This window comes from uncultured Aquimarina sp., from assembly GCF_947492965.1.
Lineage (GTDB): Bacteria > Bacteroidota > Bacteroidia > Flavobacteriales > Flavobacteriaceae > Aquimarina.
Map to the genome: position 1 here is coordinate 115343 of NZ_CANLOZ010000006.1, position 115343 is coordinate 230685.

89 protein-coding genes and 1 tRNA gene (2 of these 90 running past the window's edge) are annotated in these 115343 nt (G+C 33.1%); 68 read left to right on the forward strand and 22 right to left on the reverse strand.

The window, feature by feature from the left end; all coding sequences use genetic code 11:
- The 8 genes from Q1B37_RS16385 to sufD form a co-directional block, all read left to right on the forward strand.
- Positions 1–11 carry the final stretch of a hypothetical protein gene (locus Q1B37_RS16385; protein WP_299900274.1) on the forward strand. 1357 nt of this gene lie to the left of the window's left edge, so 11 of the gene's 1368 nt are visible here — the last part of the coding sequence; the start codon falls outside the window, past its left edge; its stop codon occupies positions 9–11.
- Positions 12–32: 21 nt separating this feature from the next.
- A complete protein-coding gene (locus Q1B37_RS16390) occupies positions 33–782 on the forward strand; it encodes an MbnP family protein (protein WP_299900276.1) in 750 nt (249 codons plus the stop codon).
- Positions 783–794: 12 nt separating this feature from the next.
- Positions 795–1847 (forward strand): cytochrome c peroxidase, encoded by a 1053-nt coding sequence (locus Q1B37_RS16395; protein WP_299900278.1) that lies wholly within the window; start codon positions 795–797, stop codon positions 1845–1847.
- Positions 1848–1976: 129 nt separating this feature from the next.
- A complete protein-coding gene (locus Q1B37_RS16400; RefSeq protein WP_299609790.1) occupies positions 1977–2306 on the forward strand; it encodes an iron-sulfur cluster assembly accessory protein in 330 nt (109 codons plus the stop codon).
- Positions 2307–2350: 44 nt separating this feature from the next.
- Entirely contained in the window at positions 2351–3796 is a 1446-nt protein-coding gene (sufB, locus tag Q1B37_RS16405) for a Fe-S cluster assembly protein SufB (protein ID WP_299609787.1), read from the forward strand.
- A 25-nt stretch (positions 3797–3821) separates the two neighbouring features.
- A complete protein-coding gene (locus tag Q1B37_RS16410) occupies positions 3822–4202 on the forward strand; it encodes a hypothetical protein (RefSeq protein ID WP_299900281.1) in 381 nt (126 codons plus the stop codon).
- A gap of 52 nt (positions 4203–4254) precedes the next feature.
- Positions 4255–5007: a Fe-S cluster assembly ATPase SufC gene (sufC, locus tag Q1B37_RS16415; RefSeq protein WP_299609783.1), complete on the forward strand. Its 753-nt coding sequence runs from the start codon at positions 4255–4257 to the stop codon at positions 5005–5007.
- Between the two features lie 2 nt (positions 5008–5009).
- Positions 5010–6323, forward strand: a complete 1314-nt coding sequence (gene sufD, locus Q1B37_RS16420; RefSeq protein ID WP_299900284.1) for a Fe-S cluster assembly protein SufD — start codon at positions 5010–5012, stop codon at positions 6321–6323.
- A 70-nt stretch (positions 6324–6393) separates the two neighbouring features.
- Here sufD and Q1B37_RS16425 read toward each other — a convergent pair whose 3' ends face one another.
- Entirely contained in the window at positions 6394–7746 is a 1353-nt protein-coding gene (locus Q1B37_RS16425) for a serine hydrolase (protein WP_299900287.1), read from the reverse strand.
- Between the two features lie 78 nt (positions 7747–7824).
- Here Q1B37_RS16425 and Q1B37_RS16430 point away from each other — a divergent pair, with 78 nt between their 5' ends.
- From Q1B37_RS16430 to Q1B37_RS16460, 7 genes are all read left to right on the forward strand, one after another.
- Complete coding sequence (locus Q1B37_RS16430) at positions 7825–9039, forward strand: cysteine desulfurase (RefSeq protein ID WP_299900715.1); 1215 nt, start codon at positions 7825–7827, stop codon at positions 9037–9039.
- Between the two features lie 171 nt (positions 9040–9210).
- Entirely contained in the window at positions 9211–10350 is a 1140-nt protein-coding gene (locus tag Q1B37_RS16435) for a T9SS type A sorting domain-containing protein (RefSeq protein ID WP_299900290.1), read from the forward strand.
- Between the two features lie 256 nt (positions 10351–10606).
- Entirely contained in the window at positions 10607–11029 is a 423-nt protein-coding gene (locus Q1B37_RS16440) for a SufE family protein (RefSeq protein WP_299900293.1), read from the forward strand.
- Between the two features lie 52 nt (positions 11030–11081).
- Positions 11082–11408, forward strand: a complete 327-nt coding sequence (locus Q1B37_RS16445) for an SUF system Fe-S cluster assembly protein (protein WP_299609769.1) — start codon at positions 11082–11084, stop codon at positions 11406–11408.
- 46 nt (positions 11409–11454) lie between these two features.
- A complete protein-coding gene (locus Q1B37_RS16450) occupies positions 11455–11895 on the forward strand; it encodes a PaaI family thioesterase (RefSeq protein WP_299900296.1) in 441 nt (146 codons plus the stop codon).
- Positions 11896–11899: 4 nt separating this feature from the next.
- On the forward strand, positions 11900–12409 hold the full coding sequence (locus tag Q1B37_RS16455) for a DUF2480 family protein (RefSeq protein ID WP_299609765.1): 510 nt from the start codon (positions 11900–11902) through the stop codon (positions 12407–12409).
- A 194-nt stretch (positions 12410–12603) separates the two neighbouring features.
- Complete coding sequence (locus Q1B37_RS16460; RefSeq protein WP_299609762.1) at positions 12604–13551, forward strand: DUF3078 domain-containing protein; 948 nt, start codon at positions 12604–12606, stop codon at positions 13549–13551.
- 61 nt (positions 13552–13612) lie between these two features.
- On the opposite strand, the gene Q1B37_RS16465 is transcribed toward Q1B37_RS16460, so the two are convergent.
- Positions 13613–14044 (reverse strand): N-acetyltransferase, encoded by a 432-nt coding sequence (locus tag Q1B37_RS16465; protein WP_299900298.1) that lies wholly within the window; start codon positions 14042–14044, stop codon positions 13613–13615.
- A gap of 157 nt (positions 14045–14201) precedes the next feature.
- On the opposite strand from Q1B37_RS16465, the gene Q1B37_RS16470 reads away from it, so the two are divergent.
- Positions 14202–15227 carry a DUF3078 domain-containing protein gene (locus Q1B37_RS16470; protein WP_299900300.1) on the forward strand — a complete coding sequence of 342 codons (1026 nt, stop codon included), beginning with the start codon at positions 14202–14204 and terminating at the stop codon, positions 15225–15227.
- A gap of 7 nt (positions 15228–15234) precedes the next feature.
- Here the strand turns inward: Q1B37_RS16470 and hflX are convergent, their stop codons facing one another.
- Positions 15235–16443: a GTPase HflX gene (gene hflX, locus Q1B37_RS16475; RefSeq protein WP_299900303.1), complete on the reverse strand. Its 1209-nt coding sequence runs from the start codon at positions 16441–16443 to the stop codon at positions 15235–15237.
- A gap of 120 nt (positions 16444–16563) precedes the next feature.
- Between hflX and Q1B37_RS16480 the strand changes: the two genes are divergently transcribed.
- Both Q1B37_RS16480 and Q1B37_RS16485 read left to right on the forward strand, forming a co-directional pair.
- On the forward strand, positions 16564–17538 hold the full coding sequence (locus tag Q1B37_RS16480; RefSeq protein WP_299900305.1) for an endonuclease: 975 nt from the start codon (positions 16564–16566) through the stop codon (positions 17536–17538).
- Between the two features lie 415 nt (positions 17539–17953).
- Positions 17954–18682 carry a hypothetical protein gene (locus Q1B37_RS16485; protein ID WP_299609743.1) on the forward strand — a complete coding sequence of 243 codons (729 nt, stop codon included), beginning with the start codon at positions 17954–17956 and terminating at the stop codon, positions 18680–18682.
- Positions 18683–18768: 86 nt separating this feature from the next.
- Here the strand turns inward: Q1B37_RS16485 and Q1B37_RS16490 are convergent, their stop codons facing one another.
- Positions 18769–20178 carry a DUF5689 domain-containing protein gene (locus Q1B37_RS16490; RefSeq protein WP_299609740.1) on the reverse strand — a complete coding sequence of 470 codons (1410 nt, stop codon included), beginning with the start codon at positions 20176–20178 and terminating at the stop codon, positions 18769–18771.
- Between the two features lie 128 nt (positions 20179–20306).
- Positions 20307–23258, reverse strand: coding sequence for a TonB-dependent receptor (locus Q1B37_RS16495; protein ID WP_299609737.1), 2952 nt, complete (start codon positions 23256–23258; stop codon positions 20307–20309).
- A 126-nt stretch (positions 23259–23384) separates the two neighbouring features.
- Between Q1B37_RS16495 and Q1B37_RS16500 the strand changes: the two genes are divergently transcribed.
- Complete coding sequence (locus tag Q1B37_RS16500; RefSeq protein ID WP_299609734.1) at positions 23385–24440, forward strand: endonuclease/exonuclease/phosphatase family protein; 1056 nt, start codon at positions 23385–23387, stop codon at positions 24438–24440.
- A gap of 71 nt (positions 24441–24511) precedes the next feature.
- Here Q1B37_RS16500 and Q1B37_RS16505 read toward each other — a convergent pair whose 3' ends face one another.
- Entirely contained in the window at positions 24512–24799 is a 288-nt protein-coding gene (locus Q1B37_RS16505) for a hypothetical protein (RefSeq protein WP_299609732.1), read from the reverse strand.
- Between the two features lie 96 nt (positions 24800–24895).
- Complete coding sequence (locus tag Q1B37_RS16510; protein WP_299900717.1) at positions 24896–26746, reverse strand: cation:proton antiporter; 1851 nt, start codon at positions 26744–26746, stop codon at positions 24896–24898.
- 324 nt (positions 26747–27070) lie between these two features.
- Between Q1B37_RS16510 and Q1B37_RS16515 the strand changes: the two genes are divergently transcribed.
- From Q1B37_RS16515 to Q1B37_RS16535, 5 genes are all read left to right on the forward strand, one after another.
- A complete protein-coding gene (locus Q1B37_RS16515) occupies positions 27071–27931 on the forward strand; it encodes an MBL fold metallo-hydrolase (RefSeq protein ID WP_299609727.1) in 861 nt (286 codons plus the stop codon).
- The gene (locus Q1B37_RS16520; RefSeq protein ID WP_299900307.1) at positions 27915–29618 is read left to right on the forward strand and encodes a S8 family peptidase; all 1704 of its coding nucleotides are present in this window, start codon (positions 27915–27917) and stop codon (positions 29616–29618) included. The genes Q1B37_RS16515 and Q1B37_RS16520 overlap by 17 nt, the downstream gene beginning before the upstream one ends.
- A 6-nt stretch (positions 29619–29624) precedes the next feature.
- The gene (locus Q1B37_RS16525) at positions 29625–31472 is read left to right on the forward strand and encodes a M1 family metallopeptidase (RefSeq protein ID WP_299609722.1); all 1848 of its coding nucleotides are present in this window, start codon (positions 29625–29627) and stop codon (positions 31470–31472) included.
- A gap of 99 nt (positions 31473–31571) precedes the next feature.
- Positions 31572–31952: a ribonuclease P protein component gene (rnpA, locus tag Q1B37_RS16530; RefSeq protein ID WP_299900308.1), complete on the forward strand. Its 381-nt coding sequence runs from the start codon at positions 31572–31574 to the stop codon at positions 31950–31952.
- A gap of 37 nt (positions 31953–31989) precedes the next feature.
- The gene (locus Q1B37_RS16535; RefSeq protein WP_299609718.1) at positions 31990–33612 is read left to right on the forward strand and encodes a S41 family peptidase; all 1623 of its coding nucleotides are present in this window, start codon (positions 31990–31992) and stop codon (positions 33610–33612) included.
- Positions 33613–33670: 58 nt separating this feature from the next.
- Here Q1B37_RS16535 and Q1B37_RS16540 read toward each other — a convergent pair whose 3' ends face one another.
- The 4 genes from Q1B37_RS16540 to Q1B37_RS16555 all read right to left on the reverse strand — a co-directional run bounded on the left by Q1B37_RS16540 (position 33671) and on the right by Q1B37_RS16555 (position 35618).
- Complete coding sequence (locus Q1B37_RS16540; RefSeq protein WP_299900310.1) at positions 33671–34120, reverse strand: GNAT family N-acetyltransferase; 450 nt, start codon at positions 34118–34120, stop codon at positions 33671–33673.
- A 12-nt stretch (positions 34121–34132) separates the two neighbouring features.
- Positions 34133–34564, reverse strand: a complete 432-nt coding sequence (gene rpiB, locus Q1B37_RS16545; protein ID WP_299900313.1) for a ribose 5-phosphate isomerase B — start codon at positions 34562–34564, stop codon at positions 34133–34135.
- 576 nt (positions 34565–35140) lie between these two features.
- Positions 35141–35380, reverse strand: coding sequence for a DUF2007 domain-containing protein (locus Q1B37_RS16550; RefSeq protein ID WP_299609711.1), 240 nt, complete (start codon positions 35378–35380; stop codon positions 35141–35143).
- 55 nt (positions 35381–35435) lie between these two features.
- Positions 35436–35618, reverse strand: a complete 183-nt coding sequence (locus tag Q1B37_RS16555) for a hypothetical protein (RefSeq protein ID WP_299900315.1) — start codon at positions 35616–35618, stop codon at positions 35436–35438.
- Between the two features lie 236 nt (positions 35619–35854).
- On the opposite strand from Q1B37_RS16555, the gene rnr reads away from it, so the two are divergent.
- From rnr to Q1B37_RS16570, 3 genes are all read left to right on the forward strand, one after another.
- Positions 35855–38059 (forward strand): ribonuclease R, encoded by a 2205-nt coding sequence (rnr, locus tag Q1B37_RS16560; RefSeq protein ID WP_299900318.1) that lies wholly within the window; start codon positions 35855–35857, stop codon positions 38057–38059.
- A 66-nt stretch (positions 38060–38125) separates the two neighbouring features.
- Entirely contained in the window at positions 38126–38800 is a 675-nt protein-coding gene (locus tag Q1B37_RS16565; protein ID WP_299900321.1) for a head GIN domain-containing protein, read from the forward strand.
- Between the two features lie 41 nt (positions 38801–38841).
- Positions 38842–39537 carry a LysE family transporter gene (locus Q1B37_RS16570; protein WP_299609702.1) on the forward strand — a complete coding sequence of 232 codons (696 nt, stop codon included), beginning with the start codon at positions 38842–38844 and terminating at the stop codon, positions 39535–39537.
- Between the two features lie 34 nt (positions 39538–39571).
- Here the strand turns inward: Q1B37_RS16570 and Q1B37_RS16575 are convergent.
- Positions 39572–39642, reverse strand: a tRNA-Cys gene (locus Q1B37_RS16575).
- A gap of 54 nt (positions 39643–39696) precedes the next feature.
- A complete protein-coding gene (gene folB / locus Q1B37_RS16580) occupies positions 39697–40053 on the reverse strand; it encodes a dihydroneopterin aldolase (protein WP_299609700.1) in 357 nt (118 codons plus the stop codon).
- 152 nt (positions 40054–40205) lie between these two features.
- Here folB and Q1B37_RS16585 point away from each other — a divergent pair, with 152 nt between their 5' ends.
- Positions 40206–42254 carry a glutamine--tRNA ligase/YqeY domain fusion protein gene (locus Q1B37_RS16585; RefSeq protein ID WP_299900324.1) on the forward strand — a complete coding sequence of 683 codons (2049 nt, stop codon included), beginning with the start codon at positions 40206–40208 and terminating at the stop codon, positions 42252–42254.
- 70 nt (positions 42255–42324) lie between these two features.
- On the opposite strand, the gene Q1B37_RS16590 is transcribed toward Q1B37_RS16585, so the two are convergent.
- The 5 genes from Q1B37_RS16590 to Q1B37_RS16610 form a co-directional block, all read right to left on the reverse strand.
- Positions 42325–42777 carry a hypothetical protein gene (locus tag Q1B37_RS16590; RefSeq protein ID WP_299900326.1) on the reverse strand — a complete coding sequence of 151 codons (453 nt, stop codon included), beginning with the start codon at positions 42775–42777 and terminating at the stop codon, positions 42325–42327.
- Between the two features lie 339 nt (positions 42778–43116).
- Positions 43117–44061 carry an SPFH domain-containing protein gene (locus Q1B37_RS16595; protein ID WP_299609691.1) on the reverse strand — a complete coding sequence of 315 codons (945 nt, stop codon included), beginning with the start codon at positions 44059–44061 and terminating at the stop codon, positions 43117–43119.
- A 64-nt stretch (positions 44062–44125) separates the two neighbouring features.
- Complete coding sequence (locus Q1B37_RS16600; protein WP_299609689.1) at positions 44126–44305, reverse strand: DUF4177 domain-containing protein; 180 nt, start codon at positions 44303–44305, stop codon at positions 44126–44128.
- 123 nt (positions 44306–44428) lie between these two features.
- Complete coding sequence (gene gltX, locus Q1B37_RS16605) at positions 44429–45940, reverse strand: glutamate--tRNA ligase (protein ID WP_299900328.1); 1512 nt, start codon at positions 45938–45940, stop codon at positions 44429–44431.
- Between the two features lie 98 nt (positions 45941–46038).
- Positions 46039–47079: an alkane 1-monooxygenase gene (locus Q1B37_RS16610; RefSeq protein WP_299900332.1), complete on the reverse strand. Its 1041-nt coding sequence runs from the start codon at positions 47077–47079 to the stop codon at positions 46039–46041.
- 101 nt (positions 47080–47180) lie between these two features.
- On the opposite strand from Q1B37_RS16610, the gene Q1B37_RS16615 reads away from it, so the two are divergent.
- The 10 genes from Q1B37_RS16615 to Q1B37_RS16660 all read left to right on the forward strand — a co-directional run bounded on the left by Q1B37_RS16615 (position 47181) and on the right by Q1B37_RS16660 (position 77375).
- On the forward strand, positions 47181–50552 hold the full coding sequence (locus tag Q1B37_RS16615) for a DUF4175 family protein (protein ID WP_299900335.1): 3372 nt from the start codon (positions 47181–47183) through the stop codon (positions 50550–50552).
- Complete coding sequence (gene ybeY, locus Q1B37_RS16620; RefSeq protein WP_299900338.1) at positions 50545–50967, forward strand: rRNA maturation RNase YbeY; 423 nt, start codon at positions 50545–50547, stop codon at positions 50965–50967. Before Q1B37_RS16615 ends, ybeY begins: the two co-directional genes overlap by 8 nt.
- A gap of 81 nt (positions 50968–51048) precedes the next feature.
- On the forward strand, positions 51049–52920 hold the full coding sequence (gene mnmG, locus Q1B37_RS16625) for a tRNA uridine-5-carboxymethylaminomethyl(34) synthesis enzyme MnmG (RefSeq protein WP_299900341.1): 1872 nt from the start codon (positions 51049–51051) through the stop codon (positions 52918–52920).
- A complete protein-coding gene (locus Q1B37_RS16630) occupies positions 52917–53399 on the forward strand; it encodes a hypothetical protein (protein WP_299900343.1) in 483 nt (160 codons plus the stop codon). The genes mnmG and Q1B37_RS16630 overlap by 4 nt, the downstream gene beginning before the upstream one ends.
- 122 nt (positions 53400–53521) lie before the next feature.
- Positions 53522–54367: a class I SAM-dependent methyltransferase gene (locus Q1B37_RS16635; protein ID WP_299900344.1), complete on the forward strand. Its 846-nt coding sequence runs from the start codon at positions 53522–53524 to the stop codon at positions 54365–54367.
- A gap of 228 nt (positions 54368–54595) precedes the next feature.
- Positions 54596–55126 carry an OmpH family outer membrane protein gene (locus Q1B37_RS16640; RefSeq protein WP_299900345.1) on the forward strand — a complete coding sequence of 177 codons (531 nt, stop codon included), beginning with the start codon at positions 54596–54598 and terminating at the stop codon, positions 55124–55126.
- Between the two features lie 759 nt (positions 55127–55885).
- On the forward strand, positions 55886–57946 hold the full coding sequence (locus Q1B37_RS16645; RefSeq protein ID WP_299900346.1) for a gliding motility-associated C-terminal domain-containing protein: 2061 nt from the start codon (positions 55886–55888) through the stop codon (positions 57944–57946).
- Positions 57947–57949: 3 nt separating this feature from the next.
- The gene (locus Q1B37_RS16650) at positions 57950–61339 is read left to right on the forward strand and encodes a PorP/SprF family type IX secretion system membrane protein (protein WP_299900347.1); all 3390 of its coding nucleotides are present in this window, start codon (positions 57950–57952) and stop codon (positions 61337–61339) included.
- Between the two features lie 56 nt (positions 61340–61395).
- The gene (locus tag Q1B37_RS16655) at positions 61396–76392 is read left to right on the forward strand and encodes a T9SS type B sorting domain-containing protein (protein WP_299900350.1); all 14997 of its coding nucleotides are present in this window, start codon (positions 61396–61398) and stop codon (positions 76390–76392) included.
- A 5-nt stretch (positions 76393–76397) separates the two neighbouring features.
- Positions 76398–77375, forward strand: coding sequence for a type IX secretion system membrane protein PorP/SprF (locus Q1B37_RS16660; RefSeq protein ID WP_299900353.1), 978 nt, complete (start codon positions 76398–76400; stop codon positions 77373–77375).
- A gap of 163 nt (positions 77376–77538) precedes the next feature.
- On the opposite strand, the gene Q1B37_RS16665 is transcribed toward Q1B37_RS16660, so the two are convergent.
- Complete coding sequence (locus Q1B37_RS16665) at positions 77539–77937, reverse strand: DoxX family protein (protein WP_299900356.1); 399 nt, start codon at positions 77935–77937, stop codon at positions 77539–77541.
- A gap of 79 nt (positions 77938–78016) precedes the next feature.
- Positions 78017–79171 (reverse strand): DNA polymerase III subunit delta', encoded by a 1155-nt coding sequence (locus tag Q1B37_RS16670; protein WP_299900358.1) that lies wholly within the window; start codon positions 79169–79171, stop codon positions 78017–78019.
- A 339-nt stretch (positions 79172–79510) separates the two neighbouring features.
- Between Q1B37_RS16670 and Q1B37_RS16675 the strand changes: the two genes are divergently transcribed.
- The 4 genes from Q1B37_RS16675 to Q1B37_RS16690 all read left to right on the forward strand — a co-directional run bounded on the left by Q1B37_RS16675 (position 79511) and on the right by Q1B37_RS16690 (position 85947).
- A complete protein-coding gene (locus Q1B37_RS16675; RefSeq protein WP_299900360.1) occupies positions 79511–80698 on the forward strand; it encodes a phosphoglycerate kinase in 1188 nt (395 codons plus the stop codon).
- Positions 80699–80917: 219 nt separating this feature from the next.
- The gene (locus Q1B37_RS16680) at positions 80918–82543 is read left to right on the forward strand and encodes a LysM peptidoglycan-binding domain-containing protein (RefSeq protein WP_299900363.1); all 1626 of its coding nucleotides are present in this window, start codon (positions 80918–80920) and stop codon (positions 82541–82543) included.
- A 248-nt stretch (positions 82544–82791) separates the two neighbouring features.
- The gene (locus tag Q1B37_RS16685) at positions 82792–83775 is read left to right on the forward strand and encodes a DUF4837 family protein (RefSeq protein WP_299900366.1); all 984 of its coding nucleotides are present in this window, start codon (positions 82792–82794) and stop codon (positions 83773–83775) included.
- Between the two features lie 45 nt (positions 83776–83820).
- Positions 83821–85947 carry a Tex family protein gene (locus Q1B37_RS16690; protein ID WP_299900368.1) on the forward strand — a complete coding sequence of 709 codons (2127 nt, stop codon included), beginning with the start codon at positions 83821–83823 and terminating at the stop codon, positions 85945–85947.
- Between the two features lie 76 nt (positions 85948–86023).
- On the opposite strand, the gene Q1B37_RS16695 is transcribed toward Q1B37_RS16690, so the two are convergent.
- Both Q1B37_RS16695 and Q1B37_RS16700 read right to left on the reverse strand, forming a co-directional pair.
- The gene (locus tag Q1B37_RS16695; protein ID WP_299900371.1) at positions 86024–86365 is read right to left on the reverse strand and encodes a hypothetical protein; all 342 of its coding nucleotides are present in this window, start codon (positions 86363–86365) and stop codon (positions 86024–86026) included.
- A gap of 498 nt (positions 86366–86863) precedes the next feature.
- The gene (locus Q1B37_RS16700) at positions 86864–87055 is read right to left on the reverse strand and encodes a twin-arginine translocase TatA/TatE family subunit (RefSeq protein WP_299609150.1); all 192 of its coding nucleotides are present in this window, start codon (positions 87053–87055) and stop codon (positions 86864–86866) included.
- Between the two features lie 211 nt (positions 87056–87266).
- On the opposite strand from Q1B37_RS16700, the gene Q1B37_RS16705 reads away from it, so the two are divergent.
- From Q1B37_RS16705 to Q1B37_RS16830, 26 genes are all read left to right on the forward strand, one after another.
- Complete coding sequence (locus tag Q1B37_RS16705; protein ID WP_299900374.1) at positions 87267–88136, forward strand: M23 family metallopeptidase; 870 nt, start codon at positions 87267–87269, stop codon at positions 88134–88136.
- A gap of 9 nt (positions 88137–88145) precedes the next feature.
- The gene (locus tag Q1B37_RS16710) at positions 88146–89645 is read left to right on the forward strand and encodes a GH3 auxin-responsive promoter family protein (RefSeq protein ID WP_299900377.1); all 1500 of its coding nucleotides are present in this window, start codon (positions 88146–88148) and stop codon (positions 89643–89645) included.
- Between the two features lie 26 nt (positions 89646–89671).
- Positions 89672–91363, forward strand: coding sequence for a hypothetical protein (locus tag Q1B37_RS16715; protein WP_299900379.1), 1692 nt, complete (start codon positions 89672–89674; stop codon positions 91361–91363).
- A gap of 5 nt (positions 91364–91368) precedes the next feature.
- Positions 91369–92361 (forward strand): hypothetical protein, encoded by a 993-nt coding sequence (locus Q1B37_RS16720; protein ID WP_299900382.1) that lies wholly within the window; start codon positions 91369–91371, stop codon positions 92359–92361.
- Positions 92362–92416: 55 nt separating this feature from the next.
- A complete protein-coding gene (rfbB, locus tag Q1B37_RS16725; protein ID WP_299900384.1) occupies positions 92417–93427 on the forward strand; it encodes a dTDP-glucose 4,6-dehydratase in 1011 nt (336 codons plus the stop codon).
- Positions 93428–93483: 56 nt separating this feature from the next.
- Positions 93484–94341: a glucose-1-phosphate thymidylyltransferase RfbA gene (gene rfbA, locus Q1B37_RS16730; protein WP_299900387.1), complete on the forward strand. Its 858-nt coding sequence runs from the start codon at positions 93484–93486 to the stop codon at positions 94339–94341.
- Between the two features lies 1 nt (position 94342).
- Entirely contained in the window at positions 94343–94885 is a 543-nt protein-coding gene (rfbC, locus tag Q1B37_RS16735; RefSeq protein WP_299900389.1) for a dTDP-4-dehydrorhamnose 3,5-epimerase, read from the forward strand.
- A 61-nt stretch (positions 94886–94946) separates the two neighbouring features.
- Positions 94947–96005: a hypothetical protein gene (locus Q1B37_RS16740; RefSeq protein ID WP_299900392.1), complete on the forward strand. Its 1059-nt coding sequence runs from the start codon at positions 94947–94949 to the stop codon at positions 96003–96005.
- Positions 96005–96853, forward strand: coding sequence for a dTDP-4-dehydrorhamnose reductase (gene rfbD, locus Q1B37_RS16745; RefSeq protein WP_299900395.1), 849 nt, complete (start codon positions 96005–96007; stop codon positions 96851–96853). The genes Q1B37_RS16740 and rfbD overlap by 1 nt, the downstream gene beginning before the upstream one ends.
- A 113-nt stretch (positions 96854–96966) precedes the next feature.
- The gene (gene pseB, locus Q1B37_RS16750) at positions 96967–97986 is read left to right on the forward strand and encodes a UDP-N-acetylglucosamine 4,6-dehydratase (inverting) (RefSeq protein WP_299900397.1); all 1020 of its coding nucleotides are present in this window, start codon (positions 96967–96969) and stop codon (positions 97984–97986) included.
- A gap of 5 nt (positions 97987–97991) precedes the next feature.
- A complete protein-coding gene (gene pseC, locus Q1B37_RS16755) occupies positions 97992–99134 on the forward strand; it encodes a UDP-4-amino-4,6-dideoxy-N-acetyl-beta-L-altrosamine transaminase (protein ID WP_299900400.1) in 1143 nt (380 codons plus the stop codon).
- Complete coding sequence (pseF, locus tag Q1B37_RS16760) at positions 99127–99816, forward strand: pseudaminic acid cytidylyltransferase (protein WP_299900403.1); 690 nt, start codon at positions 99127–99129, stop codon at positions 99814–99816. Before pseC ends, pseF begins: the two co-directional genes overlap by 8 nt.
- Positions 99813–100826, forward strand: a complete 1014-nt coding sequence (pseG, locus tag Q1B37_RS16765) for a UDP-2,4-diacetamido-2,4,6-trideoxy-beta-L-altropyranose hydrolase (RefSeq protein ID WP_299900406.1) — start codon at positions 99813–99815, stop codon at positions 100824–100826. Before pseF ends, pseG begins: the two co-directional genes overlap by 4 nt.
- A complete protein-coding gene (locus tag Q1B37_RS16770; protein WP_299900410.1) occupies positions 100820–101701 on the forward strand; it encodes a methionyl-tRNA formyltransferase in 882 nt (293 codons plus the stop codon). Before pseG ends, Q1B37_RS16770 begins: the two co-directional genes overlap by 7 nt.
- The gene (pseI, locus tag Q1B37_RS16775) at positions 101685–102734 is read left to right on the forward strand and encodes a pseudaminic acid synthase (protein WP_299900413.1); all 1050 of its coding nucleotides are present in this window, start codon (positions 101685–101687) and stop codon (positions 102732–102734) included. Before Q1B37_RS16770 ends, pseI begins: the two co-directional genes overlap by 17 nt.
- 4 nt (positions 102735–102738) lie before the next feature.
- Positions 102739–104067 (forward strand): hypothetical protein, encoded by a 1329-nt coding sequence (locus Q1B37_RS16780; RefSeq protein WP_299900416.1) that lies wholly within the window; start codon positions 102739–102741, stop codon positions 104065–104067.
- Between the two features lie 85 nt (positions 104068–104152).
- Positions 104153–105955, forward strand: a complete 1803-nt coding sequence (locus Q1B37_RS16785) for an asparagine synthase-related protein (RefSeq protein ID WP_299900419.1) — start codon at positions 104153–104155, stop codon at positions 105953–105955.
- Positions 105956–105990: 35 nt separating this feature from the next.
- On the forward strand, positions 105991–106779 hold the full coding sequence (locus Q1B37_RS16790) for a hypothetical protein (protein WP_299900421.1): 789 nt from the start codon (positions 105991–105993) through the stop codon (positions 106777–106779).
- Between the two features lie 4 nt (positions 106780–106783).
- A complete protein-coding gene (locus tag Q1B37_RS16795) occupies positions 106784–107584 on the forward strand; it encodes a hypothetical protein (protein WP_299900424.1) in 801 nt (266 codons plus the stop codon).
- 325 nt (positions 107585–107909) lie between these two features.
- Positions 107910–108743 carry a hypothetical protein gene (locus Q1B37_RS16800; RefSeq protein WP_299900427.1) on the forward strand — a complete coding sequence of 278 codons (834 nt, stop codon included), beginning with the start codon at positions 107910–107912 and terminating at the stop codon, positions 108741–108743.
- Positions 108744–108918: 175 nt separating this feature from the next.
- Positions 108919–109785: a hypothetical protein gene (locus Q1B37_RS16805; RefSeq protein WP_299900430.1), complete on the forward strand. Its 867-nt coding sequence runs from the start codon at positions 108919–108921 to the stop codon at positions 109783–109785.
- Positions 109778–111007: an O-antigen ligase family protein gene (locus Q1B37_RS16810; RefSeq protein WP_299900433.1), complete on the forward strand. Its 1230-nt coding sequence runs from the start codon at positions 109778–109780 to the stop codon at positions 111005–111007. The genes Q1B37_RS16805 and Q1B37_RS16810 overlap by 8 nt, the downstream gene beginning before the upstream one ends.
- Before the next feature lie 197 nt (positions 111008–111204).
- Entirely contained in the window at positions 111205–112350 is a 1146-nt protein-coding gene (locus tag Q1B37_RS16815) for a hypothetical protein (RefSeq protein ID WP_299900441.1), read from the forward strand.
- 168 nt (positions 112351–112518) lie between these two features.
- Positions 112519–113628 carry a glycosyltransferase gene (locus Q1B37_RS16820; RefSeq protein ID WP_299900443.1) on the forward strand — a complete coding sequence of 370 codons (1110 nt, stop codon included), beginning with the start codon at positions 112519–112521 and terminating at the stop codon, positions 113626–113628.
- A 57-nt stretch (positions 113629–113685) separates the two neighbouring features.
- Positions 113686–115032: an undecaprenyl-phosphate glucose phosphotransferase gene (locus tag Q1B37_RS16825; protein ID WP_299900445.1), complete on the forward strand. Its 1347-nt coding sequence runs from the start codon at positions 113686–113688 to the stop codon at positions 115030–115032.
- Between the two features lie 33 nt (positions 115033–115065).
- A protein-coding gene (locus Q1B37_RS16830; RefSeq protein ID WP_299900448.1) for an oligosaccharide flippase family protein crosses the window boundary here: on the forward strand, positions 115066–115343 show its 5' portion. The gene runs 979 nt beyond the window's last position; the window shows 278 of its 1257 coding nt (coding positions 1–278); the start codon lies at positions 115066–115068; its stop codon lies off the right edge, out of view.

Consider the following 115343-nt stretch of genomic DNA (forward strand, 5'->3'; position numbering starts at 1 on the left):
AATATAAATAAACTAAAATTAAAACCTCGCACATGAAAAAAATCGTATTTGCACTACTGGCTTTAACTATTGTATTTGCCTGTAAAGATGACAATGAAACAGATACAGTAGAAGCTGGAACTATAAATCTAGAGTTTGCTAATACTATCGACAATAATCCCATTGTACTCAACTCAACTTCGTATACTAATCAAAGTAACGAAAGCTATACTATTGCGGAATTGAAGTACATCATTAGTAATATTGTTTTCATAAAAGAAAATGGTGATGAATTTACCTATCCAGTAGCCGATAGTTACTTTTTAATTAATGAAGAAGTACCTGCTTCTAAACAATTCGAACTTGGTAGTATTGACGCTGGAGTATACACCAAAATCAGATTTGGTTTTGGAGTAGATCAAAGTAATTATCCACTAAATGGAGTTGCTAATTTTATACCTACTGCAGAAGAACAAGGAATGTTATGGTCTTGGTCTGCAGGTTATAAATTTCTTAAATTTGAAGGCTCATATACTCCTCAAGGCGGAACCGCGAGTGATTTTATTTTACACATAGGTAGCCATGGAGAAACGCTAGATAATTATAAAGAAATTACATTAGACTTAATTAGTCCTATTAACGTTAATGGAAATACATCAACAATTAATGTTAATGCTGATGTTGCTAAAATATTTGATAGCACGAATACACATTCATTAGAAGATAAAAGTGATATTCAGGTAGATCCAGAAAACGCACCAAAAATCGCCACGAACGTGCAAACTATGTTCGAAATTCAATAAATAAACTGATAGATGAAATATTTTGTGTCAATAGGGATTTTTATATGCTTCTTTACTTCTTGTAGTTCAGATAAAGGAGAATATATCCCTATTGATCAAAATCCAAAACTAGAATTCGAAATTCCATCTAATTTTCCAGATCTTGATTATGATTTAAGTTCTAATCCTCCTACAGAAAAAGGATTTGAGCTTGGTAAAAAACTATTTTATGATGGCAGGCTAGCTTCAGATGGTGTTGTTTCTTGCGGGTTTTGTCATATCCAAGATTTTGCGTTCACACATCATACCCATATTGTAAGTCATGGAGTGGATGGTGCATTGGGAACACGAAATGCACAACCTCTGCACAACCTTGCGTTTATGAAAGAATTTACTTGGGATGGAGCTGCCATGCATTTAGATCTACAACCGATAATACCCATAACTGCAGAGGTGGAAATGAATGAAACCTTTTCAAGTATCATCAAAAAAATTGAAGAAGAGCCAGAATACGTTCAACTATTTGAACTAGCTTTTGAAAATAAAGAAATTAATTCTGAAAACATTCTTCGGGCACTCTCACAATTTATGATTATGATGGTTTCCGCAAATACCAAGTATGATAAAATCGAGCGTAATGAAGGTGCTGTTTTTACAGAACAAGAGGCAGCTGGTTTCGAACTATTTAAATCTAAATGTGCCTCTTGCCATGCTGGAACTTTGTTTACTGATCAATCGTACAGAAACAATGGTCTTCCGATCGATCCACAATACAATGATATAGGAAGAAAAAGAGTAACAGGATTAGAGTCTGACATCTACAAGTTTAAAGTACCAACACTAAGAAATATAGAGCTTACATTTCCATACATGCACGATGGAAGATTAAAAACATTACAAGATGTTTTGGATCATTATAGTGATGGTATGGTAGATTCTGAAACCTTAGATCCTACTTTCAAAAACTCAGACAATACGATTAAAGGAATTCCAATGAGTCAAGAAGAAAAAGAACAGATTATTGCCTTTTTAAAGACTCTTACAGATGACGATTTCCTAAATGACAATCGCTTTTCCGAATTTTAATCTCCTTTTTTATATTATAATAGATATTGCCTATTCTAATATATGTTAGATAAATGTTAGGTTATGTAAATAAAACCTACATATGTAGTATATTTGCAATCAATTTAGAATTAATCTATTTATAAGAGTATGATTAAGGTATCAGATACAGCTAAAAAGAAAGTCGTAGAGTTGATGACAGATGATGGGTACGATGTTTCTTCCGATTATATTCGAGTAGGCGTTAAAAGTGGCGGATGTTCCGGCTTATCATATGACTTGAAGTTTGATAAAAATCAAGAAGAAGGAGATAAAGTTTTTGAGGATAATGGTGTTAAAATAATTGTCGACAAAAAAAGCTTTTTATATCTCATCGGTACTACATTAGAATATTCCGGAGGACTCAATGGAACCGGATTCGTTTTTAATAACCCAAACGCTAACAGAACTTGCGGTTGTGGAGAAAGTTTTTCCCTTTAAACATTTAAAATTTATCCTATAAGCATTGCTTGGGATTTCGTAAGATGGCATATACTGAAGACGACTTAAAAAAAGAACTAGAGACCAAAGAATACGAGTATGGATTTTATACAGATATAGAATCTGATACATTCCCTGTTGGTTTGAATGAGGATATTGTTCGTGCAATTTCAGAAAAAAAGAATGAACCAGAGTGGATGACCGAATGGCGATTAGAAGCCTTTCGCGTTTGGGAACAAATGGAAGAACCAGAATGGGCTAATGTAAATTATGAGAAGCCTAATTTTCAGGATATCTCCTACTACTCTGCTCCTAATAAAAAACCAAAATATAATAGTCTTGATGAAGTAGATCCAGAACTATTGGATACTTTTAAAAAACTTGGAATTTCTTTAGACGAACAAAAAAAATTAGCTGGAGTAGCAGTAGACATCGTTATGGACTCTGTTTCTGTAGCTACTACGTTTAAAGAAACCCTTGCAGAAAAGGGTATTATATTTTGTTCCATTTCTGAAGCTATACAAGAACATCCGGAACTTGTAAAAAAACATATTGGTACCGTTGTGCCACAAAAAGATAATTTCTACGCGGCATTAAATTCTGCTGTGTTTAGTGATGGATCTTTTTGCTACATTCCTAAAGGAGTTAAGTGTCCTATGGAATTATCTACTTACTTTAGAATTAATCAGGCAGGTACTGGTCAGTTCGAAAGAACTTTAGTGGTAGCTGATGAAGGAAGTTATGTGAGTTATCTAGAAGGTTGTACCGCTCCATCCAGAGATGAAAATCAATTACACGCAGCAGTTGTAGAACTAATAGCATTAGATGATGCAGAGATTAAATATTCTACCGTTCAAAACTGGTATCCAGGAAATTCTGAAGGAAAAGGTGGTGTATTTAATTTCGTTACCAAACGTGGTATATGTGAAAAGAATGCTAAAATTTCATGGACTCAGGTAGAAACAGGATCTGCTGTAACATGGAAATATCCTTCTTGTGTTCTAAAAGGAGATAATTCTGTTGGAGAATTTTATTCCATTGCTGTGACAAATAATTTTCAGCAAGCAGATACAGGAACGAAAATGATTCATTTAGGAAAAAACACGAAAAGTACCATTATTTCTAAAGGTATCTCGGCCGGAAAATCACAAAATAGCTATCGTGGTTTAGTGCAAATTAATAGCAGAGCTACAAATGCTAGAAATTTTTCTCAATGTGATTCTTTGTTAATGGGCAATGAATGTGGAGCACATACGTTTCCTTATATTGAAGCGAAAAACAAAACCGCTCAAATAGAACACGAAGCGACTACTAGTAAAATTGGTGAAGATCAAATATTTTACTGTAACCAAAGAGGAATCGATACAGAAAAAGCAATTGCTTTAATCGTAAATGGTTTCAGTAAAGAGGTTTTGAACAAATTACCTATGGAATTTGCTGTAGAAGCTCAAAAACTTTTAGAAATTTCTCTAGAAGGTTCTGTTGGATAAAAGTGTAACTAACAAACTCACATAAATGAAAAAATCATTTCTTCTTATCATCTTAAGTCTTTTAATTTTTTCCTGTAAAAACGAAAAATCACAATCCTCAGATGGAGAAACCACTTTAATTCGTGGTGAATTCATACTTATTGATGATGCAGGTGTTATAAAAGGAAAAGACTTTATATATGGTGTGGTTATAGACGATATAGCCAAAGAATTAAACAGTAAAGTAAAACCATTACAAAGAGAAGAATATGACATGGTTCCTGTAGTTGTAAGAGGAATTATAAAAAAGAACGAAGATGATGGTTGGCCAGAGATTGTAGAAATAAAAGAAATCGTTGGTGTAAGTGAACCAACCTCAGAATTACCAACAAAAATAAAATCTTCAGAAACCGCTGGACAAGAATAAGTGGTACTGAAGATATAATGACTAAAAAAACTATTTAAAAGAAAGATACGAAATGTTAGAAATTAAGGATTTACACGCTAGCGTTGAAGATAAAGAAATTTTAAAAGGTCTTAATCTTGAAGTAAAGGCCGGAGAAGTTCACGCAATAATGGGTCCTAATGGTGCTGGAAAAAGTACCTTAGCAAGTATTGTTGCTGGAAAAGAGGAATATGAAGTAACGGAAGGTTCTATTCTTTTAGATGGTGAAGATATAGAAGATTTAGCCGCAGAAGAAAGAGCACATAAAGGTGTTTTTCTTTCATTTCAGTATCCTGTAGAAATTCCTGGAGTAACGGTTACTAATTTTATGAAAACCGCTATCAATGAAACCAGAAAGGCTCAAGGGTTAGAAGAAATGCCTGCAAAGGATATGCTTAAAAAAATTCGTGAAAAATCCGAATTACTAGACATCGATCGTAAGTTTTTATCTCGTTCACTTAATCAAGGATTCTCTGGAGGAGAAAAGAAACGTAACGAAATTTTCCAGATGGCAATGATGGAGCCTAAACTGGCTATTTTGGACGAAACAGATTCTGGACTAGATATCGATGCCTTACGAATTGTAGCGAATGGAGTTAACAAATTGAAAAGTAAAGACAATGCGGTAATTGTTATTACACATTACCAAAGATTGTTAGATTACATCGTTCCTGATTATGTACATGTTTTATACGATGGTAAAATCGTAAAATCAGGAACCAAAGAATTGGCCTTACAATTAGAGGAAAAAGGATACGATTGGATTAAAGAAGAGATAAACGCATAGTTATGGAGCTGAAAGAAAAATTAGTATCTTCTTTTCTTGCTTTTGAAAACACTGTAGATGTTGATGCTCCTGTTCACGATATCAGAAGCCAAGCTATCAAGGTATTCGAAGAAAAGGGATTCCCAACAAAAAAAGAAGAAGCCTGGAAATATACATCGCTAAATGCAATACTAAAGCATGATTATAGTATTTTTCCGAAAGAAGAAAATGCGTTAGAATTTAAAGATGTGAAGAAGTATTTTCTTCATGATTTAGATACTTATAAAATTGTATTTATTGATGGTAAGTATTCTTCTCATTTATCAGAAACTACACATGATAAAATTGATGTGTGTTTAATGTCCTCGGCATTAACTCATGATAAGTATAAACCAGTTATAGATAATTATTTTAATAAAGTAGCTCAAAAAGATGGGTTAACTTCTTTAAATACTGCTTTTTCTAAAGAAGGAGCTTACATCTATATTCCTAAAAATAAGCTAGCAGACAAACCGATTCAAATTATTCACTTCTCTACAGGAAAAGAATCATTACAACTTTTACAACCTCGTAACTTAATAGTTGTTGAAGAGAACTCACATGTACAGATAATAGAGCGTCATCAGAGTTTAACATCCAATCCTGTGCTGACTAATTCGGTTACAGAAATCTTTGCTGATAAAAGAGCTATTGTAGACTACTACAAAATTCAAAATGATAATGAGACTGCTTCTTTAATAGACAACACATATATACAGCAGCAAGCTCAAAGTATCGCATCAGTTCATACGTTTGCTTTTGGAGGTAATATAACCCGAAATAATTTAAATTTCTACCAGCAAGGTCAAGGAATAGATTCTATTCTTAATGGAGTTACTATTCTCGAAGGAAAACAACATGTAGATCATAATACGCTAGTACATCATACAGAACCAAATTGTGAAAGTCATCAGGATTATAAAGGAATCTTTGATGAAAAAGCAACGGGTGTATTTAATGGTAAAATCATTGTAAATAAAGAGGCACAAAAAACTAATGCTTTCCAATCTAATAACAATATTTTATTAAGTGATAAAGCAACGATCAACTCTAAACCTCAATTAGAGATTTTTGCAGATGATGTAAAATGTTCTCACGGCTGTACTATTGGTCAATTAGATGAACAAGCATTGTTTTACATGAGATCCAGAGGTATTGGAGAAAAAGAAGCAAGAGCATTGTTGATGTATGCTTTTGCCAATAACGTTTTGGAAAGTGTAAAAATACCTCAGCTAAAACAGCGAATCAATAAATTAATTGCCAATAAACTAGGAGTAAATATTGGTTTTGATTTATAAAAAAATTAAGCTTTTAAAATAAGTAATTAAACCTCTTCATATCATTGTTGAGGTTTTTTGTTTAAAATCATTATTTTATTGCATCATTGATGTCTCGTAGAAATTCATTAAAATCTACACCTGCGTCTCCAACAAGTCCAAAACGAACGATGACTAAATCCTTAGACGGAATTATAAAAACTCGTTGTCCCTGAAAACCATTAGCAGAATACATATCTCTGGGAGCATCCTGATAAAACCCTCCAGAATTTAACCAAAAATGACCTCCATAATCACCTTCAGAAGTAGGGGTCGGAGTAGTCACATAATCTACCCATTCTGGATTAAAAATTTGTTCTCCGTTCCAGTTTCCTCTATGTAGGTATAGCAATCCAAATTTTGCCCAATCCCTTGGTGTACCCCAGGCATAAGATGAACCTACATAATTTCCGGCCATGTCCGTTTCTATTAACATAGAGTGCATTCCTATTTTGTCTATAAATTCGCGATACGGAAAATCAAGATATTCTTGATAACTATCAAATTGCTGTCTAAGAATACCTGATAATAAATTAGAAACTCCTGAAGAATAATACCAAAACTCATTAGGCTTATGGATCGCTTTTTTGAAAATTTGAGGTTTCGTCATATCCTCATCCAAGTATAGCATTGTTGTTGCATCCGATATAGACCCATAATCCTCATCCCAAACTAAACCACAATTCATCTGTAACAAATTATTAATGGTAATTTCATTTCTGTCATCATTTTGCCATTCTTTTATTGGCGCTTTATCTGCTATATTTATTTTACCTTGCTTTTGTAAGATTCCAAAGTTAGTTGCTAAAATGCTTTTAGTCATAGACCATCCTAAGAGCACCGAATTTTTGTCATATCCTTCGGCATATTTTTCTTCAATGATCTGGTCTTTATAAAGAACTATTACTGCTCGAGTTTTCTTAATACTTTCACCTTGTCTATCAAATACTGTAGCAACCGAACTTTTTATTTTGTTATAATCAACGTTAGCAAAAACTGTATCATTCTGAGGTAGGTTTCCATACGGAAAAGGCAAATTCGTCTTAAATATGGTTCTTTTTGGCTTTTTATACGGTGCATCTATATCAAACCCATCATTAATCAATACGCTTCCTAATCCTTCTCTATAGATAGCTTTTCTTTGATTTAATCCAAAAACAGAAGCAACAGCAGATTTTTCATTGGTATCTACTTCATCTTCAGCCAAATGAACCGGAGCAAAATTATTATCATTGCTGTCTGTAAACTCTACAGAACGATTTCCTATAAAAACAGAAGAAGCCATATTTTTAGCAGAATATCCGGAAAGTATGGTAAGCTTAGGATAATTCCAAAAACCCGCAATCAGAATAAGCCCAACCAATCCAATAAATATAAAACCTAAAATCTTTTTAAATCTTTTCATTGTGTGAAGTGTTAAATCCTTTTAAAAATAAGCAATATCACTTAGAAATAGTTCCTATTTTTGCAGAAAGAAATTGATATGTTTGATGTACAGAAAATACGACAAGATTTTCCTATTTTAGATAGAGAAGTAAACGGAAAACCGCTTGTATATTTTGATAATGCCGCCACCTCACAAACTCCTCAAATAGTGATTGATGCCATAGTGGATTATTATAGTAATTACAATGCTAATATCCACAGAGGCGTGCACACATTATCACAGGAAGCTACGGATGCTTATGAAATTGCTCGTAAAAAAGTACAAGAACATTTTAATGCAAAACATTCTTACGAAATTATATTAACCTCTGGGACTACCCATAGTATTAATATCGTAGCTACTGGTTTTTCCAGCTTACTAAAAGAAGGTGATGAAATCATCGTTTCTGCTTTAGAACACCATTCTAATATCGTTCCATGGCAAATGCTTTGTGAAAGAACTGGAGCTGTTCTTAAGGTGATACCAATGAATGAAGAAGGAGAACTTTTGATGGATGCTTATGATCAATTGTTATCAGAAAGAACCAAATTGGTTTTTACGAATCATATTTCTAATGCGTTAGGAACCATTAATCCTATTGAAGAAATAATAGAAAAAGCCCATGAGGTTGGAGCGGCGGTATTAATAGATGGTGCACAATCTTGTCCACATATCAAGCCTGATGTTCAAAAACTAAATGTTGATTTTTATGTAGCCTCTGCGCATAAGCTTTGTGGACCTACTGGTGTTGGTTTATTATACGGAAAAGAAGAGTGGCTTAATAAATTACCTCCTTACCAAGGTGGTGGAGAAATGATTGATCAGGTTACGTTCGAGAAAACAACCTACGCTGGTCTTCCTCACAAATTCGAAGCTGGAACACCTAATATTTGCGGAGGTATTGCCTTTGGGGTGGCTTTAGATTATATGAATAGCATTGGTTTTGAAGCTATTGCACAATACGAAAAAGAACTACTAGACTACGGTACAAGTAAACTTCTTGAAATCGAAGGTTTAAAAATCTATGGAACTTCTAAACATAAAACTTCGGTAATTTCCTTTAATGTTGGTGATATCCACCCGTATGATATTGGTTCTATTGTGGATAAATTGGGTGTAGCAGTACGTACCGGTCACCATTGTGCACAACCCATTATGGATTTTTATAAGATACCAGGAACCATTAGAGCTTCATTTTCTTTCTACAATACAAAAGAAGAAATCGATATTCTTGTAGAGGCTGTTAAAAAAGCAAAAATGATGCTATCGTAAGTATCATTTCTTAAACTAATGAATGTTAATTAGTTACTGTTAAAATTTGTTAATTTTTATTGTTTTTCAACACTTAAAATGCTGGTTTTCAGCATAAAAAAGTGTTTATTATGCTTGCATAGTAAAATTTTTCAGGATAGTTTTATCTCACTAACCAAAAAATAAACAATCATGAAAAATTTAGTACTCACAATTTTCTCATTACTCTTTTTATCCTCAGGTCTAGTAGCACAAGAATATACTATTGGGTTTAGTTCTAAAACTTTTAGAGATGCAGATCGAAGAAATAGAAGAGTAAATGCTCGGATCTACTACCCTATTTCCAATAACACTTCGCAATCGGTAAATGAGCAATTTCCTGTTATTGTTCTTGGACATGGTTTCATTATGGGCTCTGATGCGTATCAGAATTTTTATGATACTTTAGTTCCTCAAGGGTATATTGTAGTATTTGTTAATACTGAAGGTTCTATTTTTGCAAATCATATAGCGTATTCCGAAGATTTAGCGTTTATGGTAAACGCTGTTCAGCAAGAAAATGATAATTCTAGTTCCGTATTATACCAATCCGTTGCAGATAAAACTGCGTTAATCGGTCATTCTATGGGTGGTGGAGCTGCCACTGTAGCTGCATCATTAGTGGAAGTAGAAACACTGGTTACTTTTGCGCCAGCTCAGTTACGTTTCGATACCTTAACTCCTGCATCTGAAGTTACAGAAGATGCCATTGTTTTTTCTGGAAGTGGAGATGCAGTTACTCCTGCTAATGAAGATCATATCCCAATTTACAATAGTTTAGGTGCTAATTGTAAATACTTCATTAATATTTTAGGTGGTGCACATTGTTATTATGCAAACAGTAATTTTGCGTGCGACTTTGGTGAAAACTCTTCTTCAGGAAATATCCAAATAACAAGACAAGAACAGCAAGAAATCGTATTTGGTTATCTTAATTCTTGGTTTGCTTACAAGTTAAAAAATGACACCTCAGCACAAGAACAGTTTATAAGTGACTTATCATCCGATGCTATTGATTATGAAAATGGATGCTTAGAAAATAATCAGACAACGATTATAGATCAAAACCCTACGGTTGTAATTTCTCCTAACCCTACTACTCGAAAAATAACAATCGGAACCAAAAATTCGAACACGTTCGAAAAAGTTGAATTTTATAATCAACAAGGAATTCTTATACATACATCTTATAATAAAGAAACGTATACTTCTCAGATACAATCAGGTAATTATATCTTAAAAATCTTTACCAAAAAAGGTATTACAACGAAGCAATTGGTTGTTAAAAATTGAATTGTTTTCATTTTAATTTGATTAACGGTGACCCAAATGGTATACATCTGTATATCGTTTGGGTTTATTAGTATTTCGTTATGAGAAAACCTGTGAAAGAATCTTCTACATTTCAAAAAAACTTCTTTTATTACTATCCTCTTTCTCAAAAATCAATCTCGAAAAGTAAACCAAATAGTTAATACTATCTTATGATTAACCGAAAGTGTTGAATAGCAAGGATTCTTGTTGTATTTTTGTAAAAAATTGTAGGAATATGTCTATACAAAAACTTCAGGAAGAGATTGTTGATGAATTTAGCATGTTTGATGATTGGATGCAACGCTACGAATACATGATTGATCTTGGTAAATCCCTTCCTTTGATCGAAGAAAAGTATAAAATCGATGAGAATATCATCAAAGGATGCCAAAGTAAGGTATGGGTTCATGCAGAAATGAAGGATGAAAAAATAGAATTTACGGCAGATAGTGATGCTATCATTACCAAAGGTATCATTGCCATTCTGATTAGAGTTTTTTCTGGTCAGCATCCAAAGGATATTATTGATGCAGACACTGCTTTTATCGATGAGATTGGACTAAAAGAACACTTATCACCTACCAGAGCCAACGGATTGGTAAGCATGATTAAGCAATTAAAAATGTATGCTGTAGCATATCAAACTCAGTTAAATTAATTCGCCTTTTATTAATTAAGTTTATTTAGAAAAAGACGACTAAAAATATACTATGAGCGAAACCCATATAGATACCGCAGAACTAGGAGAAAAAATCGTAAGAGTTCTTAAAACAATCTACGATCCAGAGATTCCTGTTGATATATACGAACTTGGATTAATATATGATGTGTTTGTGAATGAAGATAATGATGTAAAAATCCTTATGACATTAACTTCTCCAAATTGTCCAGTTGCAGAATCTTTACCAGAAGAGGTTAGAGAAAAAGTAAAATCATTAGATGCAGTTAATGATGTAGAGTTAGAACTCACTTTTGAGCCTACATGGTCTCAGGATTTAATGAGTGAAGAGGCAAAATTAGAATTAGGAATGCTGTAAGTAAGCTTCAAAAACCATTCTTTCGCATAGCTGATATACAGTAAAAATGAATCTGGAGCATTATCGTAAATTAGAAAAGATGTATTTGAATGCAAATATCAATACGGACATCTTTGATACCACAACAGTTAAGATTTCTGAAGGAATATCAGAAATTGGACTAACTATATCCGATAAATATTTTCACGCACTAGGTGCAATTCATGGTTCTGTATACTTCAAATTATTAGATGATGCAGCGTTTTTTGCTGTAAATTCAATTGTTGAAGATGCTTTTGTACTAACCACATCCTTCAATATAAATTTAGTGCGCCCTGCAAACAAAGGAGATATTAAAGCTATTGGAAAAATAAAATTCCGATCTCCAAACCTTTATGTTGCGGAATCCGTATTATATAACGAAGATGGCAAAGAAATAGGTTTTGGAACTGGCAATTTTGCCAAAAGTAAAATAGCCCTTACCGAAAAAATAGGATATAAAATCTAATACCATGGCAGAAGAAATCATTAATAGAGTTGCAAATAACAAAAATCTTATTACCATCGATCTTGAGGATTACTATCCAGCAGGAGATCGTGTAGTATTTGATATAAAGGATTGGCTTTATGAAGGTTTTATTCTTCGCGAAAAGGAATTTAGACAGCAAGTTTCCGAACATGATTGGAGTCAATACCAGAACGCATATGTGGCGCTACATTGTTCTAGTGATGCTATTATTCCTGGATGGGCATATTTATTACTCACAACTAAGTTAACTCCGTTTGCCAAACATGTTGCAGTAGGATCATTAAAGGATCTGGAGACTATACTCTTTTCTGATATTGTTCGTACACTTGATGTCTCAGCATATCAGGATAAGCTATTAATCATAAAAGGTTGTGCAAATAAGCCTATTCCTGAAAACGCTTACATACAACTTATCCAAAAACTACAACCAATTGCTAAAAGTATTATGTACGGTGAAGCATGCTCTTCTGTACCTCTTTTTAAAAGAAAATAACAACTTCATCGTTAAAAAGTGCTTTTTATCGAAAATTTACCCTTGAATACTATTATTTTATATCGAAGCGTATTACTTCAATTATATTTGCCAACGCAAAATTTTGCATAAACCTTGAACTTGTTTTACCAAAGTTTATTACTAAATTTAGAATATCCTTTGTGATAAACAAACTACTTAAAACTATATAGATTATGAAAAAAATCGTATTCACATTTATTTTTCTAGTAGCAGGAATCCAAATAGGGCTTGCACAAACAGAAGAAGAATTGAAAACAAAATTAGCTGCAAAAAAAGATTCTATTGCTGCAATACAAGGAAGAGCTAACGCAATCCAAGCACAAATAGATGCTTTACCAGGATGGAAAATCGGTGCTTTTGGTACCATTGGAGGAAGTCTTTCTGGTTTTAATAACTGGTTTGCACAAGGAATTCCTAATAATGATGCAGGTACTATTGGAGTAACTGTAAATGCATACGCTAACTTATTAGAAGAAAAGTATTTTTGGAGAAATAGCGCTAACGTAAATTTAGCATGGGTAAAATTAGATGATAGAGATGATCCAACAGATGATGATAGCTTTAGAGAGTCTACAGATGTGTTTACTGTTTCTTCTTTATTTGGTTACAAACTGACAAATACATTAGCGGTTTCAACTTTAGGAGAATATAGAACTACGCTTCTTAACAACTTTAACGATCCTGGATATTTAGATTTAGGTGTGGGTATTACTTGGACTCCTATTAACAATCTAGTTGTAGTTGTGCATCCATTAAACTATAACTTTGTATTTAGCAAAGGTGATGCTCAGTACGAGTCTTCTTTAGGTGCTAAAATTGTTGCGGATTACACACGTAAGTTTGGTGCTATTAACTTTAAAACCAACTTATCTGCTTTTGTAAGTTATGAAGATGCTGATTATTCTAACTGGACATGGACAAATTCTTTCTCATACACTTTATGGAAAGCTATAGGAGTTGGATTTGATTTTGGTCTTAGAAGTAACAAGCAAGAAGCATTCAACTATGCATTGGCGCAAGACGCTTTACTTGTTCCTCCTCCAACAGAAGTACGTACTTTAGAGAACACGGATAATGAATTACAATCTTTCTGGAACTTAGGATTAAGTTACTCATTCTAAGTAAAAAAGTAACATAATAAAAAAAGGTCAACTTAAAGAAGTTGACCTTTTTTTATTTCTGTCATTTCACGAGTTTCATATAAAACTCATATAAGTCTTCATCATATATTGAAAAACCATTTCGCTCATATAGAAACTTTGCTGGATTTTCTTTTAGTACTTTAAGTCTTATTTCTTTATTGGTTGCTACAGCTTGTTCTATGACATCGCTAAGCACGTAATTTCCAATTCCTTTTCCCTGAAATTTAGGGGTTATCTGAAGTTGAAGAATTTCGATAACACTATCTGTTTCGATATATTTTAGTACACCTATTTTTTCTTTATGCTGTAGAATAATAAATGCATGATCAAAATGAATTCTTACTCTGGCTAAATGCTGTTCTTCTGATAAAAACAGCCCGGCTTTTTCTAAATGTTCTATCATCGTTTGCTTTCTTAGTTCTAGCAAAAAAGTAATATCATCATTCGTAGCCTTATGCAGTTCGATGTTCATTTTATTTCTAGTTTATCTTTCAAATACATGCATACTAATCTAAAAAAATAATAGTTTACATAATACAATCACTGCTACATTAGGTATTAGGTTACGTCTATATATTTGAATAAGCTATACGCATAAATTATATTTGTGCCCATATCCGTTGTTACCCATGCGCAAGATTGTTGTATTTATTTTTCTATGCTTTTTACTGATTAAAGCTTTTGGTCAAGAAAAAAAAGAGGTAAAACAACTAGATTCTATACAAGTTCGATTGGAAAGGTCATTGGATAGTTTACTCCAAAATACTCCCAAAGAACTAAATGTTATTGTCCTTAAAAAACTCTTGAACAAACTAAACCCTAAGCCTGTTAAAAAGCCTCATATAGGATGGAAATCCTTCGGAAAGTTTTCTTTCTTTTTTAATCAATCTGCATTTAATTATGATTGGCAAGGTGGAGGAACTTCTAACGTAGCTGGAAACCTAGCGCTTAATTATGAGATTAACTACAAAAAGAACAGTTTAACTTGGGACAATAAAATTTTAGCAGATTATGGTCTTACTTTTCTAAAAGGCGAAAATTTTGCTCGCAAAACGAATGATCGTTTAGAATTGAACTCTCGTTTAGGACAAAGAATAGGCGAAACGTATTGGAACTACTCATTGTTTGTAAATTTTAGATCTCAATTTGCCAAGGGATATAGCTTTTCCAAAGACCCAGATACCGACGAAACGATTCGTACCGAGGAAACTCATTTTTTCTCTCCTGCTTTTTTACAAATAGGTCCAGGATTTCTTTGGAAAAAAAGCGATAACCTAAATATTAATATAGCACCTGTAACCTCTCGTATGATTTTCGTAGACGATCAGTTTACCACTACTCCGGATTATGTAGATGGTGATTATTTTGGTGTAGACGCTGGCAAAAGCTCACGATTTGAGTTTGGAGGATCTTTAGCGGCTTATGCTAAGTTTCCCATTATCAAAAACATTACAATGGAGCAAATCCTGAATCTGTACTCTAATTATATCGAGGATCCTTATAATATCGATATTGATTATACCCTAAATATCAATTTAATTGTAAACAAATATATATCTGGCAGTTTTGCATTCCAAGCCATCTATGATGATAATGCTACTAGCGGATTCCAAATCAGAGAAGTTCTTGGACTAGGATTAAATTATGAGTTTTAAATCAAACCTACTCCTCTACAAACTCTGGATATAAGAAGTTGTTATAAGGAAAACGGGTTACATGAATATCTCTTACCTCTTTATAAACTCTTTTTCTAAAAGAGTCCATATTTTCTTTATTAATGGCAGATATAAATAAGGCATTATCACCTATCCTACTCATCCAGGTTTGTTTCCACTCATCTAGTGTATAGTGAACTTCCGTTTTTTCTGTAGTAAGATCATCTTCATCTATAGTCTTATGCTCGTAAGCATCTATTTTATTAAACACCATAATCGTAGGCTTATCCATACTTTCGATCTCACCTAAGATCTTATTTACAGAAGCGATATGATCTTCAAACTGACCATGAGATATATCTACTATGTGCAGCAATAAATCTGCTTCTCTTACCTCATCTAAGGTACTTTTAAAACTTTCTACCAATTGCGTTGGAAGTTTTCTGATAAACCCTACGGTATCACTTAATAAAAAAGGAAGGTTGCCAATAACCACCTTTCTTACTGTGGTGTCTAAGGTTGCAAATAGCTTATTTTCGGCAAATACATTACTTTTTGCAATTACATTCATTAAGGTAGATTTACCCACGTTCGTATATCCTACCAAGGCTACTCTCACCAATTTTCCACGATTACCTCGTTGTGTAGCCATTTGTTTATCGATGGTAAGTAGTTTTTTCTTTAATAAAGAAATACGATCTCTTACAATACGTCTATCGGTTTCGATCTCTGTTTCTCCTGGTCCGCGCATTCCAATACCTCCTCGCTGACGTTCTAAGTGAGTCCATAAACCTGTTAATCGCGGTAACAAATATTGATACTGCGCTAATTCTACCTGTGTACGGGCATAACTTGTCTGAGCGCGTTGTGCAAAAATATCCAGAATCAAGTTCGTTCGGTCAATGATCTTAGCTTTTAATATACGTTCTATATTACGCTGCTGAGCAGGCGTTAATTCATCATCAAAAACAACAGTTCCGATATCATGTTGTTCTACATACGCCAACACCTCTTCCATTTTACCCGATCCAATAAATGTTTTAGAATTGGGCACCTCCATTTTTTGAGTAAATCGCTTCACCACTTCTCCACCAGCAGTATAGGTTAAGAATTCTAACTCATCCAAAAACTCTGTTAGCTTTTCCTCATCCTGATTCTTTGTAACAATCCCTATTAAAATTGCCTTCTCGTATTTTATTTTTTCCTTTTCTAACATTAGCGCTTGGTTTTCTAGCGATCTACTTCTTATGTGCTATTTCAACAATTAATCTACAAAGGTACAATATTGTATGCATTTGAATTTGTACTTTAGGCCTCTACAATAAATTTTTATTTCATGTCTTCTAAGCCTTATTTCAAAAAGAAAGATACAAACCTACATACCATTGCTTTTTATAATCTAGAAAACTTATTTGATACCAAAGATGATCCTAACACTTTGGATGATGATTTCTTACCTGATTCTGAAAAACGATGGAATAAAAAAAGGTATGAGAAGAAACTGTTTAAACTTGGGACTGCTATTTCTAATATTGGATTTGCTAAGTCTGGTAAGGCTCCTGTGATTTTGGGAGTAGCTGAAGTAGAAAATAAAGCTGTTTTAGAAGATCTTGTAAAAACAAAGCACCTGATTCATAAAAACTACGGTGTAATCCATCACGAATCTCCTGATGAACGTGGAATAGATGTTGGTTTATTATATCAAAAAGAAAAGTTTACGGTTACCCATTCAGAAAGTGTTCCTTTACTAGTAATGAATGATCATGGAGAAAGAGATTTTACTCGCGATATTCTGTGGGTAACAGGAGAACTACAGAACGAGGAAATTCATATTTTGGTAAATCACTGGCCATCTAGAAGAGATGGAGCTGAATTAACAGCTTATAAACGTATTGCCGCTGCAGAAAAAAACCGTGAAATCATTCATCGGATTACCGAAAAAGATCCAAATGCAAAGATTATTATCATGGGTGATTTTAATGATGATCCTAGTAGTGAAAGTGTGAAACAACATCTTATTGGTCATGATTTCTATAATCCAATGGAAAGATTACACACTAGATTTCGTGGAACATTAAACTATAAAAACCAATGGAATCTATTCGATCAAATCATTTTTAGCAACAACTTCCATAAGTTCGAAAAAGGAACACATAGTTTCGCCGAAGCTAATATCTTTGATGATAGCTTCCTTAAAATCTATAAAGGACGATATAAAGGCAAGCCTTTTAGAACATATGCTGGCGGAAAATATAAAGGAGGTTATAGCGATCATTTTCCTGTTTACATATATCTAAAACACCATATGTAATTCCCATACAAAAGTACCCAACAAACACCTTTTTTCTGTAAAGTTATTTCACTTTAAAACGTCGGGACATAAACCCCTTTTTGTTCTGGTAACAAACCCTTTGTTTATTTTTAAATAATTGATATTCAATATTTTGTTTTGCGGAAATTTCCGCAAAACAAAATATCTCCTTTGCTGATTATACCTACCTCTATACTTTTGAATCCGAATTCAAAAAGAAAATTATGAGTTCGCATTTTACTTAAAATGAAAAGAATAGTATTAAGATCATCCATCTCATAGGATAAGAAGCTCAAATGGCGCCAAAAGAAGTTTCAATAACAATAATCTTCTTTTCAATTAAACAGTAAAAAATAAGGATACTAAGTATCAAAAAACTAAACAAGTCAATTAATTATTCTTAAAAACTAAAAAAATGAAAAAGTTATTTTATGCATTACCAATCTTTGGATTATTATTCTTTGCTTCCTGTGATAAGGACGAATCCAATGAAATCATAGATGAATCAGCAATAACATCTGATTTTTCTTTAAAAGACATCTATGACTTTCAAAAAGATGTCACGATTAGCTCAGAAGAAGGTAGTACTGGAGTGGTAAGAATTTATGCAAATAACCAATCAGCATTAACCAATTATTCTACTGAAAACCTTAGTTTAATGGAAATTCATTCTAATGAAACTTTAAAAGAGAGCCTAGTACGTCATAACATCATGGATCTTACAGAAACTACTATTGATTCTGAAGAGGGAGATGCTAAAGATGCCTCTTTTGAAGAAACTGGTAATGATATCGCCTTTGAATTAGTACAGCTTACAAAAGCGAATCCAAATTCAAAATATGCGATCAACTTTAATCACCCTCAAACAAATGCTTCTAAAGCTAGCTGGCAATACTATACACACTATAGCTCCGTAAATCAAGCTCAAATCGCGGAAATTGCAAGACATAACTTCTGGAGAAGGGTATATTATGGATTAAAGTACAAAGCATATAGCAACAGTAGTTGGGCTACTATTCAAAATGAGTGGAAACTAATTTCTAACAATCAAAGTTTCTCTCACACTAAGAATCCTTGTTACCAGTTTAGATTCCGTGTAAAAACTAAAAATAATAGTGCTTACACTGTAACTTTTGATTATTAACGGAACATGTATTAAACCATTAAAAAACTCCCTTAAGAAGCTTCTTAAGGGAGTTTTATTATTCGTTGTCGTAAACAAAGAAACTCTTAGTTTCCTGAGATCTCAATGTTATCGATGTGATATCTTGTTGTTGGTCCAGGATCGGCTCCTGCATAACGGAACGCAATACGAACGTTACCATCAATACAAGAGATATTAATAGGTCCGACACCTTCAAAATCTCCAAAACCTCCACTTGGTCCAGTAGGTATAGATGCATCTAATTGCGTCCACTCTGTAGTGGTTACATCCCCTGTAAAATTATCCGTAATAAATGCTGTAAGAATATTACCGTTATCAAAATTTGCTTGGATATCGAAAGACAGCTCTTCTGCAGAAGATGCTGTAAGATCAATTTGTGGTGTTACTAACCAAACTTCGAATGGACTTTCTCCAGAGTTAAATCCAGAGATTTGCGCGTATTGGTTACCGCTAAAACTACCAACCACATAATCTAAACTTCCACCAGTAGTATTTACATTTAACCATCCTGCACCTTCTAAATCACTAATGCTTAATCCTGTAAAGTCTTCTTCGAAAACTACATTGGCACCACCACTAGTTCCGTCACACTCTAATACATTAGGATCACAACGGTTTTCATTATCGAATGCTAATCCTGTAACATCATTAAGCACTAAATTAAAGGTGTCACCAAAGAAGTTTTTGGTTAAAACTCCTGCGAAACTTCCCTGTTGTGTTGGTAATGTTAATGATTTAAAATCAGCAAAAGTACTTGTGCTTAATACAGCGGTAGCACCCGTATCACAACTTTCTAAATTTCTTTCTCCATCAAACTCATCACTAGGTTCTCCAGCAAAGGTTAAAGGGTCATTTCCTAGTACATCATTTCGATTAAACTGTACATTGTTAATCTGTACGTATAAATTAGTTAAATCATCAGAAAACTCCTCAAACGTGATTTCTAAAGGTGTAATTTCTGCAACCTCGGAAGATCTAAGAATTCTCTCTTCCTGTGAAAACGAAGGAATCTGATCTACCTCATCACCAGAAAGCACCCCAAGTGTTGCTACTCCATTTTCTGTTCCAATTGATAACCCTTCTAAATCGATAAATACTTTACGTCCAAATTCATAACTTGTAAATAACGGATTTACATCAATCAAAACTCTTAATCCAGCAGTAGGAGAGGATGGTGAGTTCTGAATTACAAATTCTTCAAAAAAGTTCCCTGCTTTATCACTAGACACAACATAACCTTCTAAATACTGGTTTGCTACTTCAAAAGTAACTTTAGCATCAGGACCATCATCATTTTGAGCTTGCGCTAAATCACCTAAAATACCACCAATTTGAACAAACGTACTGTTCTCTGGAAAATCAGGCTCCTCTATCACCAACGCAGGTGTTCTAAAATCATCGTCTTGTACACAAGCAGTAATAGTAACTGCTAAAACTAAAACGCTTATTAGTTTCTTTAAATTAATTGAATTCATTTTATAATATTTTTTTGTTGTGTTCATTTATTAAAAATTTTTTCAAATTTTTATTTAGTTTCCTGCTTTCGCAGGAATGACAATCTATATGGATACTCCAACTCAATGTTGGAGTGTGTTTTCTATAATTAAAATCTTACATATACATTTAGGTAGTATGAAGTACCAAACCCATAGAAATATCTTGGTCCAAAAACAGGTGTGTCGCGCTGAGCTTCTTCTAATGCTAATCTATAATTTGCGTTTCTAGCCTGTTCAAAACCACCAGTTCTATATTCTTTGTCAAATATGTTATTAATAGTAGCAAAGAACCCTATATAATAATCTTTTACTCTCCAAGACTTACCTCCTACCGCATTTACAAGAATATAGTCATCAAATTGTTCTTGTCTTAATAATTCTCTTGCAATGTTTTCATCATAATCGTTAAACGGTAATCCATCTACATCTTGATTAAAGTTCGATGATCTTGCAAACGGACTTACATCTATATATGCATTTGAAAAATAGTTTGCTGTTGCTCCAAACCACCAGAATTTAGGGTCTCGATACTCAAAACCAAACTGCGCTGCATTTTGTGGTCCTCCAGCGATACGATAATCTTCTAGAGAAGATTTTCCAAAGTAACGCACTCTGTCCAAATCTCCTGTAGTTTCTCCCAAGAAATCACTACTGGTACTTGCCACAAACAAATCAGGATCGTTAGCATATGTAAACTGTCCTATCGCAGCAGCTCCTTTTAATTTAATCGTAGGAGTAATTTGATATTCAATACCTAATTCAGCACCTATATGTTGCTTATCTACACCTGTAAGAATCTCCTGAACAAAACCAACATCAGATCCAGAGATAGCTTGCGTAAAGAAGAAAGATAATTCTGTCGCATCTTGTATCTTCGTATAATACCCTGTTAATCTTGCCTTTAACTTTGGTGTTCTTAAGATATAACTTGCATCAAAAGATTGAACTTTTTCACTTTCCTGACTTCCAGAAATTGTAGGTTCAGCCTCTATCAACTGAGCAATAGTTCTATTGTTTTGTCTAGAATTTGCAAAAGAGTTACGAATCGTTGGAGCTTTTGTAAAATATGTTCCATTAATATCAATAAGGTTACGACCATTGATTTTATAAGTAAAACCTCCTTTTGCACCATAATTCGTAAACTCTAACTTATCACTCTTACCAAAAGATCCTAAACGTCCTTCACCAGGAAAATATCCATTTTCAAATAATCCGTTTCTTTGGTAAGTCGTTTGAGAAACATTACCTCCCAAAAAGAAGTCTACTCTATTAAATTTAAACTGTGCTTGTGCAAAACCACTAACTACATCAGCATCTATTTCGTAATTATAGTCATATCGATCACCTACTCCAACAACTCTGTTACGATTTCGTAAATCACTTTGCGCTCGATCAGCTAATTGTTCTGGATTAAGTCTATTTTCTGGAGCTACATCATTATCTTGTTGAGCTCCAAACAAATCGACATCTAAAAAACCTCTTCCGCCTAATAAATCAGTTACTTCTGCAAAGTTCTCACTTTTTAAGGTTCTATAGTTTACAGCAGCATTTAATGTAATATTATCTGTCAATTGGCTATTTAATATCGAATTAAAAGTCCATTGCGTATCATCTATTCTATCTTCATATAATATGTAGGTAGAATTAACACCTCTTTGGGCATTTAATTGATTCGCTTGTATTAGCTGATTCCAGTTCAACTGCCCGTTTCTTACAAATTCTTGTTGTGCTAAGAATGCATTTTGAAAATCTAATGGTGTAGGGTTTGGATCATCTAAAAAAGAACTTGGTAAATAACTAGGATGAATTGGATTAGTATCTCTACTGGCTCCACCACCAGAGTAAGTATCTACTCCGTTAAAAGTAACTAATTCTGTACCTCCGTTATCAATTCGACTATTTCCTATCTTACCTGTTTGATACCCTATATTGGTATTTAACGTTGTTTTATCGCTGATATTCCAAAAGTGATTTAACATGAAAACGGGTTCTTCTATTTCTCGAACTCTTGAGTTTTTCTTTTCACCATCAAAATATCCCCAGTTTGGATTATACTGTCTTCCTTTTAGCCTAAAAACTTCTTCGGTAATTGCAGTCGATCTACCTCTTCTGTTTGGTGTATAAAAACTAGTTACATTAATGCTGTGTTGGTCATTAATTTTTTTCTCTACGGCTGCAAAGATAGAATTAGCATCATATAAGGTTCCTTCGATATATCCCTCGTTACCCATTCTTCTAGCCAGAGAAATGGTATATGCCCAACCATTACTCATTAATCCGGAACTATAGCTACCCATTACTCTACCGGTATAACTTCTATTAGAAGCTGCATAAGATAATCGACCTCCTTGTCTGTATTGAGAAGCTCTCATAATAATATTAGTCGATCCTGCCAGATCACCGAAAGTATAATCATTGGCAGAAATTCCCATGGAGAATTCCTGATTACGCTGAACATCATTTAGTCCACCCCAGTTACTCCACTGTGGTCTTCCATCGTTCAATTTATTCATTTCAATTCCATTGATCAATACCTTGGCATTTTCGTTACCAAGACCTCTTGGGCGGAAAAATGTAGCGCTAAAATCAAACGCTGCCGCACTAAGGAATACATCTCTTGATGCTTGTAATAATCCCGATACATTAGCAGATGCATCGTCATCACCATCATCTAATTCGTTATCCGTAAGGCTTATCGTACCTATTTGGATTTGTTCCTGATTTACATCATAATTTAGATCTATCGTTTTTAGATCTAACACACTTCCTTCATTAATAATTATAGGAAAACGCTTAGTGATATATCCATCTTTGGATATAACTGCTATTTGTTCTCCTAATGGTAGTTGTACGCCTCCAAAATCAAACTCCCCTAGATTATTAGTCGTTGCAGAAAGCAAAGTTCCTTCAATTGTAATAAGTACTTGAGTTAGATTTTCATTGGTAGATGCGTCAACAATTTTACCCTTTAATCCTGTTTGCTGAGCATTAGTCATAGCAACAGAACTTAAAAAAATCATTAAAAAGAAAAGATTCTTTTTGAGTTGTGACACTTTCATTCAATAATTGTTTTAGTTAAAAAATTAACATTTCTGCCGCGCAAAAGTACATGTTTTAAATAGAAAAGCTAATTTTGGCTCAAATTTTGGAATGTATTTTACAATAAGTTAATAATCAATTACATAATGAACGCAAAATATTTATTCATTTTTGCTTTTGTGCTTAGTCCTTTGTTTACTGTTCTTTCTCAAGAAAAGAAAACATATAAAGTTAATACAATTGCATTTTATAATGTGGAAAATCTTTTTGATACTCTGGATGATCCTATTACGTATGATGATGATCGTACTCCGAATGGAAAAGATCATTGGACAGAAGAAATTTATAAGGACAAGCTAAAAAATATGGCCAAGGTCATTTCTGAAATAGGTGCTGACGTAACAAAAAACGCTCCCGCCATCTTAGGAGTTGCTGAAATTGAAAATAGAAAAGTTTTGGAAGATCTTGCAAATGAACCCGTTCTTCTACCAAAAGACTATGGAATTGTGCAGTTTGATTCACCTGATCGAAGAGGTATTGATGTGGCACTATTATATCAGAAATCTCTATTTAGACCAGTGAATACTAGTGTGCATGAATTGCTTATTTATAGTAATAATGACGCCAAAAAGCGAGTGTATACCAGAGATCAATTACTGGTAAGCGGATATTTAGACGGTGATTTAATACATGTCATTGTGAATCACTGGCCTTCTAGAAGTGGTGGAGAAGCACGAAGTCGATATAAAAGAGAGGAGGCTGCCGCTTTAAACAAAAAGATTATTGACTCCTTATTTGATATTGATCCCTACGCCAAAATAATTACAATGGGCGACCTGAATGATGATCCAGATAATGATAGTGTGAAAAAAGTATTAGGTGCAAAATCTGAGAAAAAGGACGTAAAACTAAAAGGCTTATATAATCCGATGTATAATATGTCTAAAAAAGGAATTGGATCACTTGCCTGGAGAGATAGTTGGAACCTTTTTGATCAAATTATTGTTTCTAAGGGACTGTTAGATAAAGACTACAGCTCTTACAGATATTATAAAGCAGGAGTTTTTAATAAAAACTATCTTGCCAATCCAAGAGGAAGATATAAAGGTTATCCGTACCGAAGTTTTGCAAATGGAGCTTATACAGGAGGATATAGTGATCACTTCCCGGTTTATGTATATCTTATAAAAGAAAATAATTAATGGATAAGAAAAGTAGAGGTATAAAAAAAGGAGGCAATTGCCTCCTTTTTCATTAATGTCATATATAGATTTTAGTTTCCTTGACCTGCTGTTGAACAATCTTCAGGTAAAGCATCTCTTTGTGCTGCATAAGCATCAGCAGTACCACAATCACTAGATCTAAAAGAATCAATTGCGTCTTTTAACGCACTACAAGTTGCTGGAGTTTCTTCTGCCTGCCAATCAGCAAATGCTGAATCTACGTCAGCTCTAAGTTCCTCTACTACAGCATCACAAACGAAATCAACAACATCGTCCTCACCACAAGAAGTGAATCCTAAAGCCATACCGAAAACGGCAACAAACATAAGTTTTTTCATAATTTGGGTTTTAAAATTTAAATGTGAGCGAATATAGAGTAATATTTTATAATTAACAAAATATTTTGTTAATTATGAGTATTTTATCGAATTTTCCTACTTTTTATCGATTAGACCAACTTCTTCTACATCTATTGGTTTTCCAATATAAACTAAGAAGCTACCCTCATCGATTTGTTCCATTTTTTCGCTATAGGCTGAAATAATTCTTATAGAATTATTTGGTCCTTTAATAAAGAGAGGGATAATATCTTCATCTTCTTTAGTCAATTCAATTAATGAATCGTATTCCGCTCCATCATTAATTTTAATCTCCTGAATACTTGGATACTTTTCTGCTAGATTCATTAAAGTGTTGTAATCATCTGTATGTGAAAATAAACCCTCATCCGGATTATTATCAGGATCATTCATTTCTTCAGAACTTACTAGTCTAAATGATCCATTTTCGCCAAACTGATCTTTAAATTGTTGAATGGCAAACTTATTGATATCACTGTTACCAGTAAGCGCCATTAAAAATCCAATATCATTTAATTCTATATTGTTTTTTAATTGATCATTATAAATACTTCCTTCTAGCGCTTCTAAACCAAGGCTCTTAGCTTTCTTTATATTCTCTCTGTTACTATCTACTAATACAACATGGCGTTGATTCTTTTTTAAATATGAAGCAATCAAACGAGAAACCTTAGATGCTCCTATGATGAGTATACCTTCTGATTTCGTTAAAAACACACCTACCACTTTGGCAAATAATCTTGCAGTAGTAGCATTTAAAAGAACGGTTCCTAAAACGATCATAAAGACCAAAGGAGTAATATACTCCGCTTCTGGAATACCATTTTTAGCTAATTTCAAGCCAAATAACGATGCAATACCAGCAGCAACTATCCCTCGAGGACCTACCCAACTAATAAATAATTTCTCGTTTGTTTTTAATCCCGAGTTCATCGAACTCAGAAAAACACCCAAAGGTCTTACAATAAAAACAACAGCGGCAAAAAGTAAAATAGCATCCCAGTTATATATTAATTGTAATTCTTCAATATTGATATTTGCAGAAAGAAGAATAAATAAGATCGAAATCAATAATACACTTAATGATTCTTTGAAATATAACAATTCATCAAAATTAGGAAGATTCATATTTCCTAAAACCATACCCATTACTACCACAGATAATAAACCAGACTCATGAGCAAATACATCCGATAATACAAACACCCCAAGAACCACAGCAAGAGTAAAAACATTTAATAGATAATGTGGAATTATTTTTCTTTTGATTCCAAAAGCTAAAGCATACGCAAATGTGAAACCGAATGTGAAACCAAACAAAACAATCTTACCAAATTCTATAAACGCCTTTTTGGTAAAAGCTTCTCCCTCACCTACACTAATAAATTCAAAAACTAATACCGCAACTAAAGCACCTATCGGATCAATTAAAATACCTTCCCATTTCAGAACTGCAGAAATATCTTTTTTGAGAGGTATATTTCTTAGAATAGGAGTAATTACTGTTGGACCCGTAACAATAATTAGAGATGAGAATAAAAAGGAAATTGGCCAACTAAGATCAAAAATATAGTGCGCCGCAAATCCTGCTCCAAAAAATGTTACCACCACAGCAACAGTAATAAGCTTCAGGATTACTGGCCCCACATTAAGAATTTCATCTCTTCTAAGCGTTAATCCTCCTTCAAAAAGAATAATACTAATTGCTAAGGATACAAAATAAAATAAACTCTCTCCAGGAAAAAGTCCTTCGGTTCCATTATAAATAGGCTGTATCAGTTTTGTGCCGTCTTCAGTATATAATGTTGCAATAGGACCTACTAAGAGGCCAATAAGGATAAGAGGTAATATTGCAGGAATTTTAAATTTCCAAGCAACCCATTGTGCCAAAATTCCTAAAATAATAATACCGGCTAATTCAACCATGTTGCATTTATAAGTGTTACGATTAGCAAAATATGAGATTTTTTTTAGAAATTCATAGCGCAAATCAAATTTATGATCACTTAAAAGGTTTCCTAACATTTTTTACAAATAACAACTTTAGTGATCTGATGGATTACTTTCGCAAAAAACGTATATAAATAAGGACCTATTTTATGATTATTGCAGTAAAACCTAGAAAGATTGTTAAAAAGTCGAAAAATTAAATACTGATCCTTAACATTTTTTCTATTTTGCAAAAATTTTGAACCCACTTTAGAATATATAATGAGTGAATTTGATTTCTAAAATTAATCATATCAATAGATGAAATTACACGCTGTAAAAGCAGGAAACTTTAAACTAGATGGTGGAGCAATGTTTGGTGTTGTTCCAAAAGTTTTATGGAATAAAACGAATCCTGCTGATGCAAACAATCTAATAGATATTGCCGCCAGATGTCTCTTAATAGAAGAAGGAAATCGATTAATTCTTATTGATTCTGGTATGGGAGACAAACAATCTGATAAATTTTTTGGTTATTACTCCTTGTGGGGAGATGATAATTTAGATAAATCTTTGAAAGAAAAGGGATTCCATAGAGACGATATTACCGATGTATTTATTACCCATTTACACTTCGACCATTGTGGAGGTGTCGTAACATGGAATAAAGATAAAACGGGTTACGAAATGGCATTTAAAAATGCAAAAGTATGGAGTAATGAAAATCACTGGAAATGGGCCACCGAACCTAATGCTCGAGAAAAAGCATCTTTTCTATCAGAAAACATATTACCAATTCAGGAAAGCGGTCATCTTAATTTCATTTCTAGAACAGGAGAAGCCTTCCAAAGACAAACTGAATTAGGTTTTGGCGTGCTATTTGCTGATGGTCATACAGAAAAACAAATGATTCCACATATAACCTATAAAGATCAAACCATTGTGTTTATGGCGGATCTTTTGCCAACTGCGGGTCACATACCTTTACCGTATGTAATGGGATATGATACCAGACCGCTATTAACATTGCCTGAGAAAAAACTATTTTTGGAAAATGCAGCTAAAAATAATTGGTATTTGTTTATGGAACATGATGCTCATAACGAAATAATAACTGTACAGGAAACCGAAAAAGGTGTACGATATAAAGAAACATTTACTTGTAATGAAATATTTAATTAAAAATGCTATGAACCCCAAGTCTAATAAAATAATCTTTGCTTCCGTTGCCTCATCAATGCTATTGGTGGGTTGTGGTGCTCCTACAATAGTTTCTACTCCGATAGAAAATATTGATACAATTCCCTTAAAAAACATTGTATTAACAGAAGCACAATTAAAAAACTGGAATTCTGCGGATCTAAAGACAGACACAATTCCCGGAATGAGTGTAGATAGAGCTTACAATGAATTACTCAAAAACAAAAATGGACAAACCGTTATTGTTGCTGTGATTGATAGCGGTGTTGATATTGAACATGAAGACTTAGATGGTGTTATCTGGACGAATCCAAAAGAAATTAAAAATAATGGTAAAGATGATGACAAAAACGGGTATGTTGACGATATCCATGGTTGGAATTTTCTTGGAGATTCTGAAAATGAAAACCTCGAATATACTAGAATCGTAAAGAAGCTAAAACCAAAATTTGAAGGGAAAAACTTTGCTTCAGTAAGCGCTTCAGATAAGGAAGAATATCAAACATATATTTCCGCCAAAGCAGAACTAGAAGAAGAATATCAAAAAGCTGTTGGAACCAAAACACGATATGAGCAGATCGTGCAACAGGTAAAACCTTCTCATCAAAAAATAGCCGAAGTTTTAGGAAAAGAAGATTATAGTCAAAACGAACTATTAAACGTAAAAGCTGAAACCCCACAAATGCAACAACATGTTGCTTTGTTATCTCAAATGTTTGGTTTTTTAGAAAAAGGAGAAACAATTCCAGATTTGATTCATAATTTAGAAGGTGGTATCGAATACTTTACAGAACAACTAAACTATCATCTAAACCTAGACTTTAATGGAAGAACAATCGTAAAGGATAATGTAGATGATATTTCGGATGTTAATTACGGAAATAACAATGTTATGGGACCTAATCCAGATAAAGAAGGAATAAAACATGGAACACATGTGTCTGGTATCATTGCAGCAGAACGTAATAATGGAAAAGGAGTTAATGGAATTGCTAAAAATGTAAAAATTATGGCTATTAGAGCCGTTCCTAATGGCGATGAGTATGACAAAGATATTGCACTTGCTATAAGATACGCAGTAGATAATGGAGCTAAGGTAATTAACACAAGTTTTGGAAAATACTACTCTACACATCCAGAATGGGTTAGAGACGCGATAAAATACGCAGGAGAAAAAGATGTTTTAATTGTGAATGCTGCAGGAAATGAAGGTTTAGATCTAGATCAAAAAGCAGTGTATCCAAATGATCAAACGGATAACACCTCTGAAATTTCTAATAACTTTATTACCATCGGTGCTTTGAATTATGAATATGGTTCTAATTTAGTGGCAAGCTTTTCTAATTACGGAAAAAGTAATGTAGATGCTTTTGCTCCAGGAGTAAAAATATGGGCTACTACTCCATCAAATTCGTATGAATATCTCCAGGGTACCTCAATGGCAGCTCCTGCGGTATCTGGTGTGGCAGCATTAATTAGATCTTATTATCCTAAATTAAAGGCCACACAAGTAAAACAAATTTTAATGGATAGTGGTTTAAGTACAACTGCAACAGTTGTAGTAGGATCAGACGGTATCAAGTCTGATAAATTTACCGAATTATCCAAATCCGGTAAAATGGTTAATCTATATAACGCCCTTATTTTGGCTGAAAAACTATCAAAATAAAAAAACATGATCTCTAAAATAATCTCCATTGGATTTTTAATATCCATTTTCAGTGTTACGGCACAAAATAACACCAGCTACTGGCAACAACACGTTGATTATAAAATGAACGTGGATATGAATGTAAAAAATTTCCAGTATACCGGAACCCAAGAACTGGTTTATACCAATAATTCTCCAGATTCATTAAATCAGGTTTTTTATCATTTATACTTCAATGCATTCCAACCAGGAAGCGAAATGGATGTAAGATCCCGAAATATTGCTGATCCAGATCCTAGGGTAATGGATAGAATTAGTAAGCTTTCTCCAGAAGAAATAGGGTATCTAAAAGTATCTTCTTTAAAGCAAAATGGAAAAAAAGTACAATATGAGGTTGCGGGAACTATTTTAGAGGTACAACTCAATAAAGCAATTGCGCCAGGAGAAAAGGTAACCTTCTCAATGGAATTTAACGGTCAGGTTCCAAATCAAATTCGTCGATCTGGACGCAATAGTAAAGAAGGTGTTGCCTTGTCTATGACACAATGGTATCCGAAAATTGCCGAATATGATTTCGAAGGATGGCATGCAGATCCATATATAGCACGAGAATTTCATGGTGTTTGGGGTAATTTTGACGTAACTATTAACATTGATAAAAACTATATTCTCGGAGGATCAGGGTATCTTCAAAACCCAGAAGAAATTGGATACGGATATGAAAAACCTGGAACCAAAGTAAAACAAAAAGGAAAAAAGCTTGCTTGGCATTTTATTGCGCCAAATGTTCATGATTTTACGTGGGCAGCAGATCCAGAATATATTCATGACGTTGTACAAGTTCCTGATGGTCCTGTTCTTCATTTCTTATATAAGAAAAGTGACGATAAAGCATTTATAGAAAACTGGAAAAAGCTACAGCCTAAATCAGTAGATTTAATGAACTATTTTAGTACTACTATAGGAAAATATCCATACGATCAATATTCGATAATACAAGGAGGAGATGGTGGAATGGAATATGCGATGTGTACATTAATAACTGGAAAAAGAAGTTTTGGTAGTTTAGTTGGCGTAACGGCTCATGAAATGGCACACGCGTGGTTTCAGCATATTTTAGCAACAAATGAAGCTAAACATGAATGGATGGACGAAGGGTTTACAAGTTATATTTCTACTTTAGCGATGGATAAGGTAATGGAGCAAAACAAACCAAATCCTATGAAAGGTATGTATCAAGGATATTTTCAATTAGCCACATCCGGAATAGAGCAACCGCAATCTACTCATGCTGATCGTTTCTCTAGAAACGGAGCCTATGGCGCATCTGCTTACGCAAAAGGTGCCGTTTTTATGGCACAACTTGGATATGTTATTGGACAAGAGAACCTAACCAAAACTATTAAAAAATACTATAATCAATGGAAATTTAAACATCCTACACCCAATGATTTCAAACGTATTGCTGAGAAAGTTTCAGGAATGCAGTTAGATTGGTATTTAACTGATTGGACACAAACTACAAATACTATTGATTATAGTATTAAAGATGTTTCGGAAAAAGGAAATACCACCGCAGTAACCTTAGAACGTTTAGGACTAATGCCAATGCCTATAGATATTTATGTAGAATATAACGATGGTAGTAAAGAATCATTTTATATTCCTTTAAGAATGATGAGAAAAGAAAAAGCAAACCCTTTTCCTAAAACAAAGAGAGCTGTTCTGTCGGATTGGACATGGACGCACCCAACATATACATTTAGTATTTCTAAACCTAAATCTGACATAAAATCCTTGAAAATTGATATTACCGAGCAAATGGCGGATGTAGACAAAAAGAATAATGAATATTCTTCAACACAACCGTAAATATTAAATTTGTTTTTAAAAGATAAAACCCAGAATTGACACGATCAATTCTGGGTTTATAATTGTAAATAACGTTTAAATCAGTACATTTATCAGTATATGACAACAACTTTTAGCGCTAAAGAACGATTGAAAAGTAAAAAGGAAATTGATTTAATTTTTTCCGAAGGCAAATCTATTGCTAGATATCCTGTACGTCTCATATATAGAAAAACTTCATCTAAAAATGAGTCTTCGATACAAACATCAGTTTCGGTCAGTAAACGTAATTTTAAAAAAGCTGTACAAAGAAATCGTATAAAACGTTTGTTGCGCGAAAGTTATCGAAAAAATAAGTATCTTGTGATCAATAACACTTCTCATCACTTTACTTTTATGTTCTTGTATACAGGAAAAGAAATGCCTGACTATATATTAATAGAATCTAAAATAAAAGAAATACTACAAAAGTTTGTTGTAAAGGAAATAGAGACTTCTTAGCTTTAATATCCTTTCACTTATTAAAAAAATAAAAAGTATGAAAAAGAAAATCCTTTATTCTACCCTTGTCGTAGCCATTTTATTTTCTACTGTTAGTTTTAAATCTGATTTTTTTGAAATAGCAAAACAGATTGAAATTTTCACTACCATGTTCAAAGAATTAAATATGAACTATGTAGATGAAACCAATCCTGCTGAACTTATGGATACTGCTATAAAGGCAATGCTAGATGATTTGGATCCATATACCAAATATTGGAATGAACAGGATGTAGAAGCTTCTAAAATTAGAAATGCAGGAGAATATACAGGTATTGGTGCTTCTGTAAAAACAGTGAAAGATAAAATAATCATTGTAGAACCCTATAAAGATTATCCCGCCGATAAAGCTGGTCTGAGAGCGGGAGATGAAATAATCAAAATAGGTGATGTAACAGTGTCAGATTTTGAAGAAGATGCCGGAGAGCTTCTTAAAGGAGCTAGCGGTACCGAAGTAGAAATTAGTTACAGAAGACAAAATCAAATTAAGACAACCACACTAACCAGAGAAGAAATAGAAGTAAAAGCAGTACCATTTTTTACGTTACTAGATGATAATTCTGGATATATAGTATTATCAAAGTTTAATAACAAAGCCTCATCCGAAACTATAGCTGCCTTAAAAGATTTAAAAGCTAAAGGAGCTGATAAGATTATATTAGATCTTCGAGGAAATCCTGGTGGTTTATTAAGTGAAGCCATAAACGTAACGAATATTTTCGTACCCAAAGGAGAGTTAATTACAACTACAAAATCTGTTGTAAAAAAATACAATAAGGAATACTTTACTAAAAAAACTCCTATTGATACCGAAATTCCTTTAGTAGTACTTGTAAATGGTCGAAGCGCTTCTGCAAGTGAAATTGTTGCAGGAAGTATCCAGGATTTAGATAGAGGAGTAGTAATAGGAGCCAGAAGTTTTGGAAAAGGATTGGTACAAAGACCGAAAAAATTAACGTACGGTACGCAGCTTAAAATTACTATTTCCCGATATTATACACCAAGTGGTCGATGTATTCAAGCATTGGATTATTGGAATCGAGATGAAAACAATAAAGCAGTTCGAATCAGTGAAAAAGATTTTAAAGCTTTTAAAACAAAAAATGGAAGAACCGTTTATGATGGAGGAGGAATACAACCAGATATTGAAATGGAAACTTCTAAATTTAGTAATATAACCACTTCATTATTACAATCAGACGCAATATTTGATTATGGTACAAAGTATTATTATGAACATGAGAACATGGATGTTAACAAGTTTAAGTTTACCGATAAAGATTATGAAGACTTTAAAAAATTCGTAAAAGAAAGTGGTTTTGATTATGAAACAGCAACAGAAAAATCTTTAAAAAAATCATTAGAAGTTGCTAGAAGAGACAAGCTGGATACCGATATTAAAGAAAGTTATAATGCATTACTTGCTACAATAAAAACCTCTAAGGCAAAAGGATTAGATACTTATAAAACTGAAATTGCAAACTTGCTTACAGACGAAATTGTAAAACGTTATTCGTATAGAGAAGGATTGTATAACTATTATATCAATAATAATCCTGAAATTGAAAAAAGTAAAGAAATATTAGGTAATAAATCTAAGTATGAAAGTATATTAAAATAGTTAGTACACTTTCATAGTAAATATATAAAAACCCAGCAATAAAGCTGGGTTTTATTTTTTATGAAGTTATCATTGCTATATGAGGAATTCCATCTTCTAAATACTCCTTACCTTGTTGTATAAATCCATGTTTTTCATAGAATCTTTTCAAATAACATTGGGCAGAAATTTTTATTTTATCGGTTTTATAGTGCTCTTTTATTGCTGAGATACTATGTTTTATAAGATCGTGTCCGTAACCATATTTTCGTTCCTTTTCTGAAACTACAACTCTACCAATACTGCTTTCATCAAAATAATCACCTGCATCGAATATTCTTGTGTATGCCACAATATCATCGTTCTTATAACCTATAACATGAAGTGCTTTTTGGTCTTTGTTATCTATATCTTGATAAACGCAATCTTGTTCAACAACAAAGACTTCTGCGCGTAAGCGCAAAATTTTATACAACTCCTGAGTTGACAATCCATCAAAACGCTTAATTTCAAAATTTATATCGCTCATAAAAGAAAATGATTAACACATAGAGATCTTATTAACTCTATTCTCGTGTCTTCCACCTTCGAAATCAGTAGCCAAAAACGTTTTAACCATTTCTACCGCCTGTGGTAACGAAGTATATCTAGCAGGTATACTAATCACATTAGCATTGTTATGTAAGCGGGTCAATTCCGTTATTTCTTTAGTCCAACATAGACCAGCTCTAACATTTTTATATTTATTTGCTGTCATAGAAACACCATTTCCACTTCCACAAATAAGTATTCCATAATCTACAGTTCCATTATCAACATCTTTCGCAACCGGATGAACAAAATCTGGATAATCTACGCTACTATTTTCATCTGTTCCGTAATTAACAACCTCTATTCCTTGTGATTTTAAATAAGTTATTATTCCGAATTTATATTCAGTTCCTGCGTGATCATTTCCAATAGCTATTTTCACAACTTTTAAATTTTTATTTTATTAAAGATTCTAGATTTATAATTTGAAAACAAAGATACTTCAAACAAAAAAAGTAAACTTCAAAAAATCAATAAATTACCTTAACGTTACCCCAATGTTAATAACTCCTTACCTTCTGTTAACATTGGGTGTGAATAAATAGTTGCTAAATTAAAGAAACTTTATTTGGACATCTTAATTTAAATTAGAATACAAAGGTCTTGACATCAAATCAAAATTTATTAATGACTTTTTCTTGTGAAGTTTTTAAACATTAATTTATTGTTATCAACTGTGATTTTTATGCAAAAATATCAATAAAAAGATGTGTTTATAAACTATGAACATCTGTTAATTAAAATTAATTCTAATAAGATTATCAAGTATTTAACCTTTTTATATGTTGTTAATATATTTCTGAAAAATCAATCTAACTTAAAAAGCAAAAAAAAAATAGAAAAGTTATACCGCTATCAACACTATATTATAATCATCATTTTTATTTTAAATTTTAAAAAAAGAAAAAGATATATATATGATATATGTTGAAAACTATAAAAAGTATGGATAATAAGACTAGATAATTCTTAGATGAGAATTTGTGTTAAGATCATCTATGATTTCTTGAACTCTAATTTTATCCTTTGGATGGATTTTTAGATGGATTCCGCCAAGAGCGTTTGAGTAAAATGGAAATACGCCAATCATTGTTTCATTCTCAAAAAAATAAGAAATTCCTTCTCTTTCCAAAAGAAGTCGTAATATTGCATAATCGTTTGGATATGTAAAGGTTGCTATAGTTATAAAATCTTTCATGAAAAAAGTCCAGATAATTGATGATTTACAATATACAAATTATCTAAAAAAAGACTTAGTTGATTTGTGTTGCTTCCTTATCGGATAAGATCGTACCGTTTATTTCTGATTTTTTATTGGTATCTGTATGTTCGTCCATTGTGTTTCCAATATATACTGTAGCATAATATAAGCCTAATAAAAATATTAGGGTAAACAGAAATATTATCTTATGAATTTTTTTGACTTTAGGTATCATACTACTTAGTACCAAACGAATAAATAACAATCTTCGTATTTTAAAATTAAGTAAATTTTAAGAAAAATAATAAGATTTGTTTAAATATTTTAAACGTAAACATTTGATTTACAGATATAATATTTTTTTAACTTTAAACAAGAATAAAATTTAATATTAAATAAAAGTTTATATAGAAAACAGTGAACCTAAAAAGATAAGCTGTAATTTTATATGATAAAATTTAAAAGACATTAATGAAAAGAAAAAGAAGAAGAGGAAGAAGGAAAAAGTCTCCCAAAATTGAAAACATTACACAAGGAATACTTAAGATACTTAAATCAGAACCTAACAAAACTTTTAATTATAAACAGATTGCCGCCAAGTTTGGGGTAGATGATCCTAGTAGTAGGAATCAAATAATTAAAAAGTTGACGCAATTAGCGGCTAAAAAAGAGATAGAAGAGGTAGATAGAGGAAAATTCAAAATAGTTCCTAATATCAACACCTATACAGGAGTATTAGAATTAACTTCTAAAGGAACAGGATATGTGATTGTAGAGGAATTAGAGGATGATATTTTTGTACCCAATAATAATCTTAACAAAGCACTAAATGGTGATGAAGTAGAGGTTTATGTATACAAAAGAAAACGCAGAGGTAAGAGCGAAGGAGAAATTTCTAGAATCATTTCTAGAAGTAAAAATGAGTTTGTTGGAGTTATAGAAATACAGAAGAACTATGCATTTGTAAATATGCAAGATTCTAGAATGTATACGGATATTTTTATCCCTAAGAACAAGATAAAAAATGCTGAGGATGGAGATAAGGTTTTAGTAAAGCTTGAAGATTGGCCAGAAAAGGCAGATTCTCCATTTGGAAAAGTAGTAAAAGTACTTGGTAAACCTGGGGAACATAATACAGAAATTCATGCAATTTTAGCCCAATATGGATTACCTTATGAGTTTCCATCTGAAGTTGAAAATTATGCAAATGAACTAGATACTTCCATTCAGGAATCAGAAATCAAAAAAAGGAGAGATATGCGTAAAACGCTAACGTTTAGTATCGATCCTAAAGATGCTAAAGATTTTGATGATGCACTTTCTTTTGAAATATTAGAAAATGGAAATTACGAAATAGGAATTCATATTGCAGATGTTTCTCATTACGTAAAACCAGGAACTATTCTGGATGATGAGGCTTATGAAAGAGCTACATCGGTGTATTTAGTAGATAGAGTAGTTCCCATGTTACCAGAAGTATTATCAAATAATGCTTGTTCGTTAAGACCTCATGAAGAAAAGTATACGTTTTCTGCTGTTTTTGAATTAAATAACAAAGCAGAAATTAAAAAACAATGGTTTGGGAGAACAGTAACCTACTCAGATGCACGTTTTGCGTATGAAGAAGCACAACATATCATCGAGACTGGTAAAAACGGTATTCCAAAGGAGATTTCGCTTACAGGAAAAGCATATAACGCTGATCAAAAAATAGCTGATGCGGTATTAAAATTGAACGAATTAGCAAAAATAATGCGGACTCAAAGAATGGGGAAAGGAGCTATTTCTTTTGATAAAGTCGAAGTTAAATTTAGTTTAAACGAAGAAAAGAACCCAGTAGGAGTGTTTTTTAAGACTTCTAAGGACGCTAATAAGCTTATTGAAGAGTTTATGTTATTAGCTAATAAAAAGGTCGCAGAATTCGTTGGAAAACAAAATCCAAAGAAAACATTTGTATATAGAGTACATGATGAACCTAATGATGAAAAACTTGCTGCTTTACAAAACATAATTGGAAGGTTCGGATATAAGTTGGATTTGCGAGATCGAAAAACAACCACAAAATCATTAAATGGTTTGTTAAAAGATGTTCAAGGAAAAAAAGAACAAAATTTGGTTGATACCCTTGCAATTCGAAGTATGAGTAAAGCAGAATATACTACTCATAATATTGGACATTATGGATTAGCCTTTGATTATTATTCACATTTTACTTCACCGATTAGAAGATATCCTGATGTTATGGCACATCGTTTGTTACAACATTATTTGGATAATGGAAAAACTGTGGCAGAAGAAGAATATGAAGAAAAGTGTAATCATAGTAGCTCAATGGAGAATTTAGCTGCAAGTGCAGAAAGAGATTCCATTAAATATATGCAGATCAAATTCATGAAAGATCATGAAGATGAAGAGTTTTTAGGTGTAATTTCTGGAGTAACAGAATGGGGGATTTATGTAGAAATTATAAGTAATAAATGCGAAGGAATGATCAGATTAAAAGACATGAATGACGATCACTATATTTTTGATCAGGATGAATATGCTATAATTGGTCAACGTTCTAAAAAAATGTATCAGTTAGGAGATGAAGTGTATGTAAAAGTTAAGAATGCAGATCTAGTGAAGAGACATTTAGATTTTACATTGCTTGGTAGTAAAGAAGAATTAGAATAAAATAAACGTAATAATCGTTTATTAAATAAAAATCACACAATTATCAAATTTAAAAGTAATAGGGAAATGAAAAAAGTAATAATTCTTACATTTTTATTGGTAGTATCAGGATTGCAAGCGCAAAAAGTAATCACTAAAAATGTAGGTGATTTTAGTGAACTAAAAGTTTTTGATAAGATAGAAGTAAAATTATTGAAGGGTTCAGAAAACAAGGTTGAAATTTCGGGGATTAGTAGAAGAGAAGTAGATGTAGTGCTTAAGGATGAAGTATTAAAAATAAAAATGTCATTAAGTAATACTTGGGATAATAATGATACAGAAGTAATTGTCTATTATAAGTCAATATCAAAGTTAGATGTGAATGAAGGAGCAAAGATTATGGTGAAAGATATGATCTCTGCAGATGAATTAGATTTACGAGCGCAAGAAGGTGGTGATATCTATGCTGAAATTAAAACTGGTAGATTGTTGGCTAGAGCTGTTAGTGGAGGTGGATTGCATTTAGAAGGTAGTGCTGATGAGCAAGAAGTCACTGTAAAAGCTGGTGGACAATTTATGGGAGAAGATCTAAAAACAAAAAGTACTCAGGTTAAAATTAGCGCAGGAGGAAGAGCTAATGTTAATGCAAGTGAATATGTAAAAGCAAATACTGCGGCTGGTGGAACAATTAGAATTTATGGAAATCCGAAGGAAGTAGATGGAAAAAAAGTTTTTGGTGGTAAAATTATAGAGGTAAACTAAGTAGTATTTTCTAACTTTGTAAGAAATATATCTACTTTTCTATGTTTCAAGATGCTCAAGCAGCAATATTTTTAGGTTTTGTGCTTGCCTTTTTAATTGGACCTGTTTTTTTTGTTTTATTAGAAACTGCGGCAATCAAGGGGTTTAGAGCAGCATTGGCTGTAGATCTTGGAGTTATTTTTGCAGATATTGTCTTCATTTTAATTGCATATTTTAGTACCAATCAAATATTAGAAAAAATAAAGGATGATCCTGCGCTTTTTGTATTTGGAGGTATGCTTTTAGCTACCTATGGTGCTATATCTTTTATCAAGGAACGAAAAAATTACAATAAGCTTAGAGATACTTCCGTAGAAATTATTAATAAGAATAATTACTTGGTATTGTTTATAAAAGGGTTCTTATTAAACTTCATCAATATTGGTGTTTTAGGATTTTGGATTGGCATTATTGTAGTAGCTGGACCTCAGATGGACATGAATACAAATAGAATCATTGTATTTTTTGCAATGGTTTTAATTACCTATCTATTTGTTGATATACTTAAGATGTTACTTGCAAAAAGACTAAAAAGAAAACTAACTCCAAAGCGGACATACCTAATCAAAAGAAGTATTAGTATGATTATGGTTGTTTTTGGAATTTTTTTGATTGTAAAAGGAGTGCTTCCTGATACAATGGAGCAGAAAATTCAAGATAGAATAGAGAAAATTACACCAGATTCTGGTTTTAAATAAAAAAAGTCCTGTTAAATAACAGGACTTTTTTTTGAGGTGTCGAGCGGATTCGAACCGCTGTAGATGGTGTTGCAGACCACTGCCTAGCCACTCGGCCACGACACCCTTTTTGATCTTAGACGGCAAATGTAAAAAAATTTATGAATACTTCAGATGTATTTATCTTTTTTTACTTCTGGTAATTGTAACCATTTGTACATTTCCGCCAATAGGTGGATTAATTTTAGAGACATCTACCGTAGCTTTTTCAACCAATGGTAACTCTTCTAATATACGATTTAAAATTCGTTCTGCGGCATGTTCTAGTAGTTTAGAACGTATAGCCATTTCTTCTTTTACGATAAGATTAAGATGCACATAATCAACAGTATCTGAGAGCTGGTCAGAATGAGCTGATGTGTTTAAATCAGCTTTAACTTTTAGATCAACCCTGTAATCAGAACCAATTTTTTTCTCCTCTACAAGGCATCCATGATATGCATAAACCTTGATGTTTTTTAGTGTAATTAACCCCACAAAATTTTTTTACAAAGGTAATAGAATCTTTGCAAAGAATTTACAAGGAAACACCCCTTTTGTATTAGGTTATTGTAACAATTAAAGAGTAATTATATAATTGTTGTGTATCATTGGAAATATTAGGTAGTTTTGTGTTTTATTTTTATCAAATGACAGAAGAAAAAAAATCACTCAATTTTTTAGAGCATATTGTCGAAGAAGATTTGGCCAATGGAATGAATCAAGAAGATTTACGTTTTCGTTTTCCTCCAGAACCAAATGGATATTTGCATATCGGTCATACTAAAGCTATAGGAATTAGTTTTGGTATGGGTTTAAAATATAATGCTCCAGTAAATTTACGTTTTGATGATACCAATCCTGCAAAAGAAGAACAAGAATATGTAGATGCGATTAAAGAGGATATTAGTTGGTTAGGATATCAATGGGATAAAGAATGTTATTCTTCAGATTATTTCCAGCAGTTATATGATTGGACTGTTCAATTAATAAAGGATGGAAAAGCCTATGTAGATAGTCAATCTTCAGAGGCTATAGCAGAACAAAAGGGGACAACTACAGAACCTGGTATTAATAGTCCATTTAGAGATAGGACAGTGGAAGAAAATCTGGATCTATTTGAAAAAATGAAAAATGGGCATTTTGAAGAAGGAGAGCATGTTGTAAGAGCCAAGATTGATATGGCAGATCCTAATATGCTTATGAGAGATCCTTTGATGTATAGAATCCTTAAAAAATCTCATCATAGAACGGGTGATGAATGGTGTATTTATCCTATGTATGATTGGACACATGGAGAAAGTGATTACATAGAAAATATATCACATTCTTTGTGCTCTTTAGAATTTAAACCACATAGAAAATTGTATGATTGGTTTTTGGATCAGGTGTATGATAACACAAGTATTAGACCTAAACAACGAGAGTTTGCCAGACTAAATCTAAGTTATACTATTATGAGTAAACGTAAGTTGCTTAGATTGGTGAATGAAGGTGTAGTAAAAGGGTGGGACGATCCTAGAATGCCTACAATTTCTGGATTAAGAAGAAGAGGATATACTCCTGCATCAATTAGAAAATTTGTAGATACTGTTGGTGTGGCAAAAAGAGAGAATGTGATAGATGTATCATTACTTGAATTTTGTGTTCGCGAAGATTTAAATAAAACAGCACCAAGAGTAATGGCTGTTTTAGACCCAGTAAAGCTGGTTATAACTAATTATCCTGATGGTGAAGAAGAATGGTTAGAGGCTGAAAATAATCCAGAAGATGAAGCTGCAGGAAATAGAAAGGTACCTTTTTCTAAAGAATTATATATAGAGAGAGAAGATTTTAAGGAGGAAGCTGGGCGTAAATATTTTAGACTTACATTAGGTAAAGAAGTACGACTTAAGAATGCCTATATTATTAAAGGTGAGAATGTTATAAAAGATAGTAATGGAGTAATAACTGAGATTCATTGTACGTATGACCCTAAGAGTAAATCGGGTAGTGGCACAGAGGAATCTAAACGTAATGTAAAAGGAACATTACATTGGGTATCTATACAACATTCTATTCCAGCAGAAATAAGATTGTATGATCGTTTATTTAACGATGAAGCTCCTGATAGTCACAAGGAGAAAGATTTTATGGAATTCTTGAACCCAAGTTCTTTAAAAATAATTACGGGTTATGTAGAGCCTAGTTTAAAAGAATCAACACATTTAGAAAGATTTCAGTTCCAGAGATTGGGTTATTTTAATGTGGATCCTGATAGTACTTCGGACAGCCTAATTTTTAATAAAACTGTCGGTTTAAGAGATACTTGGGCTAAAGTTAAACCTATTACCCAGAATACTAATAACAATACTCAAAAGCCTCAGAATACAAAGATAGAAGTGTCTGCTATTAATGAGATTAAAAGAGCAGGGAAGAAGTATACCAACTTATCAGAAGAGAAGAGAGAGGCTCTTAAATCGAAAATATTGGAAGCGGCTAAAGATGTTGATATTGATGAATTGGTTCCGTTATATGCAACAGCTGCTAAGAAAATAGGAACGAGAATAGTGACAACTTTAGCGCTTGGTGTTATATTAGAACATAAGGGTTTAACGCCTAATCAGGATGCTATTGATTTTATAAAGAAAGGTAGAGAAGATGCTAACGAGTTATTAAGAGCAGAGGCTGAGCAAGTAGCGAGTGGATTAGGATTATAAAGTTTTGATTACCATCATAAAAAGAAAAAGACGGATGTTAGTCCGTCTTTTTTTGTTTTAATGTATACTGTTAGAAATCTGCAATTTGCTCATCTTGAGGAATTTCTATATCAGTATTGAAATTTTTAAATACTTTTTTAGTATCCTCATCATCTAGTAATTTATTGGCATCTATAAAGTACCATTTTTCTTTTTTCTTATTATAGAATCCGAATAAAGAGGATTTAAATTTCACCGTACGACCATTATAATCCATCTCTATGGTATTTTTTACTAGACAGCGATATTCTTTTTTTTCTTTTCGTATATCAGTTACTTCATCAACCTGTGAGCTAACAATTTTAATTTTTTGAGCAGTCATAGCTCTAAAGGTATCTTCTAATTCTTGTTTCAATTGTTCGTTTCCTATCTTTTTGGATATTTTAGGATGTGTATGAAGTAAAAGAGTATTAACATCTTTTTGTACAGAAGCTTCGGATACGATCTTTGCATCTCGTAAAGCTAGTTTTTCTAATTTGGACATGCTTTGGGAAAAAACACTTCCTGAGATTAATAGAAAGAGGAGTAAGTAATTTTTCATGACTTGCGATTATAAGTGACTGTTTTTTGTGTATAAGAAAAATTGATTAATTATTTTTCTTAATTAATTCTATCTATCATAAACGGATCTATATAAAAGACTATGAGCTTAAATAAAAGTTGCATAGTATGATTTTATATCTTTTTTTTAAAATGCGCTTAAAACCGTTTATTTTAGTTTTTTTACAAAATTAGTAATTTATCTCATTAGATATTTTGAAAATTAGGAAAAAAATAAAATCCGATCATTAATGATCGGATTTAGTTTTGTAATAAGAAATTCTTATTCTTCTGTGTTTTTTCTACCAATACCTTTTTTGGCATTTTGGCGTTTCATTTCTTCTCCTATTTGGTTGGATGCTGTAAAGGATGCAATCATATTGTTTAGCATATCACTTCCTGCCTGAGGAGAGTTTGGTAGTAAAATTAAATTACTGTTGGTTTCTTCACCTATAGATTGTAAAGTATCATAGTGTTGGGTAACCACAATTAAAGCAGAGGCTTCTTGAGAATTGATACCTACGTTATTTAAAACATCCACACTTTCTTCTAGACCTCTAGCAATTTCTCTTCGTTGATCTGCAATACCTTGACCTTGTAATCTCTTACTCTCTGCCTCAGCTCGAGCTTTTGCTACAATCTTAATACGTTCGGCTTCAGCCTCATACTCGGCTGCAACTTTTTCTCTTTCTGCAGCGTTAATTCTATTCATTGCTTCTTTTACTTGAAGATCTGGATCGATATCAGTAACAAGAGTTTTTATGATATCATAACCATAATTAACCATCGCTTCATTTAATTCTTGTTTTACAGCGATAGCAATATCGTCTTTTCTTTCAAAAACATCATCAAGTTTCATCTTTGGCACTTCTGCACGTACTACATCAAATACATAAGATGTAATTTGATCATGTGGATTTTCTAGTTTATAGAAAGCGTCATAAACCTTATCCTTTATAACTTGGAATTGTACTGATATTTTTAGACGCACAAATACGTCGTCCTTTGTTTTTGTTTCAACAATAACGTCTAATTGCTGTATTCTTAGATTAATACGACCGGCAATTCGATCAAAGATTGGAATTTTAAAATGTAATCCGGAGTTACGAATACTTAAAAATTTTCCAAATCTTTCAACAACAGCTGCTGTCTGTTGTTTTACTGTAAATATCCCGGATACCAGTATAAGAAATCCTAGGATAATTATTGGTATAAAATATAGTGTCATTGGTTTTGATATTAAATGTTATTAGATACTTTGAATTTACTAATTAATTGTAAATAGATAAATTTTATTTCGCAATAGTAATCATGGCGGTGGACATTCCAGAGCTGCTAGAGGTACCGAATGCTACAGAAATTATTTCCCATCCATCTTTGGACGCTTTATTAAGAGTATCTTCAACCTGTTTGCGAAGTTTTTCAGTAGACCAAAGATTTGATATTTTAAGTACTTTATATTGTTTTTCCATAGATGACAAAGTTTAAGATCATTACTTTATCTGTATGATTTTAGTCATAAACGTTACAGAATAAAACAAAATAGCCTGTTAATTGTGTAACAGGCTATAGTAAGATAATGCGTAAAATAGATGTTATATTTTTTCTATTGTAGATTCAATTCTTTTAATCGTTTCTTCTTTTGAAATGATGGACATGATCTCAAATAGGTCTGGACCTTGTAGAGATCCAACTAATGATATTCGAAGAGGCATCATAATTTTACCAAAACCAATTTCTTTTGATTTGATCCAACTTTTAACGATGTTGGAAACATTTTCTGATGAAAAATCATCAATATCAGTTAGTATCCTTGTTAGTTCATGCATGAGAGATGCTGTGTCTTCTTTCCACGCTTTTTTAATTGCTTTTTCATCATATTCAGAAGGAGCAATAAATAGGAAAGAGCTAAGATCCCAAAGGTCATTTGTAAAAACGGCTCTTTCTTTAATAAGACCAACAATTTTGTTTAAATCAAAGGAAGAAGATATGTTCTTATTTTGTAGAATATTTTTTAATTGTTCCACGTGTAGAGAGTCGTCTGTATTTTGAAAATGTTGTTGTTGAAACCATTTTGTTTTTTCAGGATCAAATTTGGCTCCCGCTTTATTCACTCGTCCAAGGTCAAATGATTGAATAAGTTCCGTTAAGGAAAAGATTTCTTGTTCTGTTCCTGGATTCCATCCTAAGAACGCTAGCATGTTAATAACAGCTTCTGGTAGATAACCATCTTCTCTATAACCAGAGGCGATTTCTTTCGTTTTTGGATCTATCCATTGTAGGGGAAATACAGGAAAACCTCCTTTGATACCATCGCGTTTTCCTAACTTACCTTTTCCAGTAGGCTTCAGGATAAGTGGTAGGTGAGAAAAACTTGGAGTTTCCCATCCTAATGATCTATATAATAGCACATGTAATGGTAGAGAAGGTAACCACTCTTCACCGCGAATTACATGAGTAATTTCCATAAGATGATCATCCACAATATTAGCTAGGTGATATGTTGGCATACCATCACTTTTAAAAAGGATTTTATCATCAAGTACATTAGTTTCGATAGTTATAGTACCGCGTACTTCGTCAATAAGTTGAAGAGTTTCGTCGACAGGACATTTAAAACGAATAACATAAGGTTCGCCAGAATTAATTTTTTGCGATATTTCATTCTCCGATAAGGACAGTGAGTTATTCAGTTTTTCTCTATTATGCCAGTTGTAAACGAATGTTTTTCCGTTTTCTTCATGTTGTTTACGATGTAGATCTAATTCTTCTGAAGTATCAAAAGCATAATAGGCATGACCATTTTGGATAAGTTGGTCAGCATATTGTTTGTATAAATGTTTTCGTTCACTTTGTCGGTAAGGGCCGTAATTGCCTTCTTTTCCTGGACCTTCATCAAAAGGAATATTGCACCAGTTTAATGCGACGATTACATAATCTTCAGCTCCAGGAACGTAACGGTTTTGATCTGTATCTTCTATACGAAGAACAAAAGTTCCTTGATGTTTTTTAGTAAATAAGTAATTAAATAAAGCTGTTCTTACACCACCAATATGTAGCGGACCGGTAGGACTTGGAGCAAATCGTACACGTGGTTTGTTTGTCATAGTTAAATGTTTTAAACCGTAAGGTTATAAAAGAAATGACAAAGATACGATCTTATAAAAGTGTAAAAAAAGGATTTAAAGTAATTAATTATGTAATGTTACATAGGTTTCATTTCACGTGGAACACGTTTATTCATTAACATAAACCATAATGGTGGAAATAAAGAAAGTACCATGGAGGTAGGGTAGCCAAAGGGTAGTTGAGGGCTTTGGTCATGGTGATCAAGAATTTGATATTTTTTAGAGGCTCTATAATGATGATCGCTATGGCGAGTAAGTTCAAAAAGAAGAATACGGCCTAGTAGATGATTGGAGTTCCAGGAATGTATTTCGCGAACTCTTTCGTAACGTCCGGAGTTATTTTTCTTACGAACAAGACCATAATGTTCTATGTAATTGATAGTTTCTAGAAGTAAAAAGCCAACAGTACCACATGATATAGCAACCCATAGTCCTGTTAAACCGAATAAAGAATAGGTTATGCCTAGATAGCATGTTGTGATAATCATATACCAAAACATATCGTTTTTGAAGGAAAAAAATGAACGATTCTCTTTTTTAAGAAGTGTTTTTTGAATTTTCCAAGCACTTATATATTGTCCAATTACAGATGTGATCCAAAAAATGTATACAGGTTGGTTATAACGAGCTGTAGCAGGGTCATCTTTAGTAGCAGCTTTAAGATGATGTCCAAAATTGTGTTCTATATAAAAGTGCATGTATAATGAAGGAAGTAGAAGAGCTTTAGCGATAAATCTTTCGTTAGAAAATCTATGCCCTAATTCATGACCGACGTTTATTCCATTGGCACCAAGAACTATTCCGGTCGATATAATAATTCCTACTATTTCAAAGGTTTTTAAATCATTGGAGGAAATGGTATAAAGAGCATAAAATAGTATTAAATAAATCAAAGGGAGATTTATATATAAAAGCCAATCGAATAGTTTTTTCTTGGATATAGTTAATCGGGTATCAGGGTCTAAATTTTCTTCAGACGAAGGAGTAAAAAGTTCAATTATTGGTATAATACCAAAAACATAGATTGGGGTTAGGTAGGTATAAATATCCATTAGATAGATACTTAAAACTGCAACTAAAGGTATGCTATATGCAGATATGTATTTAAGATCTTTCATAACAAGTTATAATCTAGGGTTTTGAATTATAATAAATATAACAAATCTATAAGAAATAAAGTTGTAGTTTTATAAATTACTGAAAAAGAAAAGGTGAAGTTATGAGCAGTTTTGAGTTAATCAAGAATAAACTAGAAAGTTTTATAAGGAAATATTATACAAATGAATTGATTAAAGGCGTAATTCTTTTTGCCGCTATTGGGTTGTTGTATTTTTTGATTACACTGTTAATAGAATATGTTTTTTGGTTAAGTAAACTATGGAGGACTATATTATTTTGGATGTTTGTTATTGTAGAGTTAAGTCTGTTTTCGAAGTTCATAGTGATTCCTTTGTTTAAATTATTCAAGCTTGCGAGGGGTATAGATTATGAAAGTGCTTCGAAAATTATAGGAGATCATTTTCCAAAAGTAAATGATAAATTGTTAAACCTGTTACAGTTAAGCGAAAATAATTCCTCATCTTCATTATTGTTAGCGAGTATAGAACAAAAATCCCAAGAGTTAAGTCCTGTACCGTTTAAAACGGCAATAGACTTTAAGAAAAATGTGAAATATCTTAAGTATATCATTATTCCGGTTTCCGTTTTTTTACTAGTAAGTTTATTTAATGAAAGAAACTGGTATTCAGAAAGTTATAATAGAGTTATTAACTATGGAACGGCATATGAACCGCCGGCACCATTTCAATTTTTTGTGGTAAATGATAATTTAAATGCATTGGAGAATGAAGATTTTGTTGTAAAAGTACGCACCAGTGGTGATGTGATTCCCGAGAGTGTGAGTATCAATTATGAGGGAGAAACTTATTTCATGAAAAGTAAGAAGGTGGGGGAGTTCGAATATACTTTTATACAGCCAAAGAAGTCAATGAGTTTTAGGTTATCATCGAGTGATGTGTTTTCTAAGGATTATGAATTAAAAGTTGTTCCAGTGCCAACATTGTTGGATTTTAAAATGAATCTTGATTATCCAGAGTATACACAAAAGAAGGATGAAAGTGTTAATAGTTCGGGAAATGCAATAGTTCCGGAAGGAACAAAGGTGTCTTGGTCAGTGAATACAAGAAATACGGAATACGTTAGTATGATTTCGAAAGATTCGGTAATAGCGTTTATGAAGGATAAATCTACTTTTAAATATGGAAATAGGTTATATGGAAATTGGGATTATCAGATAACATCATCGAATAAGAATATTAAGGATTATGACAATTTATCTTTTAGCATAAATGTTATTAAGGATCAGTATCCAGAAATTAATTTAACTTCAGAGAAGGATAGTATAGATAATAGTACACTTTATTTTTTTGGAAGAGTAAGTGATGATTATGGTTTAAGAGGTCTGAATTTGGTGTATTATAATAGCGATAAAGATGATGTAAAAATAAAGAAAAAGATTGGTATTAATTCTTCTGTTTTTGACGAATTTATCTATGTTTTTCCAGGTGATATTGATTTGGATAATGGGATTAATTATGATTTTTATTTCGAGGTATATGATAACGATGGAGTGAATGGAAGTAAATCAACAAAAAGCCAAGTTTTTAGTTTCAGAAAATTGACAAATTTAGAGGAACATAGGAAAAGGTTAAATGAACAAAACGAGGCGATTTCAGGTTTGAATAAATCATTGAAAAAATTCGAGGAACAGGAAAGTGATCTGAAGGAACTTAGTAAGATTCAAAAGGAAAAAAAACAATTAGATTTTAACGATAAAAAGAAATTAGAGGACTATCTAAAACGACAAAAGGAACAGGAAAAGATGATGCAGAATTTCTCTAAAAAGCTAAAAGATAATCTTGAGCAATTGGATGATAAGAAAGAGGAGGAACCTTTTAAAGATGCATTAAAAGAAATGATGGAGCGTAATGAGGAAAAGCTAAAGAAAAATGAAAAGTTATTAGAAGAGATAAATAAGTTATCAGAGAAGATCCAGAAGGAGGAATTAACAGAAAAGTTGGAGGAGCTTGCGAAAGAAAATAAGAATTTGAAGAAGAATTTAGAACAGCTTTTGGAGCTTACTAAAAGATATTACGTTATTCAGAAACATGAGAAATTAGCAGAGGAGTTGAGTCAGCTTGCTAAAGAACAGGAAGAGTTGTCTGAAAAGGAAGAAGAAAACACCAAGCAGGAGCAGGATAAATTAAATGAAAAGTTCGAGAAGTTTCAGGAGGAAATGAAGGAGTTAAGAAAGGATAATGAAAAACTAAAGAAGCCTATGAACTTGGATCAGGAGCAAAAAGATGAGGATGGGATTAAAGAGGAACAAGAGAAAGCGAGCGATAACCTAGATAAAAACAACAAATCTGATGCTAAGAAAAATCAGAAAAGTGCAGCTCAGAAAATGAAACAAATGAGTAGTGGAATGCAGATGCAGATGCAAATGGCTGGTGGAGAACAGCAACAGGAAGACATGGAAATGTTGAGGCAGATTCTAGATAATCTGGTAGATTTTTCAATGGAACAAGAAGGGCTAATGAAAGGTTTCAAAGGAATAAATAATAATAATCCAACTTATTCATCAAAACTAAAAAAGCAAAGTGTATTAAGAGAAAATTTTATTCATATAGATGATAGTTTATATGCATTAGCGTTACGTCAACCTAAGATATCTGATGAAGTGACTAGTAAATTAACGGATATAGAGTTTAATATTGATAAATCATTAGAGCGCTTATCTGAGAATCAAGTAATACAAGGAACCGCTAATCAACAATATGCAGTAACGGGTTCTAATGACTTAGCGTATTTTTTAAGTAAGGCATTGGACCAAATGCAAAACAGCATGTCTGCTGCAGGTAAGGGGAATAGTGGAAAATCAAGAGGTTTTCAGTTACCGGATATTATAAAGAAACAAGGAGAATTAAATGAGCAAATGAAAGATGGAACTGAGAAGGGTGAGAAGCAAGGTAAAAAGGAAGGGCAACAACAGGGTCAGTCTAACCAGGGCGGTTCCGGAGAAAACGGAGAAAAAGGAAAAGGAGAAAGCGGGAAGAAAAAAGGACAAAGTAAAGATGGTAAAAATGGTAACGGAAAGGCCGATAGTGAACAAGAAAATAATGATGGAGAGCTATATGAGATATATAAGCAGCAACAGCAATTAAGGATTGCGTTACAAGATAAACTTAAAAAAGAAGGAATAGGAGGGAGTAAAGGTAGTGCGTTGTTAAAGAAAATGGAGCAAGTGGAAAATGAGTTATTAGAAAAAGGATTTAATAATAACACGCTTAGTAAGATGTTGAATCTAAAACATGAGTTATTAAAACTAGAAGACGCCACATTAGAACAGGGTGAAGAGAACAGAAGAGAAAGTAAAACAAATCAAACATTGTTTAAAAACGACACAAATAGTCAACTTCAAAAGGCGCAACAATATTTTAATACTACTGAGATATTAAACAGACAAGTATTACCTTTGCGGCAAAATCACAAAAGAAAGGTTCAAGAATATTTTAAAAAGGAAAATGATTAATTTTTTTTATGAATCGGTGGCTACGAATATTAATGAGTTGTCCACTGTAAGTTGGTTGAACAAGGTGGCTGTTTCCGAGAAGAAGTCAATTGGTGAGATTAGTTTAATATTGTGTTTAGATGATTATTTATTGGACATTAATCAGAAATATTTAAACCACGACACCTATACAGATATAATTAGTTTTGATAATACGATGGGAAATAAACTGGCTGGTGATATTTTTATATCTGTAGATCGTGTAAAGGAGAATGCTGAGATATACGAAGTGGATTTTGAGGAAGAATTAAGGCGGGTTATGGTTCATGGACTGTTGCATTTTTGTGGTTACAAAGACAAAACAGAAGAAGATAAATCTGTTATGAGACAAAAAGAAAATGAAAAACTAAAGATGTTCCACGTGGAACATCTTTAGTTTGTTTTTATAGTTTGTTCCACGTGGAACAAATTTTTTATATAATTTAAATGTTCCACGTGGAACAAATGTAGATCAGGTATGTTTGATAAAGAGTATGATGTGATTGTTGTTGGAGGAGGACACGCAGGAAGTGAAGCTGCGGCGTCAGCCGCTAATTTAGGTTGTAGCACGTTGTTGATTACAATGAATTTGCAAAATATAGCTCAAATGAGTTGTAATCCAGCAATGGGTGGTATAGCGAAAGGACAAATAGTAAGAGAGATTGATGCTTTAGGAGGTTATAGTGGTATTGTAAGCGATAGAACTGCTATACAATTTAAGATGTTGAATAAATCAAAGGGGCCAGCTATGTGGAGTCCAAGAGTTCAGAGTGATAGAATGAGATTTGCTGAAGAATGGAGATTGCTTTTGGAACAAACACCAAATTTGGATTTCTATCAAGAAATGGTGAATGGACTTTTGATTGAAGGAGAAAAAGTTGTGGGAGTAAGAACATCATTGGGAATTGAGGTAAAAGCAAAAACAGTTGTGTTAACGAATGGAACTTTTTTGAATGGTTTGATTCATATTGGAGAAAAACAATTTGGAGGTGGAAGAGCAGGAGAAAGAGCCGCAACTGGTATTACAGAACAATTGATAGATTTAGGTTTTGATTCAGGAAGAATGAAAACCGGAACTCCACCCCGTGTAGATGGAAGATCTCTAGATTATTCTAAAATGATAGAACAACCAGGTGATGATAATCCAGAAAAGTTTAGTTATTCCGATTTATCAAAACCACTTACTGAGCAAAGATCTTGTTTTATGACATACACTTCTCCGGAGGTTCATGATTTACTTAGAGAAGGGTTCGATAGATCTCCAATGTTTAATGGAAGAATTAAAAGTATCGGGCCTAGATATTGCCCTTCAATAGAAGATAAGATTAATAGATTTGCCGATAAAGAAAGACATCAAATGTTTATTGAACCAGAAGGGTGGAATACAGTTGAAGTATATGTAAATGGATTTTCTACATCTTTACCAGAGGATGTTCAGTTTAAAGCATTACGTTCAGTTGTCGGGTTTGAAAATGTAAAATTCTTTAGGCCAGGTTATGCAATAGAATATGATTATTTTCCACCTACGCAGTTAACACATACTTTAGAAACAAAGTTAATTGATGGTTTATTTTTCGCAGGACAGATAAATGGAACTACAGGGTATGAGGAAGCAGCTTCTCAGGGTTTGATGGCAGGAATAAACGCAGCGCTAAAAGTTAAAGAAGAGGAGTCATTTATTTTAACTAGAAGCGAAGCTTATATTGGAGTTTTAATAGATGATCTAATAACTAAGGGAACAGAAGAACCATACAGAATGTTTACATCAAGAGCAGAGTATAGAACTTTATTAAGACAAGATAATGCAGACTTTAGGTTAACTCCTGTTGCTCACAAGATCGGATTGGCTTCAGATGATCGTTTATTAAGAATGGAAGAAAAGCAAAAGAAGTCCGATAATTTTGTTCAGTTTTTTAAGGAGACAAGTGTAACTCCGACTGAGGCGAATCCAGTATTGAAAGAAAAAGGATCTTCTCCTATTAACCAAAGTGGTAAAATGTTTAAGATTTTTGCACGACCTCAAATTAATTTAGAAGATATGAGACGCTTGGAAAAAGTAGCGGATTATATTGAAAAAAATGAGTTGGATAAGGAAGTGTTAGAACAAACAGAAATACAGGTTAAGTATTCGGGTTATATAGAAAAAGAAAAGAACAATGCTGATAAACTAAATCGATTGGAAAATATTAAAATTCCAAAAGATTTTGATTATACAAAACTGAAGTCATTATCTTATGAAGCTTGTGAGAAGATGACGAGAATAAAGCCTGCTACGATTTCTCAGGCATCAAGAATAAGTGGAGTGTCGCCTAGCGATATTTCAGTTCTTTTAGTTTATATGGGTCGATGAGAGATTATGTGATATGTAAACAAGAAAGAGCGATAAAAGGGAAGATATTAGTAACAGTAGTTTTTGTGTTTTCTGTGTTAATGCTTTTTTTTGGAAGAGAAGAATTGTGGTCAAGAATAATGTTAGTTGTAGTTTCTTCCCTTTTTTTTGGTTTTTCAACCTCTTATAAAATTAGCAAGGATTTTGAAAACTATAAATTGTTTTCTGTTTTTGGGTTGGTGCTTTATAAAATAAAACTGAACTTGGATTTTCCAGATTATGTTTCTGTATTTTCTGGAAGTTTTGTGCAGAATAATGATTGGAGTACGGTAAGTGCCATTGGAACAAAAGAAAGGCATGATAAATATGTTGTTCGTTTTTTTAAGGAAAATAGAAAAACAACGTTGTTTCAATCAGAGAAATATGATAAAGCTTTAGAAAAGGCCAAAGAATTAAGCAAACTCTTAAATATTGAAGTTTTTGATGCTACAAAATCTTAGTTCCACGTGGAACATTCAACACTTGATTATAATTTTCGATGTATAGAACAAAACTAATATTATGTCAATCAGTGAACATAAATAGAAATAGTAAAGGATTTTTAGTTGGTTTAGAATAGATAATGAATAACGAAAACGAATATTATTTAGAATGTAAAGATTATACAGTTTCTGGTGAGCTGTTTAAATTGTATAAGGATGAAAAATATGATATGCTTGTAACAGTCCCTAAACCATCCGAAGATGTCTTGGGGAAATATTATGAAAGTGATGATTATATTTCTCATACCGATTCCAAAAGAACGTTTTTCGAAAAGTTGTATCACATTGTAAAAAGTTACTCATTAAGAAAAAAGGTTCGTCTAATAACTGAATTAAATAATCAACCAGGCATTCTGTTAGATATTGGTGCTGGAACTGGAGATTTTTTGATGCAAGCCCAAAAACAAAAATGGGATGTAATAGGAGTTGAGCCCAACGATCAAGCTAAGGAGCAAGCAAAAAAGAAAGGAGTCTTGTTAGAAACTACGACCTCTAACTTATCTTCTAATAATTTTGACGTGATTACCATGTGGCATGTTCTTGAGCACGTACCCGATTTGTCTGCTCAAATTAAAGAATTGAAGAGACTCTTAAAACCAAATGGTCACCTCATAATCGCTGTTCCCAATTTTAAGTCGTACGATGCAGAATACTATAATTCGCATTGGGCTGCTTATGATGTACCTAGGCATTTATGGCATTTTTCTGAAAAGGCGATAGAAAACCTTTTTCAGGAAGAAAAAATAAAACTTCAAAAAACATTACCACTTTTATTTGATTCCTTTTATGTCTCATTATTATCAGAAAAGTATAGGAATGGGAAAATGAATTTTATAAAAGCTTTTCGGCTAGGTTTTATATCTAATCTTAAAGCGCGAAGATCAAAACAGTATTCTTCACATATTTATGTGCTAAAAAACGATTAATTCTGTTTTTAAAGTTTTTTAAGGATATTTTTGCAATAAAAGTTACCCAATCTATAGGAAATTTCTAAAAACAGCTTAAAACGCTTTGTTTTGAGTCGTTTTTAATTGATTTTGATAATTGTAAAAGATATAATTATTGTTTTTTCTTATAACATGGTAATTTGATGATGTTATAATGATAACATATACTGAACTTTGATATTTTTGCGCAGAACTAAATTTAGAATAATGAGAAAATTTTTATGCATCGCTATAGGATTACTTGTAATGACTTCATGTAATCAGCAGACGGAAAAAACAGGATTTGTAAATAATACAAAAGTTGTTTCAGATTTTAAAGAAATGAAAGCTGCGAAAGAAAAATGGACAAAAAAGAATAATGAAGTAAGAGCAGAGTTAGAGGAAAAAGCAAAGCAATTTCAAATTGAGGTTCAAGGATATCAAAATATAATGAAATCCATGACACAATCAAATAGAGAGAAAAAGGAGCAGGAGTTAATGGTAAAACAGCAAACACTGCAAAGAGAACAACAAACTAGAATGCAAGAGATTCAACAAGGTAGCCAGACCGAGATTGATTCGATAATAGCAAAAGTTGAAGATTTTATCAAAGACTACGGTAAAAAGAATGGGTATACATACATTTATGGTGAGACAGAAGTAAAGAATATCTTTTACGCTAAAGAAGAGTTAGACCTAACTGATAAAATTATTGCTGAACTTAATGGTGAAAAGCCATCAGAAGAAAGTAAAGAATAGTGCCAAGTTAAACATCATACCGTACCCTATAATATTAATTATAGGGTTTTTTTATGTTTGGTTGTTAAAATTAAGAAAAGGATTGAATGAAGCTTAAGGAAAATTGCGGGAATGTTTTTACTTGTATAAATAAACACAAAAAAGAATGATTTTGGTTTGTTTTACTAGTATAAATATCGTTTTAAGTCGTTTTATATTCAAGTAAGGATGTGCAAAATTGCATAGTAAAGTGTGTTCTTTTTTTTATATTATTTTAAGGGAAAATTCCCTAAAATATTTTTACTGACATATATTCTAGATAAGCTATAAAAATTAGTTCAAAAAAGGAATAAAAAAAAACACTTAATCGGATAAAGTTGCCGTTTTTAGATTTTTTTCAACCCTACAAAATGTCAGAATATCAATGGTTTTTTTAGGAAATTTGGATTAAAATTTTGTTTTTTTTCAGATTTATCTACTGTTTTCCTAGTTTTTTGAACCACATTTGTTGTAAAATGATTATATTTAAGTATTTGGTTAATAATGCTTTACTATCTTTTTAATGATGTATCAACTACGGTTTTCACACATGTAATTATTGTCTTCAACTTTTAGTAAGAATATTATTACAAAAAAAAATGAAAATTTGGTTTGATATAAATTTTTAATTTATAATTTTATGACTTTAGTATATTTATATTAACAATATTATTAACAAACGCCCCAAATCGTTTGATTAGTAGTGCATATTTTCACACGTATTTAAGTGATATAATCGCTATGAGAAGGAAACTTAACTTAGTCTTTGTCTTGATTGTTTTGGCTCTTGGATTTCAAGAAGCCTTTGCCCAAGTACGAAATATTGGGGCTCCTACTTTGGTATCAGGTGCTCAGGCTTGTGGTACATTAACTAATAGTTTCGACTTTACAGCGGATTTGTCAGCAGGTGCTGCGTTAGATTCAAACAATCAATTCATTTTACAACTTTCCAATCCTTCTGGAAGTTTTGCAAATGCATCCGAAATTACGGATTTAGCCTCAGCAGATGGTCCTAATGAAGCAAGTGGCGCAGGAGCGGTTATTGAATTTTTTGATGTCACGGTACCTCAGGATGCAAATAGTGACGATTACAGATTAAGAGTGATCGCTACAGATACCAATGCTACTATACTAAATGAAATATCTGATCCAATTCCATTTCATTTTTTTGATGATGATAATCTTTTAATTCGTTTGAATAGCGGTGACGATATCATTTTTTGTAATGTGGCTTCATTCGCTAAAGAAGTTGCGGTTGTTGTTCTAGATCAAAATAATAATGAGGTAGATGTTAATAGTTTTAACTGGGAATGGTTAAGAGATGGAGCATTAATACCTGGTGAAAATAGTCCAAGGCTACTGATAACGGAAGAAGGAGATTACCAAGCACGAGTTTCGGTGGGTTTATGTAACAATGTTTTTGTTTTCAATAAATCAAATAGAATATCCGCATCTTTGGTAAACCAAGGGGAAATTTCTATTGTTACAACAGCTCCGGATTTTTCTTTTTGTCCAGATGAGACGAAGATTTTACGAGCTAGTGTGGAAGATCCTTCATATGGCTATCAATGGAGTAAAGATGGAGAAGAATTGGAAGGCGAGGTATTATCTTTTTTAGTTCTACCTGATAATGATTTTGGTGGTGAATACGTTTTACAGATCGAGCTTAGTGAAGATTGTACTTTACCAACACCTCCAGTAACCGTTACAAATGAAGGATCGAGTATTACAACTCCTTTACCACCAGGATTGGTACTACTACCAACACAAATATTAACACTAACTGTAGAGACGGATGCCCCAATAGGAAGTACATTTAGGTGGATACGTGATACTAATATCATAATTCAAGGAGTTACTACTGGCTCAACTATTACGTTCGATGTTCCTGCAAATGGAGTAGGAGATTATAGATTAGAAATTGATGCTTTATTTCCGGATGATCCTTGTATGTCAGAACTAGTAACAGAAACGGTTGTGGTAGCAGCAGAAAGATTTGATATAACGATTGCTCCTGGAGAGGTCGTCGACTGTGACCAGGATACCATAACCATTGCTTTAGAAGAAATGGTAGGTATCACATCTACTAACGACCGAGTTCCTTTAACTACAGAACAATTTGATTTTTTTGATTTTGAGTGGTTTAATGATGGAGTCTCTACAGGTGAGACTTCTTTGTCATTAGATGTTTCTCGTGCTGATAATGGAGGAAGTTTCGAGTTGAGGGCTATTTTTAATCCAGGAGGTTTACCAGATACGGTTTCTAACAATTTACCTATTGACTTTTTATCCAATAGCATTGTTTTAGATATAAATCCTGCTGTTTTGGAAGATGGACAAACAGTTACGCTAACAGCTCCAGCGAGTACCAATTTTACGTATGAGTGGTATGTAATTCAAAATGGGACAGAAGTATTAATCGATGGAGAAACAACCAATACGTTAACGGTTTCTGAAGAAGGAGATTACTTTGCAAGAATAAGTTCCTCTTTATGTACTACAGATACACTAATAGCAGAAGTTAGAGGACCTGGAGCATTATCAGAATTAATACCGAATGTCGTAACACCCGGAGGAAATGCTGCAAACAATTCATGGGTTTTGCCAAATTCCTTTACAGATAATGATGTCGAAGTAAGCATATATTCATCCAACGGAAAGTTAGATTTCCAAAAGAATGGTGGCTATAATGCTGATTGGCCAAATGAGTCTGCCTCACAAGCAAGTGAACTTATTTACTATTATATAATATCAAGAAGTAATACAGTTGTTAAAAAGGGGACAATTACAGTAATGAGATAATTTATGATAAAAAAAATACTCTATATATCTATTTTCATTTTTTGTGCACATCTAGTATCTGCACAAGATGGATCTTCTAATACATCAGGTATATTACCTTCGGATATTCCTTTACATAATTCTTTAAAATATAATAGGTTTTTGTTTAATCCTACCTTTTCTTTAGTAAGAGAAAACAAAAACTCTATAAACATCTATAATAGAAACCCTCGTTCCAGTTTTAGCGATAATTCTCAGACATATTTTCTTAATTATTCCGCGAGATTTGAAGAAAAAACAGGAATTGGAATTGGATTATTTCAACAGAATGTTGGAATTTTTAGGTTTTTTGGGACTACATTAAATTATGCATACAATCTCGAACTAAACAGAGATATGAATTTCACTTTTGGTGTAAATTTAAATTATTCTCAAAGTGCTTTAAAAAGTAACCTAGACCAAGCACAAGCAAATGATGACATCATAAATAATTATGAAAACAGTTCGGTTTTTCTTCTTAGACCAGGTGTAAATTTTAATTACGGAAGTTTTGATGTAGGGGTTTCTGTTGGAAATTTAGTTACTTATAATGTTACGGCTAGTGAATTGCTTACAGATAATTTCGAATATTCTGGACATGTAATGTATACTACTGAATTGGATTGGAGAAGAACAGAAAACGAATTAAGAGGGATGGTTTACGCCTCTAAACCAGGTGAGCAAGATTTAAGATATGGTGGAAACGTGTTATTTGAAATTCAAAAATATGGATGGGCTCAATTAGGTTATAATAGTTTCTATGGAGGATCAATAGGTATAGGTGCTAATATTACCAAAGTGGTTTCTGTGGGATATACTGTAGAACCTGGAATTGGAGGAGATGCAAGTGTAGCAGAATTTGGCGCAACTCACGAATTTGGTTTAGCATTTAATTTCGCTAAAGAAGAGCGTAGAAGAAAAAGAAGAAACTTATCATCAAAAAGTTCTTTACAAAGAGATTCTGAAATAAGAAGATTGAAGAAAGAAATTTTAGATCAAAATAAACTAATAAGAGAATTACAAAGTACTAGGAATGACTCTCTAAGTCAGGCTCAACGAGCTATGAATAAATTAGAGAGATCAATTCAGGAAGCAAAAGAAGAGGAAGCGAGAAAGGCAAGAGAGCTTGCGCTACAGAGAGAAGAGGAAGTAAAATTACTGAATAAGAAAAAAGAAGAAGAGCTTGCTGCTCAAAGGAAATTGGAGTTGGAGATGGCTGAGCAAAAAGCAGAAGAAGAAAGATTAGCAGCACAGAAGAAGATTCAGTTAGAATTAGCTGAGCAGAAAAAAGCAGAAGAAGAAAAAGAAGCTCAAGAAGCGGCAGCGAGAGAAGCAGAAGAAGCAAGAATAGCTGCTGAAGAAGAAGCTGGAAGACAAGCTGAGGAGGCAAGAATAGCTGCTGAAGAAGCTGCCAGAGAAGCGGAAGCAGAAAGACAAGAAGCAGAAGCGGAAGCAGAGGCTGAAGCGAAAAGACAAGCTGAAGAAGCAGCTAAAGAGGAAGAGGCTAGACAAGCACAAATTGCTGAGGCAGAAGCTAAGCAAAAAGCAGAAGAAGAAGAGCAATTAGCTGCACAGAAAAGGCTAGAACAGGAGATGGCAGCGCAAAAGGCAGAAGAAGAGCGATTAGCTGCACAGAAAAAGCTTGAGTTGGAGATTGCAGAACAACGAGCTGAGGAAGAAAGATTAGCCTCTCAGAAAAAACTGGAGCAGGAAATGGCCGAGCAGAGAAGAAGAGAGCAATCTCAGAAATCATTAGAAAGAGAAGTTTCTGTACAGAAAGATGAAGAAGAGAGATTACGTCAGGAAGCAGAATCTGCTAGATTAGCTGAGGAAGAGAGATTACGTCAAGAGGCTGAGGCTGCTAGATTAGCTGAAGAAGAGAGATTACGTCAAGAAGCAGAAGCTGCTAGACTTGCTGAAGAAGAAAGACAACGTCAAGAAGCTGAGGCTGCTAGATTAGCTGAAGAAGAGAGATTACGTCAAGAAGCGGAGGCTGCAAGACTAGCTGAAGAAGAAAGACAACGTCAAGAAGCTGAGGCCGCTAGATTAGCTGAAGAAGAGAGATTACGTCAAGAGGCTGAGGCTGCTAGATTGGCTGAGGAAGAGAGATTACGTCAAGAAGCTGAGGCTGCTAGATTGGCTGAGGAAGAGAGATTACGTCAAGAAGCTGAGGCTGCTAGATTAGCTGAAGAAGAAAGACAACGTCAAGAAGCTGAGGCTGCTAGATTGGCTGAGGAAGAGAGATTACGTCAAGAAGCTGAGGCTGCTAGATTAGCTGAAGAAGAAAGACAACGTCAAGAAGCTGAGGCTGCTAGACTTGCTGAGGAAGAAAGACAACGTCAAGAAGCTGAGGCTGCTAGATTGGCTGAGGAAGAAAGACAACGTCAAGAAGCTGAGGCTGCCAGACTAGCTGAAGAAGAAAGACAACGTCAGGAAGCAGAAGCTGCAAGACTTGCTGAGGAAGAAAGACAACGTCAAGAGGCAGAAGCTCAAGAAGATAGTAGTGAAGATCTTGAACAGATTCAGAGAGAAATCGATAATAGTAGTAGAATTACTGATAGATTGATTGCATCTAGAGATTCCTTATTAACTTCTTCTGTGAATCTAGATAAAAGAGAATTTAATAAACTATTAGAATCTCTTGTTAATATGAGTGATGAAGCTGAACAGGTGAAAAACAATCCTGATCCAAGTAGCTCGAAAAGATTAACTTCTAGAAATAGATTTATCAAGTTCGCTGAAGCTACTAGACCAGAAGCTAAGTATGCAACTAAATATATTCCTGGATATCCAGAAGGATACTACCTAATAGGTAATGTGTTCAGAGGTGGAGTATATGCAGAAAGTTTTACGAATAAGTTAAAAGATCTTGGATTTAATGATGCTCAAGTGATTCTAAATCCAGAAAATCAGTATCAATATGTTGCTATTACGTATTATGCAAATAAAGAAGAAGCAGCTGAGAATTATCTGAATAATATTGGAAACAAATACTTTGGTGATATGTGGATCTTAAATATTGCTAAAAGTAGAGTAGAATCATTGAAAAGATTAGTGCAAGAATCACGTATTATAAAAGATACAGTTAAAGACGATACCGTATTAACAGAGAATCTGTCATATATCGGAGGACATAATATTGAAAACGGATATTATTTAATTACCAATATCTTTAAAAGAGAAAATTATTTTGAACGAGGAATGAATCAACTTAGATCTCAGGGGCTAGAGCCTAAGTTTTTCAGGAATCCAAAAGACAATTACATATATGTGTATTTAGATAGGTTTGATAGTATTGATCAAGCAAAACAGAGTTTATTCTCTAATGTAAATAACACATACGACGGAGATCTATACATTTTAAAGATACAATAGTGAGTAGTACCCCAAAATATACTAGAATGAACAACACAACTCAAACAAAGCAGCTTATGAAAACACTATTACCCAAAAAAGCTGTACTAATAATAGCGGTGATTATTATTGGTGCCATAAGCAAGATGAACGCGCAGGAATCAGTTCCTTTAACCCCAAGAGCAGGAGCCCAGTTTAATAACCTTAGGGGTAACATGGTGATGACAGGTAATGATATTGTTGGTGTTATTGAAGATTCAAACGGTAACACTTTTACTAACCCTAATCGAAACTACAACGGTAATGCTAATAACGGAAACTATGTTACTGCTTTTATAGATGTGGATAATGATCCTACTACATTTAGTTCTAGTGAAGCAGGTTTAACTGTTCCAAGAGAAGATTGTAGCCGACTAGTGTATGCTGGACTGTATTGGTCTGCGAATTATTATATGGCTCGAAGAAATAGCCCTAATAATTTTTCCAACGATCAAATTTCTAGTAACTCTGATACGAATACTGCATTGATCATTAATAACGGTCCATTAGCACAGCAGTATACGGTTAGAAATTCGGAGTTTGATAATGATATTTCTGATATTCAATTAAGTCCTGTTACCTCTTATATGGTCGTTGCACAACCGGTAAATGGATGCGGTATTACTAATGCTGCCGAGTTAGCAGGTAATATTGCGGTTATCAGAGAAGGAGGCAGCTGTTCTTTACGAGAAAAAGTAGTCAATGCTGAAAACGCCGGAGCGGTCGGTGTAGTTATAGTAAATACAAATGGTAATCTTCCAAGAATGACTGGAAATGGGCCACAGATTACAATTCCCTCTGTGTCCATTGGTAATAATGATATTACAAATGCTAATTTTACTGGGGGAGATTTAATACCGTTATTACAGGCTGAGACACATGTAGTTTTGGGTACATTGTCTACAGACCAAGGAGATGATATTTTAACAGGGTTACCGCTTACAGATCCTAGAAAACAGGGTCCTGCTGATTTTAGAAATATAAAGTTTAAAGTACCTGGTGGTTCTTATATAGATGTAACAGCAAGTAGTGTGGTATTTGATGGATATCGTAATACACCAACAAACCCTTTGGGAGATGCTGCTAATGATGAATTGCCTTATGTGTGTTATGCAGATGTTACAGCCTTATTAGACCCAGATAATCCATTTGGTACCTATACGGTTGCAAACATGAATGCGACCCAAGGATTTTCTAGTGGTGGTGATGGTGCCTGTGGAGGATGGTTTCTAGTAGCATATTACGAAGATCAACAGGAAACAGCAAAGTTTATAAGTACAAGTGATGGGTTTGTTCAGATCTTTAGAGACCAAGCTCCATTGCGTTTTACATATAGCGGATTTACTACTCCTACAGGAGCTAATGAACCAGTGAGTGTACGATTTGGTACCTCTTCATTAGAAGGAGATACAAGTTTAGGAGGAGATCAATTACGAATTATAAACACTTCTGGTAACCCTACAGCACTAGGGCAAGGAAATGCATCTGCGAATCCAACAACTAACTTCTTTAACGGATCTATTTCGGTAAATGGTAATTACATAACTGATCGAACACCAAACTCTGAAAATACACAAGGGTTTGATATGGATTTGTTCGAGTTGCCGAATGATTCAAAGGATCTTGTGGATAATGGTCAAACTTCGGCTACTTTTGAATTATTTACAAATGCTGATCGTTATAGTGTATTTTTTAATGCATTTTCTGTAACTATTATCGAACCAGAATTACGGATCATTAAAAGAGTCTTTGAGTTAGATGGATCTACCGAGATAACAGGTGGAAATGTAGAGTTGGGTGATGAGATATTCTACGATTTAGAAATTGAAAATATAGGTAATGAGGATTTTGTAGATGGAACGGTTACAATTACCGATGTTCTCCCTGCAAATACTAACTTATTAGGAGTTGTAGATGCTACTTTGCCACCAGGAGTTACGTATACTGAGATATCACCAGGAGTTTTACAATTTAATATTCCAGCAGATCTGGTAGAAACACCAAACGATGCTCCTGTTGGAGATGGAGATGCCCCAATTTTTATAAGATTTAGAGCACAGTTGGTTAGCAGTTGTGAGGAACTTAGAGATGCATGTTCTGATGTAATTACAAACTCTGCAACAGCAACCTACACTGGATTACAATCTGGAACAATGGGAAGTACCACAAGTAGTTCTCAGGTGGGAGTCTGTGGTGATCAAGAAAACGAAGCTTCAAACATACTTGTAAATATACCAGCATGTCAGTTAGATGTTACTTTTTGTGATGATGATTTATTATTAGTCGCAGGTACAGGTTATAATCAGTACACTTGGTCTGGACCTGGGATTACAACGCCTGTGGTAACAAATGTTAATTTTTACCAGGTTCCTAATCCACAAACGGGAGTATATACTGTGCTTAAAGAAGATACAGATGGTGTGGAACCAAGTTGTATGGCTCTTACGGAAGAATTTACAGTAACTGCTTTTAGAGATATTACTAACCCAGTCTTAGATTATGTAAATGGAACTACTATAGTAACAGAAGATTGTAGCGGTATACCGATTCCACAAATTCTATTATGTGGTGATCAAACACAACTATTAGAAACAAATTTTGATCCATCTACGTTAGACGATATTTCATGGCAGAGACTAACTCCATCAGGATCTTGCGTACTAGATCCAAATGACCCATGTTCTTTGTTAGATGGTAACTGTACAGATGCAAATTGGGTAGAAGTAACAGGAGGTGATACACCTAACTATACCGTTTCCGAAGCGGGAGATTATAGAATCTTAGCAGAGTTTGATGGAGGATGTATTATTCCTTTCTATTTTAGTGTATTTAAAAATGATTACCAGCCAGATTTAACCATGAATCCGATAGAGTGTGGTAGTGATGGTAGTGTTAGTGTGGTTAATGTACCTACTAACTTTGCGTTTAGTTTAACTTCTGGAGGCCCATACACAAATACGACAGGGGTTTTTCCAATATCTACAGCTGGTGATGTAACCGTATATGCAATTGATACTACATTTCCTGGATGTGAGTATTCAGAAACCATAAATGTACCTTCTATAGATCCAACTTTTAGTGTAACTGGAGTTGATCCAAGTTGTGTAAATAACGATAATGGTACTGGTGTCGGTAGAATTAATATTAGCGTAACTGGTGGTATACCTGAATATCAGTATACTATTTCTAGTCCTGCATTAGGAGCTGCTGATCCAATAATAGTCCCTAATAGCAGTGCTAATAATGGTAATTATACACAGAATAATTTACCTCCTGGAACGTATACTGTTGAAGTGATTTCAAACAGACCAACACCAGAGTGTGTTTTTGATGCGACAGTTACTATTAATCCAGCTCCAGCTTTTGATGCTGAGGTGGTGTTATTAGCTCCAGAAACTTGTGATAGTGGAGCATTGGTACAAGTAAACGTTTTAAATGGTTCGGGGAATTACTTATTTGATAATGGAGATGGAAATTTTGTAGCTTGTAATATTTTTGAAATACCTTCTCCTGCAGACCCTACAGCAACATATACATTTAGAGTAAGTGATCAAAATATTCCAAGTGGAACAGCTGCTTGTATTATATCAGCAAGTATTGATAATATTACACCGTACGAACCTATAGTAATTGATAATGTTACGGTTACCCAGCCTGCATGTCCTGGAGATACTGGTCAAATTCAAGTGGATGTTTCTCCAACAGTCGCTGGTAGATTATATACCTATCAATTATGGGATTGTGCCGCGGATCCAAATTGTGGAAATGGGATTAGTGACCCTGCTGATCCGTTGAATGATGAAGATCCTAGTTTATGGACTTTAGTTAATGATATCGGTCCTACGGGAAGCCAAACAGTTACATTTACAGGAGTTCCAGATGGCAATTCATATGTGGTTCAAGTCGTTCACGCGAATACTACACCAGTAATTAATAATCCGAACTGTACATTCCCAGCACCTGAGGCTACCATATGTCCAGTAACAGAATACGGATTTTCTATCAGCTCTCCTGTAGGAATTACAGCTGATGTTACTTTAGACAGACCACTAAGTTGTATTGTAGGAAGTGAGGATGCATTAATATTGGTTGATAATATTGCTGGAGGTTCTGGAACATATGAATGGAGTTTAGACAATGTTACTTTTACCAATATCACTACAACTCCTTTTACAATTCCAGTAAGTACAGATGGGTCTTATACGGTGTATATAAGAAATCAAGGTTCAGGAGATTGTGCAGTTCCATTCCCAGTAAATGTTCCTGCATTGGTTCCAATTACTGCAATTACGTTTACTCCAGGTGATGGAGATTGTAATAGTCAAAGTTCAGAAGTTACCTTTGAAGCGCAACCTGCATTATCTGCAGCAGATATTTCGGCAGGTGTAGTATATGAGTATGATGTTTCTCCAGATCCTGCAACCGGAGCAGCTGCAACCGGAAACACAGGTTTCTTAACAACAAATACCTATACAATAACACAGGGAATTACGTATACAGTTACCGCCAGAAGAAGTGATGATCAATGTACATTTAGTGATGATTATAGAGTAGATGTAATAGATCCAATAGAGATTACTAATGCAGTGGAAACAACACCTGTTGTCTGTGTTGGAGATAGTAATGGAGCTTTATCTTTTACGGTTACGAATAGTACTTCTTTCGATTATGTTGTTACATTAACATCTAGTGGAGCTGTTGTAGATTCTGGAAATGGAATTACTACAAGTCCTGTAAATGTAACAGGATTAGCAGCAGGAAATTATACAATAACGGTTACAGATACCAATCCAGGTGGATCAGGTTCACCATTAAATTGTTCTGATACAGCAACTGTAGATGTAACAGAACCTGCAACACCACTAACATTCACAACCGTTGCTACAGACACAAATTGTGGTGCTAATACAGGTACTATTACCGTAACAGCTAACGGAGGTAGAGGAAATTATCAATATAGATTAGTAGATAGCGGAGGAACAGTGATTGTTGATTATCCTAATACTAACAACACTTTTACTGGCTTAGCAGCTGACACCTACACTGTTTTTGTTAGAGATGGTAGTAATCCAGCTACGGCTTGTGAGATTAGCAATACAGAAACTATAGGAACATTCGCTTCACCAACTATTGCTTTAACTGCTGGTGGAGATGTTTGTTATGACGGAACAAATCAGGCAAGTCAAATAATTACAATTACTCCTGGAATTGATCCTCCTCTTGGTCCATTTGAATATATTTTGGATAGAGGTACAGGACCAGAAACTCCAGTAGCGATTACATTAACAACGCCACCTTATACATTTGAAATAACAGGATTGACTCCTGGAAATTATACAGTGTTTGTAAGAAATACGAATACACAATGTATTACGAATACAGAAAGTTTCACAATAAATCCTGAACTTACAATTACAGCGGTTCTAGATAAAGATATCGACTGTAATGGTGATGCTGAAATATCATTTACAGCAGCGGACGGAAGTGGAACGTATACTCAATATGACTTATATGTTCAAGGAACACCACCTGTTCTATCGCAGGCTAATATTACATCGGTTCATACGATAGGAACACCTGGTGTTTATTTGGTACAGGTTACTGATGATTTAGGATGTACAGCATTTTCTAATCCTGTTACGGTTACCGCATATGAAGCATTAGCGGCTACCCCTTCGGTAACAAACCCAGATTGTCCAGCAGATGGAGGAGACATTACAATAACAACAACCGCGGGTGAAGGACCATTTACTTATGTGTTAGATGGTACTACAACGATAGGCCCTACTAGCGATACTTCTGTAACGTTTAACAATGTTGCTGTGGGTACACACACCGTAGTAGTAACTGATGGTTCTGGAGGAACTCCTGCTTGTACCTTAGATCTTACAAATATTCAAATAACTGCGCCGACACCTATCTCTACTACTGCTAGCGAAACGCAAGAGTATCGTTGTGATGTGGCAGGGTCAAGTACGACTCCTCAGTTAGGAGAAATTACTGTGGTAGTACCAACAACAGGAACGCCACCTTATGAATATAGTATTGATGGTGTAAACTGGCAGGCATCAAATGTATTTACTGGTTTAACGGATGGTATTTATACAATACAGGTTCGAGATGCTGCAACAGTATCTTGTCCAGTTACGTTAGCTCCAGTTACAATAGATCCATTAGTACAGGTTACAGATTTATCTTTTGCAGTTACTCAAGTGCAATGTCCAGCACTTACAGGAGATGTTACCATTACTCCAACTTTAAATGGAACTAGTACTGTAGAATATGAAATTACCGCTCCTATAACCGTAGGGCCTCAAGCTTCGAATGTGTTTACTGGACTTACTTCAGGAACTACCTATACATTCTTAGCAAGAACGGACGTTGATGGTTGTGTATATACGGAAACATTTACGGTACCTACAGTTGACTTTATAGCGGTTAATGCTACTATTGTAAATGAGCCATTGTGTAATGGACAAAGTAATGGAGAATTATCTTTTACTGTTTTAGGAATTGATTTAACTACAGAAACTTATGAATATGAAGTTTCTCTTGGAGGAACAATCGTAGCACAAGCTACGGGTCAGAATACTGCAACCATCCTTACAGGTGATATTTTAGCAGCAGGAACTTATGACATTTTAGTTACAGATGAAAGAACTAACTGTACAGATACTGCGCAGGTGATCATTGGAGAACCTGATGTGATCACCTTTACAATTGATCCTATCGATCAGGATTGTGCTACAAATACAAATACAGTAACTATTAGCAATGTAATGGGTGGAAGTGGAGTTGGCTATACTTGGATATTAAATGATTCTGGAGGAACTCCAGTAGGTCCAAGTAGACCAGTTACAGACCCTTACTTAAACGTTCCTAATGGAACGGGATATGAAATTATAGTTACAGATAGTAATTCTTGTGTATCTGCACCTCAGAATTTAGATATTAATCAATTACCACAAATTGCCGCTACGATCGATGCTGGTTCAGATTTCTGTTTAGATGACGGCGCGGTGAGTTTTACCATAAATATAGATGGAACAAATTCTGGAACACCAGATTACATTTATAACGTTTCACTTGGTGGAACGATTGTAATACCTGATACCAATGTAGGAGCATTAACTACGTTTACTACAACACCTGCATTAACGCAAGCAGGTACATATACCATTACAATTACTGATAGTAATGGATGTCCTGTTACACTTACAGAGACTATAGAAGAAGCTGTAAGCTTAGATGTTACTCAAGTTGCTGATATAACTTGTGATGCGTCAGGTAATCCAGTGGATGCTTCTTTCTCATTCGTGGTAAATGGAGGATATACACCATACGATATTGCTGTATCATTCAACGGAGGAGCATTTGTAGATCATATTACAAATGGAACGGCACCATTTGCTAATTATGTGGCTACATCAGGAGCTGGAACATACGTTTTCAGAGTTACTGATGATAGAGGATGTTCTTTTACAACGTCTCCTTTTACAGTTACAGATCCAGTGGCTCCGACAATCACTGCACCACTTGTAAATGTGGATTGTTTTGGAGATACAGGTACGGCTGTGATAACTGTTACAGGAACAGAAACCCCATATGAAATTGATTTCGGAAATACAACGACTTTCGTGCCAATTACGGGTACACAAATAACTTTCCCTAATTTAGCCGAGAATACTTATAGCTTTACTGTAAGAAGTAGTAGAGGGTGTTTATATCCAGGAACTGTAGAAATTGCTGCTCCAGATGAGATACTAGAGGTAAGTAGAGTGGAAACACCTGTTACTTGTGGTGGATCTGTTATTATTACAGACCTTGGAGCTATAGATCTTACAATATCTGGAGGAACAGGACCATATACGTATACGTTGGTCGATGCAAGTAATGTGTCGGTAAGACCATTAGTGCCTTCTACAACAGCCGCATCAACACCAAATCCTACTACGATTGCTTCAACAACTGTTCGTTTTGAAGGTTTAAATTTTGGTCAATACTTTATTTTTGTAGAAGATGCAAACGGCTGTGTGTCTAATCCTGACCCTATTGGTCCTGCAGGTGGTCCATCAGAACCATTTAATATTTTCTCTCCGCCTACGGATTTAGTGCAAAATATTACTGTATCGGCTACGTGTCCAGGAGGAGTAACATTCGATATTGATGTACAAGGAGGTTCTGGTATAAATCCTCCAGCAAACCCACCACCTGGATTTGATATTCGTATTGTGGGAGAACCATCACCAGGCTTAGGAGATTTTGTTCCTTTAAACGATCTGGTAACTGGACCAACAGCAGTGGATGCGAATACGCCAATCAGAAATCATAGATATACAGGATTAGATTTTAATAGAACCTATATTTTAGAAGTAAGAGATAATGCAACTAATTGTTTGTATCAAGAGTTAGTTGCTCCTGTGGATCCTCCTTCTTCTCCTAATATTGATAATTTTGTTGCTACTGATGTAACTTGTAATGAGGTCCCTGCATTAGACGACGGAGAAATCAGTTTTGAAATTTCTGGATATGATCCTACGGTTACACAAGTCTCTTGGGAGGTGTTTGATCAATTTACTAATGTTTCTTTAGGAGCTGGTTTTTCAGGTTCTTCTGCGGTTGTAAGTCCTGCGGCTCTTCCAGTGACAATTTCTAACTTCCCTCCAGGAAATTATTACCTAGTAATTAGGGAAGATAATGGAACTTTATGTCCAAACAGACAAGACTTTGTAATTGACATTCCGGATCCATTAACTTCGGTTGCTACCAACCTTACAGCTGCCAATAGTTGTGGTACAAACGCACAAGTAATTATGGATACAGATGGTGGAACACCATTTGCTATTCCTCCAACAGCTGATGGATACACGTACGAAGTAGTTGCTAACGGAGCGGGTGATCCAGGAGTATACACACTAAATAGTAATGTAATCGATCTAGGTAATGTAGCTGGTGACTTTGACATCTGGGTAGCTGATCTGAATGGATGTAGTTTTGGACCAGTGGATGTTACTGTAGTGGTAAACCCATTACCAACGGTAGTTGCTAGTTTTATTGATGATTGTACATACGATAATAGTAATATCATTGATGTAGATGGAACAGGTTTGGGAACTTTATTATATCAAATAGATGGCGGAACTGCTGTTACAGGTAGTATTGATAACAATAACCATGAGTTTATTGTATCTACTCCAGGAACCTATACAATTACGGTTACAGATGAGTCAGGATGTTCTGCAAGTACAAATGTTACCGTATATGACGAATTAGTGATTAGTGCAGCATTTACTGCGGCTCCAGATTGTGAAACCGCGGATGGAGAAATAACAGCAACTATTACATCTGGTAATGATCAAGGAGCTTTGACATTTGAACTACAGGACTCCTTCGGAGGTGTTGTTCAAGCAGGAGTTGTAGGAACGAGTCCATTCTTATTTACAGGAGTAGCACCAGGAGATTACGTTGTTGTAGTTACCGATGCTGGAAGAGGAACAGCTCCTTTTTGTTCGTTCTCTGCACCAGTTAGTATTGATGCACCAACACCACCAGTATTAGTACCAGAGACAACATTTGTTACTTGTATTGGTGATACTGATGGTGTAATTACAGCTGCATTAACTGGACCTTCTACAGATTCGGACCCAACAGTTATTTATGAATATAGAATTTCTGCACCAGTAGCAAATGTAACTCCATTCCAAACAAGTCCTGTATTCTCAGGTTTGGGTATTGGAACGTATACTATTGAAGTAAGGGTTACTAAGCCAAACGGAGCTTTAAATGTGATTTGTTTGGATACTGAAGATTATATAATCGATCAGCCTACATTTGCTACAGCTAGTGTTACTTTAGAGTCCCCATATGGATGTACTGGGGCTGATATTAATTTACCTGTAATTACAGTAGATAACTTTAGTGGAGGTAATTCACCATATACTATTTCATATACAGATCCATCTGGAAATGTGGTGGGTCCTGTAGATCCTGCAACATTGGATACAGATTCAGGAATAGCAGGTATTCAGATTATAGCGAATGAAGCTGGTAATTACACTTTCACAATCTTTGATACTAATGATTGTCCGAATGTATTAGCACCGTTTAATATACCTCCATTCCCGATAATGACGGATGCGGTAGTTAATCAGGTAACACCAATTGATTGTGCTACAAATACTGAAGAAGTTACAGTAACAGTAACTGGAGGAACAGGACCATATGATTTTGTTGAAATTAATGGAGCAGTTCCTTCTCAATTAGGAGTTGCGTCAGGAGGTGCGACTACTACTAGTGCATCATTCTTCCTTCCTGGAGTTGGTAATTATATCTTTAGGGTAACGGATACAGGAACTGGTTGTTCAATAGAAACAGCTCCTTATGAAATATTGCCTTATGATACTATTGAAGCTAATATTGCAGTAGTTACTCCAGATATTCTATGTTTTGGGGACGCAACTGGTAATATAGAACTTACGGTTACTGGACATACAGGGCCTTATAATTATACAGTGACTAATACTACAACAGGTACGGTTACCGGACCAATAGGAGCGGATACTACTGTACAGAACCCAATTACCATTAGCGGTCTCGAAGCAGGTAATATTCAGGTGTCTATTGTGGATCCTGCATCTACCTGTAATGATGACTCAAATGTCGTTACAATTAACCAGCCTACAGAAGTATTATTAAGTTTGATTTCGAACACAAATGCTGATTGTAATAGCGATGGAAGAGTTGTTGTAGAAGCAAGTGGAGGAACTTCTCCTTACACGTTTACAGCAACCGATGTGCCTTTTGGAGGAACATTTACAGCTACAAATAGCACAGGAGAATTCTTATTGCCTGCATTACCAACTACTGGAACAACGTATAGAATTTCTGTAGTTGACGATAATAGTTGTACATCTAATCCTGCATCAATAGACGTGTTGGTAGAAAGAACAGATGATCCAACATTGAATCCACTAACGGTGGACGATGTATGTACTCATGATGGAAGCTATGTGATCACAGCGACAGGAACGAGCAACGTACCAGCGCCAGGAACTGGTGCTTTAAGGTTCCAGTTAGACGGAGGTACTATAGTAGATGCAAATAATGGATTAAATTCTCACTTATTTACGGTGTCTACATCAGGAACATATCAAGTGACTGCTTACGACGAAAATAACTGTCCTACAAATACAGAATCGATTACTATTTTACCAGAATTGATTGCTTCAGCTGATTTTACTGCTGATCCTACTTGTAGAGATTTCGACGGAACGGTAACGGTTACTGTTTCTGGAGGTTCAGACTTTACGGCAAGTCCGATAAACTTCACATTTGTATTAAATGGGACGGATAGCGCAGGTAATCCAGTTAACATTTCTCAAAATGGAGCTACAGGTACCGAGAATGTATTTACAAATATTTCCGCAGGAACATATACTGTAACTATTACAGATGTGAATATACCTGGAGTTTCTCCAACAGTTCCTTGTTCTATTACGATAGATGTGCCAGAATTGCCAGTGCCGGTAGATCCTATTATCACTGCTGCAGGTGAGGCTGTGTCTTGTGTTGGAGCAACGGATGGTGTAGTTACAATAACGTTAACGAACCCGATTGCAGCAGATGCTCCTTATACATATCAATTATTTGTAGATGATGGAACAGGAAACCCTGATTTAACACAACAAATAGGTACAGATCAAATAGACGATCCTATATTCACTGATGTGCCTGTAGGAGATTATGTAGCAGTGGTTACTTCTGATAGATCTTGTGCTGGTCAAGCAACGGTGAATATTCCAAATGCAAGCCAGGTGACTGCAGTGATCACGCAAAGCGCATATGGTTGTGCTGCGGATAATAGTGAGATATTCCCTGTGATTACAGTAACTATTGAAAACGGAACACCACCTTATTCTGTAACTTATGTTACACCATCTGGTAATACAATAACTGCAGTTGATGTGGCAGATGCTAATGCAAATCCAGCGGATGGAGTACAGTTTGAGATTACTGCGGATGAAGAAGGTGACTATTTAATAACAGTTACAGACTTTAATGGTTGTAACACAGCACCAAATGCTACGATTACTGAAACAGTAAATCCATTCCCAATTATGACGAATCCTTCTGTAGCAATTGTTACGGATATTACGTGTGCAGTTGATGAAGAGGTTGCGGTATCTGTTGTTGGTGGATCTGGTGATTTCTTATTTGAGTTAGTTGACAATACAGGAGCGGTAATTAATCCACCAGCACCTGTAGATACTCCAGCAGGAATATTTACTGCGAACTTTACATTGCCAAGAACATTAGGTATCTATACATTCAGAATTACAGATCAAGTAACCTTATGTACGATTACAGTAACGCATGAGTTAGATGAATTTGATTTTGTGGAAGTAATTGCTGCGCAAGAAACTCCAGAGTCATGTTTTGGAGATGCAGACGGTACCATTAATATCTCAATTACAGGATATTCTGGACCATATAACTTTACAATTCTTGACGAGAATGGAAACCCGACAGCATTTAGTGGAACTGGAGACACTACTACCGATCCAGATCCTTACATATTGCCTGTTACATTACCACAAGGTGTTTATATTGTAGAGATTACTGAAACAGCAGACCCATTATGTACCGAAAGGTCTAACGCTATTGCTGTTACAGGTCCTGCAACACCAATTGTTACTGCAATATCACCAATAAATATAGTAGAATCTTGTGTGCCTGGTGCTGATGGATCTTTCCAAGCTTCAGTTACTGGAGCGCAAGGTGCGGTAACTTATACATTGACACCAGGAGGTATATCTAATACGACTGGATTGTTTGAGAATCTAACAGCAGGTCTTTATACCGTAACAGCTGAAGATAGCCAAGGATGTATAGATGATGAACAGTTTACAATTCAATCACCAAATGCTATTATCGTAGATCCAATAGCAGATAGCAGTGTAACTTGTTTTGAGGACACAGACGGAAGTATTACCGTTGTTGCTAGTGGAGGACAAGGGCCAGGAACATATTTATATACGTTAACATTCCCTGATGGTGTTACTACAAGTGGACCACAGTCTGTTAATGTATTTAATAATCTAGGAGCAGGAACGTATACAGTTACAGTTTCAGATAACTTAAATTGTACTGCTTCTACAACTGCGATAATAAATGAGCCTAATGAAGTTACTGTTAGTATAGACAGCGTTACAGAGGTTACGTGTGATGTTAATACCATCGATGTTACAATAAGTGGAACAAGTGATGTTGCAATTTCTGAGTACTACTATGTGGATCAGGATGGTAATGAGGTTTCTAATGGTGGATCAGGAGTATTTATAGGTCTTGTAGAAGGAGAATATCAATTCTTTGTAGAAGATGTAAATGGATGTAGATCACAATTATCTTCACCAGTACCTGTAATTCCGATTAATCAAATAGCTATTACATTGGATACGACTGCAGCGAACATTAACTGTTTCAATGAATCTACAGGAGTTATTGACGCAACAGTTACTGGTGGAATAGGAGACTATATTTTCGAATTAACGAATAATACAACAAGTCAGACCTGGGGTCCACAGAATGATAGTGAATTCACCGATTTACCACCTGGTAATTATACGTATGTGGTGAGAAGTGATAGAAACTGTGTTTCTCAAGAGAATTTCGATATTATTAACCCTGCAGAGTTTGAGAATATTCCTCCACAGGTTATCGATGTTGTTTGTTTCGGAGAGGATAATGGTTCGATAACCGTTTTTGCAGCTGGAGGAACGCCTTCATATTCATTCGCTATAAGTACTGATCCAGGTCAGTTCTTTAATGATGAATCTGATGGAGCTGTAGATGGACAGCATACATTTACGGACCTGGCTCCAGGTATATATCAGGTATTTGCTCAGGATTCTAATGGATGTGGTCAGGTATATGATGTTACTATTGGAGAGCCAACGCAATTAATGGCTAATATTGTTGGAGCAATCACTCCAGAGACCTGTGCGGATCGTAATGATGGAGCTGTTACTATTGAAGTAACAGGAGGAACACCTCCTTATTCTACTAGTCTTACGAATAATAATGATTTCGTAGAAGGGGTGTTTACGTTTATGGATTTACCAGGAGGTATCACAACAATTTATGTACGTGATGCAAACAATTGTCCTGTAACGCTTCCAGTAGATATTCCTGAAGGTGCAATCCTTAATGGAGTGATGAGCCCAAGAATTGATTGTCCTATCATAAATACTGATGGTAGTATAAATCAACCACCAATATATTATATAGATGTTATTTTAGGAGATAACTCGGTGAATACGGATATTATTTACAATCTAGTATCGTTAGACGGAGGAGTTAGTCCAGGTGACAGTCTAGATCCAACATTTATTGTGCAGCCAGGTCAATATCAAGGTACAATGACATATACACCTACAAACTGTGTATTCGATCTAGGTACAATAACAATAGAAGAATATGTTCCGTTGTCTACGCCAATCGCTCAGATGACGAATAATCCTCAGGATCCAAACGAATATGAAATTACTGTAACGGGTGGAAGTGGAGATTATACATTCTTCTTAGCGATTATTCCAGAAGGTCTTACTGTAAACGATCTTACGGATGCTGATTACAGAGAATTAGATGGTAATATGTTCTCCATTGATGAAACGGCAGATTATGCTATACGTGTTATTGATAATCTAGCTTGTGAGGCAATAGGAGTTCAGAGATTAGAGTTTATTAATATCGTTATTCCTAATTACTTTACCCCAGATGGAGATGGAACTAATGATACTTGGTATCCTAGACAAGATCCATTTAGAGACCCATTCTTCTTTGATGATATGGAAGTTAGAGTCTTTGATAGATATGGTAGATTATTAGCTGAATTTATTGGAGACCAAGGACCAAATAACGGATGGGAAGGAGTTTATCAAGGAAAAGAATTGCCATCAGGAGATTATTGGTTTACCATTATTCTAAATGATATTGATAACAGAGAATTTACAGGTCACTTTACTTTATATAGATAATAAACATGAGAACGTACACAAGACATATAAAGATAGCTATCGTTCTGATGGTAGTTATAATCGCGAATAAGAGCTACGGTCAGGAGTTTTTTGCACCTGTTCAGAATCAATATATAGCTGATAACCCTTATTTAATATCTAGTGCTTACGCTGGTATTGGTGATTGTTGGCAGGTAAGAGCATCCGGATTTGAACAATGGGTGGATATTGCAGATGCTCCGGGAACACAATCTTTATCAATAGATGGACGTATATCGGATCGATCTGGGGTAGGTGCTATTTTATTTAATGATAAGAATGGTGCTACCTCTCAGAAAGGTGTTCAGTTATCATTTGCACACCATTTAACATTAAACGAGTATACCAATCAGTATTTATCTTTTGGTATTAGTTATAAGTTTACGCAATTTGGAATTGATACATCTCAGTTTAATGATGGTGACCCAAACATGCCACCAAGTGAGGTATTACCAAATATAACGGTAAACAACTCTAATTTCGATATAGGTGTTTTGTATAGATTAGGTAGATTTTTTCTAAGTGCAAATGCAGTAAACTTATTGCAGAAGCAAATAGATGATTTTAACCCCACAGAACCCTCAAGTATTCAAAATTATTATGTGTATTCTGGATATACTTTTTACGATCGATTTAGTGATATTGAAGTAGAACCTACAATACTATATCAGAGTTTTGCAGGTGACGGTAGAAGTACTGCGGATTTGAACTTAAAGGTTAGAAAATTACATAGAGGTGATTACTATTGGGCAGGAGTTAGCTTACGATCATTAGTAGATCAAGATTTCAAACCATTATCAGTATCACCAATGATTGGTATCAAAAAATCTAATTTTTATGTCGCCTATGGGTATCAGGTGAATGTTAACGAAATTTTTGATGCAAGTAATGCTGCGGGATCACATATGATAACTTTAGGTATTGATTTCGGATGTAGACAAAGTAAGTGTGGTTGTACATACTAGTGAACGAATTGTTATATAATGCTATGTTGTAAACGAGTATTATTTAGACATAAAATTTTATAAGGTTAAGAATAGCTCAATAGAGTTACTCTTAACCTTTTTTGCATTATATGTTTTCGTTTTATTTAGAAATAAAAGGAGTTTTAAGTAAAGCATCCTTTTATTAAGAATGCACAACGTACAGTCCAAATACAGCTACTATAAAATAACAAGTGATGGTTAGTGCACCTTGATAATCTTTTGCCACTCTTTGACCAAAAAGAAGCATTAATAGTGTTATACAAGCTAAAAACATTGCAGTGATAGTAAACCCTGTTTGATTATCAGAAATCAATTGATAGATACCTAAAACACAAAATACAGCGGTAACAACTTCGATAAGCAAAACAGTTCCTAAAAGTAACGGGACTAGATTCGCCAAGAAAGTGGCCGAGAAATGCTCTTTTAACCAACTAAGATTTCCTTTCCAGTCAACTAATTTATCAATACCAGATTGTAAAAAGGTGATTAAAAGGAATAATAAAATAGTGATGGAGACAATGTGAGTCATAAAATTATCCATAAGCCTAATTTGTTTTTGATGAGTAAAAGAAATCTAAAATCGTAATAAACGATTACGATAAAAAATATTAGTAAGAACCTTATGCAGGCTTTTTATGTAGTAATCTTGTAAGTTTAATGGACAGGTCTGTTAAAATGATTTTAGCATTTCCATTTCTTTCTATGTGATAAATAGCATCCTGAAGTTCTTTACTGATGTCCATAATATTAGCACCATGAATAAACGGTGCAAAATTTTGAAGTTTAAAACCATTGGTTTTAGGTTCCAAAAACACAAGATCCTCAGCACCATAATTTAGTAACAAAGCTTGTCTAAAAAAATCAAGGCAGTAGTTTAAAAACTTCTTTTGTGTTTCTCGCCCAGCACCAGCAATAGACTCACTCCATCTTATTAAATCATTGACAGCGGATTTATTTCCTTTGGCTCTAAAAGCTGTTCGTACCCATTGTATAAACCAGTCTTCGAACTGTTCATCACCACCATCTTGATGCAAAAGGTGCAATGCTTTGTTGTAGTCACCATTTGCCTGATGCGCTATTTTTAGAGCTTCAGTATCGGAAATATTTTCCGAGGTTTTTAGTGCATCTTGTATGACTTGTTCTCCCAATGGAGGGAAATGTAATACCTGACATCTAGATCTAATAGTCTGTATAATTTGTTCTTCTTTTTCAGTAATAAGAATAAAAACAGTTCTTTCGGGTGGCTCTTCTATTAATTTTAGTAGTTTGTTAGAAGCAGCAATATTCATTTTATCCGCCATCCATATGAGCATAACCTTATAACCACCTTCATAACTCTTTAAAGAGAGTTTTTTAACTACTTCCAATGCTTCATCCACACCTATTTGACCCTGCTTTTTTTCGATTCCAAGTAAAAGGTACCAATCAAAAATACTTCCGTAGGGTGTGTCTTTAACAAAGGTTCTCCACTCTTCCGCAAAGTGATTTGCTGTAGGATGCTTTTTAACTTTATCATTCGTAGCTACAGGATAAGCAAAATGTAAGTCTGGATGTGCTAAGTGATTAAACTTTACATTGCAGGCTTGGTTGCCTCCGGTATTTTCACCTTCTATATTTTGACATAGGATATATTGGGCATAGGCAATCGCCATGGGTAACGTCCCACTTCCACTAGATCCTACAAAAAGTTGTGCATGGGGAATACGACCTCTTTCTACACTGGTAGTAAGATAACTTTTGATATGTGTAAGCCCTAATATTTCTGAAAAAAGCATAAGGCAAATATAAATTAATAATGTTCAATTTGTATGGATGATGAAGGATATAAATGGAATGTGATTTTTTCATTGAAAACCATCTTTTTGCTAAAAATCGATAAAAGTGAAAGTTTGAGGAAAAATACCATCATTTTTTACCATAGTTTTTAAGGTTTTTGAGGAAATAAAATTATTTTCGTTTGCGAAAAATCAATCCAATTCGGTGAAACGAAGATTAAAAAATTTAAAAATTGATTTTTAAAAGAGAATAGTTAAATTTTTTAATAAGAGAACGAAGTGGTTACACACGTTCTCAATTTTATAATTAAATTAAAACAATTACTAAAATTTAAACGTGTGAAAACAATAAATGATTTTAATTTCGAAAATAAAAAAGCATTAATTCGAGTAGATTTTAATGTTCCCCTAGATGAAAATTATAAAGTAACTGACGATACTAGAATACAAGCTGCCAAACCAACTATTATTAAGGTTTTGGAAGATGGTGGTAGTGCTGTATTAATGTCTCATTTAGGTCGTCCAAAAGGCATACAAGAAGAGTTTTCGTTACATCATATTGTGGATGAGGTAGCAGACGTTATAGGTGTACAAGTAAAATTTGCGGCTAATTGCGTTGGACAAGAAGCAGAAGAGGCTGTTGCACAATTAAATCCAGGTGAAGTTTTGCTATTAGAAAATCTTCGATTCCACAAAGAAGAAACTGCTGGTGATGCTGGTTTTGCAGAAGAACTTTCAAAATTGGGAGATATATACGTAAATGATGCTTTTGGAACTGCTCATAGAGCACATGCATCTACAACAATTGTTGCTCAGTTTTTCCCAGCAAATAAATGTTTTGGAAACTTATTAGCTAAAGAGATAGATAGTATTGATAAAGTACTGAAAAGTGGAGAAAAACCGATAACAGCTGTTCTAGGTGGATCTAAAGTTTCGTCAAAGATTACGATTATAGAAAACATCTTAGACAAGGTGGACAACCTAATTATTGGTGGTGGTATGACCTATACCTTTATCAAAGCTCAAGGAGGACAAATTGGAGATTCTATTTGTGAAGACGATAAACAAGAATTGGCTTTAAATATTCTTAAGCAAGCAGAAGAAAAAGGAGTTCAAATACACCTACCAGTAGATGTTATTGGTGCAGATGCATTTGATAATGGTGCTAACACTAAAGCTATGAGTGTTGATGCTATTCCAGATGGATGGCAGGGATTAGATGCAGGACCAGAAACATTGAAGAATTTTCATCAGGTAATATTAGATTCTAAAACGATACTTTGGAATGGTCCGTTAGGAGTTTTTGAAATGGAAAACTTCGCGAATGGAACCATTGCTCTGGGGCATTCTATTGCAGAAGCAACACAAAATGGAGCTTTCTCTCTTGTAGGAGGTGGAGATTCTGTAGCTGCGGTTAAACAATTTGGTTTTGGAGACAAAGTTAGTTATGTTTCAACGGGTGGTGGCGCTATGTTAGAAAGCTTAGAAGGAAAAACACTTCCTGGTATCGCTGCCATTGGAAATTAACAAAGGGCTCAATACCTTGTAAGAAAAGTCTTAATTAACACAAAACTTATTAAAAATCAGTCACTTCGACTGATTTTTTTGTGTTTTTAACTTGTTGATTTTTTGGATTTTAGAAAAAAAACACGATTTTCGCAGCAGTGTTGTTAATAACTTGTACAAACATTATATAAATCGCTCCAAAATATACGTTAGTTGGAGTACTCGTAAACAATATTCGAAATGATAAAAAATTGTTGGTTATACCTTAGTTTTCTTTCTTGTTTGGTTTCTTTTGGTCAGGATACTATTCCTGCTTCAACTTCCAATTCAAAAGCTTCCAGAACATTAAAACTTAACAAAGAACTAACAGTTAAAAAAAACACAGTTCAGGTATTCGATACAATACAAACGACCACCACCGTCGGTGAGTTAAAAACTACCACTTTTACTAAAACAAACGTAAAAGATAGTGTACAATATACAATCGAAGATCATCCTCAATTAGCCAAATTAGATTCCATTTGGAAACAGGAATTATACAATTCTAGTTTATTTGATAGCATTTATAAATCGGTAACTGAGTTAACATATGAACCAGTGGAGTATGTTGATCTTCCAACAGATACACTAAAAGCTAGGTTAGCCGAATTAAATGCACGAACTCCCTTTAATGTAGAATATAATCCTTCATTAGAGAGCGTGATAAAAAGATATCTAAAGAATAGACATGAGCATTTGGAAAGGCTTATGGCATTAAGTGAGTTTTATTTCCCTTTATTCGAACAGGAATTAGACAATCAGAATATTCCTTTAGAAATAAAATATTTAGCCATTGTTGAGTCTGCATTAAAACCTAGAGCAAAATCTAGAGTAGGTGCTACAGGATTATGGCAGTTTATGTTCGGAACAGGAAAAATGTTTGGATTAGAAGTAAGCTCATATGTAGATGAGCGTATGGATCCTATTATGGCTACACAAGCCGCTTGTAAATATTTAGCGAGTTTATATCGTGTCTTTGGAGATTGGGATCTTGCGTTGGCTTCTTATAACTCAGGACCAGGGAACGTAACCAAAGCGATTAGAAGAAGTGGAGGATACACCAATTACTGGAATATTCGTCATAATTTACCAAGAGAAACTGCAGGATATCTACCAGCGTTTTTAGCTACTATGTACATTTTTGAATATGCCGAAGAACATGGATTTAAACCTAAAAGACCAGAGTTTGCATATTTTGAAACAGATACCATAAAGGTAAAGCAAATGATTACCTTAGACCAGGTATCTGAAGTCATGGATATTAATATCGAAGAGTTACAGTTTCTAAACCCTTCTTATAAATTAGATATCATCCCACACATAAAAGATGAGAATTATGTATTAAGGTTACCACTGGACCAAGTGGGTAAATTTGTTGCTAATGAAAACCAAATCTATGCGTTAGCACAAGAAGAATTTAATAAAAGAGAAAAGCCTTTACCTAAATTTTTTGAGGCTAATGACCGTATCCGATATAGAGTGCGTAGTGGTGATTATCTAGGAAGAATTGCTCGTAGATATGGTGTAAGAGTAAGCCAGATAAAACGTTGGAATGGACTAAGAAGCAACAATCTTAGAATTGGACAACGACTCACGATTTATCCAAGAAGACCAGTAATAGATAGACCTAAAAAAAGCACTTCTAAAAAAGCTGTTGCTACAGTTAATACTGGTAGTTCAGAAACATATACCGTAAAATCAGGAGATACCTTATGGAGCATTTCTCAGAAATTCAAAGGAATTTCTGTAGAAAACCTCAGAAGCTGGAATAACATCAGTGGAACTGGTATAAAACCGGGAATGAAGCTGAAGCTTTCTAAATCTTAAATTTTATTTGACCTTTCACAATACATTGGAATGGTTTATGATGTTATAACCAGAACTATTTTGGTTATCTAGATAGTATTTTTTTAATATTACCTTATCCCAAGTATATTTGTATTATGAAATGAGCATAAACAAAATTAATTTTTTGCTTACTACCGAATAATTAAATTTTTTATGCGAAAGCATAGCGGTTGATCTAAGCAGAAATTTTTTATTGCATTCATTTTAAAATAAAAAATTTTAAGTAGATGAAAAAACTTGCACTTATCATATTTTCAGCTGTATGTCTGTTTGGCTGTAAAGAAACTAAAAAGGATTCCTCAGAAAAGATTAACGGTTCACTGGCGCAATCCATTGGTAAAATTAATGAGCTAGCTGTAGTCGTTGACAATGATGTATGGACGGGTAGCTTAGGCGATTCCATACGCAAGTATTTCGGAGCAGAAGTGCCTGGTCTACCTCAAGAGGAACCGCTATTTTCTATGAAACAAATTCCATCAGATGCTTTTACAGGATTATCCAGAAGATATAGATTGTTCTTAAAAGTTCAGCAAGGAGATGAATCTAAGGTATATCGTGCTAATAACAAATATGCCACACCTCAATTAGGATATGTGATTACGGGAACAAGTGATGAAGAGATTGTTAAACTAATTCAGGAAAGATCTGCAGATATCATTGCTAATTATAAAGAAGTAGAGACTAAAGAGAAGCAATATCGAATTAAAAAATCCTTAGAATATATTCCTCAGTTAAAAGAAAAAATGGGAATTACTCTAAAAATGCCTTCCGCCTATAGAATTGCTAAAGAAGAGGATAAGTTCTTTTGGTTACGAAAAGATGTAACCAATGGGGATATGAATTTAATGATCTATGAATTACCAATGGGAAGTATACCAAAAGATTCTAACACTATTGCCAAAATTATTAAAGTAAGAGACTCTGTAGGTATGTTAAAGATACCCACAAATTCAGGTAAGTTCATTACAGAAAAAGCATATGCTCCGTATTTATATGAAACCAAGTTAGATAATAAATTTACATTTGAAACCAAAGGCACTTGGGAAATAAAAGATCGATATATGGCGGGTCCATTTGTGAATTATGTAATAGACGATATCGCTAATAGCAGACAGTTGGTAATAGAAGGATTTGTGTTAGCGCCATCGGTAAGAAAAAGAGATTATATGTTCGAGCTAGAAGCAATTATTAAGAGCATAAAATTTGAGTAGAAATAGGTAATTTTATAATATATTTAGCGGTTCAAAATGTAACCCATGAATATTGTTTCTTATATCTCTAAGCAGATACCTGTTTCTGAAAAGCAAATTTCTAAAACCATCGAATTATTAAATGATGGAGCTACAATTCCCTTTATTTCCAGATATCGTAAAGAGGCGACAGGAAATCTCGATGAGGTAGCGATTGGAGAAATTGTTAAGTATAAAACATCGTTTGAAGCACTCCAAAAAAGAAAAGAAAGTGTTTTAGCATCTATAAAAGAACAAGATGCACTTACTGCAGAATTACAAAAACGGATAGAAGTTGCCCAAACGCTTTCAGAAGTAGAAGATTTATACCTTCCTTATAAGAAAAAGAGAAAGACAAAAGCTTCTGTGGCTAAGGAACAAGGGCTAGAACCTTTAGCAAAAGTGATCATGCAACAACGAGAAGAAGAAATCCTTTATGTTGCTTCACAATATCTAAATGATACTATTGTAAATGAAGAATTAGCCTTACAAGGTGCTAGAGATATTATAGCAGAATGGGTTAATGAAGATTCAACCGTGAGAAATAGATTAAGAAGACTATTTCAACGTAAAGCTACGATCTCTTCAGCGGTAATTAAAACAAAAAAAGAGGAGGAAGAGTCCCAAAAGTATCAGCAATATTTTGATTGGGAAGAACCTCTTCATAAATGCCCTTCGCATCGATTACTAGCAATATTAAGAGCTGAAAATGAAAAAATAGTAAGAGTTAAAATTACTGTTCCAGAGAATGATGCCTTGGATATTATCGATGATGTTATGATAAAATCTAATGTAGAAGCATGTACGGACCAGATGTTTTTGGCAATAGCAGATGCTTATAAAAGATTATTAGCTCCTGCGATTTCTACAGAAGTATTGAACCAGTCTAAGGAAAAAGCAGACGATAATGCGATTAACGTGTTTGCTCAAAATCTAAAACAGTTGCTGTTAGCTTCTCCATTAGGACAGAAAAGAATATTAGCGTTAGATCCTGGATTTAAGTCAGGATGTAAGGTGGTTTGCTTGGATCAACAAGGTGATTTATTACACAATGAGAACATATATCCACATCCTCCACAACGAGAAACTACCAATGCAATAAAGAAGATAAAATCACTGGTGAACGCTTATAAGGTTGAAGCAATTGCTATAGGAAATGGTACTGCAGCAAGAGAAACAGAGGCGTTTATTAAGAAAATACCTTTCGAAAACCAAATTCAGGTATTTATGGTAAATGAGAGTGGAGCTTCAGTATATTCAGCTTCTAAAATTGCCAGAGCAGAGTTTCCTAATTACGATGTTACTGTTAGAGGAGCTGTATCTATCGGAAGACGTTTAGCCGATCCACTAGCAGAATTGGTAAAGATTGATCCGAAGGCGATAGGAGTTGGGCAATATCAGCACGATGTAGATCAAACAAAACTCAAAAATGAATTGGATACTGTAGTAATGAGTTGTGTAAACAGTGTTGGTATCAATGTAAATACTGCTAGTGCGCCCTTATTAAGTTACGTATCTGGAATAGGAGAGAAACTTGCTGAGAATATCGTGAGCTACCGATCAGAAAATGGAGCATTACAATCTAGGGAAGAATTAAAAAAAGTTCCTAGACTAGGAGGAAAGGCATATGAACAAGCAGCAGCTTTTTTAAGAATAACAGAACCGAGTCACCCATTAGATAATTCCGCTGTGCATCCAGAGCGATACAAGTTGGTTTCTAAAATGGCTAAAGATGTTGGAATACCGCTAAAAGAATTGATAGGTAATAAAACAGCAATTGCCAAAATTCAATTAAACAATTATACATCAGAGGATGTGGGTCTTCCAACATTAACCGATATTATTAAGGAATTAGAGAAACCTGGAGTAGATCCTCGAAAAAAGGCAACAATTTTTGAGTTTGATCCTAATGTAAAAACAATTAATGATCTCAAAACTGGAATGAAAGTGCCTGGAATAGTTAATAACATTACTAATTTTGGATGTTTTGTAGATATTGGAATCAAGGAAAGTGGTTTAATTCATATTTCTAAATTGGCCAATGAATATATAAGTGATGTAAATGCCGTAGTACAGTTAAATCAGCAATTAATGGTCACTGTATTAGATGTGGACTTAAATAGAAAGAGAATTCAATTGTCACTTGTAGATTAAATGGAGCTAGAATTAAAACAAAAAAAAACTCCTTTCGTTAGAAAGGAGTATCAACTATATTTTTTATATCTCTTTATTATGGTAACAAGCCCACAGTTGCGTTAGTAACAGTGTTTCTTGTGTTTTGTTCTTTGTTGATTATGTTAGTTAATCTTGTTGTCTTTTTAGTATCAGTATTAAAACCGTTTTTTTCTAATAAAAGGTTATAAAATTCTGTCTTAGTAGTATTAGTAACTTCTTTTTTATCTTCTTTTATAGTAATGTCAAAGTTATTCGCTTTAATTAATGCTTTGTAAAAATCTGTTTTAGAAGATTTTACTGTTAAAGCAGTATTAGTAGTTTCTATTTGAGCAGTCTCTTGTGCAGAAACAGTAGCGAAAGAAAATAAAATTGCGATTGTAAAAAATATAGTTTTCATAGTTTGGGGCTTTATGAAGTTACTTGTTTGATATACTCAAAGTTAAGACGAAAAAACAGTGTCACAAAACATATGAGAAACTTTTAGATAAAGTGGTTTTTAAACTCGATGAAATACACAAATTTTATGGTTTTACCGTAAAAATAAAACACTTTTTACCCTAATTTTCTGATTATCAAAGTACAATTATCTAATAAATAAGCACTTTTATTTCGCTAAAAAGCAAGTTATTATAGATATACCGTTTTTTTAGATAAAATTAAGAACTGTAATTTTTGGATTACTTAAAATATTTATAACTGCTTTAATTCTTAAATTGTATATTCATCCTCAACTAAGAGGTAAAGGATTACAAAACTCAGTTCAAATGGTATATATAATAAATGAATAAGAACAGATTAGGAAAGTTTGATTAGAACAGTTTATAATTTTAGAGCATAAAAAATGCCCAACTATTTTTTAGCTGGGCATTTCATATAATAGATAGTGTGATACTATTTATTTCTTTTCTTCAATCTTGTTAGGATCTTCATCTTCTTTAGAAGCATCTTTAAATTCTTTAATACCGCTTCCCAGACCTCTCATCAATTCTGGAATCTTCTTTCCTCCAAATAAAAGTAAAACTGCAGCAACAATTAGCGCAATTTGCCAAGGACCTAACATTCCTAAAAATATACTTAATGACACCATGTTCTTTAATTTAGATTACAAAGTTAACAAGATTTACCTAAAAATGACCTTTTTAAAGCACGAAAAGATAGTTTTAAGATAATATTCACAGCTTATCTCAGTACTATTCGCTTCTAGATAACGTTTTAATATAAACTTTAGCATTTTTATCCGTTAAGAGAATATGTATATTTGCGTAACTAATGGAACTGCGGAGATAGCAGACTAATCTATGGCTAAAAAGAAAAAAGAACAAAAGAGAATTACCAAGAAGTTACTAAACAAATATAGATTAGTAATTCTTAATGAGGATACTTTTGAAGAACGAATATCTTTTAAACTTACCCGGTTAAATGTTTTTGTATTGTCGAGTATAACATCGATTATTTTAATTTCATGTACGACTATTTTGATTGCATTTACGCCATTAAGAGAATATATACCAGGATATTCTTCCACGTCTCTTAATCAAAAAGCCACCAGATTAGTATCTACAGCAGATTCCTTAGAAACGGTACTAGCGGTAAATCAAGAATACTACAATTCGATTAAGAAGGTACTAACAGGAGATGTAAAAACGGTTGAATTTGATATTGATTCTGCAGTACAGTCGCAAAAGCTAAATCCTGATGAGGTAGATTTAAATCCTTCTGAGCAGGATATGCAATTACGAGAAGAAGTTTCTAGAGAAGATAAATATAGTCTTTTTGAAAGTGAAAAATCTAGTACTGATTTTTCACTATTTCCTCCAGTAAAAGGTAGTGTGACATCTGGTTATAATGTAAACGAAAGACATTATGCAATTGATGTAGCTGTGCCAAAAGATACCCCGATCAAAGCTGCTGCTGCCGGAACTGTTATTTTTGCTGAATGGACTTCAGAAACGGGACACGTTATTATTTTAGAACATGGAAATGGTTTACTTACCGTTTATAAACATAATGCGTCATTAACGAAACAACAAGGTGAATTAGTAAAAGCTGGAGAGGTAATCGCAACAGCAGGGTCAACAGGAGAACTTACTACAGGTCCTCACCTGCATTTCGAATTATGGAGAGATGGATATCCTACAGATCCGTCGAAATTTATTGATTTTGAATAAAAACATACAATGTCTATTAAATCATTTGGGGCAAAGATTTTTGCAAAACGTATTCGTAAAAAGATAGATAAATGGGCTAATAATCCAGTAGAAACTCAAAAAAGAGTATTCGAAGAGTTATTAAAATCAGCAAGCAATACAGCTTTTGGTATAGATCATAACTTTACTAAAATTCATACGCATGATGACTTCGTAAAAGAAGTCCCAATCAGAGATTATGAGCAGTTACGTCCGTATGTGGATAGAGTGGTAGCTGGTGAAGATGATATCTTATGGCCTGGAAAGCCTATTTATTTTGCAAAAACTTCGGGTACGACTAGTGGAGTAAAATATATTCCGTTGACTTCTGATTCCATGCCAACGCATATTAAGGCTGCACAGAATGCCATTTTATGTTATATCGCAGAAAGTGGAAAAGCTTCTTTTGTAGATGGAAAAATGATATTTCTTCAAGGAAGTCCAGAATTGGTAGAGAAAAACGGAATTAATTTAGGACGCCTATCAGGGATAGTAGCTCATTATGTTCCAAAATATCTTCAGAAGAATAGACTTCCAAGTTGGGAAACAAATTGCATTGATGATTGGGAATCAAAAGTTGATGCTATCGTAGAAGAGACTGCAAATGAGAATATGACTATCATTAGCGGAATTCCGCCTTGGGTACAGATGTATTTCGAAAAGTTGCAAAAGAAAACGGGAAAATCAATAGGTGAGCTTTTTAAAAACTTCGAATTGTTCATTTATGGAGGAGTTAATTTTGAGCCCTATAAAGCTACTTTTGAAAAATTAATAGGAAGAAAAGTGGCAAGTATCGAGTTATATCCTGCCTCAGAAGGTTTTTTTGCTTTTCAGGATGTTCAAGACGAGAAGGGAATGTTACTTCAATTAGATTCAGGAATGTTTTATGAGTTTGTAAAGGCAGATGAGTTTTTCGAAGATAATCCAAAAAGAATTACCATAGCAGATGTAGAGAAAGATGTAAATTATGTGATGCTTATTTCTTCTAATGCAGGTTTATGGGCTTATAATATCGGCGATACAGTAATGTTTACCAGTACCTCACCGTACAGAGTTATCGTGTCTGGTAGAATTAAACATTTTATTTCGGCTTTTGGAGAACACGTGATCGGAAAAGAAGTAGAGCAAGCGATGAAAGAAGCCACTGAAGCTACTGGTGCTGTAATTAAAGAGTTTACGGTAGCACCTCAGATTAACCCAAAGGATTCTGAATTACCTTATCATGAATGGTTTATAGAATTTCAGGAAAGTCCAAAAGATATAGCAGGGCTAGAAATCCAAATAGACAATGCTTTACGAAAACAAAATACCTATTATGATGATTTAATTACTGGAAATGTACTGAGAACATTAAAAGTACGATCCGTGCCAAAAGATGGTTTTAATGAGTATATGAAATCTATTGGAAAACTAGGTGGTCAGAATAAGTTACCTAGACTTTCTAACGATAGAAAGATTGCGGATTCCTTGATGACGGGTATAGGTAAATAAGTTATATATTTGTTAGGAAAAATTTTATGACAAATCTCAAATTAAAAGGAAGAACAAGAGCACAAGAAAGTTCAAGTGCCATAGAACGCATGTACATAACAATGCGACATCTATTTAATAGAGGTTTTTATAAACCAATGGGAGTTTCCGGTGATACCTTAAGAGAAGGACTACTAACACTTAGACCAGAAATTTACGGTTCAGTTGCCGAAGAAAAGGTAGAATTAGATGGATTATTATACGTTATTGATCGCTTACCTATAGGAATCGAAGAATGCCGCTACATTAACCTTACAAGTGAAGAAGGATATAAAAATTCTCATTTTAAACCAATTGTTCCACCAAAACGAAGAAGAAATTGCTACAGGATTGATGAGGAACAAATGAATATTGAGATAACTAGAGGAAGATCAGAAATTTATGATATTCTTACGCATCTTACTTTTCTATTCATAGAGTCGCATAAAATCATGAATCGTGTAGTGATTAATGAAGAAGGAAATGTAACTAGAGATTGGGATAAACTAGAAAAAGCAGTTACTTCTAAAAAAGACCTTACGAAATCTGAACGCGAGGTTGTGCTCACACATACTGCCAATATATTGGGAAGAACTTTTCAGGAAGTTACTTCCATATATGGTAGCTTTTCTTGTCCAGAAAACAAAGAGCGTTTTATACACATTATTTACTGGTTAGGAAAGTTAGCTATTGAAGAATCAGTAAATGAAAATAAAAGATTGGTAACATTTAGTCCTGTTTTAAGAGAACGTTTAGGGCATCATATTCATGGAGAACGATGGGCGAATACTATAAAAAGTAAATTACAAGAATTAAACTTGATAGATCGTCCAATACATATTATAAGTGCAAATATGCATAGCGTTATGAATACTATGTATGCTCCTTTAGCACTTAAAACAGAATTGAAAAACAAAGATACTTTTGATATATACGAATTATTAAGTCAGCATAAGAATGATAAGCTTAGAGCTAAGGTAGAGAAATTAGCGCTTCAGAAAGGAATGACTTTTCTGGAAGACGAAAGCGGAACCAATATCGATGTGCAAATTTTCGATACTTCGAAATATACAAATGGTCTTTTTGAAACAAACGTTTCAGAAAAAGATATCAATAGTATGCCGGTTATCATTGTTATGGATTACGCATTTGGAGAACAAGCATATGAAACAATGGATGAGCTTTTAAAGCCTTATGAGAAATCCGAGAGTAGAAAATACTTAAATGTTAAATCCGTTTCCCTAATGGGTAAAGCGGGTATTCTAGAAGGAGGTAAAGGAGATATTATGATTCCATCTGCTCATGTATTCGAAGGGACAGCAGATAATTATCCTTTTGACAATGGACTAAGAAAAGAAGATTTAGAAGGTCATGGTATAGATATCTACGAAGGAGCAATGATTACCGTTTTAGGTACTTCACTGCAAAATAGAGATATTCTGAAATTTTTCCATGAATCTACATGGAACGTGATAGGTTTAGAAATGGAAGGTGCGCATTATCAAAAAGCGATACAATCTGCTTCAAAATTAAGAGGAAGTATCAGTTCTGATGTAAAAGTAAATTATGCATATTATGCTTCTGATAATCCTTTAGAAACAGGAAGTACCTTAGCATCTGGAGGATTAGGTACCACAGGAGTAAAACCTACATATCTAATTACCGAGAAAATTTTAGAGCAAATATTTAAAGACAAATAGAATATATGAGCTATAAAGAAGACGAGCTTTATTTACAGCAAATTTTTAAACCGATTGGTAAGCTTTATTTTAATATAGTTAAGTTAATATATCAAACCATCCAATTTTTTATTAAAAAGGTTTGGCTTTTTCTAGCTTTAATTGTTGTGGGGTTAGTAGCGGGATACTTTTTGGATCAAAAAAATGGAATAGAAATAATTAAACAAGAGGTTATTATAGAGCCAAAAGTTAATTCAATTAGGTACATATATAATCTTATTGATGAGTTTCCTCAAAGAAAAAGTGATGAAAAGTATTTAGAATCACTTGGTATAAAAAAGGAGTGGTTAGGAAATATTAAATCTGTAAAAATTGAACCAATTGTAGCTATAGAAGATATTTTTGATTATTTACATCGAGAATATCAGGATAAAAACTTTCAATACAGCATACAGGATTTTTCTCCTAAAGCTATGAATAGTGAAAAATTCACCTATTTTTATAAATACCATATTGTTAGAATTTTCTTTAACAAGAAAGAAACATATAATGAGAAAATTTCTGAAAGCATACTTAATTCAGTATCTAATAATGAACATTACGTTAAGGAATTAGATTTAAGTATAAAACAGGCTAGAGAAGCGATAAAAAATAATCAGGCTTCTTTAAAATATATAGATGATTATCTCACCAAAATCGTTCAGAAGTCAAATGATAATAATGAAAATGATAAACTTGTTATCGTTTCAAATGAAAATGAGACTAATAAAGTAGCATCATTATTAGAGCAAAAGTCTAAAATAATGAGTGCTATAAAAACAGATCAAATAGCAATTAATCTCAATAACAAGGTGTTTTCCGTTGTTGGAGATTCTAAGGTACTAACTTCTAAAAAACCTTTTTATTCGAGAACAATTTTCTTTTTTCCATTATTATTATGCCTTTTAGTATGCCTTATCTATTTTACTATTTATCTGTTTGGACAAATTAAGATAGTCACAAAAAAACGAATAAGTTAAAATTTGAGGAATCAAACATTAGTTCCATAAGACATAAAAACAATATTATAAAGAGATGAAATTAAATATTTTAGTGACTGGAGGAGCAGGGTTTATAGGTTCCAATTATTTGAACTATAAGTCGAAAGATGATAATATTAGAATTATTAATTTAGATAAACTTACCTACGCAGCTGATTTAGATAATATTGATATATATGATAATTGTGATTATACTTTTACCAAGGGTGATATATGTGATTTGAATTTGGTAGAGAGAATTTTCGAAGAATATAATATCAATAGGGTAGTCCATTTTGCAGCAGAATCTCATGTGGATAATTCGATAGCTAATCCAGGTGAGTTCATACAAACAAATATTGTAGGCACCTTCAATTTATTACAAGCAGCATTTAAGAATTGGATGGATACACCTAACATCTTTAAAAAAGGAAAAGAAGACTGTAGGTTTTTACATATTTCTACTGATGAAGTATATGGCACTTTAGGAGAAACAGGGCTATTTACCGAAGAAACCCCTTATGCGCCGAACAGCCCATATAGTGCTTCCAAGGCATCTTCAGACATGTTGGTTAGAAGTTACTTTCATACATATGGCTTACCAGTTGTTACAACAAACTGTTCTAATAACTATGGGCCTAGACAACATAATGAAAAACTAATACCTACCATTATCAGAAAAGCATTAGCCGAGGAGAATATTCCTATATATGGAGACGGAAAGAATGTTAGAGACTGGTTATACGTTCTAGATCATTGTAAAGGAATTGATTTAGCTTTGGAAAAAGGAGAATTAGGAGAAACCTATAATATCGGAGGAAAAAATGAACGAGAGAATATATATATAGCTAAAACAATATGTAAAACTCTCGATATCATAAAACCATTAAAAGATAATAAGTCATATTTAGATCTTATTACTTTTGTAAAAGATAGACCAGGTCATGATTTTAGATACGCGATCGATGCATCAAAAATTGAAAACGAACTAGGTTGGAACGCGGAGGAAAATTTTGAATCTGGAATTGAAAAAACAATAAATTGGTATTTAGAAAAATATCAGTAAAATAATACTTCAAAACTCTAGTGTTAACTAGGTTATTGAAGACAATTGGATTAAAGATGAAAGGAATAATTTTAGCAGGAGGTTCAGGAACGCGATTACACCCACTTACATTAGCAATTAGTAAGCAGTTGATGCCAGTGTACGACAAACCGATGATTTATTATCCTCTTTCCACCTTGATGTCTGCAGGAATAAAAGAAATTCTAATTATTTCTACCCCTTTAGATTTACCTCTTTTTGAAAAGTTATTAGGTGATGGTAAAAAATATGGATGTGTCTTTGAATATGCTATACAGGAAGAACCTAACGGATTAGCAGAAGCATTTATTATAGGAGAAAATTTTATCGGAGAGGATAAAGTAGCATTAATTTTAGGAGACAATATTTTTTATGGATCTGGTTTAGAAAGTCTTTTAGAAAGTAATAATAATCCGGATGGAGGAATTATTTATGCTTATCACGTGCAAGATCCCGAAAGATATGGTGTCGTAGATTTTGATGCTGAAGGAAATGCGATTTCAATAGAAGAAAAACCAGAAATACCGAAATCCAATTATGCCGTTCCTGGGATTTATTTTTATGACAATGAAGTCGTATCAATAGCAAAAAACATAAAACCAAGTGATCGAGGTGAATTAGAAATTACGGATGTTAATAATGCTTATTTAGAAAGAGGAAAGCTTAAAGTAAGTATTTTGGATAAAGGCACAGCTTGGCTCGATACAGGTACTTTTAATTCCTTAATGCAAGCTTCTCAATTTGTTCAAGTAATAGAAGAGCGTCAAGGATTAAAAATAGGGGCCATAGAAGAAATAGCATATAATAAAGAATTCATAACCAAAAACCAATTAGAGATGCTCGCAAAACCGTTGATAAAAAGCGGATATGGAAAATATTTATTACAATTAGATTAGTATGGAAATAGAAAAAACCCCTTTAAAAGATTGTTTTGTTCTTAAACCAAGGGTTTTTAATGATGATAGAGGTTCTTTCTTCGAAAGTTTTAATTTAAAAACATTTAAGAAGGTTACTGGGTTAGAGATTGATTTTGTTCAGGATAATCAATCTATTTCCTCGAAAGGAGTGTTGAGAGGTTTGCATTTTCAGAAAGGAGAATATGCTCAAGCAAAATTAGTTAGAGTTGCAAAGGGCAAGGTTTTGGATGTTGCTATAGATCTTAGAAAGGATTCCCCTAGTTTCGGAAAACACTTTTCAATAGAATTAAGTGATCAAAATAATTATCAATTATTCGTTCCCAGAGGTTTTGCACATGGATTTGTTGTATTAAGTGAAGAAGCTATTTTTAATTACAAATGTGATAATTTTTACAATAAAGAATCCGAATCAGGGATAAGATTTAACGATCCCATTTTAAATATAAATTGGCAATTAGATATTGAAGAAGTGCTTTTGTCAGAAAAAGACATAATTTTACCTTTTTTCAATGAAGTTTTTTAGATATAATTTTTACATAACATAAAAGCCCTTACATTTGCTGAGATTTTTATTTTTAAACTTGATGAGTACTAAAGAAAACCCTTCTGAAGAAATAGATTTAGGTCAATTATTTAAATTAATTGGCAGTGCGTTTAATAAATTATTTTTGTTTATCGGAAAGATTTTAAAGGGAATTTTTCATGCTATTATTCTTTTTCTTCTTTTTCTTCAAAAACATTTTTTAAAATTTGTAATCGCTGGTGCTGTTGGACTTGGTATAGGATGGTTTTTCGATTCAACGGCAAAACCAGTTTACCAGTCTTCAATGATTGTAGAACCTAATTTTAATAGTGCACAACAATTGTATAATAATATAGAGTTTTATAATGAGCTGGCGGAAGAAGAAGATTTTAACAACTTAGCGGCTGCCTTAAAAATTTCAAATCAAGAAGCCAGTAGTATTAAAGAAGTGTCAATTGAATCATTTTCTGATGATAACCAAAAATTAAAACATTTTAGTGATTTTGTTTCGACTTTAGACAGTGTTTCTAGAGCTAATTTAAGTTATAAGGATTATCTAGAAAACTTTAATAATATTAATGCAAGATTTCACAAAGTGACAATTGAGACATTTGATCCTAAAGTTGCTAAAAAAACACAAAATGCGATAGTTAGATCCATATCAAATAATGAATATTTTAAACTGCAAAAAACCACAAACGATTTAAATCTGAAATTGGATGATTCTATCATTCGTAAGCAAATAGAGGAAGTTGATTCTCTGAAGTCTTTTTATCAGAAATTGAAATTATTAGATATTCAAAAGGAACAAACAGCCACTAATACTAGTATTAGTCTAAGTTCAGAGAATAAAGAATTAGACAAGTCCGAAATTACACTACTTAAGCAAGCAAAATCTTTAGGAAAAGAGATCCTAGATATCAATAGGAAAAAGGCAAATACTAAGCAAATTGTAAATGTTATTTCAGATTTTCCGGATAGGGCAGCATTATTAAACGATCTTTTTACTCAGAAAAAAGTGTTGTTACCAATCGTTTTTATTGGATTGACCTTTTTGATATTAATGTTATTAGCCTTAAATAATTATTTAAAAAATTATAACCGAATTTCTAAGCCTTGATGAAAAAAGTTTTAGTCACAGGTGCTAACGGGCAATTAGGAAGGTGTCTTCAAGTTTTATCTAATATTAGTGGGGATATTAGTTTTTTGTTTACTGATTCTAATCAATTAGATATCAGGGATAAGGAAAAACTTCATAATTATTTTCTTGAAAATGACAAGATAGATTATGTAATTAATTGCGCTGCATATACCAACGTAGAAAATGCTGAAAAGGAATCAAAAGATTCATTTTTAGTTAATGCAGAAGCTGTAAAAAATGTTGCGGAGGTTTGTCAAAAATACGATACCATTTTATTACATATTTCTACGGATTATGTATTTGATGGTAATAAAAACACTCCGTATACGGAAGAAGATATACCAAACCCGATTAACGAATACGGAAAATCCAAATTACTAGGAGAACAATATATTCAAGAAATACAAGAAAAGTATTTTATAATTCGAACTTCTTGGTTGTACTCTCAATTTGGTAAAAACTTCTATCAAACTATTGTTAAAAAATCAAAAACAGATAAAAAATTAACTATTACTACTGCTGAGATAGGTACTCCCACAAATGCAAATGATTTAGCTAAATTTTTAATAGAAATTATTAAAAATGATAATAAAAATTATGGTCTTTATCATTTTAGTAATCTTGGTAGTGCTACTTGGTTCGATTTTGCCGAGGAAATTCTAAAAATTTTGGGTAAACGAAACGAAATAAGCCTTGAAAAAACGGATAATTACCCTACTTTTGCAGAACGTCCAAAATATAGCGTGTTAAGTAAAAAAAAGATTACAGGCACTTTTAATTCAGTTATCTTAAATTGGAAAATATCTTTGAAAGAATTAGCTAATTAATTTTATTTTATATTTTGGGGTGATTGATAAATATTTTTATAAGGAATTAAAAAATAGATACTGAAAAACATTATTGAAGTATATATTTTATTGTTTAAAATAAAATAATAGACATGTTTGATCTTAAAGGAAAATCAATACTCATTACCGGCGGTACCGGTTCATTAGGAAAAGCATTGACAAAACATATTTTGTCCAAACATTCGGAAATTAGAAGGTTAATCATATTTTCAAGAGATGAGCAAAAGCAATTCCAGATGGCTCAGGAATTTCCAAATGAAAAATTCCCGCAACTCAGATACTTTATTGGTGATGTAAGGGACAAAGATAGACTTGTTAGAGCTTTTCAGGGTGTAAATTATGTGATACATGCAGCAGCGATGAAACACGTGCATATTGCAGAATATAACCCTGACGAATGTATTAAGACCAACATTGGTGGAGCTGAGAATGTGGTAGAAGCTTGTTTTAAAACCAATGTAGAAAGAGTTGTGGCTTTATCTACAGATAAAGCTTGTGCCCCAATTAATCTTTATGGAGCAACCAAATTGACTTCTGACAAACTGTTTGTTGCAGCAAATAATATAAAAGGAGAAAACCCAATTAGGTTTTCTGTAGTGAGATATGGAAATGTTATGGGGTCTAACGGTTCGGTTATCCCTTTCTTTATTAAAAAGAAAAAGCAAGAAGGCAAACTACCCATTACCGACCCGGGAATGACCCGTTTTAATATTTCTCTTGAAGGCGGTGTCGAAATGGTGATGCATGCACTAGAGCACGCTTGGGGAGGAGAGCTTTTTGTACCTAAGATACCCTCATACAAAATTATGGATGTAGCAGAAGCTATTGGACCAGAATGCGAAAAACCAATAGTAGGAATAAGACCAGGCGAAAAGGTACATGAAGAAATGATCACTCCTTCAGACTCTTTTTATACCTACGATTTAGGAAAATATTATACAATACTTCCTGCGACACATAAATGGAGTCTAGAAGATTTTATTAAAACCTTTAATGCCCAAAAAGTGCTCCAAGGTTTTAGCTATAACTCAGGGAAAAACAATGATTGGGAAACAGTGGAGAGCCTAAGAGCACTTATAAAAACTCACGTAGATTCAACTTTTGAGGTATAATGAAAATGAATATTCCATACGGAAGACAAAATATCGATCAAGATGATATCGATATGGTTGTTGAAACACTGCAATCAGATTTTTTGACCCAAGGGCCTGTTGTAAGAAGTTTTGAAGGTAAATTTTCAGAGTATGTTGGTTGCAAATATTCTGTAGCTGTTAGTAATGCTACAGCTGGTTTACATTTAGCGGTGCTTGCTTTAGGACTTAAACCCGGTGATCGGGTAATTACAACCCCAATAACCTTTGCTGCCTCTGCAAACTGTATAAGATATGCAGGAGGAGAAGTCTGGTTTGCAGATATTGATCCCGGAACCTATTTGCTGTCTTTAGAAAAAACCGAAGAACTAATAGAAAGTAAACCAAAAGGTTTTTTTAAAGGAATAATACCTGTGGATTTTGCCGGATTACCCGTTAATCTGGAAAATTTTAGAAAGCTTGCAGACAAACATAACTTATGGATTATAGAAGATGCTTGCCACGCTCCGGGAGGATACTTTACGGATTCTAAAAATGCTAAACAAATGTGTGGCAATTCAAACTATGCAGATATAGGTATTTTCTCTTTCCACCCAGTAAAACATATAGCTTGTGGAGAGGGCGGTATGATCACCACCAATGATGAAGAGTTGTTTAAAAAATTATCTCTATTAAGAACTCACGGGATTACTAAAGATAATATGTCAGAAAATCACGGAGGTTGGTATTATGAAATGCAAGAATTAGGATTCAATTATAGATTAACTGACATTCAATCCTCGTTGGGGATAACCCAGTTGACAAAAAACACCACAGGAGTTAAAAAGAGAAATGAGATTGCAGAAAGATATAAACGAGCCTTTAGCGACAAAATAAAATATCAATCACTTCCTAAAGACAGTTATAATGCGCATCACCTCTTTGTAATTGAAGTGAAGAAGAGAAAAGAGCTTTATAACTATTTGAGGGAAAATGGAATTTTTGCGCAAATTCATTATATACCAATTCATACGTTGCCATATTATAAAGAGATAGGGTATGATGGAGCAAATCTGAAAAATTCTGAAAAATATTATTCCAGATGTTTGAGTTTGCCAATGTATCCCACATTAACAGAAGAAGAACATAATTTTGTGATTTCTAAAGTTTTAGAATTTATAAATGAGTAGTCTCGCAATCATACCTGCCAGAGGTGGAAGCAAACGTATTCCTGGAAAAAACATAAAACCATTTCTAGGCAAGCCTATTATTGCTTATTCTATAGAAGCTGCAATAGATTCAGGTTTGTTTGAAGAGGTTATGGTGTCTACCGATAACCCTGAAATAGCTCAGATTGCTCGGGAGTGCGGGGCCGAGGTTCCTTTTCTAAGAAGCAAGAACAATGCAGATGATTTTGCTACAATTGCAGATGTAGTGAGCGAAGTAATTGATGCCTACAATGCTAAAGGAAGAGAGTTTGATAAAATTTGTTGTATTCTTCCAACAGCACCTTTTGTAAATAGCAAAAAACTTAAGATTGGACTTAAGGAATTAGTCTCAAAAAAACTGGATTCAGTATTTCCCGTTATTCCTTTTTCCTATCCAATTCAAAGAAGCCTTGAGTTTGTTGGAGATAACATAAATATGGTTTGGCAGAAGTATCTTACTACAAGATCTCAGGACCTACCTACGCGTTTTCATGATTCAGGACAATACTATTGGGTTAAAACCCAAGCTTTTTTAAAGGAAAAAGCACTTTTTTTAAGAAATTCTGGAGCTATTGTGATTTCCGAAATTGAAGCACAGGACATTGATACCGAAACAGATTGGAAATTAGCAGAAGTAAAATATCAGTTAATTCTTGAAAAATGAAAAAAAGAATACTCTTTAGAGCAGACGGAAACAAAGCAACCGGTTTAGGCCACCTATACCGGTTGTTTGCTGTAGTAGAAATGCTAAAAGATCATTTTGATTGTATGTACCTTACAAGAACCTCTTCGACTATAAAAGTCATTCCGGAAGAGTATAACTTGAAATTAATAGATAACAATATATCTATTCAAGAAGAACCAAGTTGGCTTGCCAAACAATTCAAACCAGAAGAATCTATTATAATCGCAGACGGATACCAATTTGATTCGTCATATCAAAAATTAATAAAAGCACTTCAGTTTACATTGGTTTATATTGATGATCTCGCAAAAGAACACATGCATGCAGACTTAGTAATCAATCACTCACCTGCTATAAATATTGCCGATTTTAGGGATTCTGGATATACAAACTATGCATTGGGAACAAAATATGCTTTGCTAAGGCCTTCTTTTTTAGCGGCTGCAAAAGAAGAAAGAATAATAGAACGTGTAGAAAAAGCATTTGTGTGTTTTGGAGGAGCTGATAAATTAAACCTTTCTTTAAAAACTGTAAAAGCACTTCTACAAATAGGACAAATACAGGAAATTCATATAGTTTTAGGAGCTGCGTACAAATACAAAGATATTTACGAATTAGCTGAACAACACTTGTCAAGGGTTTATTTGCATTTTAATTTATCGGAAGAAGAACTGATCTCTTTGATGAGATCTTGTAACTTTGCAGTTGCTCCGACCAGTACAATATTATACGAACTCTGTTGTGTAAAAATGCCAATTCTTGGAGGGTATTTTGTAGATAATCAAAAACTTATCTACAAGGGGTTTAAAGAGAAAGCAGCTATATTTCCCGCAGGAGACTTTACTAATTGGGAAATTACAGATTTCAAAAAGAGCATAAATCGCATTTTAAAACGGAAAAGTTATGATTATAACTTAAATGCTCAAAAAGAATTATTTGATTCAAAAATTAACGAAAGATTTATAACTAGGATTAAGGAATTATGCTAAAATTAGGGATACTTTGTAGTGGTGGACTTGGGTATAAAACTTTGCAGAAAATTTGCAAACGTTATATAGTTGCTTTTGTGTTAACTGATAAAAAATCTGGTCAAATAATTGAATTTTGTGAAATCAACAAAATACCATATTATGCAGGAAACCCCAGAAACGGTAAAGGGTTTGATTTTATTAAAAATATAAATATTGATGTAATCATTTCTGTAAATTATTTATTTTTAATAGAAGAAGACATCATACTACATCCTAAAAAACTAATTTTTAATGTGCATGGATCTTTGTTGCCTAAATATAGAGGTAGAACCCCTCATGTTTGGGCAATAATTAATAACGAAAAGGAAGCAGGAATCACAGCTCATAAAATCGATGTAGGCTGCGATACTGGAGCCATTATTGATCAGACCATTGTGCCAATAGAGGAAAATGATACCGGAGCAACAATACTATCTAAGTATGCCGATCAATATTTTCCATTAATTAAGAAAGTATTGGTCAAATTGGAGAACGGAAGTATTGAATTCAAACAACAAGATGATTCCAAAGCAACATATTTCGGAAAAAGGGTGCCAGAAGATGGAGAGATTAATTGGAATTGGCAAAAAGAACGAATAAGAAACTGGGTGAGAGCTCAAGCAGATCCATATCCTGGCGCATTTACGTTTTATGAAGGCGTAAAAGTAATTATAGACAAAATTAGCTATAGTGATATTGGATTTGAATACCAAGACGAGAATGGGACTATAATTCGGTCAGATTATAAGCTAGTTGTAAAAACACCTAACGGAGCTGTAGAATTAGAAGACGTGAGAACTGACAATATAATTTTTATAAAAGGAAAAAAACTAGGAAATGAAAATAGGAAATAAAACTATTGGAGGAAACAACCCATGTTTTATCATAGCCGAGTTATCAGCTAATCATAATGGCGATTTTGAAGTAGCTGTCGAAACAATTAAAGCAGCCAAAAGAACAGGAGCGGATGCAATAAAATTGCAAACATATACCCCAGATACGCTTACAATAGATTGTGATAATGAGCATTTTCGAATCGAAGGAGGAACCTTGTGGGATGGAAAAACGTTGTATGAGCTATATGGAGAAGCATATACTCCTTGGGAATGGCACCAAAAGTTGTTTCAGGTTGCAGAAGAAGAAGGATTAATATGCTTTTCATCTCCTTTTGATCATACGGCAGTTGATTTCCTTGAAAAATTTGACGTCCCTGCGTATAAAATAGCCTCTTTTGAAATTCAGGATATTCCTTTAATCAAATATGCGGCATCAAAAGGGAAACCTATTATTATTTCTACTGGTATAGCAACTGAAGAAGATGTACGTTTGGCCGTTGAAACTTGTAAAGCAGAAGGTAATAATGATATTATTCTGTTAAAATGCACATCATCTTATCCCGCACCATTAGAATTGGCAAATCTCAATACAATTCCTGATATAAAAAAAAGATTTAATGTCGAAGTTGGATTTAGCGATCATACATACGGTTCTTTGGCTCCGGCTATTGCTACTACACTTGGAGCTAAAGTGATCGAGAAACACTTTATTTTGAATAAGTCCATTGGCGGACCTGATGCTGATTTTTCTTTAGATGAGAACGAATTTACAGAAATGGTTAATGCGGTTAGAAATACCGAAAAGATGTTAGGGGTTGCAACCTACCAACTTTCAGAAAAAGTAAAGAAAAATAGAAAGTTCGCTCGTTCTTTGTTTGTAGTTGAAGATGTAAAAAAAGGAGATATTATTTCTGAGAAGAATATAAGATCCATTCGTCCCGGATATGGACTGCACCCAAAATATTATGAGAGTCTTTTAAATAAAACTTTTAGCAAAGATGTCAAAAAGGGACAACCATTAAGTTTAAATATGATTAAAAAAGAATTATAATTGTATGAAACTACTTTTTTTAGAAAATCGATACAAAACCCATTTTTTTGAAGAGGTCGTAAAAGACCTTATTGAAAAACATGACATTTTTTGGATTGTTCAAAATCCACAATTTACTCCCAAAATTGGAGAAACAAACATAATTCCTTTTCCAAATGCCAAATCAAATTATTCACCGAAGGATTCTGTTAACATAGAATATGATAAAATTATCAAATCGGACAGACAAGTAAATTTCTTTGAAAAAAAAGACAAATCATTTTTTTATTACTATGCTGATCAGATTGACAAATGTATTTCAGAAATTAGACCTGATTTTGTTTTTGGAGAATCAACTGCATTTCATGAGTTGTTAGCTATAGAGGTCTGTAAACAAAGAAACATAACGTATCTAAACCCATCTTCTTGCCGGTATCCTTCAGGAAGGTTTTCGTTTTATAAATATGATACCTTGGCACCTTATTTGGGTTCAGAAGATGTGTTGCCAAAAGATGAAGCTTTGAGTATTATAGACGGGATTGTCAATAAAAAGTCTGTTCCCGATTATATGAAAAGGGTATCAATGTCAAAGACAAAAATTCTTAAAGACAAGGCCAAGAAAATTACTTCCTTTATCAGTGGAGAAAAATACAACACACCAAACCCATTAGTCAAGTATAAGATAGAGAAGTCAAAAAAACAAAATATTGATACCTGGGAATCCTCTGCAATTTCAGGAGTAAAAAAGAATAATACATTTAAAGTATTGTACCCTTTGCAAATGCAACCAGAAGCTAATATTGATGTATGGGGGAGAAAATGGAGGAATCAATCTGATTTGATTAGAAAAATTATTGACTATCTACCAGAGAACTGTGATCTGTATGTAAAACCAAATCCAAAATCAAAATATGAATTATCAGACGAACTCGTCGATATATGTCAAAAGGGTCAAAGAATCATACAGCTAGGCCACGCGGTAAAAATGCAAGACGTGTTTAACCAAGTGGATATGATCATAACGGTAACTGGTACAATTGCAATAGAAAGTATTTTAGCAAATAAACCCGTGATCACTCTAATTAGAACATTAAACAATGACTCTGATAACTGTCTGTTTTTGAACGAAATTTCTGAATTAACAGATATCGTTGCTATGGTTAAGGAAAACGAATTTCCTAAAAGTTCTATCGATGAAAGGCTAGATTTTATTAATATGTTAAATCAAAAAAGCTTTAAGGGAATTGTATCTGACCCTTTTAGCGATCCTAAATGCTTGGAAAAAAGTAATATTCAAAATATAGTTAAAGCATTTAACCTGATCTTTCAAAACCAAGAACCTCAAAAATACTGATTGGATTTTTGATTAAAAAAATCAATTTTTTGCAATATTTCGGAATTGAGAGCTTGATAATTTTAATGATAAACCTGTTTTAGGAATGTATTTAACTTTTAAAAACAACGATGAAACCTTCCTTTTTGAAAAAATAAATTTCAAAGACTTCTTTTTATATTATAAGATCGAAGAAAAAGAAATTTTCTTCGAAAATGAGACTTTATGCCTTTTTCTTAAAACAAATTATTCTGAAAATTATATTAACTCCGTATTATCTAACCAAGAAGATGTTACCATTGAGATTATAGAAAAATCTTTTGAAAAAGATGGTGTTTGGATTATAATTAATAAAAAAGATAAAAAAATTAGATTAGGTAGAGATCTATCTGGCTTAGGCACCATTTATTTTCACATCGAAGAAAACAATAGTGTTCACATTAGCACAAATGTTCATGATATAGCTCACAAAAAAAGTAAATGTTTAAACTCAGAGGCTGTATATCAATTGCTATATTTTGATTACTTATGGGATGGTCAAACGATATATGAAAATATTGATCAACTAAAAATAGGTGGCAGATTAGAAATTGAAAAGGATTTTAAAACGTTATCCTATAATTTTTCTCAACCAGAAATCATTGAGGATGAAAATAACCTTACCGAAGAAGAAAATATTCGTCAATTAAGACAAGAAATTGTAAAAGCTCATAAAAAATATGTAAACAATCATAATGTAGTTTTTCTTTCGGGAGGCATAGATTCGGTAGCAATGTTAATTGCCATCGATGATATAACTGATAAGAGTAGTATAGAAAACCATTCATTTAAGGTTAAAGGAACCACTCAGGATGAAACTGTTTATGCAAAAAGTATTGCAGATCACCTAAATGTAAAATTATCGATAATTGAAAGAGACTTAAGTAGTGAAATTAATGAAGAAGTATTCAGGGAAAATATTTTTAAAATGAATAATCCATATCCCGGAATGTGGATTTTTGGTAATCAAGTTTCTTCTGATAGCTATAGAACTTATTTTGCAGGACAAGATACAAGACTCCATACTCCGGCATTAAATTGGTTAGATTCAATCGCGTTTTCCATATTTATCATTTCGAAAAAAGGTTTGAAGCCGTTATTTTCAATAATTGATATTTTATTATTTCCATTACAAAAACTATTTGACACTTTACATAAAAGAAAACAAACCCCTAATAAGATCTTTTTGGGTTTAAAAAGAACACTTTATCTGTTTAATATTAAAAAATATTTAAAATTGGTATACTTTAAAGTGGATCCTGCAAATTTACAAGCTTATGGATTACCAACAGAAGGGTTTAAGGATGTTTTTGAAAAGTATGACCTCAATTTGAAGAAAATCAAAAATAAAAGAACACTGTATAACAAAGTAGTTTCAAAAAAATGGATTGAACAATACGTTAATGATATGCGATATATGATAGATATGGTAGATCTGCAAGGGGGTAAGTTAGCAATGCCTTTTTACGACATGAACTTAGCTAATTTTTCTGCAACAATACCTTTTAATTTATCTATTAAAACGATGAAAGGAAAATCTCAGTTTGGTGATGAAAATAGTGTGATTAATAAATATGTATTGCGAGAAGCTTTGGTTGATAAAATTGATAAAAAGACCTACTTAAGATCTAAAGCGGTTTCTAGAACAGGTCATTTAATATTTAACCAAGGGCTAGATATTATTTTAAGATCTATAATCAAGCAAGATATTGGAACAAGTGACTCATTTGTTAAAGAATACAAGCTTGAGTCTTTTCTAAAACGATTTCTAACTAACGAAGATGAATGGATAATGACTGACGACAAATATTTGCTAAAGGTATATTACACCTGTTGTCTAATTTGTTATCAAAATCATCTAAAGTCATAAGCAAGTTCTACAATTCTTAAAACTATTGTGATATTATGAATATAATTAAAAAAATAAAAATTAGATTGATGCGAATTTTTACAATTTTTTCTTGGACAAGAAAATTAGCTCTATCTATATTGAAAATAGGGAATAGAAACCCTAACAAAACGTATGTTAACGACGATTTATCATATGAGTCTGGTAAAATAATAAATCAGTTAGTAGAAAACGGACATAGTGATTTAATAAGTATAGGTGAGAGTAAGTTGGAAAAAATAATCGATTATGCCAATGAAATAGATTATCTTGATATAGACTCAAAAAAGCCTTATAAAATAGATTATTCTAGCCCAACTAAGCCTGGAAAAGGGCTTTGGTATAGTAATGATAAAGTAATATCCTGTGAACAAATTGAACAAATTGTTTATGATAAAAATAATGTTGAAATTGCTCGTAAATATTTAGGCGTTGAACCTAAAATAAAAGATGTAAGAATGTGGTGGTCTTTTCCTAAAACAGAAAACAAATCGACAAGTCTTTATGGGTTTCATTATGATATTGATGCATATAAATTTTTGAAACTTTTTATTTACATCACAGATGTTGATTCTGAAACAGGACCTCATGTAATTATTTCGAACACTCATAAAAGAAAAACAATCTTTGAGAAATATAATAGAAGACTTACGGATAAAATGGTTGAAGAAAGGTTTAATAAAGAAAGGATAAAAGTAATGACAGGTAAGTCTGGAGAGGGTTTTTTTGAGGATACATTTTGTTATCATAAAGGTACTTCTCCTTTAAAGCCAAGATTAATTCTTCAAATTGAATATTCAACATAAAAAGATGATGGAAAAAAAGTCTATTTCGAAAAATATCTCATTAAGAAGTATTCTAAACCTTTGGTTTGGATTATTACCTTTTTCGTTTATTCGTGTTTTCTTCTTGAGATTGGCGGGGAATAAGATTTCGTTTAGTGCAAAAATAGGATGGGGAGTATATTTGGCAGATGAAATAATTTTACATCAAAACGCAAGAATAAAAACATTCAATTTTTTTAGGGTAAATAAAATTGAACTTTCTAAAAATAGTTTTATTAAAGGATTAAATTATTTTAAAGGGCCATTTGATATAGAATTAGGAGAGGAAAGCGGAATAGGTAGACAAAATAAATTTCGTAGATCATACTATCCCTTTATTTACGATAAATCCCTAATAAAGCTTGGGTATCACACATTTATTACAAGCAACAATTTTTTTGATTTAACGAAAAGTATAAAGTTTGGTGATAATTCACAATTAGGGGGAACAGATAGTCAATTTTGGACTCATGGATATTTTCATGAAAGTAATGGTAAAGGTCGTATAAGAATTGACGGAGAAATTCAAATAGGCGATAATGTTTATATAGGTTCAAGATGCGTTTTTAATCCTGGCATAACAGTCATGAATAGTATTAATATTGGTAGCAATTCGGTGGTGTCTAAAGATTTAAAGGAAGAAGGAATGTATGTTAGTCAACCGTTAAGATTTAGAAATGTTCACATAGATGATATTAAATCTAAATACTCTGAAATAGATTTTTCTGATTTGAAAGAAATAGTATATGAAAAAGATTCATATAAGTCCAAGTTTAAGAATAAATAAAGCATTTGTAAGCAATCTATGGGGCAATTTTGGAGTATTGTCAATTATAATTGCCTTTTACTTTTATTTGTTTGCTGAGGCTACTTTAAGCATTTATAATGTAAGGTTAATTTTTCTCTTTATAAGTTACGTGTGTTTTATTTTTGGTGTTTTTGTTTCTTCAAAATTTAGAATAGATTCATTACTTTTTACTTATTATGGGGTTTCGATTTTTATTTTTCTGTTTTCAAGTCCATTATGGCAAGATAAGTTTGACATTAATATATATTTAAGTACTGTTACAGCAATTTTAATTATAAATTATTATGATTTATTTATTAAATACATGAGGTATTTTATAATACTCACTGTTTTACTTGGAGCATACGAATTTTTATTCAAAGAGTATCTTTTTGTGGTTTATAGGGAGACATATTTTGGTTTTAGAGCATTAGATGAGAAATTGTTCTCAGGTTCTACAAATGTTTTTAGAGCAAAAGTGTTTTTTGAAGGTCCGTTAGCCCTTTCACAATTTGCAATTGGAGCTGCATTTTTATTTAGGAAACATATTAAGGTTTTGTTTTTGATTCTTTTAATATCCATTTTTGCTAATGGTAGATTAGGGATTATTATTTGCGCTGGTATTATTGCTTTATACTATGTAAAAAAGTATAATTTACTTACTATTTTATTAAAACCTAAATATTTTTTTCTCTTGATTTTTGGGTTGTTGTTTTCATTTACAGTGATTTATTTGTTACTCGACGAGTCGTCAATCGAAAGATTTAAAAATTCTTTTGACACCTCTAACGAGGGAAACGCTGCACGGATTACATTTTGGATTAATGGGATAAAAACCTGGTTGTCTTATGATTTAGCACATTTAATTTTTGGGAATAACGGCTACTATGGCAGTATATATAAAAATAATGCAGAAAATGGCTGGATAACCTTATTAGTGAATAATGGAATAATTGGTTTCCTGTATTATTTTATCCCGGTATTACTATTATCAATCAATTATTTAATAAAAGCTTCCGTAAACTTTTGGTATATCTTCTTACTATTCTTTTGTATGTTTGTACAAACGTTTCATTTAGGGGCTTCTGCTAATTTGTTTTATTGGTTGATAATTTTTTCTTTTCTGAATACTACTTATGATAACAAAATCAGTTTGTAAGACAATTTTCTCAACATTTCTCTTATGTGTTTTTTCGCTGTTAATAATATGTTGTAAAAAAGACACGGCAGATAAACCAACCCCTAAGAAGATTGAAATTGATGAAAAAAATTATGTTCTTGACAATAGGTTCCCTTTGGGTGATATAAGAAGGTACGGCATTTATCCTGATTCTTTGAATAATAAGAAACATCCTCACACTAAAAAGTATAGGATTCAAACTGTTTTAGATTTTGCAGAAGAATCAGGAGTGAAAATATTTTTTCCAAAAGGTTACTATGGAATAAATCTCGTAATTAATTCAAGAGAAAATTTAAAATTTTATTTCGATAAAGCAGAGTTTAGTTTTGTGGGTATTACAGATGAATTGGGAAAAAGATCCAAGAACATAAAGTTTGAAGGCACTTTAATATTGTACAATCGCTTTGGAACTTACAATTCTTCAAACATTAAATTGGACACATTAATTCTCAAATCAGATACTACAAGAAGTATAGAGAAGCTTAGAAATAAAGGATGCCATATTTATAAAGGAACTAAAGATGTGAGCATAAAATATTTGGAAATTGAAGATCTTGGTTCTGGAGATTTACGTTATCAAAATAATCACGCAGCTTTAGCTATTGACGGAGAGCGTAACAATCCGGAAAATATAAAAATAGATAAAACTGTAATTAAATCATCCGATAGACATGGTGCATATGTTACCGGTACTGGTCATTATTTTGGTGAAATCATTATTGAGGAATATGGAATTGGTGATGTAGATGGAATGACCTTTATGCAAGATGCGAATAAGGGTGATGAAAAGATATTGTCTGGATTATGGATTAATCGATGTGGAAATTCTACTTTTAATAAAGTTTTGATTAAAACAAAAGATTCAAAACAAGGTTTTCCGCTAAAACTTGATGAAGGTAAGACCGATCAACCTACTTTTATAAATGAATTAAATTTAGATGTTCCTTATAAAGACACTCTGGTTGTCGATCACGTACTTACTAACATATTGGTAAAAGACATAAACATATTAGATGATTAAGACTTTTATTAAATACAGAGAAGACATATATTCAGTAATAGTTTTGTTAGGTTTAATTAGCTTCATGTTATCTTATGCACTTAATTCAATTAGCGTAATACTACTTATTGTTTTTTTCTTCTTAGACTCAAAAGAAAATATCATAAATAAGCTATCTTATTTAAGAAATAACAAAGTTTTCCTGTTGTATGTTCTATTTTTTTTAACTCAGATTATCGGGTTGTTATATAGTTCAAATGTAAGTTATGGTCTAAAGAAAATAACCCTTCTAATACCGGTTCTTTTTGTGCCGGGTGTTATCATATCAGAAACAATCCAAGAATCCAAAGTATACAAAATATTAGAAGTATTAAAGTATACGATTACTTGTATTTTTTTATATTATATCTTTTTTCATTTTTTTATAGATGAAAGACCTCTTAACAATTTTGTACTGTATGTAATAAATGAAAGATTAGGAGTTAGTCAGTTTTACATTCTGTTTATTGTTATTGTGCCATTATTATATTGTTTGAGATTAATCGAACTTAGAATAAGTTTTTTATCAAATTTATTTTTTGTTCTCTTTTTTATTTTTTGTGTTTTCTTATTAGGGAATAAAACTTCTTTGATTTTCTTGTTTGTTATCATTTCTACAAAAGGGTATAATTATTTAAAAAACAAAAGTCATACTTTTAAAATATTTGCTATCGTTGCATCAATTACTTCTGTTATGGTAGTGGCATATAGTATGCCTGGGATTAGAAAAAAAATTGATGTACTGGTTCAAACAACCGACTTTGATCTTAAGACTATTATTACAAAAAACAGTGTAACTTATACCAAGAACACATTAGAACACCGAATACTAATCAATTACATATCAACAAAAGAATTTATTAAAAATTTCCCAATTGGTGTAGGTACAGGAGATTATCAAGATGTGTTAAATAAGAATTATGACAAGATAAATTTTAAGGTCGCAAAAAAGGAGAGTTTAAATAATCACAATCAATATTTATCTGAGTTTTTGAAAACGGGATTGTTGGGAGGATTTTGTTTTTTGATTTTGATGTTTTTGTTATTAAAATCAGTTTCAATTAAGCAGAATTTTTGTTTTTACTTAGTAATTTTTTTTGCAATTGGTTGTTTATTTGAATCTTATCTAGACAGACAACACGGAGTTTATATTTTCGCAGTACTGCTGCCATTTTTTATGAGGTATGAAGAACAACCTAAATAATAGAATAGATAAATAAAAGCTAGATATTATGAATTCGATTGTTATACTTAACATTAATTTTTAATGAGTAAATGAATAAAATACTTGATTTTGTTAAAGGTAAATTTTGGTTTTTCATTTCTTTTGTTTTTTGTAAAGGAGTAGTTTTTTTAACTCCTTTATTAGCAGCCGAAATATTATCCAAGGAAGATTTTGGAGTGTTAGAATATGCTTTGGCAGGTTTAGGAATGGTACTTAATACATCACTTAATTTAGGAGTTCCTGGCGCTTATCCTTTTTATAAATTAAGAAAGAAAGATACATCAACATTAGAAGGGTTTGCTCTGCATTATATGTGGTTATTGTTTTTTTTTCTAGTGATTCAAATTTGTTATTATTCAATTGGGTTTTCAATTGAATATTATATGGCTCTTAATATGGCTTATATCATATCTAATCAAGTTTTTATTTCAACTCAATTAAAAACGGATGGGAAGATTATAAAAGCAGTTTTTTTTGATTCGGGAGTTTATCTATTACTATTGGTATTTATTACTTTGGCATATCTGGATTTGAACAATAAATCTTTAGAAAACATTAATCGATTTGTGTTGTTTTATTCACTATTCTATGTTGGACACTCCCTTTTTAAAGCTCTTAAAATAAATAAAATTACTCTTTTAAAATACTATAAAATCATTAAGTTTAGTTGTCATCTTCTGTTTTCTGCTATGTTAATTTTTTTTATTACGGTTTCTGGTAGGTTTTTGATAGAGTTTTTTTTGAAGGATTTTGAATTAGTGGGGATTTATTCTTTCTATTTCAGGTTAGCAGCTTTGGTTGTTATGATTTATCAAATTGTAAGTATTGCTTTTTTTCGTGACATCTACACTCTAAATCCAAAAACTTTGGATAAATATTTTACCATTTTTTTTATTGGTCTTTACCTGATATCAAATCTCTCATTTATTTTAAGTCAATATATTGTTCCGTTTTTTTCTGATTTTTACAAAAACACTATTGATGAGTATCAAAGGGTATATTTTATTTTATCGGCTCAAGTTGTTTTTTGGATATCCAGCGCATTAATGTCAAATATTATAGATAGGGAAGAATTAGCAAAAAAAATAACCCCTTTATTTTTAGTCTTGATAATTTTATTTTTAAGTGGTTCATATATAAGTAAAGATTTTCTTAACTTATCACGATATACAATAATACATTTTGTGATTTTTTATATAGCAGCAATGTTGCAAATTTGGGTGTTATATAAAAAGAAAATAGTATTCAGAAAGTCTGCAATTTCTTTATTAGTAATATTCTCTATAACATTAAGCTTGTACTTTACCAATTATTCTTTTTGATCATATATAATTTGAACACAAATTCTATTTTTTTTTTGAGGACTTGGATGTATCTGTGTGCGATAAATGTATATTTGCTAATTGTAGGTTTGATCATTGGAGAAATTTTATACTCCTTTTTGGTATGATATTATTCTTTCTATATAATTAATAAATTAAAAGAACATAATGAAAAAAGCATTAATACATGACTGGTATTATGTTAATGGAGGAGCTGAAAAAGTAATACACTCGATAAATAATGTATGGAATGATCTCGAACATTATGCCTTGATTGACTTCTTAACTGATAAAGACCGGAAGTTCATTCTTAATAATAAAAAAGTACAAACCAGCTTTATTCAAAAGTTACCAACTGCAAAAAGTAATCATCGAAAGTTTCTTCAACTCTTTCCTTATGCGGTGGAACAATTTAATTTAAATGAATATGATCTGATATTAAGCTCTTCAGCATCTGTAGCAAAAGGAGTGTTAACCAATCAGGATCAATTACATATTTGTTATTGTCATTCTCCAATGAGGTATGCGTGGGATTTTTATCATCAGTATTTGGAGGAAGCGAAATTAACAAGTGGTTTTAAAGGGACATATGCAAAATATGTACTAAATAAAATCCGAATTTGGGATGTGATTAACAGCAATCGAGTCGATTATTTTATAGCCAATTCAAAATATATAGCTAAAAGAATTAAAAAGGTATATAACAGAGATTCTAAAGTGATATATCCGCCGGTAGATATTGATAAGTTCCCACTTGAAAAGGATAAGGATGATTTTTATTTTACTGCATCGAGAATGGTTTCCTACAAGAAAATTGACTTAATAGTTAAAGCATTTAATCAAATGCCAAATAAAAAATTAATAGTTGCTGGCGGTGGTCCAGACTTTGGTAAAATCAAAAAAATTACGAGTTCGAATATAGAGTTGAAAGGATTTGTAGAAGAGGACGAACTTATAAGTTTGATGGGAAATGCCAAAGCTTTTATTTTTGCAGCTGAAGAAGATTTTGGAATTATCCCTGTTGAGGCACAAGCCTGTGGCACACCAGTCATTGGACTGGATAAGGGTGGAGTTAAAGAAACAGTGATACATGAAAAGACTGGCTTGCTTTTCAAAAAACAAGAAGTTAAACAGATTATTGAAGCTGTGAAACAATTTGAAAAACAGAGTTTTGATCCTAATTTTATTAGTGATCACGCTTCAAAATTTTCCAAAGAAAGATTTGAAATGGAGATAAAGGAGTTTGTTGAAGAAAAGTATAATTATTTTATTGGATAAACTAAATTAAAAATATGAGAATGATAAAAAGTAAAGTTAATTAATGATACCGAAGAGATGAATTCGAAAAAAAAACGCTTTTCAATTTTTATCAAACCAATATTTCTGTTGGTTGATCTGGTAATACTAATTGGTCTTATTTTTTTATTAAATATTAAATCAAGTACGACTTTAATATTTCCGGTTTATATTTCAATTAGTTGGATTATTATTTCTTTAACTACGGATTTTTATGATACTAAAAGATTTTCTAAGGTAATTCATACGCTTGCTTCATTAATAAGACAATTCGTAATTTTTGTTCTTGTATTGTATGCATTTATTGGATTTTTCAAGCAACCCGTTATCAGCAGGTTGGTGTTAGGAAAATATTTTTTAATATCTTTTTTTACAATCTCCTTTACTAAATATTTATTACTATTCTTGCTTAATAAATATAGAAAAGTTTTAGGAGGTAACTTTAGGACCGTGGTAGTTATTGGTAATAATAAAAAAACGAACCAACTAATTGAAACTTTTAAACAAAGAAGTGATTTTGGGTACAAATTTCAAAAAAGGTTTTGTGTTAGGGAAAAGAATTTTAGCTTAGAATATTGTTTTGATTATATTATGAGTAATCAAATAGACGAAATATATTGTTCGGTGGCCGAGCTTACCAATAAGCAACTAAGGGAAATAGTTGGTTTTACAGATAATAATCTTAAAGTATTAAAATTTATACCAGACAATAAAGACATATTTACTAAGAAATTGAGTTTTGATTATTATGGTTATATACCAGTATTATCATTTAGAGAAATCCCTTTAGATGATCCTATTAATAAATTTGTGAAACGAGGCTTTGACATACTTTTATCGTTAATAGTGCTCATATGTATTCTTTCTTGGTTAACACCTTTAATATTTTTACTTATTCAATTAGAGTCTAAAGGACCTGTCTTCTTTATGCAAAAAAGAAATGGATTGGATTATCGAGAGTTTTATTGTTATAAATACAGGTCAATGAAACCTAGTACTAGCGGAAAACAGACAACCAAAGGAGATGCACGAGTAACAAGAATTGGTAAATTTATAAGGAAGACAAGTATCGATGAGCTACCTCAATTTATTAATGTATTAAAAGGAGATATGTCTGTTGTAGGACCTAGACCTCATATGGTGAAACATAATGAGGATTTTGCGAGAAAAGTTGATAAGTTTATGGTACGTCATTTCGTAAAACCTGGTATATCAGGTCTGGCGCAAGTAAGCGGTTTTAGAGGAGAAATAGAGACTGATAAAGATATTGTTAATCGCGTTAAATATGATATTTTTTATATCGAGAATTGGTCTTTATTATTAGATATTAAGATTATTTTTCTTACAGTTTTTAATGCGGTTAAGGGAGAGGAGAAAGCATATTAGTAATTCTACCATATTAAATTTATATTGCAAGTAATGTCTACTCCCAAAGATTTAAAATATTTTTTTTCGGGTTCCATTTTGTTAGGTTTTAGCAGTGTTTACTCTTTATTGATCCCGCTTATCATTATACCTTATATAATTGGAGTTGTTGGTTTAGGTAATTATGGGTTATCAGTTATAGCGTTTTCCACTACGTTCTTTTTATCTCTAATTGTAGACTATGGGTATAATATTTCTGGGGTTAATAGTATATCGAAAAGTAAAATGGATATAGAGAAGAGCTCAATTATAATTAAAGCCTTCCATACAAA

What these genes read in the sequence shown, in the direction of transcription:
- Q1B37_RS16670 (WP_299900358.1), bottom strand. Translation starts at nt 79,171, where the DNA reads ATGCTTTTTTCAGAAATATTAGGGCTTACACATATCAAAAGTTATCTT.
- Q1B37_RS16655 (WP_299900350.1), top strand. Translation starts at nt 61,396, where the DNA reads ATGAAAACACTATTACCCAAAAAAGCTGTACTAATAATAGCGGTGATT.
- Q1B37_RS16465 (WP_299900298.1), bottom strand. Translation starts at nt 14,044, where the DNA reads ATGAACATCGAACTGCATAAGGCTACGAATGATGATATTACTTTTTTG.
- Q1B37_RS16535 (WP_299609718.1), top strand. Translation starts at nt 31,990, where the DNA reads ATGAAAAAGAAAATCCTTTATTCTACCCTTGTCGTAGCCATTTTATTT.
- Q1B37_RS16480 (WP_299900305.1), top strand. Translation starts at nt 16,564, where the DNA reads ATGTCTTCTAAGCCTTATTTCAAAAAGAAAGATACAAACCTACATACC.
- Q1B37_RS16810 (WP_299900433.1), top strand. Translation starts at nt 109,778, where the DNA reads ATGATTAAGACTTTTATTAAATACAGAGAAGACATATATTCAGTAATA.
- gltX (WP_299900328.1), bottom strand. Translation starts at nt 45,940, where the DNA reads ATGACAAACAAACCACGTGTACGATTTGCTCCAAGTCCTACCGGTCCG.
- Q1B37_RS16660 (WP_299900353.1), top strand. Translation starts at nt 76,398, where the DNA reads ATGAGAACGTACACAAGACATATAAAGATAGCTATCGTTCTGATGGTA.
- rfbD (WP_299900395.1), top strand. Translation starts at nt 96,005, where the DNA reads ATGAAAAAAGTTTTAGTCACAGGTGCTAACGGGCAATTAGGAAGGTGT.
- Q1B37_RS16425 (WP_299900287.1), bottom strand. Translation starts at nt 7,746, where the DNA reads ATGAAAAGATTTAAAAAGATTTTAGGTTTTATATTTATTGGATTGGTT.
- Q1B37_RS16540 (WP_299900310.1), bottom strand. Translation starts at nt 34,120, where the DNA reads ATGAGCGATATAAATTTTGAAATTAAGCGTTTTGATGGATTGTCAACT.
- Q1B37_RS16780 (WP_299900416.1), top strand. Translation starts at nt 102,739, where the DNA reads ATGAAACTACTTTTTTTAGAAAATCGATACAAAACCCATTTTTTTGAA.
- Q1B37_RS16495 (WP_299609737.1), bottom strand. Translation starts at nt 23,258, where the DNA reads ATGAAAGTGTCACAACTCAAAAAGAATCTTTTCTTTTTAATGATTTTT.
- Q1B37_RS16800 (WP_299900427.1), top strand. Translation starts at nt 107,910, where the DNA reads ATGAGGTATTTTATAATACTCACTGTTTTACTTGGAGCATACGAATTT.
- Q1B37_RS16615 (WP_299900335.1), top strand. Translation starts at nt 47,181, where the DNA reads ATGAGCAGTTTTGAGTTAATCAAGAATAAACTAGAAAGTTTTATAAGG.
- Q1B37_RS16515 (WP_299609727.1), top strand. Translation starts at nt 27,071, where the DNA reads ATGAAATTACACGCTGTAAAAGCAGGAAACTTTAAACTAGATGGTGGA.
- Q1B37_RS16585 (WP_299900324.1), top strand. Translation starts at nt 40,206, where the DNA reads ATGACAGAAGAAAAAAAATCACTCAATTTTTTAGAGCATATTGTCGAA.
- Q1B37_RS16520 (WP_299900307.1), top strand. Translation starts at nt 27,915, where the DNA reads ATGAAATATTTAATTAAAAATGCTATGAACCCCAAGTCTAATAAAATA.
- Q1B37_RS16665 (WP_299900356.1), bottom strand. Translation starts at nt 77,937, where the DNA reads ATGGATAATTTTATGACTCACATTGTCTCCATCACTATTTTATTATTC.
- Q1B37_RS16505 (WP_299609732.1), bottom strand. Translation starts at nt 24,799, where the DNA reads ATGAAAAAACTTATGTTTGTTGCCGTTTTCGGTATGGCTTTAGGATTC.
- pseC (WP_299900400.1), top strand. Translation starts at nt 97,992, where the DNA reads ATGAATATTCCATACGGAAGACAAAATATCGATCAAGATGATATCGAT.
- Q1B37_RS16695 (WP_299900371.1), bottom strand. Translation starts at nt 86,365, where the DNA reads ATGAAAACTATATTTTTTACAATCGCAATTTTATTTTCTTTCGCTACT.
- Q1B37_RS16445 (WP_299609769.1), top strand. Translation starts at nt 11,082, where the DNA reads ATGAGCGAAACCCATATAGATACCGCAGAACTAGGAGAAAAAATCGTA.
- Q1B37_RS16795 (WP_299900424.1), top strand. Translation starts at nt 106,784, where the DNA reads ATGATGGAAAAAAAGTCTATTTCGAAAAATATCTCATTAAGAAGTATT.
- rnpA (WP_299900308.1), top strand. Translation starts at nt 31,572, where the DNA reads ATGACAACAACTTTTAGCGCTAAAGAACGATTGAAAAGTAAAAAGGAA.
- Q1B37_RS16690 (WP_299900368.1), top strand. Translation starts at nt 83,821, where the DNA reads ATGAATATTGTTTCTTATATCTCTAAGCAGATACCTGTTTCTGAAAAG.
- Q1B37_RS16650 (WP_299900347.1), top strand. Translation starts at nt 57,950, where the DNA reads ATGATAAAAAAAATACTCTATATATCTATTTTCATTTTTTGTGCACAT.
- Q1B37_RS16510 (WP_299900717.1), bottom strand. Translation starts at nt 26,746, where the DNA reads ATGGTTGAATTAGCCGGTATTATTATTTTAGGAATTTTGGCACAATGG.
- sufB (WP_299609787.1), top strand. Translation starts at nt 2,351, where the DNA reads ATGGCATATACTGAAGACGACTTAAAAAAAGAACTAGAGACCAAAGAA.
- Q1B37_RS16825 (WP_299900445.1), top strand. Translation starts at nt 113,686, where the DNA reads ATGAATTCGAAAAAAAAACGCTTTTCAATTTTTATCAAACCAATATTT.
- Q1B37_RS16500 (WP_299609734.1), top strand. Translation starts at nt 23,385, where the DNA reads ATGAACGCAAAATATTTATTCATTTTTGCTTTTGTGCTTAGTCCTTTG.
- Q1B37_RS16785 (WP_299900419.1), top strand. Translation starts at nt 104,153, where the DNA reads ATGTATTTAACTTTTAAAAACAACGATGAAACCTTCCTTTTTGAAAAA.
- sufD (WP_299900284.1), top strand. Translation starts at nt 5,010, where the DNA reads ATGGAGCTGAAAGAAAAATTAGTATCTTCTTTTCTTGCTTTTGAAAAC.
- Q1B37_RS16550 (WP_299609711.1), bottom strand. Translation starts at nt 35,380, where the DNA reads ATGAAAGATTTTATAACTATAGCAACCTTTACATATCCAAACGATTAT.
- Q1B37_RS16435 (WP_299900290.1), top strand. Translation starts at nt 9,211, where the DNA reads ATGAAAAATTTAGTACTCACAATTTTCTCATTACTCTTTTTATCCTCA.
- Q1B37_RS16710 (WP_299900377.1), top strand. Translation starts at nt 88,146, where the DNA reads ATGTCTATTAAATCATTTGGGGCAAAGATTTTTGCAAAACGTATTCGT.
- ybeY (WP_299900338.1), top strand. Translation starts at nt 50,545, where the DNA reads ATGATTAATTTTTTTTATGAATCGGTGGCTACGAATATTAATGAGTTG.
- Q1B37_RS16635 (WP_299900344.1), top strand. Translation starts at nt 53,522, where the DNA reads ATGAATAACGAAAACGAATATTATTTAGAATGTAAAGATTATACAGTT.
- Q1B37_RS16555 (WP_299900315.1), bottom strand. Translation starts at nt 35,618, where the DNA reads ATGATACCTAAAGTCAAAAAAATTCATAAGATAATATTTCTGTTTACC.
- Q1B37_RS16610 (WP_299900332.1), bottom strand. Translation starts at nt 47,079, where the DNA reads ATGAAAGATCTTAAATACATATCTGCATATAGCATACCTTTAGTTGCA.
- Q1B37_RS16390 (WP_299900276.1), top strand. Translation starts at nt 33, where the DNA reads ATGAAAAAAATCGTATTTGCACTACTGGCTTTAACTATTGTATTTGCC.
- hflX (WP_299900303.1), bottom strand. Translation starts at nt 16,443, where the DNA reads ATGTTAGAAAAGGAAAAAATAAAATACGAGAAGGCAATTTTAATAGGG.
- pseB (WP_299900397.1), top strand. Translation starts at nt 96,967, where the DNA reads ATGTTTGATCTTAAAGGAAAATCAATACTCATTACCGGCGGTACCGGT.
- Q1B37_RS16490 (WP_299609740.1), bottom strand. Translation starts at nt 20,178, where the DNA reads ATGAATTCAATTAATTTAAAGAAACTAATAAGCGTTTTAGTTTTAGCA.
- Q1B37_RS16450 (WP_299900296.1), top strand. Translation starts at nt 11,455, where the DNA reads ATGAATCTGGAGCATTATCGTAAATTAGAAAAGATGTATTTGAATGCA.
- Q1B37_RS16715 (WP_299900379.1), top strand. Translation starts at nt 89,672, where the DNA reads ATGACAAATCTCAAATTAAAAGGAAGAACAAGAGCACAAGAAAGTTCA.
- rnr (WP_299900318.1), top strand. Translation starts at nt 35,855, where the DNA reads ATGAAAAGAAAAAGAAGAAGAGGAAGAAGGAAAAAGTCTCCCAAAATT.
- Q1B37_RS16485 (WP_299609743.1), top strand. Translation starts at nt 17,954, where the DNA reads ATGAAAAAGTTATTTTATGCATTACCAATCTTTGGATTATTATTCTTT.
- Q1B37_RS16600 (WP_299609689.1), bottom strand. Translation starts at nt 44,305, where the DNA reads ATGGAAAAACAATATAAAGTACTTAAAATATCAAATCTTTGGTCTACT.
- Q1B37_RS16525 (WP_299609722.1), top strand. Translation starts at nt 29,625, where the DNA reads ATGATCTCTAAAATAATCTCCATTGGATTTTTAATATCCATTTTCAGT.
- Q1B37_RS16565 (WP_299900321.1), top strand. Translation starts at nt 38,126, where the DNA reads ATGAAAAAAGTAATAATTCTTACATTTTTATTGGTAGTATCAGGATTG.
- Q1B37_RS16595 (WP_299609691.1), bottom strand. Translation starts at nt 44,061, where the DNA reads ATGACACTATATTTTATACCAATAATTATCCTAGGATTTCTTATACTG.
- mnmG (WP_299900341.1), top strand. Translation starts at nt 51,049, where the DNA reads ATGTTTGATAAAGAGTATGATGTGATTGTTGTTGGAGGAGGACACGCA.
- Q1B37_RS16770 (WP_299900410.1), top strand. Translation starts at nt 100,820, where the DNA reads ATGCTAAAATTAGGGATACTTTGTAGTGGTGGACTTGGGTATAAAACT.
- Q1B37_RS16630 (WP_299900343.1), top strand. Translation starts at nt 52,917, where the DNA reads ATGAGAGATTATGTGATATGTAAACAAGAAAGAGCGATAAAAGGGAAG.
- Q1B37_RS16740 (WP_299900392.1), top strand. Translation starts at nt 94,947, where the DNA reads ATGAGTACTAAAGAAAACCCTTCTGAAGAAATAGATTTAGGTCAATTA.
- Q1B37_RS16440 (WP_299900293.1), top strand. Translation starts at nt 10,607, where the DNA reads ATGTCTATACAAAAACTTCAGGAAGAGATTGTTGATGAATTTAGCATG.
- Q1B37_RS16400 (WP_299609790.1), top strand. Translation starts at nt 1,977, where the DNA reads ATGATTAAGGTATCAGATACAGCTAAAAAGAAAGTCGTAGAGTTGATG.
- Q1B37_RS16590 (WP_299900326.1), bottom strand. Translation starts at nt 42,777, where the DNA reads ATGTCCAAATTAGAAAAACTAGCTTTACGAGATGCAAAGATCGTATCC.
- Q1B37_RS16720 (WP_299900382.1), top strand. Translation starts at nt 91,369, where the DNA reads ATGAGCTATAAAGAAGACGAGCTTTATTTACAGCAAATTTTTAAACCG.
- pseG (WP_299900406.1), top strand. Translation starts at nt 99,813, where the DNA reads ATGAAAAAAAGAATACTCTTTAGAGCAGACGGAAACAAAGCAACCGGT.
- Q1B37_RS16460 (WP_299609762.1), top strand. Translation starts at nt 12,604, where the DNA reads ATGAAAAAAATCGTATTCACATTTATTTTTCTAGTAGCAGGAATCCAA.
- Q1B37_RS16645 (WP_299900346.1), top strand. Translation starts at nt 55,886, where the DNA reads ATGAGAAGGAAACTTAACTTAGTCTTTGTCTTGATTGTTTTGGCTCTT.
- rfbB (WP_299900384.1), top strand. Translation starts at nt 92,417, where the DNA reads ATGAAATTAAATATTTTAGTGACTGGAGGAGCAGGGTTTATAGGTTCC.
- pseF (WP_299900403.1), top strand. Translation starts at nt 99,127, where the DNA reads ATGAGTAGTCTCGCAATCATACCTGCCAGAGGTGGAAGCAAACGTATT.
- rfbA (WP_299900387.1), top strand. Translation starts at nt 93,484, where the DNA reads ATGAAAGGAATAATTTTAGCAGGAGGTTCAGGAACGCGATTACACCCA.
- Q1B37_RS16410 (WP_299900281.1), top strand. Translation starts at nt 3,822, where the DNA reads ATGAAAAAATCATTTCTTCTTATCATCTTAAGTCTTTTAATTTTTTCC.
- Q1B37_RS16640 (WP_299900345.1), top strand. Translation starts at nt 54,596, where the DNA reads ATGAGAAAATTTTTATGCATCGCTATAGGATTACTTGTAATGACTTCA.
- Q1B37_RS16430 (WP_299900715.1), top strand. Translation starts at nt 7,825, where the DNA reads ATGTTTGATGTACAGAAAATACGACAAGATTTTCCTATTTTAGATAGA.
- Q1B37_RS16705 (WP_299900374.1), top strand. Translation starts at nt 87,267, where the DNA reads ATGGCTAAAAAGAAAAAAGAACAAAAGAGAATTACCAAGAAGTTACTA.
- Q1B37_RS16700 (WP_299609150.1), bottom strand. Translation starts at nt 87,055, where the DNA reads ATGGTGTCATTAAGTATATTTTTAGGAATGTTAGGTCCTTGGCAAATT.
- Q1B37_RS16395 (WP_299900278.1), top strand. Translation starts at nt 795, where the DNA reads ATGAAATATTTTGTGTCAATAGGGATTTTTATATGCTTCTTTACTTCT.
- sufC (WP_299609783.1), top strand. Translation starts at nt 4,255, where the DNA reads ATGTTAGAAATTAAGGATTTACACGCTAGCGTTGAAGATAAAGAAATT.
- Q1B37_RS16570 (WP_299609702.1), top strand. Translation starts at nt 38,842, where the DNA reads ATGTTTCAAGATGCTCAAGCAGCAATATTTTTAGGTTTTGTGCTTGCC.
- Q1B37_RS16680 (WP_299900363.1), top strand. Translation starts at nt 80,918, where the DNA reads ATGATAAAAAATTGTTGGTTATACCTTAGTTTTCTTTCTTGTTTGGTT.
- Q1B37_RS16470 (WP_299900300.1), top strand. Translation starts at nt 14,202, where the DNA reads ATGCGCAAGATTGTTGTATTTATTTTTCTATGCTTTTTACTGATTAAA.
- Q1B37_RS16685 (WP_299900366.1), top strand. Translation starts at nt 82,792, where the DNA reads ATGAAAAAACTTGCACTTATCATATTTTCAGCTGTATGTCTGTTTGGC.
- pseI (WP_299900413.1), top strand. Translation starts at nt 101,685, where the DNA reads ATGAAAATAGGAAATAAAACTATTGGAGGAAACAACCCATGTTTTATC.
- Q1B37_RS16790 (WP_299900421.1), top strand. Translation starts at nt 105,991, where the DNA reads ATGAATATAATTAAAAAAATAAAAATTAGATTGATGCGAATTTTTACA.
- rfbC (WP_299900389.1), top strand. Translation starts at nt 94,343, where the DNA reads ATGGAAATAGAAAAAACCCCTTTAAAAGATTGTTTTGTTCTTAAACCA.
- Q1B37_RS16820 (WP_299900443.1), top strand. Translation starts at nt 112,519, where the DNA reads ATGAAAAAAGCATTAATACATGACTGGTATTATGTTAATGGAGGAGCT.
- Q1B37_RS16455 (WP_299609765.1), top strand. Translation starts at nt 11,900, where the DNA reads ATGGCAGAAGAAATCATTAATAGAGTTGCAAATAACAAAAATCTTATT.